Source organism: Sanguibacter sp. TS_SC_8 (assembly GCF_055361235.1).
The window spans coordinates 2,225,013-2,340,355 of the sequence record NZ_CM143955.1 but is presented as its reverse complement, the minus strand read 5'-3'; the positions used below and the strand labels follow the sequence as shown (position 1 = coordinate 2,340,355).

General features: G+C 71.2%; 109 protein-coding genes, 1 pseudogene and 1 riboswitch (2 of these 111 cut by a window edge). Of the genes and pseudogenes, 86 read left to right on the top strand and 24 right to left on the bottom strand.

Going from position 1 to position 115,343, the window contains the following annotated elements:
- Window positions 1–93 carry the end of a RelA/SpoT family protein gene (locus ACWA15_RS10635; protein WP_464055121.1) on the top strand. It extends 2,289 nt beyond the left edge of the window, so only the last 93 of its 2,382 coding nucleotides appear in the window; its start codon lies beyond the left edge, outside the window; it ends in the stop codon at window positions 91–93.
- Here the strand turns inward: ACWA15_RS10635 and ACWA15_RS10630 are convergent.
- Window positions 54–761: a hypothetical protein gene (locus ACWA15_RS10630; RefSeq protein WP_464055120.1), complete on the bottom strand. Its 708-nt coding sequence runs from the start codon at window positions 759–761 to the stop codon at window positions 54–56. The genes ACWA15_RS10635 and ACWA15_RS10630 overlap by 40 nt on opposite strands.
- Window positions 762–920: 159 nt before the next feature.
- Window positions 921–2,471: a DUF349 domain-containing protein gene (locus tag ACWA15_RS10625; protein ID WP_464055119.1), complete on the bottom strand. Its 1,551-nt coding sequence runs from the start codon at window positions 2,469–2,471 to the stop codon at window positions 921–923.
- Between the two features lie 253 nt (window positions 2,472–2,724).
- Here ACWA15_RS10625 and hisS point away from each other — a divergent pair, with 253 nt between their 5' ends.
- Window positions 2,725–4,119, top strand: coding sequence for a histidine--tRNA ligase (hisS, locus tag ACWA15_RS10620; RefSeq protein ID WP_464055118.1), 1,395 nt, complete (start codon window positions 2,725–2,727; stop codon window positions 4,117–4,119).
- A gap of 74 nt (window positions 4,120–4,193) precedes the next feature.
- Window positions 4,194–6,005 carry an aspartate--tRNA ligase gene (gene aspS, locus ACWA15_RS10615; protein ID WP_464055116.1) on the top strand — a complete coding sequence of 604 codons (1,812 nt, stop codon included), beginning with the start codon at window positions 4,194–4,196 and terminating at the stop codon, window positions 6,003–6,005.
- A gap of 336 nt (window positions 6,006–6,341) precedes the next feature.
- On the opposite strand, the gene ACWA15_RS10610 is transcribed toward aspS, so the two are convergent.
- From ACWA15_RS10610 to ACWA15_RS10600, 3 genes are all read right to left on the bottom strand, one after another.
- Window positions 6,342–6,992, bottom strand: coding sequence for a hypothetical protein (locus ACWA15_RS10610; protein WP_464055115.1), 651 nt, complete (start codon window positions 6,990–6,992; stop codon window positions 6,342–6,344).
- 5 nt (window positions 6,993–6,997) lie between these two features.
- Complete coding sequence (locus ACWA15_RS10605) at window positions 6,998–7,387, bottom strand: hypothetical protein (protein WP_464055113.1); 390 nt, start codon at window positions 7,385–7,387, stop codon at window positions 6,998–7,000.
- A 196-nt stretch (window positions 7,388–7,583) separates the two neighbouring features.
- Window positions 7,584–9,827 carry an MMPL family transporter gene (locus tag ACWA15_RS10600; protein WP_464055111.1) on the bottom strand — a complete coding sequence of 748 codons (2,244 nt, stop codon included), beginning with the start codon at window positions 9,825–9,827 and terminating at the stop codon, window positions 7,584–7,586.
- Window positions 9,828–9,881: 54 nt separating this feature from the next.
- Between ACWA15_RS10600 and ACWA15_RS10595 the strand changes: the two genes are divergently transcribed.
- The 22 genes and pseudogenes from ACWA15_RS10595 (at window position 9,882) to ACWA15_RS10490 (ending at window position 32,918) form a co-directional block, all read left to right on the top strand.
- On the top strand, window positions 9,882–11,291 hold the full coding sequence (locus tag ACWA15_RS10595) for a replication-associated recombination protein A (RefSeq protein ID WP_464055110.1): 1,410 nt from the start codon (window positions 9,882–9,884) through the stop codon (window positions 11,289–11,291).
- Between the two features lie 175 nt (window positions 11,292–11,466).
- Window positions 11,467–12,093: a 30S ribosomal protein S4 gene (gene rpsD, locus ACWA15_RS10590; RefSeq protein ID WP_464055108.1), complete on the top strand. Its 627-nt coding sequence runs from the start codon at window positions 11,467–11,469 to the stop codon at window positions 12,091–12,093.
- 218 nt (window positions 12,094–12,311) lie between these two features.
- A complete protein-coding gene (locus tag ACWA15_RS10585; RefSeq protein WP_464055107.1) occupies window positions 12,312–12,692 on the top strand; it encodes a DUF948 domain-containing protein in 381 nt (126 codons plus the stop codon).
- Entirely contained in the window at window positions 12,692–13,039 is a 348-nt protein-coding gene (locus ACWA15_RS10580) for a hypothetical protein (protein ID WP_464055105.1), read from the top strand. The genes ACWA15_RS10585 and ACWA15_RS10580 overlap by 1 nt, the downstream gene beginning before the upstream one ends.
- A 76-nt stretch (window positions 13,040–13,115) precedes the next feature.
- On the top strand, window positions 13,116–15,815 hold the full coding sequence (alaS, locus tag ACWA15_RS10575) for an alanine--tRNA ligase (RefSeq protein WP_464055104.1): 2,700 nt from the start codon (window positions 13,116–13,118) through the stop codon (window positions 15,813–15,815).
- Window positions 15,812–16,309: a Holliday junction resolvase RuvX gene (ruvX, locus tag ACWA15_RS10570; protein ID WP_464055103.1), complete on the top strand. Its 498-nt coding sequence runs from the start codon at window positions 15,812–15,814 to the stop codon at window positions 16,307–16,309. The genes alaS and ruvX overlap by 4 nt, the downstream gene beginning before the upstream one ends.
- Before the next feature lie 117 nt (window positions 16,310–16,426).
- Window positions 16,427–17,608: an endolytic transglycosylase MltG gene (mltG, locus tag ACWA15_RS10565; protein WP_464055102.1), complete on the top strand. Its 1,182-nt coding sequence runs from the start codon at window positions 16,427–16,429 to the stop codon at window positions 17,606–17,608.
- The gene (locus ACWA15_RS10560; RefSeq protein ID WP_464055101.1) at window positions 17,605–18,495 is read left to right on the top strand and encodes a shikimate dehydrogenase; all 891 of its coding nucleotides are present in this window, start codon (window positions 17,605–17,607) and stop codon (window positions 18,493–18,495) included. Before mltG ends, ACWA15_RS10560 begins: the two co-directional genes overlap by 4 nt.
- Before the next feature lie 121 nt (window positions 18,496–18,616).
- A complete protein-coding gene (locus ACWA15_RS10555) occupies window positions 18,617–20,293 on the top strand; it encodes a GspE/PulE family protein (protein ID WP_464055099.1) in 1,677 nt (558 codons plus the stop codon).
- A gap of 116 nt (window positions 20,294–20,409) precedes the next feature.
- Window positions 20,410–21,942 (top strand): type IV pilus twitching motility protein PilT, encoded by a 1,533-nt coding sequence (locus ACWA15_RS10550; protein ID WP_464055098.1) that lies wholly within the window; start codon window positions 20,410–20,412, stop codon window positions 21,940–21,942.
- Window positions 21,942–23,207 carry a type II secretion system F family protein gene (locus ACWA15_RS10545; RefSeq protein ID WP_464055097.1) on the top strand — a complete coding sequence of 422 codons (1,266 nt, stop codon included), beginning with the start codon at window positions 21,942–21,944 and terminating at the stop codon, window positions 23,205–23,207. Before ACWA15_RS10550 ends, ACWA15_RS10545 begins: the two co-directional genes overlap by 1 nt.
- 122 nt (window positions 23,208–23,329) lie before the next feature.
- Complete coding sequence (locus ACWA15_RS10540; RefSeq protein WP_464055096.1) at window positions 23,330–23,785, top strand: type II secretion system protein; 456 nt, start codon at window positions 23,330–23,332, stop codon at window positions 23,783–23,785.
- Between the two features lie 98 nt (window positions 23,786–23,883).
- Window positions 23,884–23,976: pseudogene (locus ACWA15_RS10535) on the top strand (prepilin-type N-terminal cleavage/methylation domain-containing protein); the annotation flags it as partial.
- 27 nt (window positions 23,977–24,003) lie between these two features.
- Complete coding sequence (locus tag ACWA15_RS10530) at window positions 24,004–25,722, top strand: hypothetical protein (protein WP_464059556.1); 1,719 nt, start codon at window positions 24,004–24,006, stop codon at window positions 25,720–25,722.
- Between the two features lie 13 nt (window positions 25,723–25,735).
- Window positions 25,736–26,416 carry a PulJ/GspJ family protein gene (locus ACWA15_RS10525; protein ID WP_464055094.1) on the top strand — a complete coding sequence of 227 codons (681 nt, stop codon included), beginning with the start codon at window positions 25,736–25,738 and terminating at the stop codon, window positions 26,414–26,416.
- A 20-nt stretch (window positions 26,417–26,436) separates the two neighbouring features.
- Window positions 26,437–28,047: a hypothetical protein gene (locus tag ACWA15_RS10520; RefSeq protein ID WP_464055093.1), complete on the top strand. Its 1,611-nt coding sequence runs from the start codon at window positions 26,437–26,439 to the stop codon at window positions 28,045–28,047.
- Window positions 28,047–28,823, top strand: a complete 777-nt coding sequence (locus ACWA15_RS10515) for a prepilin peptidase (RefSeq protein WP_464059483.1) — start codon at window positions 28,047–28,049, stop codon at window positions 28,821–28,823. Before ACWA15_RS10520 ends, ACWA15_RS10515 begins: the two co-directional genes overlap by 1 nt.
- A 95-nt stretch (window positions 28,824–28,918) precedes the next feature.
- Window positions 28,919–29,980, top strand: a complete 1,062-nt coding sequence (gene pilM, locus ACWA15_RS10510) for a type IV pilus assembly protein PilM (RefSeq protein ID WP_464055092.1) — start codon at window positions 28,919–28,921, stop codon at window positions 29,978–29,980.
- The gene (locus tag ACWA15_RS10505) at window positions 29,977–30,675 is read left to right on the top strand and encodes a PilN domain-containing protein (protein WP_464055090.1); all 699 of its coding nucleotides are present in this window, start codon (window positions 29,977–29,979) and stop codon (window positions 30,673–30,675) included. The genes pilM and ACWA15_RS10505 overlap by 4 nt, the downstream gene beginning before the upstream one ends.
- The gene (locus tag ACWA15_RS10500; protein WP_464055089.1) at window positions 30,672–31,388 is read left to right on the top strand and encodes a hypothetical protein; all 717 of its coding nucleotides are present in this window, start codon (window positions 30,672–30,674) and stop codon (window positions 31,386–31,388) included. Before ACWA15_RS10505 ends, ACWA15_RS10500 begins: the two co-directional genes overlap by 4 nt.
- Before the next feature lie 162 nt (window positions 31,389–31,550).
- Window positions 31,551–31,826 (top strand): hypothetical protein, encoded by a 276-nt coding sequence (locus ACWA15_RS10495; RefSeq protein WP_464055087.1) that lies wholly within the window; start codon window positions 31,551–31,553, stop codon window positions 31,824–31,826.
- A 30-nt stretch (window positions 31,827–31,856) separates the two neighbouring features.
- Complete coding sequence (locus tag ACWA15_RS10490; protein WP_464055086.1) at window positions 31,857–32,918, top strand: SIR2 family protein; 1,062 nt, start codon at window positions 31,857–31,859, stop codon at window positions 32,916–32,918.
- Window positions 32,919–32,941: 23 nt separating this feature from the next.
- Here ACWA15_RS10490 and ACWA15_RS10485 read toward each other — a convergent pair whose 3' ends face one another.
- Window positions 32,942–33,310 (bottom strand): hypothetical protein, encoded by a 369-nt coding sequence (locus ACWA15_RS10485; RefSeq protein WP_464055084.1) that lies wholly within the window; start codon window positions 33,308–33,310, stop codon window positions 32,942–32,944.
- Window positions 33,311–33,652: 342 nt separating this feature from the next.
- Here ACWA15_RS10485 and ACWA15_RS10480 point away from each other — a divergent pair, with 342 nt between their 5' ends.
- The 11 genes from ACWA15_RS10480 to nusB all read left to right on the top strand — a co-directional run bounded on the left by ACWA15_RS10480 (window position 33,653) and on the right by nusB (window position 43,671).
- On the top strand, window positions 33,653–33,973 hold the full coding sequence (locus ACWA15_RS10480) for a helix-turn-helix domain-containing protein (protein ID WP_464055083.1): 321 nt from the start codon (window positions 33,653–33,655) through the stop codon (window positions 33,971–33,973).
- A complete protein-coding gene (locus ACWA15_RS10475) occupies window positions 33,970–35,355 on the top strand; it encodes a type II toxin-antitoxin system HipA family toxin (RefSeq protein ID WP_464055082.1) in 1,386 nt (461 codons plus the stop codon). The genes ACWA15_RS10480 and ACWA15_RS10475 overlap by 4 nt, the downstream gene beginning before the upstream one ends.
- A gap of 129 nt (window positions 35,356–35,484) precedes the next feature.
- Window positions 35,485–36,672, top strand: a complete 1,188-nt coding sequence (gene aroC, locus ACWA15_RS10470) for a chorismate synthase (RefSeq protein ID WP_464055081.1) — start codon at window positions 35,485–35,487, stop codon at window positions 36,670–36,672.
- A gap of 50 nt (window positions 36,673–36,722) precedes the next feature.
- Complete coding sequence (locus ACWA15_RS10465) at window positions 36,723–37,319, top strand: shikimate kinase (protein WP_464055080.1); 597 nt, start codon at window positions 36,723–36,725, stop codon at window positions 37,317–37,319.
- Window positions 37,316–38,461 (top strand): 3-dehydroquinate synthase, encoded by a 1,146-nt coding sequence (gene aroB, locus ACWA15_RS10460; protein WP_464055079.1) that lies wholly within the window; start codon window positions 37,316–37,318, stop codon window positions 38,459–38,461. Before ACWA15_RS10465 ends, aroB begins: the two co-directional genes overlap by 4 nt.
- Window positions 38,462–38,531: 70 nt before the next feature.
- Window positions 38,532–38,966 (top strand): type II 3-dehydroquinate dehydratase, encoded by a 435-nt coding sequence (gene aroQ, locus ACWA15_RS10455; RefSeq protein ID WP_464055078.1) that lies wholly within the window; start codon window positions 38,532–38,534, stop codon window positions 38,964–38,966.
- A gap of 676 nt (window positions 38,967–39,642) precedes the next feature.
- Window positions 39,643–40,992, top strand: a complete 1,350-nt coding sequence (locus tag ACWA15_RS10450; RefSeq protein ID WP_464055077.1) for an HNH endonuclease signature motif containing protein — start codon at window positions 39,643–39,645, stop codon at window positions 40,990–40,992.
- Between the two features lie 372 nt (window positions 40,993–41,364).
- Entirely contained in the window at window positions 41,365–42,015 is a 651-nt protein-coding gene (locus ACWA15_RS10445) for a hypothetical protein (protein WP_464055076.1), read from the top strand.
- On the top strand, window positions 42,000–42,521 hold the full coding sequence (locus ACWA15_RS10440) for a hypothetical protein (protein WP_464055075.1): 522 nt from the start codon (window positions 42,000–42,002) through the stop codon (window positions 42,519–42,521). Before ACWA15_RS10445 ends, ACWA15_RS10440 begins: the two co-directional genes overlap by 16 nt.
- 168 nt (window positions 42,522–42,689) lie before the next feature.
- Window positions 42,690–43,253, top strand: a complete 564-nt coding sequence (efp, locus tag ACWA15_RS10435; RefSeq protein ID WP_464055074.1) for an elongation factor P — start codon at window positions 42,690–42,692, stop codon at window positions 43,251–43,253.
- Window position 43,254: 1 nt separating this feature from the next.
- Complete coding sequence (gene nusB / locus ACWA15_RS10430; RefSeq protein ID WP_464055073.1) at window positions 43,255–43,671, top strand: transcription antitermination factor NusB; 417 nt, start codon at window positions 43,255–43,257, stop codon at window positions 43,669–43,671.
- A gap of 317 nt (window positions 43,672–43,988) precedes the next feature.
- On the opposite strand, the gene ACWA15_RS10425 is transcribed toward nusB, so the two are convergent.
- The gene (locus ACWA15_RS10425; protein WP_464055071.1) at window positions 43,989–46,178 is read right to left on the bottom strand and encodes a putative bifunctional diguanylate cyclase/phosphodiesterase; all 2,190 of its coding nucleotides are present in this window, start codon (window positions 46,176–46,178) and stop codon (window positions 43,989–43,991) included.
- 93 nt (window positions 46,179–46,271) lie between these two features.
- Between ACWA15_RS10425 and ACWA15_RS10420 the strand changes: the two genes are divergently transcribed.
- The 27 genes from ACWA15_RS10420 (at window position 46,272) to ACWA15_RS10290 (ending at window position 74,720) form a co-directional block, all read left to right on the top strand.
- Window positions 46,272–47,999: an AMP-binding protein gene (locus ACWA15_RS10420; protein WP_464055070.1), complete on the top strand. Its 1,728-nt coding sequence runs from the start codon at window positions 46,272–46,274 to the stop codon at window positions 47,997–47,999.
- A gap of 136 nt (window positions 48,000–48,135) precedes the next feature.
- Entirely contained in the window at window positions 48,136–48,732 is a 597-nt protein-coding gene (gene pyrR / locus ACWA15_RS10415) for a bifunctional pyr operon transcriptional regulator/uracil phosphoribosyltransferase PyrR (protein WP_464055069.1), read from the top strand.
- The gene (locus ACWA15_RS10410) at window positions 48,729–49,775 is read left to right on the top strand and encodes an aspartate carbamoyltransferase catalytic subunit (protein WP_464055068.1); all 1,047 of its coding nucleotides are present in this window, start codon (window positions 48,729–48,731) and stop codon (window positions 49,773–49,775) included. Before pyrR ends, ACWA15_RS10410 begins: the two co-directional genes overlap by 4 nt.
- Entirely contained in the window at window positions 49,772–51,127 is a 1,356-nt protein-coding gene (locus ACWA15_RS10405) for a dihydroorotase (protein ID WP_464055067.1), read from the top strand. Before ACWA15_RS10410 ends, ACWA15_RS10405 begins: the two co-directional genes overlap by 4 nt.
- On the top strand, window positions 51,124–51,690 hold the full coding sequence (locus ACWA15_RS10400) for a PH-like domain-containing protein (RefSeq protein WP_464055066.1): 567 nt from the start codon (window positions 51,124–51,126) through the stop codon (window positions 51,688–51,690). The genes ACWA15_RS10405 and ACWA15_RS10400 overlap by 4 nt, the downstream gene beginning before the upstream one ends.
- Entirely contained in the window at window positions 51,687–52,961 is a 1,275-nt protein-coding gene (carA, locus tag ACWA15_RS10395) for a glutamine-hydrolyzing carbamoyl-phosphate synthase small subunit (RefSeq protein ID WP_464055065.1), read from the top strand. The genes ACWA15_RS10400 and carA overlap by 4 nt, the downstream gene beginning before the upstream one ends.
- A gap of 3 nt (window positions 52,962–52,964) precedes the next feature.
- The gene (gene carB, locus ACWA15_RS10390; RefSeq protein WP_464055064.1) at window positions 52,965–56,288 is read left to right on the top strand and encodes a carbamoyl-phosphate synthase large subunit; all 3,324 of its coding nucleotides are present in this window, start codon (window positions 52,965–52,967) and stop codon (window positions 56,286–56,288) included.
- A 56-nt stretch (window positions 56,289–56,344) separates the two neighbouring features.
- Window positions 56,345–57,172 carry an orotidine-5'-phosphate decarboxylase gene (pyrF, locus tag ACWA15_RS10385; protein ID WP_464059482.1) on the top strand — a complete coding sequence of 276 codons (828 nt, stop codon included), beginning with the start codon at window positions 56,345–56,347 and terminating at the stop codon, window positions 57,170–57,172.
- 180 nt (window positions 57,173–57,352) lie between these two features.
- On the top strand, window positions 57,353–57,664 hold the full coding sequence (gene mihF, locus ACWA15_RS10380; protein WP_093181890.1) for an integration host factor, actinobacterial type: 312 nt from the start codon (window positions 57,353–57,355) through the stop codon (window positions 57,662–57,664).
- Between the two features lie 2 nt (window positions 57,665–57,666).
- The gene (gene gmk / locus ACWA15_RS10375; RefSeq protein ID WP_464059481.1) at window positions 57,667–58,266 is read left to right on the top strand and encodes a guanylate kinase; all 600 of its coding nucleotides are present in this window, start codon (window positions 57,667–57,669) and stop codon (window positions 58,264–58,266) included.
- Between the two features lie 55 nt (window positions 58,267–58,321).
- Complete coding sequence (rpoZ, locus tag ACWA15_RS10370) at window positions 58,322–58,603, top strand: DNA-directed RNA polymerase subunit omega (protein ID WP_464055063.1); 282 nt, start codon at window positions 58,322–58,324, stop codon at window positions 58,601–58,603.
- Between the two features lie 48 nt (window positions 58,604–58,651).
- Complete coding sequence (gene coaBC, locus ACWA15_RS10365; protein WP_464055062.1) at window positions 58,652–59,893, top strand: bifunctional phosphopantothenoylcysteine decarboxylase/phosphopantothenate--cysteine ligase CoaBC; 1,242 nt, start codon at window positions 58,652–58,654, stop codon at window positions 59,891–59,893.
- Window positions 59,894–59,972: 79 nt separating this feature from the next.
- Window positions 59,973–61,166, top strand: a complete 1,194-nt coding sequence (gene metK, locus ACWA15_RS10360) for a methionine adenosyltransferase (protein WP_464055061.1) — start codon at window positions 59,973–59,975, stop codon at window positions 61,164–61,166.
- A gap of 115 nt (window positions 61,167–61,281) precedes the next feature.
- Window positions 61,282–63,576, top strand: a complete 2,295-nt coding sequence (locus ACWA15_RS10355; protein WP_464055059.1) for a primosomal protein N' — start codon at window positions 61,282–61,284, stop codon at window positions 63,574–63,576.
- Complete coding sequence (locus tag ACWA15_RS10350; protein ID WP_464055058.1) at window positions 63,573–64,196, top strand: HAD family hydrolase; 624 nt, start codon at window positions 63,573–63,575, stop codon at window positions 64,194–64,196. The genes ACWA15_RS10355 and ACWA15_RS10350 overlap by 4 nt, the downstream gene beginning before the upstream one ends.
- Window positions 64,197–64,245: 49 nt before the next feature.
- Window positions 64,246–65,229, top strand: a complete 984-nt coding sequence (fmt, locus tag ACWA15_RS10345; protein WP_464055057.1) for a methionyl-tRNA formyltransferase — start codon at window positions 64,246–64,248, stop codon at window positions 65,227–65,229.
- On the top strand, window positions 65,226–66,746 hold the full coding sequence (locus ACWA15_RS10340; protein ID WP_464055056.1) for an RsmB/NOP family class I SAM-dependent RNA methyltransferase: 1,521 nt from the start codon (window positions 65,226–65,228) through the stop codon (window positions 66,744–66,746). The genes fmt and ACWA15_RS10340 overlap by 4 nt, the downstream gene beginning before the upstream one ends.
- Window positions 66,743–67,405 carry a ribulose-phosphate 3-epimerase gene (rpe, locus tag ACWA15_RS10335; RefSeq protein ID WP_464055055.1) on the top strand — a complete coding sequence of 221 codons (663 nt, stop codon included), beginning with the start codon at window positions 66,743–66,745 and terminating at the stop codon, window positions 67,403–67,405. Before ACWA15_RS10340 ends, rpe begins: the two co-directional genes overlap by 4 nt.
- A gap of 189 nt (window positions 67,406–67,594) precedes the next feature.
- Complete coding sequence (locus tag ACWA15_RS10330) at window positions 67,595–68,236, top strand: DUF6318 family protein (protein ID WP_464055054.1); 642 nt, start codon at window positions 67,595–67,597, stop codon at window positions 68,234–68,236.
- A 404-nt stretch (window positions 68,237–68,640) separates the two neighbouring features.
- The gene (locus tag ACWA15_RS10325) at window positions 68,641–69,132 is read left to right on the top strand and encodes a PKD domain-containing protein (RefSeq protein WP_464055053.1); all 492 of its coding nucleotides are present in this window, start codon (window positions 68,641–68,643) and stop codon (window positions 69,130–69,132) included.
- Window positions 69,133–69,256: 124 nt separating this feature from the next.
- Window positions 69,257–69,380, top strand: a riboswitch (FMN riboswitch).
- Between the two features lie 91 nt (window positions 69,381–69,471).
- Window positions 69,472–70,527: a bifunctional diaminohydroxyphosphoribosylaminopyrimidine deaminase/5-amino-6-(5-phosphoribosylamino)uracil reductase RibD gene (gene ribD / locus ACWA15_RS10320; protein WP_464055052.1), complete on the top strand. Its 1,056-nt coding sequence runs from the start codon at window positions 69,472–69,474 to the stop codon at window positions 70,525–70,527.
- Window positions 70,528–70,586: 59 nt separating this feature from the next.
- Window positions 70,587–71,189 carry a riboflavin synthase gene (locus ACWA15_RS10315; protein WP_464055051.1) on the top strand — a complete coding sequence of 201 codons (603 nt, stop codon included), beginning with the start codon at window positions 70,587–70,589 and terminating at the stop codon, window positions 71,187–71,189.
- Window positions 71,186–72,463: a GTP cyclohydrolase II gene (gene ribA / locus ACWA15_RS10310; protein ID WP_464055049.1), complete on the top strand. Its 1,278-nt coding sequence runs from the start codon at window positions 71,186–71,188 to the stop codon at window positions 72,461–72,463. Before ACWA15_RS10315 ends, ribA begins: the two co-directional genes overlap by 4 nt.
- Before the next feature lie 43 nt (window positions 72,464–72,506).
- Window positions 72,507–72,974, top strand: coding sequence for a 6,7-dimethyl-8-ribityllumazine synthase (ribH, locus tag ACWA15_RS10305; protein ID WP_464055048.1), 468 nt, complete (start codon window positions 72,507–72,509; stop codon window positions 72,972–72,974).
- A gap of 70 nt (window positions 72,975–73,044) precedes the next feature.
- Window positions 73,045–73,308 (top strand): phosphoribosyl-ATP diphosphatase, encoded by a 264-nt coding sequence (locus ACWA15_RS10300; RefSeq protein WP_464055047.1) that lies wholly within the window; start codon window positions 73,045–73,047, stop codon window positions 73,306–73,308.
- Between the two features lie 37 nt (window positions 73,309–73,345).
- The gene (gene hisG / locus ACWA15_RS10295) at window positions 73,346–74,194 is read left to right on the top strand and encodes an ATP phosphoribosyltransferase (RefSeq protein ID WP_464055046.1); all 849 of its coding nucleotides are present in this window, start codon (window positions 73,346–73,348) and stop codon (window positions 74,192–74,194) included.
- Between the two features lie 67 nt (window positions 74,195–74,261).
- Window positions 74,262–74,720 (top strand): PH domain-containing protein, encoded by a 459-nt coding sequence (locus ACWA15_RS10290; RefSeq protein WP_464055045.1) that lies wholly within the window; start codon window positions 74,262–74,264, stop codon window positions 74,718–74,720.
- A 105-nt stretch (window positions 74,721–74,825) separates the two neighbouring features.
- On the opposite strand, the gene ACWA15_RS10285 is transcribed toward ACWA15_RS10290, so the two are convergent.
- Window positions 74,826–76,715: a DEAD/DEAH box helicase gene (locus ACWA15_RS10285; RefSeq protein WP_464055044.1), complete on the bottom strand. Its 1,890-nt coding sequence runs from the start codon at window positions 76,713–76,715 to the stop codon at window positions 74,826–74,828.
- A 361-nt stretch (window positions 76,716–77,076) separates the two neighbouring features.
- Between ACWA15_RS10285 and ACWA15_RS10280 the strand changes: the two genes are divergently transcribed.
- The 7 genes from ACWA15_RS10280 to ACWA15_RS10250 all read left to right on the top strand — a co-directional run bounded on the left by ACWA15_RS10280 (window position 77,077) and on the right by ACWA15_RS10250 (window position 81,956).
- The gene (locus ACWA15_RS10280) at window positions 77,077–77,664 is read left to right on the top strand and encodes a CDP-alcohol phosphatidyltransferase family protein (RefSeq protein WP_464055042.1); all 588 of its coding nucleotides are present in this window, start codon (window positions 77,077–77,079) and stop codon (window positions 77,662–77,664) included.
- Between the two features lie 71 nt (window positions 77,665–77,735).
- On the top strand, window positions 77,736–78,539 hold the full coding sequence (locus tag ACWA15_RS10275) for a DUF881 domain-containing protein (protein WP_464055041.1): 804 nt from the start codon (window positions 77,736–77,738) through the stop codon (window positions 78,537–78,539).
- A 22-nt stretch (window positions 78,540–78,561) separates the two neighbouring features.
- The gene (locus ACWA15_RS10270) at window positions 78,562–78,894 is read left to right on the top strand and encodes a small basic family protein (RefSeq protein WP_464059479.1); all 333 of its coding nucleotides are present in this window, start codon (window positions 78,562–78,564) and stop codon (window positions 78,892–78,894) included.
- A complete protein-coding gene (locus ACWA15_RS10265) occupies window positions 78,891–79,670 on the top strand; it encodes a DUF881 domain-containing protein (RefSeq protein ID WP_464055040.1) in 780 nt (259 codons plus the stop codon). Before ACWA15_RS10270 ends, ACWA15_RS10265 begins: the two co-directional genes overlap by 4 nt.
- Before the next feature lie 208 nt (window positions 79,671–79,878).
- Complete coding sequence (locus ACWA15_RS10260; RefSeq protein WP_464055038.1) at window positions 79,879–80,379, top strand: FHA domain-containing protein; 501 nt, start codon at window positions 79,879–79,881, stop codon at window positions 80,377–80,379.
- Complete coding sequence (gene ftsR / locus ACWA15_RS10255; protein WP_464055037.1) at window positions 80,376–81,191, top strand: transcriptional regulator FtsR; 816 nt, start codon at window positions 80,376–80,378, stop codon at window positions 81,189–81,191. The genes ACWA15_RS10260 and ftsR overlap by 4 nt, the downstream gene beginning before the upstream one ends.
- A gap of 183 nt (window positions 81,192–81,374) precedes the next feature.
- A complete protein-coding gene (locus tag ACWA15_RS10250) occupies window positions 81,375–81,956 on the top strand; it encodes a MerR family transcriptional regulator (protein WP_464055036.1) in 582 nt (193 codons plus the stop codon).
- Between the two features lie 23 nt (window positions 81,957–81,979).
- On the opposite strand, the gene ACWA15_RS10245 is transcribed toward ACWA15_RS10250, so the two are convergent.
- Window positions 81,980–82,753 (bottom strand): ParA family protein, encoded by a 774-nt coding sequence (locus ACWA15_RS10245; protein WP_464055035.1) that lies wholly within the window; start codon window positions 82,751–82,753, stop codon window positions 81,980–81,982.
- Between the two features lie 268 nt (window positions 82,754–83,021).
- Here ACWA15_RS10245 and ACWA15_RS10240 point away from each other — a divergent pair, with 268 nt between their 5' ends.
- Window positions 83,022–86,420: a pyruvate carboxylase gene (locus tag ACWA15_RS10240; protein ID WP_464059478.1), complete on the top strand. Its 3,399-nt coding sequence runs from the start codon at window positions 83,022–83,024 to the stop codon at window positions 86,418–86,420.
- Between the two features lie 63 nt (window positions 86,421–86,483).
- A complete protein-coding gene (locus tag ACWA15_RS10235; protein WP_464055033.1) occupies window positions 86,484–86,657 on the top strand; it encodes a hypothetical protein in 174 nt (57 codons plus the stop codon).
- A gap of 46 nt (window positions 86,658–86,703) precedes the next feature.
- Here ACWA15_RS10235 and ACWA15_RS10230 read toward each other — a convergent pair whose 3' ends face one another.
- Window positions 86,704–87,954, bottom strand: coding sequence for a phospholipase D-like domain-containing protein (locus ACWA15_RS10230; RefSeq protein ID WP_464055032.1), 1,251 nt, complete (start codon window positions 87,952–87,954; stop codon window positions 86,704–86,706).
- A 694-nt stretch (window positions 87,955–88,648) separates the two neighbouring features.
- On the opposite strand from ACWA15_RS10230, the gene ACWA15_RS10225 reads away from it, so the two are divergent.
- Window positions 88,649–89,734, top strand: a complete 1,086-nt coding sequence (locus ACWA15_RS10225) for a tyrosine-type recombinase/integrase (protein WP_464055031.1) — start codon at window positions 88,649–88,651, stop codon at window positions 89,732–89,734.
- A 62-nt stretch (window positions 89,735–89,796) separates the two neighbouring features.
- Window positions 89,797–90,636, top strand: a complete 840-nt coding sequence (locus tag ACWA15_RS10220) for a CPBP family intramembrane glutamic endopeptidase (RefSeq protein ID WP_464055029.1) — start codon at window positions 89,797–89,799, stop codon at window positions 90,634–90,636.
- Between the two features lie 23 nt (window positions 90,637–90,659).
- On the opposite strand, the gene ACWA15_RS10215 is transcribed toward ACWA15_RS10220, so the two are convergent.
- Both ACWA15_RS10215 and ACWA15_RS10210 read right to left on the bottom strand, forming a co-directional pair.
- Complete coding sequence (locus ACWA15_RS10215; protein ID WP_464055027.1) at window positions 90,660–93,050, bottom strand: ATP-binding cassette domain-containing protein; 2,391 nt, start codon at window positions 93,048–93,050, stop codon at window positions 90,660–90,662.
- Window positions 93,051–93,119: 69 nt separating this feature from the next.
- The gene (locus ACWA15_RS10210; protein WP_093181841.1) at window positions 93,120–93,419 is read right to left on the bottom strand and encodes an ArsR/SmtB family transcription factor; all 300 of its coding nucleotides are present in this window, start codon (window positions 93,417–93,419) and stop codon (window positions 93,120–93,122) included.
- 186 nt (window positions 93,420–93,605) lie between these two features.
- On the opposite strand from ACWA15_RS10210, the gene ACWA15_RS10205 reads away from it, so the two are divergent.
- Both ACWA15_RS10205 and ACWA15_RS10200 read left to right on the top strand, forming a co-directional pair.
- A complete protein-coding gene (locus ACWA15_RS10205) occupies window positions 93,606–94,085 on the top strand; it encodes a hypothetical protein (RefSeq protein ID WP_464055026.1) in 480 nt (159 codons plus the stop codon).
- Between the two features lie 307 nt (window positions 94,086–94,392).
- The gene (locus ACWA15_RS10200; protein WP_464055024.1) at window positions 94,393–94,737 is read left to right on the top strand and encodes an RNA polymerase-binding protein RbpA; all 345 of its coding nucleotides are present in this window, start codon (window positions 94,393–94,395) and stop codon (window positions 94,735–94,737) included.
- Window positions 94,738–94,825: 88 nt separating this feature from the next.
- On the opposite strand, the gene lnt is transcribed toward ACWA15_RS10200, so the two are convergent.
- The 9 genes from lnt to ACWA15_RS10155 all read right to left on the bottom strand — a co-directional run bounded on the left by lnt (window position 94,826) and on the right by ACWA15_RS10155 (window position 105,943).
- Entirely contained in the window at window positions 94,826–96,439 is a 1,614-nt protein-coding gene (gene lnt / locus ACWA15_RS10195; protein WP_464055023.1) for an apolipoprotein N-acyltransferase, read from the bottom strand.
- A 257-nt stretch (window positions 96,440–96,696) separates the two neighbouring features.
- Window positions 96,697–98,319 (bottom strand): amidohydrolase, encoded by a 1,623-nt coding sequence (locus ACWA15_RS10190; RefSeq protein ID WP_464055022.1) that lies wholly within the window; start codon window positions 98,317–98,319, stop codon window positions 96,697–96,699.
- 29 nt (window positions 98,320–98,348) lie between these two features.
- Window positions 98,349–101,276: a DEAD/DEAH box helicase gene (locus tag ACWA15_RS10185; RefSeq protein ID WP_464055021.1), complete on the bottom strand. Its 2,928-nt coding sequence runs from the start codon at window positions 101,274–101,276 to the stop codon at window positions 98,349–98,351.
- 21 nt (window positions 101,277–101,297) lie between these two features.
- Window positions 101,298–102,239: a diacylglycerol/lipid kinase family protein gene (locus ACWA15_RS10180; protein ID WP_464055019.1), complete on the bottom strand. Its 942-nt coding sequence runs from the start codon at window positions 102,237–102,239 to the stop codon at window positions 101,298–101,300.
- 3 nt (window positions 102,240–102,242) lie between these two features.
- Window positions 102,243–103,004 (bottom strand): twin-arginine translocase subunit TatC, encoded by a 762-nt coding sequence (gene tatC / locus ACWA15_RS10175; RefSeq protein ID WP_464059477.1) that lies wholly within the window; start codon window positions 103,002–103,004, stop codon window positions 102,243–102,245.
- Window positions 103,005–103,069: 65 nt separating this feature from the next.
- Window positions 103,070–103,384: a Sec-independent protein translocase subunit TatA gene (gene tatA, locus ACWA15_RS10170; RefSeq protein ID WP_464055017.1), complete on the bottom strand. Its 315-nt coding sequence runs from the start codon at window positions 103,382–103,384 to the stop codon at window positions 103,070–103,072.
- Window positions 103,385–103,578: 194 nt separating this feature from the next.
- Window positions 103,579–103,902 (bottom strand): hypothetical protein, encoded by a 324-nt coding sequence (locus ACWA15_RS10165; protein WP_464055016.1) that lies wholly within the window; start codon window positions 103,900–103,902, stop codon window positions 103,579–103,581.
- Between the two features lie 9 nt (window positions 103,903–103,911).
- Window positions 103,912–104,883, bottom strand: a complete 972-nt coding sequence (locus ACWA15_RS10160; protein WP_464055014.1) for a helix-turn-helix transcriptional regulator — start codon at window positions 104,881–104,883, stop codon at window positions 103,912–103,914.
- The gene (locus ACWA15_RS10155) at window positions 104,876–105,943 is read right to left on the bottom strand and encodes a helix-turn-helix transcriptional regulator (RefSeq protein WP_464055012.1); all 1,068 of its coding nucleotides are present in this window, start codon (window positions 105,941–105,943) and stop codon (window positions 104,876–104,878) included. The genes ACWA15_RS10160 and ACWA15_RS10155 overlap by 8 nt, the downstream gene beginning before the upstream one ends.
- A gap of 34 nt (window positions 105,944–105,977) precedes the next feature.
- On the opposite strand from ACWA15_RS10155, the gene ACWA15_RS10150 reads away from it, so the two are divergent.
- The 10 genes from ACWA15_RS10150 to ACWA15_RS10105 all read left to right on the top strand — a co-directional run bounded on the left by ACWA15_RS10150 (window position 105,978) and on the right by ACWA15_RS10105 (window position 114,093).
- Window positions 105,978–107,144 carry a DUF3866 family protein gene (locus ACWA15_RS10150; protein ID WP_464055011.1) on the top strand — a complete coding sequence of 389 codons (1,167 nt, stop codon included), beginning with the start codon at window positions 105,978–105,980 and terminating at the stop codon, window positions 107,142–107,144.
- 13 nt (window positions 107,145–107,157) lie between these two features.
- Window positions 107,158–107,901: a DUF4129 domain-containing protein gene (locus ACWA15_RS10145; RefSeq protein WP_464055009.1), complete on the top strand. Its 744-nt coding sequence runs from the start codon at window positions 107,158–107,160 to the stop codon at window positions 107,899–107,901.
- Window positions 107,898–108,410, top strand: coding sequence for a hypothetical protein (locus tag ACWA15_RS10140; RefSeq protein ID WP_464055007.1), 513 nt, complete (start codon window positions 107,898–107,900; stop codon window positions 108,408–108,410). The genes ACWA15_RS10145 and ACWA15_RS10140 overlap by 4 nt, the downstream gene beginning before the upstream one ends.
- Window positions 108,410–109,429, top strand: a complete 1,020-nt coding sequence (locus tag ACWA15_RS10135) for an AAA family ATPase (RefSeq protein WP_464055005.1) — start codon at window positions 108,410–108,412, stop codon at window positions 109,427–109,429. The genes ACWA15_RS10140 and ACWA15_RS10135 overlap by 1 nt, the downstream gene beginning before the upstream one ends.
- A complete protein-coding gene (locus ACWA15_RS10130; protein WP_464055003.1) occupies window positions 109,426–110,724 on the top strand; it encodes a DUF58 domain-containing protein in 1,299 nt (432 codons plus the stop codon). The genes ACWA15_RS10135 and ACWA15_RS10130 overlap by 4 nt, the downstream gene beginning before the upstream one ends.
- Entirely contained in the window at window positions 110,721–111,296 is a 576-nt protein-coding gene (locus ACWA15_RS10125) for a hypothetical protein (protein WP_464055001.1), read from the top strand. Before ACWA15_RS10130 ends, ACWA15_RS10125 begins: the two co-directional genes overlap by 4 nt.
- Before the next feature lie 78 nt (window positions 111,297–111,374).
- The gene (locus tag ACWA15_RS10120) at window positions 111,375–111,953 is read left to right on the top strand and encodes a Dps family protein (protein WP_464054999.1); all 579 of its coding nucleotides are present in this window, start codon (window positions 111,375–111,377) and stop codon (window positions 111,951–111,953) included.
- A 40-nt stretch (window positions 111,954–111,993) separates the two neighbouring features.
- Window positions 111,994–112,941: a carbohydrate kinase family protein gene (locus tag ACWA15_RS10115; RefSeq protein WP_464059476.1), complete on the top strand. Its 948-nt coding sequence runs from the start codon at window positions 111,994–111,996 to the stop codon at window positions 112,939–112,941.
- A complete protein-coding gene (locus ACWA15_RS10110) occupies window positions 112,922–113,437 on the top strand; it encodes a DUF6328 family protein (protein WP_464054997.1) in 516 nt (171 codons plus the stop codon). The genes ACWA15_RS10115 and ACWA15_RS10110 overlap by 20 nt, the downstream gene beginning before the upstream one ends.
- The gene (locus tag ACWA15_RS10105; protein WP_464054995.1) at window positions 113,374–114,093 is read left to right on the top strand and encodes a YigZ family protein; all 720 of its coding nucleotides are present in this window, start codon (window positions 113,374–113,376) and stop codon (window positions 114,091–114,093) included. Before ACWA15_RS10110 ends, ACWA15_RS10105 begins: the two co-directional genes overlap by 64 nt.
- Window positions 114,094–114,103: 10 nt before the next feature.
- Here the strand turns inward: ACWA15_RS10105 and ACWA15_RS10100 are convergent, their stop codons facing one another.
- The 3 genes from ACWA15_RS10100 to ACWA15_RS10090 form a co-directional block, all read right to left on the bottom strand.
- Window positions 114,104–114,562: a hypothetical protein gene (locus ACWA15_RS10100; protein ID WP_464054993.1), complete on the bottom strand. Its 459-nt coding sequence runs from the start codon at window positions 114,560–114,562 to the stop codon at window positions 114,104–114,106.
- 104 nt (window positions 114,563–114,666) lie between these two features.
- The gene (locus tag ACWA15_RS10095; RefSeq protein ID WP_464054991.1) at window positions 114,667–114,954 is read right to left on the bottom strand and encodes a hypothetical protein; all 288 of its coding nucleotides are present in this window, start codon (window positions 114,952–114,954) and stop codon (window positions 114,667–114,669) included.
- Window positions 114,955–114,963: 9 nt separating this feature from the next.
- On the bottom strand, window positions 114,964–115,343 hold the 3' portion of the coding sequence (locus tag ACWA15_RS10090; RefSeq protein ID WP_464054989.1) for a tyrosine-type recombinase/integrase. 142 nt of this gene lie beyond the right edge of the window; 380 of the gene's 522 nt are visible here — the last part of the coding sequence; the start codon falls outside the window, past its right edge; it ends in the stop codon at window positions 114,964–114,966.

Sequence of the window (115,343 nt, the reverse complement as noted above, 5' to 3'; positions counted from 1 at the left end):
CACCTGGCCACCGTGCTCTCCGCGGTGCGCAAGATCGAGGGTGTCTTCGACGTCTACCGGATCACCGGCTCGAAGGTGGACGCCAAGGCCTGACCGGCGGCTGTGCCGGCGGCCCGGCGCGCGGCCAGCAGCCGGGTCCGAGCCGTCTCGGCGCCGCGCCAGCTCGCGACGAGGTCGAGCCGGTGCAGGGCCTCGTCGACGTCCAGGCCCGCGCCCACGAGCTGGGCCAGGACGGTGGCTGCCTGTTCCGGGCCGGACCACGTCGCCACGTCCATGGCGGTGCGGACCAGGGTGGTGACCGGGATCGTGCCCGGGTGCGCGCCGTCCCCGGTGACCGGCTGGGCCGGGAAGTGGTCGGTCTCCCAGGCCCGGACCGCGGCCTGGCAGATCTCCAGCCGGCGCCCGTCCCGCGGGCGGTAGCCGCCGGGGGAGTAGAGCACGCACACCCGCCGGGGCGGACCATGGCCGGTGTGCACCCAGGCGGCGCTCGTGCGGCCCACGATCACCCCGCTCGGCACCTCCGCCGCGATCGACCAGGCGCGCAGCCGGGCGGTGACCGGGGTACCGGGCAGGACCGCGAATCCCGGCCTGACCTCGACGATGTCACCGTCGCGCAGCAGCGCCGCCCACGTCGTGGTCGAGGCGGGCAGGGTCTGCGGGGTGAAGGGCGCCCGCACGGTCGGCGGCAGGGCGAGCAGCTCGCAGAGGGTGGGTCGGACAGCGTGGTGGGTAGCGGGACGGAGAGCGGGTCCGGGGGCCATGGCTCCACCGTGCCCGCTCCCGGGCTGGCTGGCTAGGGGCGCGGGAGACCTGTGGACGGGCAACGACCGGACGGGCAACGACCGGACGGGCAACGACCGGACGGCGACACGAAAGGGCGGGTGCCCGTCCGCAGACGTGCACCCGCCCTTCACCAGGTATCAGCCGCGCGACTCCTCGGCAGCCTTGACGACCTGCTCGAGCCAGGCGCGACGGGCAGCGAGGTCGGCTTCGATGTCCTTGATCTTGCGCTTGTTGCCCGCAGCCTCAGCCTTGGCGAGGTCGGCCTCGAGGCCGGTGATCGTCGCCTCGAGCTGGCCGAGCATGCCTTCTGCGCGGGCGCGGGTCTCGGGGTTGGTCCGGGTCCACTTGGCCTGCTCGGAGTCGCGGACGGCGGTCTCCACCGCCCGCATGCGGGCCTCCATGCGCTGGACGTCGGCGCGCGGCACCTTGCCGGCGGACTCCCAGCGGTCCTGCAGGTTGCGCAGGGTCACCTTGGCCTGGGCGAGGTCGGTGACCGGCAGGAGCGCCTCGGCCTCGGCGAGGATGGCCTCCTTGACGACGAGGTTGTCGGCGTACTCCGCGTCGGTCTCGGCGTTGGCGGCGTCACGGGCGGCGAAGAACGCGTCCTGGGCGCCGCGGAAGCGGGCCCACAGCGCGTCGTCGTCCTTGCGGTTGGCGCGGCCGGCGCCCTTCCACTGGGTCATGAGGTCGCGGTAGACGCCCGCGGTGGCTCCCCACTCGGTGCTCGAGGAGAGGCGCTCGGCCTCGGCCACGAGAGCGGCCTTGGTGGCCTTGGCGCCGGTGTTCTGCTTCTCGAGCTCGGCGAAGAAGTGACGTCGTTCCCGGTCGAAGGTGGTGCGGGCGTGGCTGAACCGCTTCCACAGCGCCTCTTCGCTCGGTCGGTCCAGGCGCGGGCCGGAACGCTGGGCTTCCTTCCACGCGTCCAGCAGGATGCGCAGCTCTTCCCCGGCCGGCTTCCACTGGATCTTCGCCGGGTCCGTCTCGGCCAGCTTCTCGGCGGCCTCCACGATCGCGGTGCGGGCGGCCAGGGCGATCTCCTTGGCAGCGGCGCGCTCGGCCTCGAGCTCGGCGCGGCGACCCGCGGCGATGGCCCGCAGCGCCTCGACCCGGGCCCGCAGGCCGTCCAGATCGCCCACGGCTGCCGGCTCGGCGACCTCGTCGGTGAGCTTGGCCAGGGTCGCGTCGATCTCCTTGGCGGTCAGCTCGGCGGTACCCAGGCGCGCCTCGAAGAGGGCGACCTTGGACTGCAGGTCGAGGAAGCGGCGGACGTAGAGGCTGATCGCCTCGGTGGGCGTGACACCGGGGAACTGGCCCACGGTGCGCTCACCGGCGGCCTCGGTGACGTACACCGTGCCGTCCTCGTCGACCCGACCGAAGGCCAGCGCGGCCTGGGTCTGGACGTTCTCGTCGGGGATCACGGCGACGGCGGGCTCGTCCGCGGCAGGCGTGGCCTGCTTGGGCGCGGGGCGCGGCGTCGGGCGCGGGGTGGGTCGCGGCGTCGGGCGGGGGGCCGGAGCGGCGGGCTCCTCGGCGGCCGGTGCCGCGGCAGGCGCCTCGGCGGCGGGTGCGGCGTCGGGCGCCGGGACCGGCGCGTCGGGCTGCGTCGAGGCGGGAGCCGCCTCGTGAGCGTCCGCTGCCACGACAGCGTCCTGTGCTGCGTCGGTAGCGTGGTCGGTGCTCTCGCTCACTCGGGCTCAACTCCTTGGATGATGACGATGCCGGCGCCGGGGCGCGATCAGGTCGTCAGCGACTGCTTGGGGATACCCAAGCCGGTGATCTGCGGCTCGCGGGTGACGCAGGCGCGAACGGCCCTGCATCGAACGAACTCCACCACAGTCTAGGGAAGTCTTGGCCCGCCCGCTGACGTGTCCGCCCGGCGCGGCGCCCCGAGATCGGGGAGGAGGCAACAGGACCCCGTCGGATCTGGGAGAATCTGTGACCATGGCCCGACCCACACCACTCTCAGGTTTCCCCGAATGGCTCCCCGCTGACCGCATGGTGGAGACGTTCATCCTCGACTCCGTGCGCCGCACCTTCGAGCTCCACGGCTTCACCGGCATCGAGACGCGCGCCGTCGAGCCGCTCGACCAGCTGCTGCGCAAGGGGGAGACCTCCAAGGAGGTCTACGTCCTGCGCCGGCTGCAGGCGGAAGAGGAGGCGAACGTCTCCGCCGCGGACAAGCAGGGCCTGGGGCTGCACTTCGACCTCACCGTGCCGTTCGCCCGGTACGTGCTCGAGAACGCCGGGCACCTCGCCTTCCCGTTCAAGCGGTACCAGATCCAGAAGGTCTGGCGCGGGGAACGCCCCCAGGACGGGCGGTTCCGGGAGTTCACGCAGGCCGACATCGACGTCGTCGGCGCCGGTGAGCTGCCCTACCACTTCGAGGTCGAGGTGCCCCTCGTCATGGCCGCGGCCCTCGCCGAGCTGCAGGCGATCGGCGTGCCCCCGGTGCGGATCCTCGTGAACAACCGCAAGGTCGCCGAGGGCTTCTACCGCGGGCTGGGTCTGGACGCCGTCGACGACGTGCTGCGGATCATCGACAAGCTCGACAAGATCGGGCCCGCCAAGGTCGCCGCCGCGCTCGTCGCCGAGGTCGGTGCCACTCCCGCCCAGGCCGACGCCTGCCTCGAGCTGGCCGCCGTCTCGGGGTCGGACACGTCCGTCATCGACCGGGTGCGGGTCCTGGCCACCGCCGCGGGGATCACCTCCGAGCTGCTCGAGGAGGGCCTGGCCGAGCTCGGCGCCCTCATCGAGGCCGCCGCCGTCCGCGCCCCCGGCGTGGTCCACGCCGACCTCAAGATCGCCCGCGGCCTCGACTACTACACCGGCTCGGTCTACGAGACGGTGCTCGTGGGCCACGAGGAGCTCGGCTCCATCTGCTCCGGCGGGCGCTACGACACCCTCGCCTCCGACGGCGCGAACACCTACCCCGGCGTCGGGCTGTCCATCGGCATCTCCCGCCTCGTCTCGCGACTGCTCGGCGCGGGCCTGGTCATCGCGAGCCGGTCGGTGCCCAGCGCCGTCGTCGTCGCGGTCACCTCCGAGGAGACCCGTCCCGCCTCCGACGCCGTCGCGACCGCGCTGCGCGCGCGCGGCATCCCGGTCGAGGTCGCCCCGTCCGCGGCGAAGTTCGGCAAGCAGATCAAGTACGCCGACAAGCGCGGCGTGCCCTTCGTCTGGTTCCCCGCCGGGATCGGGGCCGACGGCGCTCCGGTCGCCCACCAGATCAAGGACATCCGCACCGGCGCCCAGGCCGAGGCCGACCCGGCAGCCTGGGAACCGCCCGCGGCCGACTGGTGGCCGAGCATTGCGCCGGCGCAACAGCCGACCGACTAGACTCGACCCTTGCTCGACCGCTCGCCCCACCGGGTGGGCGGGGACCACACACCTCACGTCTGAAGGGCTTCTTCGTGCTACGCACTCACACTGCCGGATCGCTGCGGGCCGAGCACATCGGCCAGACCGTCACCCTCTCCGGGTGGGTCGACCGTCGTCGTGATCACGGAGGTGTGGCCTTCATCGACCTGCGTGACGCGAGCGGCATCGCCCAGGTCGTCATCCGCGACGAGGCCGTCGCGCACCCGCTGCGCAGCGAGTTCGTGCTGCAGGTGACCGGCACCGTGTCCCAGCGCCCGGACGGCAACGCGAACGCGAACCTCGCGACCGGGCAGATCGAGGTCGTGGCGACCGACGTCGTCGTGCTCAACGAGTCCGCGCCGCTGCCCTTCCAGGTCTCCACGGCCCTGGACGGCACCGAGACGATCGGTGAGGAGGCGCGCCTCAAGCACCGCTACCTCGACCTGCGTCGCCCCGCCCCCGCGCGCGCGCTGCGCCTGCGCGCCAAGGCCAACGCCGCCGCGCGCGCCGTGCTGGACGCCCAGGACTTCGTCGAGATCGAGACGCCGACCCTGACCCGGTCCACCCCCGAGGGTGCCCGCGACTTCCTCGTCCCCGCGCGCCTGGCGCCGGGCTCCTGGTACGCGCTGCCGCAGTCCCCGCAGCTGTTCAAGCAGCTGCTCATGGTGGCCGGCATGGAGCGCTACTACCAGATCGCCCGTTGCTACCGCGACGAGGACTTCCGCGCGGACCGCCAGCCGGAGTTCACCCAGCTCGACGTCGAGATGAGCTTCGTCGAGCAGGACGACGTCATCGACCTCGGCGAGCAGGTCCTCGTGGCGCTGTGGGACCTCATCGGGTACCAGATCCCGACGCCGATCCCGCGGATCACCTTCAAGGACGCGATGCGGCGCTACGGCTCCGACAAGCCGGACCTGCGCTTCGACCTCGAGCTCGTGGAGCTCACCGAGTACTTCGCGACCACCCCGTTCCGGGTGTTCCAGGCGCCGTACGTCGGCGCCGTCGTCATGCCGGGCGGGGCGGCCACGCCGCGGCGCGGCTTCGACGCCTGGCAGGAGTGGGCCAAGCAGCGCGGGGCCAAGGGCCTGGCGTACGTGACCTTCACCGAGACCGGCGAGCTCGCCGGCCCGGTCGCCAAGAACCTGTCCGACGCCGAGCGCGAGGGCCTGGCCGCTGCCACCGGCGCCAAGCCCGGCGACGCCGTGTTCTTCGCGGCCGGCTCCGCCACCGCCTCCCGGGCGCTGCTCGGCGCCGCGCGCCTGGAGATCGGCAAGAAGGCCGGCCTCATCAACTCCGACGAGTGGTCCTTCGTGTGGGTCGTCGACGCGCCGCTGTTCAAGCCCACCGGCGAGGACGACGACGTCGCGGTCGGTGAGGGCGCCTGGACCGCGGTGCACCACGCCTTCACCTCGCCCACCCCCGAGTGGATCGACACCTTCGAGTCCGACCCGGGCGAGGCCCTCGCCTACGCCTACGACATCGTCTGCAACGGCAACGAGATCGGGGGTGGCTCGATCCGTATCCACCGCCGCGACGTGCAGGAACGCGTCTTCGCGATGATGGGGATCGGGGAGGAGGAAGCCCAGGAGAAGTTCGGCTTCCTGCTCGACGCCTTCGCCTTCGGCGCCCCGCCGCACGGCGGGATCGCCTTCGGCTGGGACCGCATCCTCGCCCTGCTCACCGGGTCCGACTCGATCCGCGACGTCATCGCGTTCCCGAAGTCCGGTGGCGGGTTCGACCCGCTCACGCAGGCGCCCGCGCCGATCACCGCCCAGCAGCGCAAGGAGGCCGGCGTCGACGCCAAGGCCAAGGTCGCCGCTGACGCGACGGCCGCCAGCGGGGTGAGCGCCGCGCCGGTGGGCTGAGCGCGGGTGACTGCCGCGCCGTGACCGGTCGGCTGTGACCGCATGACCTGAGGTGCCCCGAGCCCTCCCCGAGCAGACGCTCGGGGAGGGCTCGTCCGTCGTGCACGCCCGCGTCCCACCCGCTCCGCCGACCTCGTCCCGCCCGCGCGGCGTCCGCGCCGGGGCTCCGCCCGCTCCGCCGACCTCGTGAACCGCTCGCCGAACTCGTGAGCCAGGGCAATCTGTCCTCCGCCGTGGCCCGTGGCTCACGAGTTCGGCGGCTGGTTCACGAGGTCGCGGGGGCTATGGCGGGCGAGCTCGCGACGGCAGGTGAGCTCGCTGGCTGGCGGCGGGGGCTTACCAGCGCCTTGGTGGGGTGGCGCTGCCGTCGAAGGCTCCGTGGCGCGGGGCTTCGGGGGAGTCGGGCAGCGGGTCGAAGATGAGCGGGTCCGGGCGGGCCCGGTAGACGGACCGCCACCAGCGCAGGCCCAGCACGACCGCCAGCACCGTGACCAGGAGCAGCAGGAAGCCGAACGGGGCGAAGGACCGGTCACCGAGACCCTGGGCCATCGACGCGTTGCGCGCGCGGATGACCAGGAACCACCCGGACGCCAGCGGCAGCGTCGCCGCGACGGTCACGGCAGCGGCAGTGCGGACCCGGGTCCGGTGTGCGGTGACGGCGGCCGCGTGCGCCAGTCCCCGTACGCTCCGGTCGCCGCGGATGCGGACGACGAGGGACGCCCGCTCGCGCCGGTCGCGGTCGAGGTGGGACCAGTCGTCCCAGGTGGTGGCTGGTGGGGCAGACGGCGGGTCTGGCAGCTGCTTGGCCGGCTGGGTGAATGGCTGTGGGAATGGCTGGCCGGACAGGGGGACGGGCGAGGTCGCCGAGGGGACGGGCGCGGGCGTGGGTGCGGGCGCCGGGAGGGGAGGGCGGAAGCGGTCCAGGCGTGCGTCGTCGGGCAGGGAGCCGGGCGCGGAGGGGTCAGGCGCGGTGGCCGGCGGGCGCATCGGGACTACCAGCTGCGGGGGCGGAGCCGCGGGTCGGGCGGAACTGAGCCGAAGGGCTGCGGGTTGGCGGCCTGGGCGTCGCTCTCCCGGGCCAGAGCCAGCATCGAGGCCGGGAAGTGCGGGTATCCGGGACGGCCGAGCAGGGAGAGGATCTCGTCCTTCCACAACAACCAGGGTACGAGCAGTCCCGCGGGCACGAAGTTCAGCGCCGTCGGGATGCCGAGGCCGTTGACGATGACGACCATCGCGACGAACGGGAGCAGCGTGGCCACGATGAGTGCGACGGTGACGGCGTGGGTGGCGATCGTCCAGCGCCGGTAGCGGGCGACGGCCCTCTCGTGCGCGGCCATGACCTTGCGGGCCGCGGGGCCCATACCAGCGGAGGTCGGGTTCATCCGGACAGTGTGGCACAACGAGGTCCCGCCGTCACCGATGGGTCCCCAGGTCGTCCGTTTCGCACAGGATCGTCTGTCCAGATGGACGACTCGGCGCGAAACAGACGACCTCGCCGGGAGCGGGACCCGGACCGGACCCGGACCGGGAGCGGGAGGGGCGGGGAGGGGCGCCGGGGGTGCGGGCCCGGGTGCGGCCCTAGTGCGTGATGCCGAAGCGGTCGTGCACCCGGCGCAGCGGCGCCGGCGCCCACCAGTTCCACTTGCCGAGCAGCGTCATCGTCGCCGGGACGAGCAGCATCCGCACGATCGTCGCGTCGATGAGGATGGCCACGGCGAGGGCGAACCCGACCTGCTTGATGATGAGCAGCTCGCCGAAGACGAACCCGGCGAAGACCACGATGATGATCGCGGCCGCGGACGTGATGATCCGCCCGGTGCGCTGCAGCCCGAGCCGCACGGCCGTCTCGGAGTCGACCCCCTCGTCGTGCAGCTCCTTGATCCGCGAGAGCAGGAACACCTCGTAGTCCATCGCCAGGCCGAAGGCGAACGCGATGACCAGCGCCACGACGAAGGTCTCGATGCCTCCGGTCGAGGAGAAGCCGAGCAGACCGGACAGGTGACCGTCCTGGAACACCCACACGAGCACCCCGAGCGACGCCGCGAGCGAGATCGCGTTGGTGAGCAGCGCCTTGACCGGGATGACCACGGACCCCGTCATGAGGAACAGCAGCGCGAAGGTGGCCACCACGACGATCCCCACGGCCCACCAGACACGTTCGGCGAGGGCGTCGGTGAAGTCCAGCTGCCCGGCGGCCTGCCCCAGCACCCAGTACTGCGCACCGGGGTCGAGGTCACGGATTGCGGAGACGGCGTCGAGGGCCTCCTCCCCGCCCGGGTCGCCAGAGCTGAGGTCCACCCCGAAGGTGGCGTAGTCCTGGACGACGGCCGGGGCGGTCACCCCGGTGACGCCGTCGATCGCCGCGACCGAGTCGGCGAAAGCCTGCGCGCCGGCCTCGTCGGCGCGCACCAGCACCTGGATCTCGGGGGCGGCGGTGCTCGGGAACTGCGCGGCGAGCTGGGTGACGAACTGCCGCTGCGGGGAGCTCGCCGGCAGGAGCTCGATGCCGGAGTTGCGCATCTGCAGCCCCGCCGCGGGCAGGGCGAGCACCCCGAGCACGACGACGCAGCCGACCATCACCCACGCCGGGTGACGCTGGACCCGGCTCGCCAGACGCGAGAAGACGCCCTCGTCCCGGTCAGGAGCCGCGGACCGGGTGAGCAGGCGGGCCAGACCCGGGATGGTGGACAAGATCCCCGGGCGGAGCAGACGCTTGCCGGCCAGGCGCAGCAGCGCCGGCACGAGGGTCAGCGCGGTGGCGACGGCCACGAGGATGACCGCGAGCCCGGCGGCGCCGATGGACCGCAGGATCTCGGGGGTGAAGACCATGAGCCCCGCGATCGAGATCGCGACGATCAGGGCCGAGTACGCCACGGTGCGCCCGGCGGTGCCCATGGTCACCACGAGCGCCTGCTCGACCTGGGTGTCGGCGCGGCTGCGCCGGCGCTTGCCCGGGTTCTCCGTCGCGGCCTCGGCGGTGAGCCGCACGAGCTCCTCACGGAAGCGCGAGACGATGAGCAGGCCGTAGTCGATCGAGAGCCCCAGGCCCAGCAGGGTGACGACGTTGACCACCGACGCGTCGATGGTCATGAGATAGGACATGCCGAACAGCAGCCCCAGCCCCACGCCGATCGAGGCGAACGCGCCGGCCATCGGCATCGCGGCGGCGAGGAACCCGCCGAAGACGGCGACCATGATGATCAGCGCGATCGGCAGCGCGATCGCCTCGCCCGTGGTGAGGTCCCGCTCCACCTGGGAGGTGATGGCCTCGAGGATGAGGGAGGTGCCGCCGACCAGCCCGGTCGCGTCGGGGTTGGTGGCCACGAGGGCGTCGGGCACGGCAGCCAGCACGGCGGCGACGTCGGCGACCGCCGCGGACCGGGCGTCCTCGGTCAACCCGGCCTCCACGCCCACCACGACGAGGAACCCGTTGCCGTCCTGGGCCGTGAAGAGCTTGCCGACGTCGCTGTCCGGACCGTCCGGGACGATGATCGGGTCGAGCACCGACTCCACGCCCTCGATGGCCAGCAGCTCGGTGTGCGCGGCCTGCATCACCTCGGTGACCCCGGCTGCGGTGGGCGCGGCGCCGTCGACGATGAGGGAGACGTTCTCACCGGCCGGGCTGATCTCGTCGAGGATCGCCCGACCCTGGGAGGTCTGAGAGCCCGGGATCACCGGCTCCCCGGAGCTGAGCCGGGAGAAGAGGCTCTCCCCACCGACCCCGAACACGGCCAGCGCGAAGCCCAGCACCGTGATGACAGCCCACGTCACGATGGCGCTGCGCGGATGGTCTGCGATGCGGCGACCCAGGGATTCGAACACGCAGGCCAGCATCCCACATACTGACGCACTCGCCCGAGCACCTACGCTGGGTCAATGGATCTGTTCGACGCCGCGACGCAAGCCACCAGCGGCGTCCCCGCCGTCGGGTCCGGGTCCCCGCTCGCCGTCCGGATGCGCCCGGCCTCCCTCGCCGAGGTCGCCGGGCAGGGGCACCTGCTCGTGGCCGGGTCGCCGCTGCGCCGGCTCGTGGAGCCCGCGGAGGAGTCCTCCCGCCGCGCGGCGCCCGGCTCGGTCATCCTGTGGGGCCCGCCCGGGACCGGCAAGACGACGTTGGCCTACCTCATCGCGACGAGCTCGGGCCGGCGGTTCGTCGAGCTCTCGGCGGTCACCGCCGGGGTCAAGGACGTCCGCGCGGTGATCGAGGACGCCCGGCGGCGTCTGGCCACCGGCGGGTCGGAGACGGTGCTGTTCATCGACGAGGTGCACCGCTTCTCCAAGTCCCAGCAGGACGCCCTGCTGCCGAGCGTGGAGAACCGGTGGGTGACCCTCGTGGCGGCCACGACCGAGAACCCCAGCTTCTCCGTCAACTCCCCGCTGCTGTCCCGGTCCCTGCTGCTCACCCTGCAACCCCTGACGACGCAGGACGTGCGCACCCTCGTCGACCGCGCGGTCGACGACGAGCGCGGCCTGGCCGGCACCGTCACCCTGGCCGACGACGCGCAGGACCACCTGCTGCGCCTGGCCGGCGGCGACGCCCGCAAGGCGCTGACCATCCTCGAGGCGGCCGCGGGCGCAGTGCTGTCCGCGACGGGCACCGCCGGCACCGCCGACGACGGCGCGGGCGACCCGCCCAGCCGCGAGCACCCCGTCACCCTCGACCTGGCCACCATGGAACGGGCGATCGACGTCGCCGCGGTGCGCTACGACCGCGACGGCGACCAGCACTATGACGTGATCAGCGCGTTCATCAAGTCCATGCGGGGGTCTGACGTCGACGCGGCGATCCACTACCTGGCCCGGATGATCGCGGCGGGGGAGGACCCGCGGTTCATCGCGCGGCGGATCGTCATCTCCGCGGCCGAGGACGTCGGCATGGCAGACCCGTCGGCGCTGCAGACCGCGACGGCCGCGGCCACCGCCGTCGCGCTGATCGGCATGCCGGAGGCGCGGATCATCCTCGCCGAGGCGGTCGTGCACATCACCACCGCACCGAAGTCAAACGCCGCGTACCTGGCCATCGACGCGGCGCTGGCCGACGTCCGCGCCGGCAAGGCCGGCACTGTTCCCGCGCATTTGCGCGACGCCCACTACTCCGGCGCCAAGACGATCGGGCACGGGAAGGGCTACCAGTACGCCCACGACGCCCCGCACGCCGTCGCGGCCCAGCAGTACCTGCCCGACGACCTCGTCGGGTCGCGCTACTACCGCCCGAGCGACCGCGGGTACGAGCGTGCCGTGACCGAGCGGATGGACAAGATCCGCACCATCCTGCGTGGGGACTAGCCCCATCGATGCTAGAATTCTCAGGTTGCCTTCATTGGTGACCACTGGGACCTCGGCCCTGTGAGCGGTGCCTGCGCCTCGCGGCGTGGATGCCCGCTCCGTCGGCTGGTCCCGCATCCCACGCGACCCGCGTGAGGTATGCGACGTCAATCACGACAGGAATGGACGACTTTTTATGTCTTCTGTGACCCGTTCGCGCCGCCAGGTCCGCCTGAGCCGCGCGCTGGGCATTGCGCTCACCCCGAAGGCCGTCAAGCACTTCGAGAAGCGCCCCTACCCCCCGGGCGAGCACGGCCGCGCCCGTCGCCGCACCGAGTCCGACTACGCGGTCCGTCTCCGGGAGAAGCAGCGTCTTCGCGCCCAGTACGGCCTGCGCGAGAAGCAGATGGCGCGTGCCTTCGAAGAGGCTCGCAAGGCTCCGGGTCTGACCGGTGAGGCTCTCGTCGAGATCCTCGAGGTCCGCCTCGACGCCCTCGTGCTGCGCTCGGGCTTCGCCCGCACGACGCTGCAGTCGCGCCAGGCCGTGGTTCACCGCCACATCCTCGTCGACGGCAAGATCGTCGACCGCCCCTCGTTCAAGGTGAAGCCGGGCCAGACGGTCCAGGTCAAGCCGAAGAGCCAGGCCACGGTCCCGTTCCAGGTCGCCGCCGCCGGTGCGCACCGCGACGTCCTCCCGGCCGTCCCGCCGTACCTCGAGGTCCAGCTCGAGAAGCTGTCCTTCACGCTGGTGCGTCAGCCCAAGCGCGTCGAGGTCCCGGTCACCGCCGAGGTCCAGCTCGTCGTCGAGCACTACTCGCGCTGATCTGTTCCTGAGATCTGCCCCAAGGACGCCCCGTTCGCAGCCTCGCTGCGAGCGGGGCGTCCTTGTGTGCAGGTAGTCTCGTCCCCAGTGCCTCCTCCGCCGAGTGCGGGGAGATGGCTGCCTGATGTCCGGAATGTGCAGCCGTTCGGCCGCACTCAGCGGGTCGGGTTCGACTGTGGTAACGGTGTGTGTCGGTGTCTATCGCAAGGAGCACGTCTGTGATCGGAGATATTGCTGGACTCATCGCGGCGGTCGCCTTCGTGGCGCTCGTCGGTCTCATCGCTGTGCCCCTGCTCAAGCTGGGCAAGGTGCTCGACACCACGACCCAGTCGATCAAGGACCTCACCGAGCACTCGGTGCCGATCCTCGACGAGTCCGCCCAGACGGTCGCCAGCGCCAACGTCCAGCTCGTCAAGGTCGACACGATCACCACGGCCGCGGCCGAGGTGAGCCAGAACGTCTCGGCCCTCACCGGCCTCTACGCCGCCACCTTCGGCGCCCCGCTGGTCAAGGTCGCGGCCTTCTCCTACGGCGTGCGCAAGGCCTTCGGCCAGGCGACCTCCCGGGTGCGCGACGGCGTAGGCAAGAGGGCCCGCTGATGGCCCGCCTGTTCTGGGTCGGCACAGGCGTCGTCCTGACTGTTGTCGTCGTCGTCAAGGGACGCCAGATCATCCGCCGGTATGCCCCGGCCGCCGTCGTCGACCGCGCGAGCACGACCGCCGCGGCCACCGGCTCGGCGCTGAGCGAGGCGGCCGGGCACTTCCTCGCCGACTTCCGGGCGGCCCGCGACGAGCGGGCGGCCGAGCTCGCCGATGCGCTGCTCGCACCGACCCAGGGATCCGTGGACGACCTCAAAGCCCGCCGGGACGCCTACCCGAGTGGGCGCCCCGCCGCCCACCTGGCCGACGACGACTCCGACGACGACGAGCTCGGCTACTCCTTCTGACTAAGATTGATCCGCACTCGGCGCCGCCGGGTGCGGCTCGCACCACCTGTCACGACACCCTTCGATAGAGGATTCCATGCGCACCGCCGAGATTCGCAAGCGTTGGCTCACCTACTTCGCCGAGCGCGATCACGCGGTGGTCCCGTCCGCGTCTCTCATCTCCCCGGACCCCTCCACGCTGTTCACCATCGCGGGCATGGTCCCGTTCATCCCGTACATGACCGGTCAGCAGACCGCGCCGTGGAAGCGGGCGACGAGCGTGCAGAAGTGCGTGCGCACCCTCGACATCGAAGAGGTCGGCAAGACGACCCGGCACGGCACGTTCTTCCAGATGAACGGCAACTTCTCCTTCGGTGACTACTTCAAGGAAGAAGCCATCACCTTCGCGTGGGACTTCATCACCGGGTCCGCCGCCGAGGGCAAGCTCGGCTTCGACCCCGAGGTCATCTGGGTCACCGTCTTCCACGAGGACGACGAGTCGCGCGAGATCTGGAAGCGCGTGGCGGGCCTGCCCGACGAGCGCATCCAGTCCCGTGGCATGAAGGACAACTTCTGGTCCACCGGTGCCCGCGGCCCCGCCGGTCCCTGCTCGGAGATCTACGTCGACCGCGGACCCGCCTACGGCATCGAAGGCGGCCCGGTCGCCGACGAGGACCGCTACATCGAGATCTGGAACCTCGTCTTCATGCAGTTCGAGCGCGGTGACGGCGGCGGCAAGGACTCCTTCCCGATCCTCGGCGAGCTCGCCCAGCGCAACATCGACACCGGCATGGGCCTCGAGCGTGTCGCGTTCCTGCTCCAGGGCGTCGACAACATGTACGAGATCGACGAGGTGTTCCCGGTCATCGAGGTCGCCCAGCGCCTCTCCGGCAAGGTCTACGGCGCTGTGCACGACGACGACGTGCGCATGCGCGTCGTCGCCGACCACGTCCGCTCGGCCCTCATGCTCATCGGCGACGGCGTGCGCCCCTCCAACGAGGGCCGCGGCTACGTGCTGCGCCGCCTCATCCGCCGTGCCGTCCGGGCGATGCGCCTGCTCGGCGTCGAGGACCCGGCCATGCCGGCCCTGCTGCCGGCGAGCATGGGCGTCATGCAGGACTCCTACCCCGAGCTCTCCGCCGACTTCGCCCGGATCTCCGCGATCGCCTACGCCGAGGAAGAGGCGTTCCGGCGCACCCTCACCGCCGGCACGACGATCCTCGAGTCGGCCGTCGGCTCGGCGATCCACTCCGCGACCCAGGCCGGCACCGGCTCCCCGGTGCTCGGCGGCGCCGAGGCCTTCGCGCTGCACGACACCTACGGGTTCCCGATCGACCTGACGCTGGAGATGGCCTCCGAGCACGGCGTGACCGTGGACGAGACGGCCTTCCGCACCCTCATGCAGGAGCAGCGCACCCGGGCCCGCGCGGACGCGCTCGCCAAGCGCAGCGGTGGCGCCGACAAGGCCGCCTACGAGGCGCTGGCCAGCGACATCGCCAAGCCGGTCGAGTTCCTCGGCTACACCGAGTCGACCGCCCGGGTGACCGTGGTCGGCCTCGTCGTGGACGGCACCCCCGGTCCGGCGGCCACCGCCCCGGCCACGGTCGAGGTCATCCTGGACCGCACCCCCTTCTACGCCGAGGCCGGTGGCCAGCTCGCCGACCACGGCACGATCGCCCTCGACGGCGGCGGCGTCATCGAGGTCGACGACGTCCAGGCTCCGATCAAGGGCCTCTCGGTGCACCGCGGCCGGGTCGTGGACGGCATGGTCACGATGGGGGAGTCCGGCACGGCGACGATCGACGTGGCCCGGCGCAAGGCGATCAGCCGCGCGCACTCCGCCACGCACATGATCCACAAGGCGCTCCAGGAGTCCCTCGGCAAGGACGCGACCCAGGCCGGGTCGGAGAACGCCCCGAGCCGGATCCGCTTCGACTTCCGCTCCAGCCAGGCGGTCCCGCAGGGCGCGCTGAGCGAGATCGAGGAGCGGGTCAACACCCAGCTCGCCGAGGACCTCGAGGTCACCGAGCAGGTGATGAACATCGACGAGGCGCGGGCGCTGGGCGCGATGGCCCTGTTCGGGGAGAAGTACGGCGACCGGGTCCGTGTGGTCTCGATCGGTGGGGACTGGTCGCGTGAGCTGTGCGCCGGAACCCACGTCAAGCGCTCCGGCCAGCTCGGCATGGTCACCCTGCTCGGGGAGGCCTCGATCGGCTCCGGCGTGCGCCGCGTCGACGCGCTCGTCGGGGACGGCGCCTACGGCTTCCACGCCAAGGAGCACGCCCTCGTCGGCCAGCTCACCGGGCTGCTCAACGTCCGCACGGACGAGCTCCCCGACCGCGTCGGTGGGCTGATCACCCGCCTCAAGGAGGCCGAGAAGGAGCTCGCCGCGCTGCGTCAGCGTCAGCTGCTCGCCGGCGCCGGGGCCCTCGCGGCCGCCGCGGGCGTCGTCGCCGGTGCGCGCGTCGTCGTGCACGACGCCGGGGAGGTGGCCTCCGCGGACGACCTGCGGGCGCTGGCCCTCGACCTGCGCGGGCGTCTCGGCGAGGCCGAGGCATCCGTGGTGGCGATCGGTGGGGTGTCCTCGGGCCGCCCGCTCGTGGTCATCGTCACCAACCTGGCCGCGCGCGAGCGTGGCCTCAAGGCCGGCGCCTTCGCCAAGGCCGCCTCGGGCGTGCTCGGTGGCGGCGGTGGCGGCAAGGACGACATGGCCCAGGGCGGGGGACAGGACGCGGCCGCGCTGCCGGCCGCCCTGGCCGGGGTGCGTGACGGCGTCGAGCAGGTCCTCGGCGCATGAGCGGCGAGGCCCTCCCGCGGGGTCCGCGGCTGTGCGTCGATGTGGGGAGCGTGCGGGTCGGGCTCGCGGTGAGCGACCCCGACGGGCTCATCGCCACACCGGTCTGCACCGTGGCCCGGGACATGGTCACGGCGACGAAGAATCCGAAGGCGGTGCCGACCGACGTCGCGACGATTGCGGCCGAGGTGGACGAGCGAGGTGTGAGGGTTGTGTACGTCGGGCTTCCCCGGCACCTTTCTGGTGCTGAGGGCTCGGCTTCGGCCGGTGCGCGGGCGTACGCTGATTCATTGGCTGCGATCATCTCGCCCGTCCCCGTCCGCATGGTCGACGAGCGGATGAGCACTGTGAGCGCTCACCAGGCGCTGCATGCGTCCGGACGAGCGGGACGCAAGCACCGCACGGTGATCGATCAGGTCGCGGCGGTGGTGATCCTCCAGTCCTCTCTTGATCGTGAACGCAGCAGCGGTGAGCGCGCAGGAGAGCTGGTTCCCTGACGCGATACCTGTGACTTCCGGTCGCGGATATGTCTTTGAGGGTGTATCTGCAGTAGGTTGTGGGTTTGTCCGTGGGGGCGCAGCGACGAGGCATGACGAGTGTGGAGGCTCCAACCGGTGAACGATCTCTTCGAGGGACCGACGCACGTTGAACAACCTCAAGGCGAGGAGCGGCTCTCGCGCGCCGAGAAGCGTGAGCTGCGTGCCGCGCGCAAGCGTGCCGCGCAGCGCCGCCAGCGCGCTCTGATCGCCGTCCTGCTGGCCGTCGTCCTCATCGGCGCCGGCGGCTACTTCGTGTGGACCAAGGGCACGGCCTTCTTCGACAGCTTCGGCAGCTCGGGGACGGACACGGCGGACGAGATCGTCGACTACCCCGGTCCGGGCACCGGACAGGTGCAGGTGGTGGTCGCCCCGGGCGCCGCCGGAGCCCAGATCGGTGAGACGCTCGCCGAGGCCGGCGTCGTCGCCTCGGCCAAGGCGTTCGTCTCCGCCTACACCTCGAACCCCGATGCCGCCTCGATCCAGCCCGGGACGTACAACCTCTTCAAGACGATGAAGGCCTCCGACGCCGTCACCGCCCTGCTCAGCCAGGACAACCGCGCCGACTTCATCATCGAGATCCCCAACGGCTTCAACAAGGCCAAGACCATCGCCCGGATCGTCAAGGTCACCGGCTACACCGAGGCCGAGGTGACCGCCGCGATGGACGACGTCGTGGGCATCGGCCTGCCGGCCGAGGCCGGTGGGAACGCCGAGGGCTGGCTCGCCCCGGCGCGCTACGACTTCCCCCTCGACACCACCCCGACCCAGATGATCGCGCAGATGGTGGCCGGCACGGTCGCCACCCTGGACACCCTTGCCGTCCCGGCCGCGGACCGCCAGACGCTCCTCACCACCGCCTCCATCGTCGAGAAGGAAGCGGGCACCGACGAGGACCGTCCGCTCATGGCGTCAGTCATCGAGAACCGGCTCGCGATCGACATGAAGCTGCAGATGGACGCGACGCTGCACTACTTCCTCGGCACGACCGACGACGCGAGCTCGACCGTGGCGGACACCGAGGTGGACAACCCCTACAACACGTACTTCTACGCCGGTCTGCCGCCGGGCCCGATCGCCTCACCCTCCGTGGCCTCGCTGCAGGCCGTGCTCACCCCGGCGGACACCAGCTACCTCTACTGGGTGGCGGTCGACCCGGTCAACAAGGTGACGAAGTTCGCGACGACGTGGGCCGAGCACCAGGAGAACCGGAAGCTCTACGACGCGTGGCGCGAGGAGAACGGCACGGCGACCGGGTGAGCCCGGACGTGCCCGCCGCGCCGCGTCGCGCCGCGGTGCTCGGTCACCCGATCGCGCACTCGCTCTCCCCGGTGCTGCACCGCGCGGCCTACGCCGCGCTCGGCCTGACCGGCTGGGAGTACTCCGCCCTCGACGTGACCGCCGAGACCCTCCCCGCCTTCGTCGCCGACCTGGACGACTCCTGGGCCGGGCTGAGCCTGACGATGCCGCTCAAGCAGACGATCCTTCCCCTGCTCGACCACATCGAGCCGCTCGCCGAGGTGACCGGGGCGGTCAACACCGTCGTGTTCTCCGGGGTCGGGGCCGGGCGGACCCTGGTCGGGACCAACACCGACGTCTATGGCCTGGTCACCGCGATCCGGGAAGGTCTCCCCGATCCCGCTACCGATCCCGCTCCGCGCGGGGGTGCGGTGGTGCTGGGGGCCGGTGCGACGGCGTCGTCCACGCTGGCGGCTCTGGCCGAGCTCGGGTACCCATCGACGGACGTCTATGTCCGTTCCCTCGGGCGCACCGGTGACCTGCAGCGCGCCGCCCACCGGATGGGCGTCACCCCCAGGTTCCACCCGATGGACGGCGCCGCCCGGGCGATGCTCACCGCCGCCGTGGTCGTCTCCACGCTGCCCGCCCACGGGGCCGACGCCGTCGCCGAGGCGCTCACCGCGCTGGTCAGCGCGGGTGAGCCGGGTGCGCGCGGGGTCCTCCTCGACGTCTGCTACGAACCCCGCACGACGGCGCTGGCCGCCGCGTGGGCCGCGGCCGGCGGCGCGGGGGTCGGTGGGCAGCGGATGCTGCTGCACCAGGCGGTCGAGCAGGTGCGCCTGATGACCGGGCGCGTGGCGCCGACCGCGGCGATGGCGGACGCGCTCGAGCGGGCGCTCGAGGGCTGACGACACGTCAGAAAGTCGCCAGGTTCTCGCCCTCAGGTACGGCGCGGCATCTGCCGATAACTGCTGGGACGAGAGACTATCGTCGCGCGCACTGAAGCGCAGCGGCAGGTGAGGGGAAACCATGAAGCAGCTCGGTGAGATCCTTCTCGAAGAGGGCCTGGTCAACGAGGTGCAGCTGATGGCTGCGCTCGACGAGCAGGTCATCCGCGGCACCAGCCTGGGGCGTGTGCTCGTCGACCTGGGGGTGCTCACCGAGGGCCAGCTGGTCTCGGCGCTGGCGGCGCAGGTCGGGATGCAGTTCGTCGACCTCGACGTGTACGCGGTCGACCGGGCCGCGGTGACCCGTCTCAACGGGTCCGTGTGCCGGCGGTACACCGTCCTGCCGATCGCCTTCCAGGACGGCGCGATCGTGCTGGCCATGGCCGACCCGGGCAACGTGCTCGCCGTCGACGACGTGCGCTCGATGACCGGCATGCAGGTGCTGCCCGTGGTGGCCACCCACGAGGACCTGTCCCGGGCGATCGACCGCTACGTGCGCGCCGACGACGAGATGGACCACCTCACCACCGCGTTCAGCGAGGAGCAGGAGCGCCTCGAGGACGTCGACCTGTCGCGCATCGGGGACTCCGTCGACGACGACGCCCCGATCGTGCGGTACGTCAACCTCATCGTCACCCAGGCCATCACCGACCGGGCCTCCGACATCCACATCGAGCCGGCCGAGCACGACCTGCGCGTGCGGTACCGGATCGACGGCGTGCTGCACGAGATGCAGCGCAGCCCCAAGAACATCACCGGGGGAGTGATCTCCCGCGTGAAGATCCTCTCTGACATCGACATCGCCGAGCGTCGCAAGCCCCAGGACGGACGCATGTCCGTGGTCCACAACGGGCGCAAGATCGACCTCCGGGTGGCGACGCTGCCGACCGTGTGGGGCGAGAAGATCGTCATGCGTATCCTCGACAACTCCACCGCCAGCCTGGACCTGCGTGACCTGTCCTTCGGCGAGGAGAACTACCAGGTCTACTCCGAGGCCTACAACAAGCCCTACGGGATGATCCTCGTCACCGGGCCCACCGGGTCGGGGAAGTCGACCACGCTGTACGCGACGCTCAACGCCGTCTCCAAGCCGGAGATCAACGTCATCACCGTCGAGGACCCGGTCGAGTACCGCCTCGACGGCATCAACCAGGTGCAGGTCAACCCCAAGGCAGGGCTCACCTTCGCCGGCGCGCTGCGGTCCATCCTGCGCTCGGACCCCGACGTCGTGCTGCTCGGTGAGATCCGTGACCACGAGACCGCGCAGATCGCCATCGAGGCCGCGCTCACCGGCCACCTCGTGCTGTCCACCCTGCACACCAACGACGCGCCGTCGGCGATCACCCGCCTGGTGGAGATGGGCATCGAACCCTTCCTCGTGGGGTCGGCCATCGACTGCATCGTCGCCCAGCGCCTCGCCCGCAAGCTGTGCGGCAAGTGCAAGGTGCCCTACGAACCCGACGAGATCGAGCTGGTGGCGTCCCGGTTCCCGTGGCTCCCAGGCGAACCGAAGCCGCAGCTGTACCGCACCGGCGGGTGCGTCACCTGCTCGGGCACCGGGTACCGCGGGCGGCTCGCGCTGCACGAGGTCATGCGGGTGACCGAGGAGATCGAGCGGCACGCCGTCGCCGGGTCGTCCTCGGCAGAGATCCTCAAGACCGCGGTGGCCCAAGGGATGCGCCGGCTGCGCGACGACGGCTGGATGAAGGTCATCGCCGGGCAGACCTCGATCGAGGAGATCATGCGGGTCGTCGCTTAAGGTCTGCGACGGGCGCGCCGATAAACAGGAGTCACACGTGTGCTGTGGCTGTCGACGCGAGAGGCTGACCTGTGAACGAGTCCTACCTTCCCGATGATTCGGCACCGTTCGCGGCCATGCGGTCGATGGGTGACTCCGGGGCTGTCTCCTGGCAGCCGGTCGAGCCGGTCGCGGCGCCGGTCGTTGCTCAGCAGGTCGCCGCGCAGCAGGTCTTCACCGAGCAGGGGATCACCGCGCCGCCGCAGGTCCAGCGTCAACCGGTCCGTCAGGCGATGGGTCAGCAGCCGCCGTCTCCGACGCGCGAGAGCTACCGGGGTGCAGGGCAGGCCCTGCCCGGCTACGCGCCGCCACCACAGGCCGGCGCGCCTCTCCACCAGCCGGCGCAGCGGCAGGCGCCGCGGCCCACGCAGCAGCAGGTGCCCCAGCAGCCGCTTCGGCAGTCACAGCAGGCAGCCCCACCGCCGCCGGCGACGGCAGGGCGCGTCGGGCTGAGTCGCGGCGCCGAGGTGGACGACGTGAACCTCGTCGACGCGTTGAGGGAGATGGTCGAGGCGGGTGCCTCCGACCTGCACCTGACGTCGGGCTCGCCGCCGATGATCCGGGTCAACGGTGCGCTGCGTCCTCTGGACGGCTACCCCGTGGTCGACCCCGAAGGGCTGAAGCGTACCCTCTACGCGATCACGACCCAGAAGCAGCACGAGACGTTCGAGTCGAACCTCGAGCTCGACTTCTCCCACGCCGTGCGCGGGCTGGCCCGGTTCCGGGTCAACTACTACCAGCAGCGTCAGTCGATGGGCGCGGCCTTCCGCGTGATCCCCTTCGACATCAAGCCGCTCGAAGAGCTCGGGGTCCCCCCGATCGTCGCGAACTTCGCCAGCCTCCCGCGCGGCCTCGTCCTCGTGACCGGCCCCACGGGCTCGGGGAAGTCCACCACCCTCGCCTCGATCATCGACCTGGCGAACCGGACGAGGACCGACCACATCATGACGGTCGAGGACCCGATCGAGTTCCTCCACAAGCACAAGAAGTCGATCATCAACCAGCGTGAGGTGGGCGCGGACACGCTGAGCTTCGCCAACGCGCTCAAGCACGTGCTGCGCCAGGACCCTGACATCATCCTCGTCGGGGAGATGCGTGACCTGGAGACCGTCTCGGTGGCGCTGACGGCCGCCGAGACCGGTCACCTCGTCTTCGCGACCCTGCACACCCAGGACGCGGCCCAGACGATCGACCGGATCATCGACGTGTTCCCGCCCGAGCAGCAGGGCCAGGTGCGCACCCAGCTCGCCGGCGCCCTCCAGGGCGTGGTGTCCCAGACGCTGTGCAAGCGGGCCGATGGCCCCGGCCGGGCGGTGGCCACCGAGGTCATGATCGCCACGCCGGCCGTGCGGAACCTCATCCGCGAGGGCAAGACGCACCAGGTCTACTCGGCGATGCAGGCCGGCAAGCAGCTGGGCATGCACACGATGGACCAGCACCTCGCCGACCTCGTGCGCCAGGGGAGGATCTCCTACGAGACCGGTCTGGAGAAGTGTCACCACATCGAAGACTTCAACAGGCTCTGCGGCCGCGCCGGTGGGTCGACGGGCGCAGGCTTCGCCACCGGCGGCATGGGCGGGTCGGCGCAACACGGAATGAGTGCACTCTGATGGACACAGGAACCAAGCAGGTCAAGCCGACGCAGGTGGGCTCGGGCAAGAAGACCTTCGAGTACACCGTCCGGGACAAGAACGCCAAGGTCGTCAAGGGCCGAATCGAGGCCGCCGACCAGACGGCCGTCGCCTCCCGGCTGCGCTCCATGGGCCTGGCCGCGATTTCGATCGACGAGGTCACCAACACCGGCCTCAACCGTGAGATCAAGATCCCGGGCATGGGCGACTCGATCAAGCTCAAAGACCTGGCGATCATGGCCCGTCAGCTCGCGACGATGATCGACGCCGGCCTCTCCCTGCTGCGCGCCCTGCAGATCCTCGCCGAGCAGACCGAGAACCCGGCTCTGGGCAAGGTGCTCGGACAGGTCCGCTCCGACGTCGAGGTCGGCCTGAGCTTCTCAGCAGCGCTCACCAAGCACGAGGCGGTCTTCCCACCGCTGATGATCAACATGATCAAGGCCGGTGAGATCGGCGGGTTCCTCGACCAGGTGCTCGTCTCCATCGCCGAGAACTTCGAAGCCGAGGTCAAGCTGCGCGGGAAGATCAAGTCCGCCATGACCTACCCCGTCGTCGTGTTCATCATCGCGATCCTCGCCACGATCGGCATGCTGCTCTTCATCGTGCCGATCTTCGCCAAGATGTTCGACGACCTCGGCGGTGAGCTTCCGGCGCCGACCAAGGTGCTGGTCTTCATGTCCGAGGTCCTCAAGTGGACCGGTGTGCCGATCGCGATCGGCCTCGGCGCTTTCGCCACCTGGTGGGGCAAGCACAAGAACGACAGGGCCGTCCGTGAGGCCGTCGATCCCTGGCGGCTGAAGGTGCCAGTCTTCGGCAGCCTCTTCCAGAAGATCGCCGTCTCACGCTTCACCCGGAACTTCGGCACCATGATCCACGCCGGCGTGCCGATCCTGCAGGCCCTCGACATCGTCGGCGAGACGAGCGGAAACCTCGTCATCGAGAAGGCAGCCCATGCGGTGCGCGAGTCGGTGCGGTCCGGGCGGTCGCTGTCCGGGCCGTTGACCGAGCACCCGGTCTTCCCGCCCATGGTGGTCCAGATGATCGCGGTCGGTGAGGACACCGGAGCCCTCGACGTCATGCTCGAGAAGATCTCGGAGTTCTACGACCAGGAAGTCGAGGCGACGACGGAGCAGCTCACGTCGCTCATCGAGCCGCTCATGATCGTCGTCATCGGCGCGATCATCGGATCGATGATCGTCGCGCTCTACATGCCGATCTTCAATATCTTCAACCTCATCACCTAGGCATTTCACCCAGCCAAGATGCTCAAGTGTGGCGCTGGGGGGGCCGATGAACCTACGTAACATCGGAAGATCCCTAGGGTCTTTCGCTTAACTCTCACTTCAGACAGAACTGGAGCATCACCATGATGGCTCGCATCCGCAAGTCCATGAACGAGCAGGACAAGGGCTTCACGCTCATTGAGCTCCTCGTCGTCATGATCATCATCGGCATCCTCGCCGCGATCGCTATCCCCGTCTTCCTCAACCAGCGCAAGAAGGCCGTCGACACCGCCGCACGCGCGGACGTCTCGACGCTGGGCAAGGAGGTTGCGACGTTCTACGTCGATGCAGCCCCGACGGCCACTCCTGGCATCTCCGCGAACACTGGTGCCACGCGGTACATCCTCACTGCCGGAACTGTGGTGACGGACATCGGCGCGATCAGCGACGGGGTCGCCTTCGGCAACATCACGTATGGTTCCGCAACTGGCGACACAAATGCCAACTCGTGGTGCATCGACGTCGACATCACGGGAGGCTCTCTCACGAGCGTCTCCTACTCCGCAAAGGGTGGGCTCGCAGACACTGCATGTGCCTGATCCTCTCTCGCAGTAGCGCTTGATCGCTGCCGGAGCCTTCTGTGCTCCGGCAGCGATCTACCGCTCTCAGTAGTTGCTTCAGACCAAGACGAGGATGGATGCGGATGCCCACGCTGGATCGCCGGTCACGCAATGAGTCCCGGAGCTCTGACGACGGATTTACCCTCATCGAACTTATTGTCGCGATGATGGTGATCGCGACGGTCCTTCTGCTTCTCATGGCAGTGCAGACCTCCGCGCTGGTGACGACCACCCAGACGCGGCAGCGCACACAGGCGACGTCTGTTGGCAACCAGGTGATGGAGCAACTGAGGGCCCTGCCCTGGCTCACCCTGGAGAAGGGTACGCACCTCAACTTCGTCTCGGCCTCTGGCGGTGACCCCAACATCGTCGGCGGGAAGCTCCGCCCCGCCAGCGACCCCACCATCAACGAGACGATCATCTCGACCAACACGCAGGCGACGGACGTCCCCCCGCTGTCAGGTGCCCTGGGAACCAACAAGACCACCGAGGTCGACGCGGCTGTCGCCGACCGCACGTACACCTCCCGGGTCTATGTCACCAAGGCCGCCGACACCGCCGACGGCGTGCTCACTCTCACCGTCATCACCACGTGGTCGAACTCCGGAAATGGCAAGTCCGGAACCCTCATGCTCCGCTCCGAGGCCTATGCGCCGGCGGGCGGCTGCGGGGACGCGGCCAACCAGCCCTTCCTCGGTGCGTGCCAAGCCATCTTCTCCAGCAACGGTGGGACCACCGGACCGACCACGACGATCACCGGCGCGGTCCCCGGCACTGCAGCACCGACGCCTGGCCCGACGGCGGCCCCGACGCCAGCACCGACCGCCCCTGCAGGCGGTGGGGCGCTGCCGATCCTGCCCGGGTCCGACGTGCTGGCCGCGACCATGGCCCTGGGGCAGACCGGCGTCGGAGTGTCGTCGCAGCAGGCCGCCGCGATCGACTCGACCCTCACGCACGCCGGGACGCGCCTCCTCGGTGTGGACCCCGATGTCGACCTCGGATCCTCCGGACAGACGAAGATCGCCAACGCAGCGTCCAACGACGTCGGCGCCTCCGGGGCAGCACCTGCCAATCCGGCCGATGTCACGAGCGTCGGTCTGACGGCGCCCCTCTCGGTCACCTCCGGTCCGCTGTCGCTTGTGCTCTCGACGAGCAGCGGGGTCACCGGTTCTGTGAAGGCATCGACAGTGACCTCGTGCTCGACCGGTATCCCCATGGCTCAACCCTGCGGAGCCGGGAGTCTCTCTGGCGGCACAGCGAGCACGGCGCGGCTCACGGTCGGCGCAACGCCCTTCACGATCATGTCGCTGGCAGGAGGAGGCACCGCCAAGACGTTCGGAGCCCGCTTCGTCACTCTTGCTGGCTCGACGGACGTCAGCTGCACGGTGGTGCTCGGTGCTGGGTGCATCTCGGCGGGAGGGTCACGCACGGTGGGCACGGCAACGTTCGGGGCGGGGCCGTGGACACAGGCCGCTGCGCAACCGGGCCTCGTGACCGTCACCGGGTTGAAGGACTCCGTCAAGGTGGAGCGCGGGTCGGAGCAGCGCACGGTGGCCGCGGTGACCACGCGCAGCGGTTCGATCTCCTACTGGAACGGGTCCTCGTTCACCGTGCTGTCTCTCAACGCACTGACGAACACGACGATCGCCGTCCCCCCCGTGACCTGGACGAGTGGCGGGTTCACCGTGGAGACGGCGGCAACCATCACCGTCACACCGGCGATGTCCATCGCGACGAACATCGATCCCTTGACCTGCTCGGCAGAAGGATGTGTCCTGGACTCCGACTCCGGCTCGGTGACGGTCGCCTTGACCTATACGGTGACCTCGCCGACCGGCCAGTCTGCCTTCGTCGCGTCGACCGCTCTGGGGACCTCCCGGGCCAACGCGGCGTTCAAGGCGGCTCCCGTTGCTTAGGCGACCGAAGCTCATGCCGACGAGGAAGACAGACCCCGACGAGGACCGGGAGGGCGGCTGGACGCTGATCGAGCTCATGGTCTCGATGACGATCTTCATCGGGCTGCTCGTCATCGTGTTCTCGATCCTCATCACCATCAGCCAGCAGACGAAGGACAACCTCGCCCGGTCCCGTGGTCTCGACGACGTCCGGCTCGGCCTGATGCAGATCGACCGGCAGGTGCGATCGGGGAACGTCATCTCCGACCCCGGTGCGGAGACGGTGGCCGGATCGGGGGTTCCCCCGTACTACTCGTTGCGGGTGTACACGCAGACGGACGGCGTTTTCCAGTGCGTCCAGTGGCGTGTGAGGTTCCCAGCTGGATCAGACTTCGGCACTCTCGAGTACCGCTCGTGGAAGCCGAGCTGGCAGTCGACAGGCGGTGTCTCGGCCTGGCAGGTCACCGCTCGGAACGTGGTCAAGCCCGCTCTGGGGGTCGTCGACCCCGGCAACCCCGCGTCCTGGCCACCGTTCTATGTCGACCCTGCCGCGGCGAGCTCCTCTGATGCTCAGACCATCCGCGTCACCCTCCGCGTCAAGGACCCTGGTCAGCGCGCGTCCTCGAAGCCCGCGAGCCTCTCCTCTGTCCTGACCGGGCGCAACACGGTCTACGGCTACCCGGCTGACAAATGTGGAACGGTCCCTTCACCGTGATCGAGTCAAGGAGCTCTGCCATGAACAAGTTCGTGCACACGCGCGCCGTCAAGGACGAGGACGAGAGCGGGAGCGCCCTCATCGCCGCGATCGGTGTCGCTTTCATCGGCATCGCTCTGGCCTCGATCGTCGTGACGACGGCGATCATCGCGGCCAACGACTCTGGGCGGGACCGGACTCGTACGACGGAGGTGCACACCGCCGAAGGGGTGGTGGACTCGGTCTTCGCCGAGCTCGAGACCTCCACACCCTGTCAGTGGCCGGCCTCCGGTGTGCGGGACTCTGGTTCGTACCCCAGCGAAACCAGCGGCGCAGCGACCATCGCCTACTTCGATGCGAGCAACGTCCAGCTCGCCTGCTCGGCCGGGGTGGTCTCCGGAGATCCCGTCATGGCCGTGGTGACCGGGACGTCGAGCACGTCGACAGCGTCCGCGGGGGTCGATCCGAAGAGGTCGATCCAGGCGAAGGTCAATCTCACCCCGTCGACGGTGACCGGACGCGGCGCGGCGATCTTCGCCGCGAGCGCGATCATGACGACGAACGGCTTCACCCTGGAGACCTCGCTGCCCGACACCCCCGTCGACGTGTGGGTCGACACCGGCAACGTCAACTGCAACTCCGGGGTGAAGATCGACGGCAACCTCATCGTCGTCAGCGGCTCCACGGAGATCTCCGGTGGCTGTCGTGTGACACAGAACCTGTGGAGCAAGAACAAGCTCACCGTGCACACCGTCCATTCGGGCGGGTTGACGACCGTCGGCATGGACACCTATGCCTCGTCGAGTGCGACGATCGCCGGCGGATCGAAGTACGGCCGCGACCTCATCGTCGTGGGTGCCCTGTCGACGTGGGGATCAGGACCCCAGGTGGCCGGGACGCTGAAGACCGGTGTGCCTGCATCTTCCATCCCGCAGTACATGAAGGTCGGGCTCCCTGAGGTGAACTACACGCCGAGCGACTGGACGAGCGAGGGATTCACCGTCGCGGACGGCACCGCCTACAAGGCATGGATCAACGACAACGCCCGGGCCAACGGGGCCTACCAGTGGGACGGGGTGACGACGAAGACCCAGGGGTCGGAGTGCTCGGTCGCAGGGGACAACTGGTCGCTCAACGGACCGCTGCTCGGACCGACGGTCGCCACGACCTTCGACACGAGGGTCTGTGCGAAGACGACGTTCCAGGGGAACCTCAACATCAAGCTCCGCGCGGACCTCGTGATCTTCGCGAACGACTTCTACGCCACGGGCAACTTCCAGATCACCTCCGCCGACGGAGCCCAGCACCGCGTCTGGATCATTGTCCCCGACCCGGACGTGACTCCCAACGGGACCGCAGACTGCGGCAAGACGGTGGGTGGGAAGACCTCGAAGAACATCAAGGTCGACTCGGGCAGCCTGGCGACCGCACCGATCACGATCTTCGCCTACACACCGTGCACGATCGAGACGAACAACACAGCGACGTTCTACGGCCAGCTCTACGGCAGCAACGTCGTGCTGCGCAACTCGATGACGATGCGCTACGTGCCGATCGGGATCCCCGGTGTCAACCTGCCGAGCACCACTCCGGTCGCGAGTTCTGGATTCCGCGTCGACGTGGTCTACAAGCGCGAGATCAAGGCGCCGTGATCGCACCCGCCGTCGCGGTGTGTGCAGTCTTCGGACTGGCGATCGGGTCTTTTCTCAACGTGGTCGTGTGGCGGGTACCGCGGGGCGAGTCGATCGTCAGCCCGCCGAGCGCCTGCCCCGCATGTGGCGTACCCATCCGCGGGCGCGACAACATCCCGGTGGTCTCCTGGATCGTCCTGCGGGGTCGGTGCCGGGACTGCACTCTGCCGATCTCCGCTCGCTACCCAGCGGTCGAGGGCTTCACAGCGGTGGCCTTCGCCCTGGTGGCCTGGGGAACCGGGCTTAGCTGGGCCCTTCCCGCCTACCTGTTCCTCGCTGCGATCTCGGTCGCGCTGACGCTCATCGACCTGGACACCTTCCGGTTGCCCAACTCGATCGTCATTCCCGCGTACCCGGTCACCGCGGTGCTGCTCACCGTGGCGAGCTGGGGGACGGGTGACTGGGGATCGCTCGTGCGAGCCGCCGTGGGCGGCGTGGCGCTCTACGGCTTCTACTTCGTGCTCATGGTCGCCGTCCCGCAGGGCATGGGCTTCGGCGACGTCAAGCTCGCCGGAGTCCTGGGGGCCTACCTGGGGTGGGTGGGGTGGGGGGCGTTGGCCGTCGGCGCCTTTGCGCCGGCGGTTCTGGGTGGGCTCTTCGCGGCGTGGCTCGTCCTCTTCCGCGGGGCCGGACGCAAGACGCGGATCCCCTTCGGCCCGTGGATGGTGGTCGGCGCCTGGATCGGGATCGCCACCGGAGAGTGGCTCTGGCGCTCCTACCTGTCGCTGTTCGCGTAGCGCCGTCAGCCTCAAGGTGGCCGACGGATCGGCCGATAAGGCTGAGGGGCATCTCGATCGGTGCCCTCATCATGCACAACCCGAGAGGAACCCCTGTGGCGAAGTCAGTAGTGATCGGACTGGACATCGGGACGACCCACGTTCGCGCGGCTGAGGTCGAGAGCTCTGGAGCCGGCGGCCGGCCATCCGGCACGCTGGTGCGCTACGGCGAGGTCGCGCTCCCTCTCGGGGCAGTTCGCGACGGCGAGGTGATCGAGGTCCAGACTGTGGCGAGTGCGATCCAGCAGCTGTGGAGGGACACCGGGTTCAGCTCGAAGGATGTGGTGATCGGCGTCGGCAACCAACGCGTGATCGTCCGCGAGATGGAGCTCCCGTGGATGCCCCTCGACCAGCTCAAGGCATCGCTTCCCTACCAGGCGCAGGAGCTGCTTCCCATGTCCACCGACGAGGTGCTCATGGACTTCTACCCGCAGGATGAGTTCAACGGGCCTGAGGGACGCACAGTCTCCGGGATGTTCGTCGCGGCGGTGCGAGACACGGTGACGTCCAACATCCTCGCGTGCGAGTCGGCGGGGCTTGCCCCGCAGATGGTCGACCTCAACGCCTTCGCGCTGACCCGAGCGCTTGCTCACGGATCGATGAGCGGACGCACGGTGGCCTTCGTCGACGTCGGTGCGCGGATCTCGAACATCGTCATCGCCGAGGCGGGGGTTCCCAGGTTCGTCCGGACGCTGCCCGCGGGCGGGCAGGACGTGACAGATGCGGTGGCTGCTGCGATGCAGATCGCTCTCGCGGACGCTGAGCGGCTCAAACGGGAGATCGGCGTCGGGCAGTCCGTCACCCAGGACCGTCAGGCTGCGGCGGAGGCGATCGCGACGGTGGCGCGCACTCTCGTCGAGTCGATCCGAGGGACGTTCCAATTCTATGCCGGCAGCCGTCCTGGTTCGCCGATCGAAGCTGTGGTGCTCACCGGTGGAGGAGCTCATCTCCCCGGGTTGGGGCAGTACGTGGCGAGCGTGAGCCGGGTGGCGGTGTCTCTCGGCAACCCCCTCGAGATCGTGTCTGTGTCCAAGAACGTGAAGTCCTCAGCAACAAGCGGGAAGGAATCCCTGATGGCTTTGTCCGTCGGACTCGCACTCGGGGTGGTGGCAGCATGAGCGCCCTGCTCGATCGCGGCAAGAAGGCCAAGCCGGGCGCCGGTCTGGTGGTCGCGCCCCACGCACAGGTCAATCTCCTTCCCAACGAGATCGTCCTGGCGCGCTCACTCAAGACCCTCAAGCGACTTCTGGGAGTGATCCTCCTGGGTGTGGTCGCTGTCGTGCTGGTTGCCGTCACGGGTGTGACCTACTTGGAGAAGACCGCTCAGGACGATCTCAACGAGGCCACGAAGAGGACCGAGGAGCTGCAGGCCGAGGAGGCGCAGTACGCCGAGGTGCCGATGGTGATCAATGCGCTCAACACCGCCAAGTCCGCCCGTGCGCTCGGTTTCTCGACCGAGGTGCTGTGGAGCCCGCACCTCGACGCGATCACGGCCGTCATGCCGGCGGGTGTGTCCATCAACAGCTTCGCCATGACCGGCTCGACTCCGATGGCCAGTACACCGTCCATCGCGAACCCGCTCCAAACCCCGAGCGTCAACACGATCACGTTCTCGATGCGGTCGCTGACGCTTCCTGACTCAGCTGACCTCATGGACGCCTTGAACGGCATCTACGGGTTCGGGGACGCCTGGGTCTCCAACGCCGCCATCACCGAGGCTGAGGACGGGACCGTGTACTACGACATCGCGGTCAGCGTCCAGGTGCAGAGCACGGCATATGCGAACCGTTTCACCGGAGAGGTGACAGAGTGAAGAGCAAAGCAGGATCCTGGATCGCAGGCGCCGTCCTCGTGGCGGCCCTGACGCTCGTCGCCGCGTGGTTCTTGCTCTTTGCTCCGCGCCTGGACAGCATCGACGCGCTCGAGGCCGAGACACTCTCCGTCAACGGCCAGAACGACATCCTCCAGATGAAGATCGACAAGCTCGAGGTCCAGTTCGCCAAGCTGGACGAGTACAAGGCCGAGATCGCGGCCCTGCAGATCCAGGTCCCGACGACCGCCCTCCTCGCGGACTACACCAAGCAGGTTCAGACGATCGCGGAGGCAAGCGGGGTCGTGGTGACCCTGTGGACACCGGGCGCACCCTTCGAGTTCTTGCCGGCAGAAGCGGTCGGTGACGATGGTGCCGCTGTGGTCGGGGCGCCCCCGATTCCGGGACTCGTCGCGATGCCGTTCGGCGTGACGGTGGTTGGCACCTACGCCAACACCCAGGCGTTCGTGAACCAGCTGCAGACCGGGACCGAGCGGCTGTTCCTCATCACCGCGCTCACCGGCGACGGACAGCTCCAGACGGAAGCCACAGGTGGACGGCCCGCCACAGCGGTCGGCGACATCGAGCTGGCGATCACGGGATTCACGTATGTCTTGCAGGACCCGTTCGCGGTGCTCGACGTTCCCGTCGAACCTGTACCGCTCCCCGTGCCGGCTCCGGGAGCGAACCCGCTCGTCCCAGTTGCAGGGAGCTAGTCCCGCGTACCTGATCGTGCGCACCTGACGGCGCGGCCCCCTCCTAGGGGGCCGCGCCGTCGTCGGACATCCAAGCACCGCAAACCCACAGGATGGGCGCGGCGCGGGTATGCGCGCTCCCCGCATCGAACGTCCGGCGGCAAGGACCTGCCCGTCTGGTACGTGGCCGCCTCCCACGAGCGGGGTGGCCAGAGCACGTCCCTGCGCGCGGTGATGGCGCGGCTCGCCAGCGTGCTGTCCTCGAACGCGTCGGCAGGGGTGGCCGCCCAGCACGACCGGAGCCGTCCGCTCGTCGCGGTGACACCGCTGGGCATCGGTGGTGGCGGTTTCGGCGATCTCCGCGGAACAGTGGTGGACCTCCTGCTCGACGTCTGCCACGCGGCGGCCCAGACGTCGGGGATCGACGTGGTGATCGTCGCCAAGGACGCGGCGATCTAGTCGGCCCTGCAGGCACGGCGTCGGGCACGGGTGGAGGCGGGCTCGCCTCGGCTCGCTGAGGCGCGCACGCTCGCGGAGCGGGCCCAGGCCGGGGACCTCGTGCTCTTCCTCGGTGCGGGGCTGAGCATGGGAGCTGGGCCGCCCAGCTGGACGGGGCTGCTGAAGGAGCTGGGGAAGGACTACGGAGAAGACATCCGCGACCTCGACTCCGACCTGGACAAGGCCGAGCTGCTCAGCCAGCGGGGCCGGGCACCTGATGGGACGTCGACCATCGGTGCCGCTGTGGCAGGCATCCTCGCGGGGAAGGCCCGGTTCAGCCTCGCGCGCGGGCTGCTCGCGGCGCTCGGGTGCACCGAGGTCGTCACGACGTACTATGACCGCCTGTACGAGACGGCAGCGGCCGGTGTCGCGCGCGACGGGAAGGTCGCCTCGCTGCCCTTCGACCAGGCGACGCCCGGCACCCCGTGGGTGCTCAAGATGCATGGAGACGTGGAGCACCCCACGAGCATCGTGCTGACCCGGACCGACTTCGTCCGCTACGACGCCCTGTCCAAGCCGCTCGGGGCGATCCTGCAGTCGCTCATGGCGACCAAGCACGTGCTCGTGGTCGGGACGTCCATGACGGACGACAACTTCCTGCGGTTGGCGTACGAGGTGCTCGAGTTCCGCGCTGAGCACGGCAGGTCCCTGGAGCCGAAGCGGGAGCCGGCGCCGATCGGGACCGTCGTGGCGCTGGGGGAGCGCCCGGCCAAGGCCGAGCTGAGGGCGAAGAGGTTCGACTACGTGCCCGTGTCGGCTGGTGGGGCAGGGGTGGACGCTCCGTGGGACCTGGCGATCTTCCTCGACCTCGTGGCGATCTTCGCCGCCGGGCAGTCGCACCTGCTGGACGTGAGGTTCGGGAACCTGCTGGGGTCTGGGGCTGAGCTGGCCGCGGCCGGGGCCGCGCGGGAGCTGCTGGCTCAGATCGCGAGGCTGCCTGGTACGGATGGTGGGGACGGCGCAGCTGGTGGTGCGTGGCGCGGGTTGGTGCGGGGGCTCGAGGAGCTGGGAGCGGGGTCGGGTTCGCTCACGGCCGATCGTTCCTCTGCGTGAGGGGGAGAGCCCGTGCGCGCCTCTCACCGGCGCCGACCTGGTTGCTGCGCTCGGTCTGCGGCGCAGTGGATGAGGGCCCGCATCATCGCGACCGCCTCGGCCTTGACGACCGGGCGGGTGTCGGTCGTGGAAGAGAACTTCGCGATGAGGCGCCGACCGCCGTCGGTCAAGAGCGCCTTGGGCCGGGCGCCACCGATCGAGGTGCCGTGCCCGGCCGCGGCCAGCAACGACGGGAGCAGGTCTTCTCCCGCCTCGACCAGCTCGGCGACCCGGACCAGCTGCTTGAGGCGAGGAGGTAGGTCGACTCTGCGATGTCGGCGTCCGGGCTGCTGGACAGGCCCAGGTTGATCACCCGCCGTCCCCAGGCGTCGGGGGCGCCGTCCCGCAGGCACCCAGCCAGGGGGGAGGGGGGACGGTCGGGTCCGTGACGGCGTCGGTCAACGGGAGCTCAGGGTGAGCAGGTACACGCGGTCGCTGCGCACGATGTGGCTCGCGGCGTAGCGGAAGGCGAGTGCTCCGCGGCGCTCAGCCGAGCTCGCGACGGCCGATCGCGATCTGCGCGCCGAGCGCTCGCAGTGCGTGCGTCGTGGCGGGGAGGAGGGTGCGACAGGGTTTCACGACTCCACACGGGGGGAGACCCCTTGCCTGGGTTGAGAGCTCGGCGTAGCCTAAGGGTAGTTACGCGCGCCTTTATCTACTGTAAAGGTTCGTGGAGATACCTTTAGGAGGTTCTCGTGGCGACAAAGACGAACCGCAAGGTGGACCGCAGCCTCCTCCGGCTCGGAGACAACCTCACGCGCTGGCGCAAGATCCACAACATCCCTGCCGCCGAGCTTGCGCTACGCGCAGGAGTCACCCGGAACACGCTCCGCAGCATCGAGCGAGGCGAGGGTACGGCCGGGCTGCACAACGTCGTCGCCGTGCTGAACGTCCTGGGGCTCACCGACGCCGTGATCGAGGCCACCGAGCCGCTCAATACCGACGTCGGCCGGGCACGGGCCGATCAAGGGCTACCCCAGCGGGTTCGCCCACGCCGGGACGAGGCGGTGGAATGAGCGACGTCCAGGTGCACGTCGACCTACCGGGCGGCGAGACCGTCTACGCGGGACGACTCTCTCAACTCCAGGACCGGTACGGCACGGTCCAGCGCACTAGCTTCACCTACGCAAGCTCCTACCTGGCCCATCCAGACCGCTATGACCTGTGCCCAGAGCTCAAGTTGAGCTCCAGCCCGATCCGCCTGCGCTCGGATCGGATGCTCTTCGGGGCATTTGCGGACTCCGCGCCTGATCGATGGGGGCGCCATCTGCTGGCGCTCGAAGCGCGTGAGCGAGCCATCGCGAACGGTGGCCTGCCGCAGCACATGACCGACCTCGACTACCTCGTGGCGGTCAGCGACGACGTCAGGCACGGAGCGCTTCGACTCTCCGACTCTGCGGATCCCACAGCTGCCAAGCTCTCGCCCTCGCGGGGCCTGGTCTCCGTGCTGAGCATCAAAGACATCCTCCGCGCGGCGCACCGGGTCCACGACGGGGTCAGTGACGCCACCGATGCCCACCTGCTCTTCCAGACCGGTACGGCTATGGGAGGCGCGCGCCCCAAAGCGACGGTGCAGCTGGATGACGGACGGTTGGCTCTGGCCAAGCTCCCGTTCCAGGACGACCGCTGGAACGTAGAGCTCTGGGAGGAGATCACGCTGCAGCTCGCGAGGCGGGCCGGCATCACCGTGCCTGCCTCCCGCCTCTACCCGATATCACCGGACCAGTCGATCCTCGTCACGGAGCGCTTCGACCGGACGAAGGAAGGTCGGCGCACCGGATACCTGAGCATGGACTCCTTCCTCGAGATCGGCGCTGATGAGGAGATCACCTACGAGGACGTCGCTCAGGAGCTCTTGGCGAGCTCGCCGGTGGTGGGGGACGGGGAAGAGCTGTTCCGCAGGGTGGTGTTCACTGTGCTGGTCAACAACAGCGATGACCACATGCGCAACCACGGAGTGCTGCGCAGCGGGAGCGGGTGGAAGCTCGCCCCAGCCTTCGATATGAACCCGCATGCACTCGGAGCGCTTCCGGCAACTCCCGTCTCGCGCCGCGGGAGTGCGATCGACCGCGATGTACGTGTGCTGGTGGAGAGCGCTGACACCTACGGGATGACCGACGATCGGGCGAAGGTGATCGCCCGCGAGGTCGAGGCGGCGACCGCCGCGTGGCGGGAGGTGGCCCACGGCTACGGACAAGACGATGATGACATCGCCTTCATGGAACGTGCGTTCGACGGGCCGAATCGGGAGCGCGCCCGAGCGCTCCAGGCCGTCGGACGCTCGATTCCCGTCCGGTCTGCGCCGCAGGACCCCAGTGCCGTGTGGGTCGCATCGCACGTGCGCGGGGGCAAGGCCGTCCAGGGCCACTACCGAGCGCGACGAGCCGGTCGAGGATGAGCCGCGCGTAGGCGGTGCGGGCCGGCGTCGGGCAGGCGCGGCAGTGGGGGAAGCGCCCCGCGCTCGCCGCCCGCGTCCGGTCCGCGGGCGCTCGCAGCCAGTGTCTGCCGGTCGTGGGAAGATGCACGCATGCTTCGTTGGCTGACTTCAGGTGAATCGCACGGCCCCGCACTCGTGGGCATCATCGAGGGCGTTCCCGCAGGTGTGGAGGTGTTGACCTCTGACATCCAGGACGCCCTGGCGCGCCGCCGGCTCGGGTACGGGCGCGGCGCCCGGATGAAGTTCGAGCAGGACGAGGTCCGCATCCTCGCCGGGCTGCGCCACGGCGTGACCCAGGGTGGCCCGCTGGCCATCGAGATCGGGAACTCCGAGTGGCCCAAGTGGGTCGACGTCATGGCCTCCGACCCGGTCGCCCCCGAGCTGCTCAACCGTGCCCGCAACGCCCCGCTCACCCGCCCGCGCCCCGGTCACGCCGACCTCGTCGGCATGCGCAAGTACGCCTTCGATGACGCCCGCCCGGTCCTGGAGCGTGCCTCTGCGCGCGAGACCGCGACCCGCGTCGCGCTGGGTACCGTGGCGGCGAAGTTCCTCGAGCAGGCTCTGGGCATCCGCCTGGTCTCCCACGTAGTGAGCATCGGCCACGTCGCCGTGCCCGACGACGCCCCGCTCCCGTCCGCCGACGACCTCGCCTTCCTCGACGCCGACCCGGTGCGCTGCTTCGACCCCGCGACCTCCGCGGCGATGGTCGCCGAGATCGACCAGTGCCACAAGGACGCCGACACCCTCGGCGGGGTCATCGAGGTCCTCGCCTACAACGTGCCGACAGGTCTGGGCAGCTACGTGCACGGGGACCGCCGCCTCGACGCCAAGCTGGCCGCCGCGCTCATGGGCATCCAGGCGATCAAGGGCGTCGAGGTCGGGGACGGCTTCCGCACCGCCGCCCGCCGCGGCTCGGCCGCCCACGACGAGATGGCGCGCGACTCCGACGGGATCATCCGCCGCCAGACCAACCGTGCCGGCGGCATCGAGGGTGGCATGACCAACGGCGAGATCGTCCGCGTGCGCGCCGCGATGAAGCCGATCTCGACCGTCCCGCGCGCCCTGGCTACGGTCGACGTCGCGTCCGGTGAGCCGGCCACCGCCCAGCACCAGCGGTCCGACGTCTGCGCGGTCCCGCCCGCTGCCGTCGTCGCCGAGGCGATGGTCGCCCTGACCCTCGTCGACGTCGTGCTCGAGAAGTTCGGTGGCGACTCCGTGGGGGAGGTCCGGCGCAACGCCGAGGCCTACCTGGCGGCCATCCCCGAGCTGCTGCGCTGACGGGCGGCGTCATGACTGCCCCGGTTCCTCAGCCTCCTCGGACGCGGCCTGTGTCTTCGCCTGCGCCTGCCCGCGGGCCGCGGGTGGTGCTCATCGGCCCGCCCGGCTCCGGAAAGTCGACCACCGGCCACGCTCTCGCCCATGCCCTCGGCGTGGCGTGGCGGGACACGGACGCGGACGTCGAGGCCACGGCCGGCAAGCCCATCGCCGAGATCTTCTTCGACGAGGGCGAGCCCCACTTCCGGGCGCTCGAGCGCACGGCGGTCGCCACCGCCCTCGCCGAGCACGACGGCGTGCTCGCCCTCGGCGGCGGCGCGGTGCTCGACCCGGCGACCGAGTCCGCCCTGGCGGCCTACTCCGCTGAAGGGGGAGTCGTGGTGTTCCTCGACGTCTCCCTCGCCCACGTCGCCCCGCGGGTCGGCTTCAACCAGGCCCGCCCGCTGCTGCTGGGCAACCCCCGGGCGAAGTGGCAGGCGCTCATGGTCGCCCGCCGGCCGGTCTACGAACGGGTGGCGAGCATCCACGTGCACACCGACGCGTTGACGTCCGCGCAGGTGGCCCAGGAGATCGTGCGCGCGCTCACTCCGAGCAGCACCCCCACCAGCACGTCAGCCAGCACTCCCACCAGCACCGAGGACCCCGCGTGAGCGACCAGACCCAGACCCAGCCCGCCTCCCGTGTGCGGGTCACTGCCGAGCGCACCTACGACGTCGTCATCGGGCGCCAGCTGCTCGGTGAGCTCCCCGGGCTGCTCGGGACGAGCGTCCGCAAGGTGCTCATCGTGCACACCGAGGCGCTCGAGGCCTCCGCCTCCGCGGTCCGCGAGGACCTCCTCGCCCAGGGCTACGAGGCGCTGCTCGCGGTGATCCCGGACGCTGAGGGCGCCAAGTCGATCGACGTCGTCGCCTTCTGCTGGCAGGTGCTGGGCCAGTCCGACTTCACCCGCTCGGACGCGATCGTCTCCATCGGCGGCGGCGCGACGACCGACGTCGCCGGCTTCATCGCGGCCACCTGGCTGCGCGGCATCCAGGTCGTCCACATCCCGACGACGCTCCTCGCCATGGTCGACGCGGCCGTCGGCGGCAAGACCGGGATCAACACGGCCGAGGGCAAGAACCTCGTCGGAGCGTTCCACAGCCCCAGCGGAGTGCTCTGCGACCTCGTTGCCCTGGAGACGCTGCCCCGGTGGGACTTCGTCGCCGGGCTTGCCGAGATCATCAAGACCGGGTTCATCGCCGACCCGGTCATCCTCGACCTCGTCGAGGCGAACGCCGCGGCGCTGCAAGCCTGGCCGGTGGCCGACGACCACCTGTGGGCGGTCGTGCGCGAGCTCGTCGAGCGGTCCGTGGCGGTCAAGGCCCGGGTGGTCAGCGAAGACCTCAAGGAGGCCTCGCTGCGCGAGATCCTCAACTACGGGCACACCCTCGCCCACGCGATCGAGCAGGTCGAGCGGTACGCCTGGCGGCACGGGGCTGCCGTGGCGGTCGGCATGGTCTTCGCGGCCGAGCTCGCCCGCCTCGCCGGACGCCTCGACGACGCCACCGTGGACCGTCACCGCGCGATCCTCACCTCCGTGGGCCTGCCGGTGACCTACCGCGGGGACCGCTGGGAGCAGCTGCTCTCGGTCATGCGCCGGGACAAGAAGTCCCGCGGGGACCTGCTGCGCTTCGTCGTCCTGGAGGCTGTGGCCAAGCCGGCGCGCCTGGAAGGGCCAGACCCGACGCTGCTCGCCGCGGCGTATGCGGAGATCAGCGCGGACGCACCGACCGGGCGGGTCGTCTCGCTGTAGGCGTGGTGCCGGTCCGCGCGGGGGTGAGCGGCGCGGCGTCGGGCAGGGAGTCTCCAGTAGGCTCACGGCCATGACGCGTGTACTTCTTCTCAACGGACCCAACCTCGGCCGGCTCGGCGTGCGCGAGCCGGAGGTCTACGGGTCGCTGTCGTTCACCGATCTGGTGACCTCGGGCGCGCAGTGGGGGAGCGAGCTGGGCCTGGACGTCGACGTCCGCCAGAGCGACGACGAGGCCGAGCTGGTCCACTGGCTCCACGAGGCCGTGGACACCCGCAGCGACGTGGTGATCAACCCGGCCGCCTTCACGCACTACTCCTACGCGCTGCGCGACGCCGCGGCGCAGGTCACCAAGGGCGGCCTGCGGTTGATCGAGGTGCACATCTCCAACCCGTACGCCCGCGAGGAGTTCCGCCACCTGTCGGTCATCGGGCCGGTGGCGACGGGGACGATCGCCGGGTTCGGGTTCGACTCGTACCGGTTGGCGCTGCTGGCGCTGGCGGGATAGGTCGGGCTGCGGGGGCTCTTTTGCCTGGTTCTTTTGGCGGTTTCGTCTGGTGGCGCCCTGACGATGGTGCTCCCGCTCGGCGGAGTGAATAGTGTGCCAAGCGCCGACGGCGTGCTGTGGTCTCCCTTTGCCGCCACCCTCGCGGGCTCAAGTGCAGAGCCTTGATCTGGGGGATTCAAGGTCTGGTCCTTGAGCCTTCGGTGGGCACGTGGCGGTGTCGGTGGCGGGCGGGTTTGCTCGGTCGGGAATGTCAGAGGGTCGAGCTAGTGTCGAGGCAGTGGTTGGGAAGCCCGGGATTCCGGGGCTTCTGGGGTGGTGATCGGCTGGTGGCGGGGCCCTCGGATCGTTTGTCGGAGGGTCGAGCTAGGGTCGGGGTAGTGGTTGGGAACCGGGTGATATGGGTTCTCTCGGGCATGGTCTTTTCGTCTTTCGACAGTGACGTCGGGTGGTGAGTCATGGCAGGCACCGCGAGCAGAGCGGCGGGTACCGCGGCGGGCAGCGCGAGCACTGCGACGCGCAGCTCGGGTGGGTTGACGCTGTTCGGTGAGGTGCCGGGCGCGAGCGTCGGGCTGCCTGCTCCGGCTGCTCTGGCTGCTCCGGCTGGTGTGCCGGTGGTGGTGCAGTCGCGGGTGCGGTGCGGTGCGCGCGGATCGCGGAGCTGGATCGGTCGATCGCGGTGTTGACGGCGGAGCGGGCGGGGTTGCTGGTCGCGGAGCGTGAGTGTGCGGTGTGGAAGGAGGCGGGGTTCGCCTCGTTCGAGGCGTGGCGGGGGCAGGTCTCCGGTGAAGGGCTGCGGTCCGCCCGGACGCAGGTGAGCGTGGCGGTGATGCTGGAGGAGTCCCCCGAGGCCGCCGACGCGGTGGCTACCGGTGCGGTGACCCTCGTGCACGCGCAGGTGCTGGGCAAGGTCCGCGAACGCGCCGAACGGACCGCTGGTGGGGCGTTGACCGGCGCGGACACGCGCGAGCTGGTGGATCTGGCGGCGGGGGAGGACGCGGATTCCTTCGCCAAGACCGCGCAGCGGTGGTTGGCGCGCCGGGACAGCCTCGCCCATGACGCCACGCATGAGCAGACGCGCCGGCGCCGGTTCCTCTCGATCAGCCACACCCCGACCGGGACGCACATCAAGGGGTTCTTGGACGTGGTGGCCGGGCAGAGCGTGCAGATCGCGGTGGAGGCGGCGATGACCCGTCCCGAGGCCGGGGACGACCGCGACTACGGCCAACGCTGCGCGGACGCCCTGGTGGACGTGGCCGACCGGGCCGTCAACGGGGGGTCGCTCAAGGGCGGGGCGTTGGTGCGCCCGCACGTGTCGGTGATCCTGACCGAGACCACCTTCGCCCAGGCCCAGCGTGAGCTCACCCGCCGCGCCGCCCACGCCGCCGCAGGCGCCGACACCGACGTGGATGCTGGCGCTGGCGTTCAGGCCTGTGGCGACGTAGGCGCGGGGGTGGTGGATCCGGTGACCTTCGAGGACGGGACCCCGGTCCCGCTCAGCGAGGTCGCCCGGATCCTGTGCGACGCCGAGCTCACCCGGATCGTGGTGACCGCGGAGAACGTCCCGGTCAACCTGGGCCGCACGGCACGGGTGTACTCCCGCGAGCAACGCCGAGCGATCATCGCCCGCGACCGCGGCTGCCAGTTCACCGGCTGCACCCACCCCGCCCGCTGGTGCGAGGTCCACCACATCAACTGGTGGGACAGGGACCACGGGGAGACCTCCATCAACAACGGCATCTTGGTCTGCAGGTTCCATCACCAGGAGGTGCACCGCCTCAACCTCACCATCCAGCGGAGAGCCGATGGGATCCCCGACGTCCGGGTCGCCCGACCACGGGGTCGGGGCGAACCCGCACCGGGCGCACCGGTCCGTCAACTGGGGGAGCAGCGGGAGCGTGCCGACTCAGCGACCAGCGGACCAGGGGATCCCGCCGGATTGACTACCGGTGGACCAGGGGATCCCGCGGCCCGGCGACCCCAGCGTGGGGGAGGGGAGCTCTCCCCGCACGGTCTTCGACGAACCTGACTGGACAAGTTGAATCAGCTGATCCGAGAGAACCGACCGAAGTTGCGGATCTGTGGACCCTGCTGAAGCAGCGGACCTGGTTGCCGACTGAACGAACCTTCGAGACCATCGAGACCGGCACTATGGGCCCGACAGGTGGTCAGGCGGCGTGGCCCGGCGATCGTGGATGGTCGAGGAAGTGCGGACGGTCCCCACGGCGGCCGAACGTCGATCTCTGGCGAGATTCATTCGGGATCAATAGTGTGCCAAGCGTAGCTGATTGCTCTGGTGCGGTACGAAGTCGACCTACCAGCACTCAAGCAATACGCCTTGATTCGAGCAAATCAAGGCTGGGACCTTGAGTTATCAGAATCAAGGCTCTAGTCTTGATTCATGTTCGTCTTGACGGTTGACCAGCAGCGCAGCACGAGCCGCGGGGACGGGGTGCCTGAACTCCTGGGGCACCTCGACTCGTTCGTGCACCGACTTCCGGGAGTACTGCTCCCGCTCGAGCGGACGGTGGGGGACGAGGTGCAGATGGTGCTCACCGACCCGCGCTCGACCCTGATGATCCTCCTCGAAATCCTCCGAGCGGGCGGATGGTGGATCGGGCTGGGCATCGGGTCCGTCAACGAGCCGCTGCCCGAGCACAGCCGCGAGGCTGCCGGGCCCGCCTTCGTCCGCGCGCGAGCAGCCGTCGACCGGGCGAAGAGCAAGGCGGCGTCCGTCCCGGTGGCTGTGGTGGGAGACAGTGCTTCCACTTCCCTGACGGCCGACGTCGAGGCTCTGCTCCGGCTCCTCGGTGCGATCGTCGAGCGCCGGACCTCCCACGGATGGGAGGTCGTCGACCTCCTGCGCGCCCCAGACGTCCGGCCGGACAGCGGCGAGCCGCCCCCGACCCAGCGCGAGATCGCCCGTATCCTCGGCATCAGCGAACAGGCCGTCAGCCAGCGGGTACGCACCACGCTGTGGGCCGAAGAAGTGGCCGCGTGGCCGCTCGCGACCCGGCTACTCCAGGAGGCAGACACATGGGACCAGGCGTGACCTTCGCGATCGTCGTCGGATCGCTGGTCGTCAGCATCATCGGCGGCTGGTACGTCACCCGCGGTGTCCTGGCCCTCGCGGCGCGCAACACCGCGCGCGAGGCAACCGGTGAGGTTCCCCCCGCGCCGGCCGACGGTGACCCCGCCGGTCCCGACGCCGTGCCCGGTCCCGACGCCGCACCTGGTCCCGGTGGCGAGCCCGGGGACAGCGCCGGTGGCGCCGGTGCGGGGGAGCCGGTGCCCGACGTCGGGCCCACCAGCCCCCAGGCCGTCGCGGCGCTGCGTGGCGGGACCTGGATCGGAATCCTTGAGCGGTTGGCGATCACCGGCCTCGTCCTCGTGGGGTATCCCACCGGCATCGCCATCCTCGTCGCGATCAAGGGCCTGGGCCGCTACCCGGAGCTGCGCGACAACCCGGCCGCCTCCGAGCGGTTCGTCATCGGCACGCTGGCCTCGATGATCTGGGCCGGTGGGCTCGGGATTCTCGGGGCGTGGCTGCTCGAGTGAGCGGCACGGCGTCGGGCGTCCGCGGGCGGCCGGGCAGCCCCGGCAGACGGGAGCGGCAGATCGGCGGGTTAGAATGGACACCGCTCTCGCGCGGTCCGTCCCTTGGTGTGCAGTCTTCCGGGTGATCGACGAGCGCTGATCCTTGGAAAATCGACAGGAAGACCGGACGTGGCTACCACTAACGACATCAAGAACGGCACTGTGCTCAAGATCGACGGTCAGCTCTGGACCGTCACCGAGTTCCAGCACGTCAAGCCCGGCAAGGGTGGCGCGTTCGTCCGCACCAAGATGAAGAACGTCACCTCGGGCAAGATCGTGGACCGCACGTTCAACGCCGGCCTGAAGATCGAGACGGCGACCGTCGACAAGTCCGACATGCAGTTCCTGTACAAGGACGGCACGGACTACGTGTTCATGGACACCAACACGTACGACCAGATCAACATCTCCGAGGTCGCCGTCGGCGACGCGAAGAACTTCCTGCTCGAGAACCAGAACGTCGTCGTCGCGACGAACGAGGGCGCGGTCCTCTACATCGAGCTTCCGCCCTCGGTCGTCCTGGAGATCTCGTACACCGAGCCCGGCCTGCAGGGCGACCGCTCGACCGGTGGCACCAAGCCCGCCACGCTGGAGACCGGCCACGAGATCCAGGTCCCGCTCTTCCTCGAGCAGGGCACCAGGGTCAAGGTCGACACTCGCGACTCGAGCTACCTCGGCCGAGTGAACGACTGACGTGGGAGCTCGTACCAAGGCGCGCAAACGCGCACTCGACGTTCTCTTCGAAGCAGAGCAGCGTCACCTGGACCCGATCCGGCTGCTCGCCGACCGGCTCATCGAGCCGGGCACCGAGTCTGCGCTGCCGCAGTACGCCGTCGACATCGTCGAGGGTGTGATCGACCGCCTCGACTGGATCGATGAGCTGCTCGAGACGTACTCGCACGAGTGGGCCCTCGACCGGATGCCTGCAGTCGATCGAGCGCTGCTGCGGATCGGCACCTGGGAGATCCTCTTCAACGAAGACGTCCCCGACGCCGTCGCCATCGACGAGGCCGTCGAGCTGTCCAAGTCGCTGTCGACGGACGACTCCCCGGCTTTCATCAACGGCCTGCTGGGACGGATCGTCGAGCTCAAGCCGACCTTGCTCGCCTAGCACGGCCCGGCACCACCCCGGGCAGTCACGCTCACCCAGGTGGGCGAGCCGCACGGACCCACGAAGGAGTCGCCCAAGCGGGCGGCTCCTTCGCGCGTTCGGGCCCCGCCCGCGGCGTCGAACTCGTGAACCAGTCGCCGAGCTCGTGGATGAGGGCGGTCCCGCGGGCGGAGACCCGCGTGGGTCACGAGTTCGGCGACCGGCTCACGAGTTGGGCGACTGGCTCACGAGTTCGGCGACCGGCTCACGAGTTGGGCGACTGGCTCACGAGGTCGACGACCGGGTCACGAGGTCGGCGGGACGATCGGCTACGAGCTCTACGACCGCACCGGGACGGCGGGGGCGGGGCGGCCGAGCATGATGCCCTGGGCGCGGCGGACACCGAGCCCGACGAAGGCCTCAAGCTCGGAGACCTGTTCGATGCCCTCGGCGACGACCTCGAGGTCGTAGGCCGCTGCCAGGGCGACGATGGCCCGCACCACGGCCAGGCCGTGCGGGGTCGCGAGGTTCCGGACGAAGGACTGGTCGATCTTGAGGATGTCGATCGGCAGCGTCCCCAGCCGCGCGAGGGAGTTGTACCCGGTGCCAAAGTCGTCCAGGGCGATCCTCGCGCCCAGCCCTCGCAACCTCGCGAGCACGCCGACGGTCTGCTGCTCGTCCTGGAGCAGCACACCCTCGGTGATCTCGACGGTGAGCATCGACCAGTCTCGATCCCCCCACGCGGCCGCCAGGTCCTCGACCACGGTCGGCTCGGCGAGCTGGCGCGCCGAGAGGTTGATGGCCACCGGGAGGTCGAACCGTTCGGTGGCGGCGAAGGCCTTGCGGAAGGTCATGTTGCCGATCGCGACGATGAGACCGGAGCTCTCGGCGTAGGCCAGCCACTCCCGCGGCGCGCGCAGCCTCCCGTTGAACTCCCACCGTGCCAGGGCCTCCAGCCCCAGCACCTGCAGGGTCGAGGTGTCCACGATCGGCTGGAAGTGGACGCAGAACTGGCCCTCCTCGACGGCCGTGTTGATCTCCCGGCGCAACTTGTTCTGGGCGGCGACCTGGTCCTCGAGATGCTTGTCGAAGAGCAGCACCCCGGCCTTGGTCCGCTTCGCCTCGAGCATCGCCGTGTCCGCGCACCGGGTGAGAGCCTCGGCGTCGATCGCATCGCCCGGCACCGAGACGGCCACCCCCACGCTCATCCGGGGGATCGGGCGACCCTGGGACGTCGTCTGGAAGTCGTCCCGGATCCGCGCGGCGAGACGCACCAGGGCTGCGTCGTCATGGGCGCGATCGACGACGACGATGAACTCGTCCCCGCCGAGGCGGGCCACGAAAGTGTCCTCCCCGACCGTCGCGCTCAGGTGCGCCGCGGCCATGACGAGGATCTGGTCTCCCCAGGCGTGCCCGTACTGGTCGTTGGCGTGCTTGAAACCGTCGAGGTCGGCGTAGAGCAGCGCCACGCGGCTGCGCTCGATGTTGCCCCGCTCGAGGGCGTTGACCAGGTGCTCGTCGATGGCGTTGCGGTTGGGCAGACCGGTGAGCGCGTCGCTGAAGGCAGCCCGGTTGAGGCGCTCGGCGAGGGCACGTCGCTCGGCCGCGGAGGACACGATGTTGGCGAGCGCGACGAGGAGCCTGCGGTCGCTGGGGCCGGAGGTCGCGTGCGGGTACGGGGACAGGTCGGTGACGAAGCGCCCACCGGCGAGGGGGCGGATGGTGCCGCGGATCGTCGGGTCGTCGAGGACAGCGCGTGCCTCGTCCTCGGCGCGGCGCAGCAGGGCGTGCGGATCGCGCACGTACCAGGCGAGGTTGGCGACCCGGGCTTGGGCGTCACGCATGGACCGCTGCTGCTCGGCGACGTGCTGACCGTGGCGGATCCGACGCAGCGCGAGGACCTCGAGGGCGACGATGAGCGGCACCAGCCAGGTGCTGGCCAGGGCCGAGCGGGTGGTCACGCCGGGCAGCGCGAAGGAGACCGCGAGCAGCACGACGCTCACCCCGGCAGCACCCACGAGGGCTTTGAGCGTCCGCCGGCTCGGGGTGCGTCGCAGGCTGACGGTCAGGTAGACCCCCACCACCGCGGCCGGGACGAGGAACGTGGCGACACCGGTCAGGGTGTGCAGCGCGTCGGTACGGGGTGCCGTGCGCGCGGTGGCGTGGCCGGTGACGAGCAGGGCCGTGTGCAGGGCGAACCCGGCGCCCGCGAGCAGGAGGTAGCCCTGGAACGGAGGACCACCCGCGTAGGAGTGGGCGACGGGCAGGGCCAGCAGCAGGGCGCCCGCGAGCGCGAGCGTGGCGAGCACGGTCAGCGGTCCGTGCCAGCCGGTGCCCGTGGAGACGAGTGCGAGGGCGTCGCCGAGGAACACGGCGGCGAGGGCCAGGGACCAGATGAGCGTCCAGTACGAGTGCTTGTCGCCCGGGTCGTCCCGGCGCCACACGGTGTGCAGCACGCACAGCCCGGCGACCAGACCGGCCGCGACGCACTGCGTCATGACGGTCCAGACAGCGACTGTGTCCTGCATGAGTGTGCATCGGCACTGTTCAGGGGGACTTGAGGGGGAACGTCACGGCGGACCTACGTCCTGGTAACTTACGGACCCGTAGGTTAGTGTTTGATGGTGACCTCGCCCTACGCGCACTGCCCCTGGTTGTCCTCCTACGCCCCCGACGTCTCGCCCGACGTCGTCGTCCCGGACGAAGCTCTCGGAGCCGCGCTCGAGCGCGCCGGCGCGACGTTCCCCGACCGGGTCGCCCTCGACTTCATGGGGCGCACGACGACGTACGCCGACCTCGTCGACGAGGTCTCCCGGGCAGCGTCAGCGCTGATCACCCTGGGCGTCACGGCAGGTGACAGGGTCGCGATCGCGCTGCCCAACTGCGCCGCGCACGTCGTGGCGTTCTACGCGGTGCTGCGCATCGGCGCCGTCGTCGTCGAGCACAACCCCGTCTACACCGAGTCCGAGCTCGCTCACCAGCTCGCCGACTCCGGCGCCGTCGTGGCGATCTGCTGGGAGGACACCGCGGTCAAGGTGCTTGCCGTCGCCGCGCAGACCTCGGTCCGCACCGTCGTCGCCGTCGACCTGTCCCGCGACCTGCCGGGGATCAAGCGGTTCGCGCTCTCGCTGCCGATCAAGAAGGCGCGCGACCTGAGGTCGGCGATGCGCACGAAGGTCCCGGCAGGCACGCTCATGTGGCACACCCTGCTGCGCGGGGCGAGCCCGCTCGCCGCCTCCTTTCCCCGCCCCGTGAGCGGAGACCTCGCCCTGCTGCAGTACACCGGCGGGACGACCGGCACGCCCAAGGGCGCGATGCTCACCCACCGCAACCTCGTCGCCAACGCGGTCCAGGGCGCAGAGTGGACCGGCGCCCGGCGCGACGCCGACGCAGGCAAGCCCGGCGAGGTCGTCTACGGCGTCCTGCCCTTCTTCCACGCCTTCGGCCTCACCCTGTGCCTGTCCTACACGCTGGCGATCGCCGCGACGCTGGTGCTCTTCCCGAAGTTCGACGTCGCCGCCGTGCTCGAGGCCCAGCGCCGGCGCCCAGGGACGTTCCTGCCCGCGGTGCCGCCGATGCTGGACCGCCTCACCACCGCCGCGCTCGCGAAGAACGCCGACCTCACCTCTTTCCGCTACGCGATCTGCGGCGCCATGTCGCTGCCGGCCAAGACCGCGCAGGCCTGGGAGTCGGTGACCGGCGGTCTGGCCATCGAGGGCTACGGCATGACCGAGACCTCCCCGGTCGCGCTGGGCAGCCCGCTGTCCGACGAGCGGCGCCCCGGCCGGCTCGGGCTCCCGTTCCCCTCGACCTACATCCGCATCACCGACCAGGACGACCCCACCAGGGACGTCGCACCGGGGGAGCGCGGTGAGCTGCTCATCGCCGGACCGCAGGTCTTCGACGGGTACTGGGGCCGCCCCCAGGAGACCGCGGAGTCCCTCGTGGTCTCCGACGGCATGACCTGGGTGCGCACCGGTGACGTCGTCGTCATGGACGAGGACGGCTTCGTCGAGGTGGTCGACCGGATCAAGGAGATGATCATCACCGGCGGCTTCAAGGTCTTCCCCTCCCAGGTCGAGGAGTGCCTGCGCCGGATGCCGGGCGTGGCCGACGCCGCCGTCGTCGGGCTGCCCGGCGGGGACCTCGGGGAGAAGGTCGTCGCCGCGCTCGTGCTCGCCGCCGACGCGTCCGGCGTCGACCTCGAGGCGGTGCGCGCGTGGTGCGAGAAGAACATCGCCCGGTACGCCGTGCCCAAGCAGCTCGTCATCCTGCCCGACCTCCCGCGGTCCCAGATCGGCAAGGTCCTGCGCCGCGTCGTCCGTGACCAGGTGATGGCCGCAGGGTAGGCGCATGGTAGGCGCTGGGTCAGCCCGGTCGTCCGTGGACACCGACCCGGGCAGCTCCGCGCACGAGGTACCATCGAGCCATCCTGCTTGACATCCTTTAAGAGCCGTCCCGAGAGGCGGAGAAGGAGGTCGCCAGATGACATCTGGCCCCGTGACGCCCCCCGCCAGCCCCGTCGAGGTGCTCGGCGCGACCGAGATCTCCCGGGCACTGACCCGTATCGCCCACGAGATCCTCGAACGCAACAAGGGCGGCGCCGACCTCGTCCTGCTCGGCATCCCCACCCGCGGTGTCCCGCTCGCCCGCCGGCTCGCCGAGCGCCTCGCCGAGGTGGAGCCCGGCCTGGACGCCGCGGCCCTGGTGGGCACGCTCGACGTGACGATGCACCGCGACGACCTGCACCGCCAGCCGCCCCGCGCGATCGGCAGCACGGAGCTGCCCGACGGCGGCATCGACGGCCGCGTCGTCGTGCTGGTCGACGACGTGCTCTTCTCCGGGCGCACCATCCGCGCGGCCCTCGACGCGATCAGCGACATCGGCCGCCCCCGCGCCGTCCAGCTCGCAGCGCTCGTCGACCGCGGTCACCGTGAGCTGCCGATCCGGCCGGACTACGTCGGCAAGAACCTGCCCACCTCCCTCCACGAGCGGGTCCAGGTCCGCCTCACCGAGACCGACGGCGACGACGCGGTGCTCATCTCCCAGCCCACCACGACAAGCCCGGAGACCCGCGCGTGAAGCACCTGCTCACCACCCAGGGCCTCGCGCGCGCCGACGCGATCCGGATCCTCGACACCGCCGCCCAGATGGCCGCCACCCAGTCCCGGGAGATCAAGAAGCTCCCGACGCTGCGGGGGCGCACCGTGGTCAACCTCTTCTTCGAGGACTCCACCCGCACCCGCATCTCCTTCGAGACCGCCGCCAAGCGCCTCTCGGCCGACGTCATCAACTTCTCCGCCAAGGGGTCCAGCGTCTCCAAGGGCGAGTCGCTCAAGGACACCGCGCTGACTCTGCAGGCCATGGGCGCCGACGCGGTCGTCATCCGGCACCAGTCCTCCGGTGCCCCGCACACCCTGGCCACCTCCGGGTGGGTCGACGGCGCGGTCATCAACGCCGGCGACGGGATGCACCAGCACCCCACCCAGGCGCTGCTCGACGCCTACACCATCCGCCGCCACCTCTCCGGGGAGCGCCGCGACGCCCGCGACCCCGCCTCCGCGCCGCTGGCAGGGGCCGGCATCGGGGGAGACCTCACCGGGGTCAAGGTCGCGATCGTCGGCGACGTGCTGCACTCCCGGGTGGCCCGCTCCAACGTCCAGCTGCTGCGCACCCTCGGCGCGGACGTCACCCTCGTCGCCCCGCCCACCCTCGTCCCGGTCGGGGTCGAGGCGTGGCCGTGCGAGGTCTCCTACCGCCTCGACGAGGTGCTCACCGACGTCCGACCCGACGCCGTCATGATGCTGCGCGTGCAGCGCGAGCGGATGTCGAGCGCCGGCGGCGGGTTCTTCCCCAGCCCGCTGGAGTACACCCGCAACTACGGCCTGGACCGGCGCCGCCTCGCCCTGCTGGCCGACCACACCATCGTCATGCACCCCGGCCCGATGAACCGCGGCCTGGAGATCTCCGCCGAGGCGGCCGACTCCCCGCGCGCGGTCATCGTCGAGCAGGTCGCCAACGGCGTCGCGGTGCGCATGGCCGTCCTCTACCTGCTGCTCGCCGGGGACCCCTCGACCGACGCCGCACCCCCGAAGGTCTCATCACAGAAGGTAGGCCAGCCATGAGCGCGGCACCCACCCAGGTCAGGTACCTCCTGCGCGACGTCGCCCCGCTCGGCGCCGAGCGTGTCGACATGCTGCTCTCCGACGGCGTCATCGAGGCGATCGCCCCGGCCGGCACCCTGTGGTCCGACGGCGACGCGATCGTCATCGACGCCGCCGGGCTCATCGCCCTGCCCGGCCTGGTCGACCTGCACACCCACCTGCGCGAGCCCGGCCGCGAGGACGCCGAGACGATCTGGTCCGGCACCCGCGCCGCGGCCCTGGGCGGTTTCACCGCCGTGCACGCCATGGCGAACACGACCCCGGTGCAGGACACCGCGGGCGTCGTCGAGCAGGTCTGGCGGATGGGGACCGAGGCCGGCTGGGTCGACGTCCACCCGATCGGCGCCGTGAGCGTCGGCCTGGAGGGCACCCACCTCGCCGAGCTCGGCGCGATGGCCGACTCCGCCGCGCAGGTGAGGGTCTTCTCCGACGACGGCAAGTGCGTCTGGGACCCGATCCTCATGCGCCGGGCACTGGAGTACGTCAAGGCCTTCGACGGCGTCATCGCTCAGCACGCCCAGGAGCCGCGCCTGACCGAGGGCGCGCAGATGAACGAGGGTGTCGTCTCCGCCGAGATCGGGCTGGCCGGCTGGCCGGCCGTCGCGGAGGAGGCGATCATCGCCCGTGACGTGCTCCTCGCCCAGCACGTCGGTTCCCGCCTGCACGTGTGCCACCTGTCCACGGCCGGGTCGGTCGACCTCATCCGCTGGGCCAAGGCCCGCGGCGTCAACGTCACCGCCGAGGTCACACCCCACCACCTCGGCCTCACCGACGAGGAGGCCCGCGGCTACGACCCGTTGTTCAAGGTCAACCCCCCGCTGCGCACCGCGGCCGACGTCGAGGCGGTCCGCGAGGGCCTGGCCGACGGCACGATCGACATCGTCGCGACCGACCACGCCCCGCACACCCGCGAGGACAAGGACTGCGAGTGGTCCGCGGCCGCCTTCGGGATGACCGGCCTGGAGACCGCGCTCAGCGTCGTCCAGCAGACCATGGTCGACACCGGCCGGATGACCTGGGCCGACGTGGCCCGGGTGCTCTCGACCGCACCGGCCCAGATCGGTCGTATCACCGGTGGCCCGCGCCCCCAGGGCCGCCCGCTCGAGGTCGGCGAACCGGCGAACGTCGTGCTCGTCGACCCGGCCGCGGTGCGCGTCGTCGTGCCCGCCGACCAGGCCACCGCGAGCGACAACTCCCCCTTCGGCGGCCGTGAGCTGCCCGGGCGGGTCGTGGCGACCTTCCTGCGCGGGCGGGCCACAGTGCTCGACGGCGCCCCCGTGGATCACGCCGGGCACGTCGGGCACGTCGGATGAACCTGCCCCTGCCGCTCGCCGTCGCCCTCATGCTGGGCGTCGGCGCGCTCATCCTGGCAGCCATGTGGCGCGGCTGGCGCGGCCTGGCGCGTCGCAGCGCGGACCGGGTGGGCGCCCTCGCCCCCCTGCCCGACGCCGCGGCGCTCGGCCAGGAGCGCACCGCACCGATCGAGGGCACCTATGTGTCCAGCACCGGGGCTGGCGACTGGCTCGACCGGGTGGCCGCGCGCGATCTCGGGTTCCGCTCCCGCGCCGTCGTGCAGGTCTACGACGCCGGCGTGCGGATCGACCGCAAGGGCGCCACGGACCTGTTCCTGCCGACCGCCGCGCTCCAGGGTGCGAGCCTCACCTCCGGGATGGCCGGCAAGTACGTCGGCGGCAAGGGCATCGTCGTCCTTCGATGGACCACGCCCGCCACGGACGGCACCCCCACGATCCTGGACACCGGCATCCGCACCCTGCGCGGGGCCGACCGGTCCATCCTTCTCGACGCGGTCAGCGCCCTCGTGGCCACCGCGACCCCGCTTCCCCCTGACTCGCACAACCCGAAGGAGTCCGAGTGACCACGCACCAGCACGCGACCAAGACCCCCGGCGAGGTGGTCTCTGACGCCGCGCTGCTCGTCCTCGAGGACGGCCGCACGTTCTCCGGACGCGCCTACGGCGCGACCGGCACCACGACCGGTGAGATCGTCTTCAACACCGGGATGACCGGCTACCAGGAGACCCTCACCGACCCCTCCTACCACCGCCAGATCGTCGTCATGACGGCCCCGCACATCGGCAACACCGGGGTCAACGTCGACGACCCCGAGTCGTCGAAGATCTGGGTCGCCGGCTTCATCGTCCGCGACCCGGCCCGGCGCGCCTCCAACTGGCGCTCGGAGGGCAGCCTCGACGACGAGCTCGTCGCCCAGGGCGTCGTCGGCATCTCCGAGATCGACACCCGCGCGCTGACCCGCCACCTGCGCGAGGCCGGCGTCATGCGCGCCGGGATCTTCTCCGGCGAGGCGCTGTTCGCCGGGGGCTACCCGCGACCGATCGACTCCTTCGTGGCCGAGGTCACCGCGACCCCGTCGATGGCCGGGGCGAACCTCGTCGCCGAGGTCTCCACCCAGGCCGCCTACGTCATCGAGCCGCTCGGCGCCTTCGCCGGAAAGGCTCCGCTCAAGACCGTCGTCGCCGTCGACCTGGGCATCAAGTCGATGACCCCGCAGCGCCTCGCCGAGCGGGGGATGCGGGTGCACGTGGTCCCGTTCTCGGTGACCATCGAGGACATCCTCGCCCTCGCCCCGGACGGGGTGTTCTTCTCCAACGGCCCCGGCGACCCGAGCGCAGCCACCCACGAGGTCGAGCTGCTCCGGGCGGTCCTGGACCGCGGGCTGCCCTACTTCGGCATCTGCTTCGGCAACCAGATCCTCGGCCGCGCCCTGGGCTTCGGCACCTACAAGCTCGCCTACGGCCACCGCGGGATCAACCAGCCCGTCATGGACCTGGCCACCCGCAAGGTGGAGATCACCTCCCAGAACCACGGCTTCGCCGTCGACGCCCCGATCGGGGAGGACGCCCCGGCCCCCGCCGGGGACGGCCGCTACGGCCGGGTGATCGTCTCCCACATCGGGCTCAACGACAACGTCGTGGAGGGGCTCGAGTGCCTCGACATCCCGGCGTTCTCCGTCCAGTACCACCCCGAGGCGGCAGCCGGTCCGCACGACGCCGCCTACCTCTTCGACCGTTTCCTCGACCTCATGACGTCCGGTGCGCCGTCCGCCGCAGGCCTCTCGGCCGCGCCCGATGCCCCTGCCGCGCCCGACTCGCTTCCCAAGGAGAACTGACCAGTGCCTCGCAGAACAGACATCAACTCCGTCCTGGTCATCGGCTCCGGGCCGATCGTCATCGGCCAGGCGTGCGAGTTCGACTACTCCGGCACGCAGGCCTGCCGGGTGCTCAAGGAGGAGGGCATCCGTGTCATCCTGCTCAACTCCAACCCGGCCACGATCATGACCGACCCGGAGTTCGCCGACGCCACCTACATCGAGCCGATCACCACCGACGTGCTCACCTCGATCATCGCCAAGGAGCGCCCTGACGCGGTCCTGGCGACGCTGGGCGGGCAGACCGCGCTCAACGCGGCGATCGCTCTCGACGAGGCCGGCGTGCTGGCCAAGTACGACGTCGAGCTCATCGGCGCGAACATCGCCGCGATCCAGAAGGGTGAGGACCGCCTGCAGTTCAAGGACGTCGTGGCCAAGTGCGGCGGCGAGTCCGCCCGCTCGGTGATCATCCACGCGGTCGAGGAGGCCGTGGCGGCCGCCGAGGACCTCGGCTACCCGATGGTCGTGCGCCCCTCCTTCACGATGGGCGGCCTCGGTTCCGGCATCGCCTACGACGAGGCCCAGCTGCGCCGCATCGTCGGGCAGGGCCTGCACTACTCACCCACGACCGAGGTGCTCCTGGAGGAGTCCATCCTCGGCTGGAAGGAGTACGAGCTCGAGCTCATGCGTGACAAGGCCGACAACGTCGTGGTCATCTGCTCGATCGAGAACGTCGACCCGGTCGGTGTGCACACCGGGGACTCCGTCACCGTGGCACCCGCGCTCACCCTCACCGACCGCGAGTACCAGAACCTGCGCAACATCGGCATCGCGGTCATCCGTGAGGTCGGCGTGGACACCGGCGGCTGCAACATCCAGTACGCCGTGCACCCCGAGACCGGGCGCGTCGTCGTCATCGAGATGAACCCGCGCGTCTCCCGCTCCTCCGCGCTGGCCTCCAAGGCGACCGGCTTCCCGATCGCCAAGATCGCCGCGAAGCTCGCCGTCGGGTACACCCTCGACGAGATCCCCAACGACATCACCGGGTCCACCCCGGCGTCCTTCGAGCCCTCCCTCGACTACGTCGTGGTCAAGGTGCCCCGGTTCGCCTTCGAGAAGTTCCCGGCCGCGGACGACACCCTCACCACGACCATGAAGTCGGTGGGTGAGGCCATGTCGATGGGCCGCAACTTCACCGAGGCCCTCGGCAAGGCGCTGCGCTCCCTCGACAAGTCCGGTGCGACCTTCCACTGGGACGGCGAGGCTCCCACCGGCGCCGCGCTCGAGGAGCTGCTGGTCACGATCGCCCGCCCGACCGAGAGCCGCCTCGTCCAGACGCAGCAGGCGCTGCGCGGGGGAGCGAGCATCGAGCAGGTCTTCGACGCGACGAAGATCGACCCGTGGTACCTCGACCAGATCCAGCTCATCAACGAGGTCGCCGCCGAGGTCGCCGCGGCCGACGCGCTGACCAAGGACGTGCTCACCCGCGCCAAGCGGCACGGCCTCTCCGACGCCCAGATCGCCTCCCTGCGGGGCATCGGCGGCACCCGGGCCGCGGGGGAGTCCACGGTCCGCGAGGTCCGCCGCGCCCTCGGGGTCCGCCCGGTCTTCAAGACGGTCGACACCTGCGCCGCGGAGTTCAAGGCCGAGACGCCGTACTACTACTCCACCTACGACCTCGAGACCGAGGTCCGCCCGCGCGAGCGCGAGGCCGTCCTCATCCTGGGCTCCGGGCCCAACCGGATCGGGCAGGGCATCGAGTTCGACTACTCCTGCGTGCACGCGGCCCTCGCCCTCAAGGGCGAGTACGAGACCGTCATGATCAACTGCAACCCCGAGACGGTCTCGACCGACTACGACACCGCAGACCGGCTCTACTTCGAGCCGCTGACCTTCGAGGACGTCCTCGAGGTCTACGAGGCCGAGCTCGCCGCCGGCCCGGTCAAGGGCATCATCGTCCAGCTCGGCGGACAGACCCCGCTCAGCCTCGCCCAGCGCCTGGCCGACGCCGGACTGCCGATCCTGGGCACCTCGCCCGAGGCGATCGACGCCGCCGAGGACCGTGCCGCCTTCGGCCGGGTGCTCGCCGAGGCGGACCTGCCGGCCCCGGCCTTCGGCACCGCGACGACCCTCGTCGCGGCGGTCGAGATCGCCGCCGGGATCGGCTACCCGGTCCTGGTGCGCCCGTCCTACGTGCTCGGTGGGCGCGGGATGGAGATCGTCTACTCCGAGTCCCAGCTCACCGGCTACGTCGAGCGCGCCCTCGGTGAGGTGGCCCGCTCCGGGGGACACCTCGCCCCGATCCTCATCGACCGATTCCTCGACGACGCGATGGAGATCGACGTCGACGCGCTCTACGACGGCACCGAGATGTTCCTCGGCGGCGTCATGGAGCACATCGAGGAGGCCGGGATCCACTCCGGTGACTCCGCGTGCGTGCTGCCGCCGGTCTCGCTCAGCGAGGCTGAGATCGCCCGGATCCGCCGCTCGACCGAGGCGATCGCCAAGGGCGTGGGCGTGCGCGGGCTGCTCAACGTCCAGTACGCGCTCGTCTCCGACGTGCTCTACGTCCTCGAGGCCAACCCGCGCGCCTCGCGCACCGTGCCCTTCGTCTCCAAGGCGACCGGGGTCTCCCTGGCCAAGGCCGCGGCCCTGGTCATGGTCGGTCACACGATCGCCGACCTGCGGGCCAGCGGGGTCCTCCCGCTCACCGGCGACGGCGGCACGCTCGACCTCGACGCGCCGATCGCGGTCAAGGAGGCGGTCCTGCCGTTCAAGCGGTTCCGCACCACCGAGGGCGTCGCCGTGGACACCGTCCTGGGCCCGGAGATGCGCTCGACCGGTGAGGTCATGGGCTTCGACGAGGACTTCCCGACGGCCTTCGCGAAGTCCCAGGCGGCCGCGTTCGGCGGGCTGCCCACCTCCGGATCGGTGTTCATCTCCGTCGCCGACCGGGACAAGCGCGCGATCGTCTTCCCGGTCAAGCGCCTCACCGAGCTCGGCTTCGAGATCCTCGCCACGGCCGGCACGTCGAACGTGCTGCGCCGCAACGGCATCCCGTCCACGGTCGTGCGCAAGAACTCCGACGGCCGCGGCCCGAACGGTGAACCGACGATCGTCGACCTCATCACCGACGGCCTGGTCGACATGGTCGTCAACACCCCCTCCGGCCAGGGCGCCCGCGCCGACGGCTACGAGATCCGGGCAGCTACGACGGCCGCGGACAAGCCGATCGTCACCACGGTCGCCCAGCTGGCCGCTGCGGTCCAGGGCATCGAGGTCATCCGTGACCGCCCGTTCACCGTGCGCAGCCTGCAGGAGTACGTCAAGGTCGAGGTGCGTCCGTGACGTCCGTGCCACACGCCGCCCAGCCCGCTCCCTTCGGGGAGCGGCTGGCGGCCGCCATGGCGGCCTTCGGGCCGCTGTGCGCGGGCATCGACCCGCACCCCGGCCTGCTCGCCGCCTGGGGCCTGCCCGACGACGCGGCAGGGCTGCGGTCCTTCGCACTGACCGTCGTCGATGCCCTCGGTGGGCAGGTCGCCGCGCTCAAGCCGCAGTCCGCGCTGTTCGAGCGGCACGGATCGGCCGGGATGGCGGTCCTCGAGGAGGTTGTCGCCGCGGCACGGTCCGCCAACACACTGACGATCGTCGATGCCAAGCGCGGGGACATCGGCTCGACGATGACCGGCTACGCGCAGGCGTTCCTGCAGGAGGGATCGCCGCTGGCCGGCGACGCCCTCACCGTGTCCCCGTACCTGGGCTTCGGGTCCCTGCAGCCCGCGATCGACATCGCGGCCGCGAACGGACGGGGCCTGTTCGTGCTGTGCCTGACCTCCAACCCGGAGGGCACCCAGGTCCAGCACGCCCGCACGGCCTCGGGGGAGAGCGTCGCCGCCCTCATCGCCCGGCAGGCCGGTGCGGTCAACGCGACCGAGCTCGCCGGGTCCGGGGCGTCGATGGGGTCGGTCGGCCTCGTCGTGGGGGCGACCATCGGGGACGCGGCCCGGGAGACCGGCGTCGACCTTTCCGGGGTCAGGGGCCCGCTGCTCGCACCCGGCGTCGGCGCCCAGGGCGCAGGCTCGGCCGAGCTCGCGCAGGTGTTCGGCGACGCCCGGGGGCAGGTGCTGGCGTCCTCCTCACGCGGCGTGCTCGCCGCCGGACCGGACCGGGGCGCGCTGCTGGCGGCGGCCCGGCGAGCCGCCGACGACGCCGCGCAGGCCCTGCAGAGCTGACCGGGACCCATCGGCGAGGCGTCGGCGAAGCGTCGGCGAGCCCAGATATGGCGCGGTTGCCGCGGTTCTGGGTGATCGTGCAGGTGGCGGCATGTGAAGGTCTGCGGTTCACGTTGCCGACCCCGGAGAAGATGGATAGTTTCACAGTAAGTTCCCGCTCGTCCGAGGAAGGTGACCGGAGTGCCACTACCTGAGCTAACTCCTGAACAACGCGCGGCCGCGCTCGAGAAGGCCGCCAGCGCCCGACGCGCACGTGCCGAGGTCAAGAACCGTCTGAAGTACTCTTCAGGGGTCCTCTCCGAAGTGATCGAACAGGGCCGTACCGATGACGTCATCGGAAAACTGAAAGTTGTCTCGCTGCTTGAGTCGTTGCCGGGGGTCGGCAAGGTCAAGGCCCGCGCGATCATGACGGAGGTCGGCATCGCCGAGAGCCGTCGCGTGCGGGGACTGGGTCCCCACCAGGCAGCTGCCCTCATCGAAAGGTTCGGCTGATCATCTCTGCTTCATCCGCTGGTTCCCCGCCCCCCCGCCTGACCGTCCTCGCCGGCCCGACGGCGGTGGGGAAGGGAACCGTCTCCGCAGACATCCGGGCTCGCTACCCCGACGTCTGGTTGTCCGTGTCGGCGACCACCCGCGACCCTCGCCCCGGTGAGGTGGACGGGGTCCACTACCTCTTTGTCGGGCCGACCCGCTTCGCCGAGATGATCGAGCGCGGTGAGCTCCTGGAATGGGCCGTGGTGCACGGCAAGAACAGTTACGGCACCCCGCGCGGTCCGGTCGAGGAGAAGCTCGCCGCCGGCGTGGCGACCCTGCTCGAGATCGACCTGCAAGGCGCCCGTCAGGTCCGTGAGTCCATGCCGGACGCCCGGTTCGTCTTCCTCGCCCCGCCCAGCTGGGCCGAGCTCGAACGGCGTCTCGTCGGCCGCGGGACCGAGGGGCCCGAGGAGCGCGAACGTCGCCTGGCGACCGCCCGCGTCGAGCTGGCTGCGGCGCCGGAGTTCGACCACGTGATCGTCAACGACGACGTCCAGCGCGCCGCGGACGAGATCATGTCGGTCATGGGTGTCTCGGCGACGGCCGCCCGCGCTCGGTAGACGCAGTAGACTGTGCTTTTGATCCGCAATCCCTCAACACCTTCGGAGTTGACCTGTGTCTGGAACCGTCGCCGCCCCCGTGGGCATCACTGACCCGCCCATCGACGACCTGCTCAACCGCGTGGACTCCAAGTACGCCTTGGTCGTGTTCTCCGCGAAGCGCGCCCGTCAGATCAACGCGTACTACTCCCAGCTCCACGAGGGCCTGCTCGAGTTCGTCGGCCCGCTCGTCGAGACGCGCAACCAGGAGAAGCCGCTGTCGATCGCGATGCGCGAGATCAACGCCGGACTGCTGACCAGCACCCCCATCGCAGAACCCGCCGCCGACGCGTCCTGACGCGCCGGCCCTGACACACACCGACACGCCCAGGAGAGAGCAGCCCGCATGCGTGTGATCCTCGGCGTGAGCGGAGGCATCGCCGCGTACAAGGCTGTTCTGCTCCTGCGGCTGCTGACCGAGTCTGGGCACCGTGTGCGGGTGGTCCCCACCGAGTCCGCGCTGCGCTTCGTCGGTGCTCCCACCTGGGAGGCGCTGTCCGGTGAACCAGTGACGACCACGGTCTTCGAGGACGTGGCGCACGTTCCGCACGTGGCTCTCGGCCAGGAGGCCGACCTCGTCGTCGTCGCTCCCGCGACCGCCGACCTGCTCTCCCGGATGGCCACCGGCCGCGCCGACGACCTGCTCACCGCGACCCTGCTCACCGCGCGGTGCCCGGTCCTCGTCGCCCCCGCGATGCACACCGAGATGTGGTTGCACCCCGCGGTGGTGGCCAACGTGGCGACCCTGCGCAGCCGCGGCGTGACCGTCCTGGACCCCGCCGCCGGTCGCCTCACCGGCGCGGACACCGGCCCGGGCCGGCTGCCCGAGCCTGAGGTCATCTTCGCCGCGGCGATCGCCCTGACCCGGGAACCGGCTCCGTCCGGAGCCGGGGACCTCACCGGCAGGACCGTGCTCATCTCCGCCGGCGGCACCCGGGAACCGATCGACCCGGTGCGCTTCATCGGCAACCGCAGCTCAGGACGCCAGGGGTATGCCCTGGCCGCCGAGGCGCAGCGGCGCGGCGCGGACGTGACCCTCGTCGCCGCCAACGTCGACCTGCCCGACCCGGCCGGGGTGCGCGTCGTCCGGGTCGAGACGACCCAGGAGCTGGCCGACGCCGTCCACGCGGGAGCCGAGACCGCCGAGCTCATCGTCATGGCCGCCGCGATCGCCGACTTCCGCCCGGTCGCGGTGACCGCCCACAAGGTCAAGAAGACCGGTGACGGCGTCGTGTGGCCGATCGACCTCGTCGTCAACCCTGACATCCTCGCCGGACTCGTCACCGGCCGTGCCGACCTCGTCGCCCGGCGCGGCGGCGCGCCCCAGGTCATCGTCGGTTTTGCCGCCGAGACCGGCGACGCGACCGGTGACGTGCTCGAGCACGGCCGAGCCAAGGCCCGCCGCAAGGGCGCCGACCTGCTCGTGGTCAACCCGGTGGGCGGGGGGCGCGGGTTCGGCGACGTCGACAACAACGTGACGATCCTCACCGCGGACGGCGCGGTCGTCGCCTCCGCCACCGGCAGCAAGGCCGCGGTGGCCCGGGCGATCCTCGACGAGGCCGCCCCGCGCCTGACCAGCGGGTCCTGACGCCTCACCGGCAGGCACCGCGTGTCTCACGGGTTCGACGGTCAGCCGAGGCACCTGCGCGAACCCGTATCCTGGGCCCATGACTGAAGCTCTCCGCCTGTTCACGTCCGAGTCCGTGACCGAAGGTCACCCGGACAAGGTGTGCGACCAGATCTCCGACTCCATCCTCGACGCCCTACTTGAGCAGGACCCGGCCTCCCGGGTCGCGGTCGAGACGCTCGTCACGACCGGGCTGGTGCACGTCGCCGGTGAGGTCACGACCTCCGCCTACGTCGAGATCCCCCAGCTCGTGCGGCAGGTGATCAAGGAGATCGGCTACACGTCGTCGTCGATCGGCTTCGACGGCGACTCCTGCGGGGTGTCCGTCTCGATCGGCCAGCAGTCCCCGGACATCGCCCAGGGCGTCGACAAGGCCCTCGAGATGCGCGACGACTCCGGAGACCTCGACCCCCTCGACGCCCAGGGCGCCGGCGACCAGGGCCTGATGTTCGGCTACGCGAGCGACGAGACCGCGACCCTCATGCCGCTGCCCATCTACGCCGCGCACCGCCTGGCCGAGCGCCTCGCCCAGGTCCGCAAGGACCACTCGCTGCCCGGTCTGCGACCGGACGGCAAGACGCAGGTGACGATCGGCTACGACGGGGACCTCGCGGTCGCGGTCGACACCATCGTCGTCTCCACCCAGCACGACCCGGATGTGCGCCAGGACGAGCTCGCCGCTCTGGTCCGCGAGCTCGTCGTGGCTCCGGTGCTGGCCGGGCTCGACCTGCCCTCCGACGACTACCGCCTCATCGTCAACCCCACCGGGACCTTCGTGATCGGTGGACCCAAGGGTGACGCCGGCCTGACCGGACGCAAGATCATCGTGGACACCTACGGCGGGATGGCGCGTCACGGAGGTGGGGCCTTCTCCGGCAAGGACCCGTCCAAGGTCGACCGGTCGGCGGCCTACGCCACCCGCTGGGTCGCCAAGAACGTCGTCGCGGCGGGCCTCGCGCGCCGCTGCGAGGTGCAGGTCGCCTACGCGATCGGCAAGGCCCAGCCGGTCGGGCTGTACGTCGAGACCTTCGGGACCGAGACGGTGCCGCGGGCCGTCATCACCACGGCCATCAAGGCGGTGTTCGACCTGCGCCCCGGCGCGATCGTGCGCGACCTCGACCTGCTGCGTCCCATCTACGCCCAGACGGCCGCGTACGGCCACTTCGGTCGCGAGCTCGCGGACTTCACCTGGGAGCGCACGGACCGCGTCGCCGAGCTGCAGGCCGCCGTCTGACCCTCGGTCGGGGGAATGTCGGTGGTCTCGGGGATGCTGGGCACGTCGGGTGGACGGTTGAGGCACGATAGCGAGGCCTCCGGGAACCAACCGCGATCGGGGGTGGACGGTGAACGTGGACACCAGTGACGTGGAGACCAGTGGTGCACTCTTCGCACCGCTGCCGGTACCCCGCGGCCGGACCGGCACCACTCGTGCCGCAGGACGGGCGGCAGTCTCCGAGACGGGCCTGCCGCTGGCCACCGACCGGCCGATCGCCCGGGTGTGCGTGGACGTCTCTCCCGCGCACCTGGACCGTCTCTTCGACTACACCGTGCCGGAGGCCATGTCCGACGCCGCCCAGCCGGGGGCGCGGGTCAAGGTCCGGTTCGGCGCGCAGGACGTCGACGGGTACCTCATCGAGCGTGCCGAGGGCACCGATCACACCGGGCGCCTCGTCGCGCTGCGCCGGGTCGTCTCACCCGAGCCGGTCCTGTCCGGTGAGGTGACGGCCCTCGCCCGGCTCGTCGCCGACTACTACGCAGGCTCCCTCACGGACGTGCTGCGGCTTGCCGTGCCCCCGCGACTGGCCAAGGTCGAGGGGGAGACGTGGGGAGCACCGCAGGCACCCCAGACCGCCTCCCAGCCCGAGCAGCCCCCGCAGCTGTCCCCGCCCGGCCCGAGCGCGTGGGCGCCGTTCCGGGCCGGTGAGGCGTTCCTGTCCCGGCTCGCGGCGGGCGACTCCCCGCGCGCGGTGTGGACGGCCCTGCCCGGGGTGGGCGCCGTCGCCGGCTGGCCGCTCGCCCTGGCCGAGGCGGTCCGGGCGGTGACCCTGAGCGGCCGGGGGGCGGTCGTGGTGGTGCCCGACACCCGCGACGTCGACCGGCTCGCCCTCGCCCTGCACCAGGTCGGCCTCGCCGAGTGGACACCGACGGCAGCCGAGCCGGCGGCGCCCACCCCGGCCGCGCCCGTGCTCCCGCGTGCCCAGTTCGTCCGGCTCACCGCGGACCTCGGGCCCACCCCTCGCTACCGCAACTTCCTCGCGGCGCGGCGCGGCGCGGCGACCGTGGTGATCGGCACCCGCGCGGCGGCCTTCGCGCCGGTGCACAACCTCGGCCTGGTCGTCTGCTGGGACGACATCGACGGCATGCACCAGGAACGCCGCGCCCCGTACCCGCACGTCCGCGAGGTGCTCGCGCTGCGGTCCGAGCAGACGTCCTGCGCCATGCTCATCGGGTCGCTGAGCCGCTCGATCCACGCCCAGGCCCTGGTCGCCAGCGGGTGGGCGCGGGAGCTCGTCGCCGACCGCGACACCGTCCGCCGGCGCACCCCCCGCGTCGCCGCCCTGACCTCGGTGGACCTGGCCCGTGAAGGGCCCGCTGCGGCCGCCCGGCTCCCGGGAGCCGTCTGGAAAGCCATCATGACGGGGCTCAAGAGCGGACCGGTGCTCGTCCAGGTTCCCCGCGCCGGGTACATCCCGGTCGTGGCGTGCGTGCGGTGCCGCACGGCAGCCCACTGCGCCACCTGCCACGGCCCCCTCGCGCTGACCAGCGCGCACGCCGTCCCACAGTGCTCCTGGTGCGGTGCGCTGGCCGGGGGATGGTCCTGCTCGGAGTGCTTCGCCACGGGCCTGCGCTCGGTGCGGGTGGGCAGCGACCGCACCGCCGAGGAGCTCGGCAAAGCCTTCCCCGGCACCACCGTGCGGGTCTCGGGCGCACGGTCGGCGGCGGGAGTCCTCACCGAGATCCCGGACCGCCCCGCGCTCGTCGTGGCCACACCCGGGGCCGAGCCGGTCGCCCCGAGCGGGTACTCGGTGGGGGTCTTGCTCGATGCGGCGTCCTCGACGAGCCACATCGGTCTCTACACCGACCAGGAGGCGCTGCACCGGTGGATCACCGCCGGAGCGCTCGTCCGGTCCGCGGCCGAGGACGGACGGTTGCTGCTCGTCGGCGACGCCGCACCGACCCCGACGAACGCGCTCGTGCGCTGGGACCCGGCCGGCCTCGCCGAGCGGGAGCTCGACGAACGCGTCGAACTGAGCATGCCGCCGGCCGTGCGCATCGCGTCGGTGACGGGGGACCGCCTCGCCGTGGCGATGTTCCTCGACCGTGTCGAGCTGCCCGAGGGCGGGTCCGTGCTCGGGCCGGTCGACCTGCCAGAACCCGCCGCAGCGCCCACCCCTGAGTCCGGGCGCCCCCGGGTTCCGCGCCGGAGCGAGGCCCTGCCGCGCGGGACGGCGCGCACCGCGGCGTCGGGCCCCGCCGGCCGCACCGCTGGTGCCCTCGAGGTCCCGGTGCGCGCGATCCTGCGGGTGCCGGTGGCCCGCGGGCGCGACCTCGCCCGCTCGCTCGCCAGCGCCCTCGCGCAGGCGAGCGCACAACGTGAAGCCGGGCTGGTCTCGGTCCTGCTCGACCCCAAGGAGATGCTGTGACCGGTCAGAACCCCATCGACGCGATCGACGCGATCGTCTACGACCTCGGCAACGTGCTCATCGGCTGGGATCCCTACGCCGCCTTCGAGGGCCTGAGCCGCGCCGAGGTGGATGAGTTCTTCACCGCGAGCGACTTCCTCGCCCACAACCACGCCCAGGACGCCGGCAGGTCGTGGGCGGAGCTGCGCGCCCTGCTCGCGGCCGAGGACCCGCGGCACGGCGAGCTCGTGGACCTGTACGTGCAGAACTTCGCCCGCACCCTCACCGGCCCGGTGCCGGGCTCGGCAGACCTCGTCGAGGAGCTCGAACGCTCCGGGATGGCGCTCTACGGGCTGACCAACTGGTCGGCCGAGCTGTTCCACCACGCCGTGCCGGCGGCGCCGGCCATCGCGCGGCTGCGGGGCGTCGTCGTCTCCGGGGAGGTCGGCCTGGCCAAGCCCGATCCGGCGATCTTCGACCTCACCACGACGCGGTTCGCCCTCGTGCCGGCCCGCACCATCTTCGTCGACGACTCCCTGCGCAACGTCGAGGCCGCAGCCGAGCGCGGCTACACGGCCGTGCACTTCACCACGACCGAGGCCTTCCGGGCCCGGCTGCGCGAGCTCGGCGTCCAGGTGTGAGGACGGGCCGGTGGGCCGCCCGGCCCGCGCGCACTCTTAGACTGGGTCCATGCGTCTGCTCTTTGCCGGGACCCCGGCCGTAGCTGTTCCTGCCCTGGAGGCCCTGCTGGCCTCCCGCCACGAGGTCGTGGCGGTCCTCACCCGCGCGGACGCGCGGGCCGGTCGTGGGCGCCACCTGTCTCCGAGCCCGGTGCGGGAACGGGCGGAGGCGGCCGGGATCGAGGTCATCACCGACCGTCCGCGCAGCGAAGGATTCGTCGAGCGGCTCACGGCCCTGGAGATCGACTGCGCCCCGGTCGTGGCCTACGGGGAGATCCTCCCGCGCGACGTGCTCGCGGTGCCCGCCCTGGGCTGGGTCAACCTGCACTTCTCGGTGCTGCCCGCCTGGCGCGGCGCGGCGCCGGTCCAGCGTGCGATCATCGCCGGCGACGAGGTGACCGGGGCGACCACCTTCCTCATCGAGGAGGGCCTGGACACCGGGCCGATCCTGGGCACCGCGACCGAGACCATCCGCCGCCGCGACACCGCCGGCGACCTGCTCGGCCGGCTCGCGTCGTCGGGCGCGGGGCTCCTCGTGGCCACCCTCGACGCCCTCGAGGACGGTGCGCTCAGCCCCGTCCGGCAGCCGGCCGACGGCGTGAGCCTCGCCGCGAAGCTCGGCCCCGAGGACGCCCGCATCGCGTGGACCCTCCCCGCGCACACCGTCGACCGCCTCATCCGCGGCTGCACGCCGGCGCCCGGCGCCTGGACCGTGCTCCCGGACGGGTCACGCCTGGGCATCGGCCCGGTGACCATCGTCGACGACGACCAGACCCCCGCCGGGTCGCTCGCCCCGGGCCAGGTCGAGGTGACCAAGAAGTCCGTCCGGGTCGGCACGGCGTCGGCCGCTGTCGAGCTCGGCGAGGTGGTCCCCGCCGGCAAGAAGCCGATGGCCGCGAGCGACTGGGCCCGCGGTGCGCGCCTGGACGCCGGGACCTTCCTGGGTGAGCAGCGCGCCACCACGACGACCACCACGAAGACGGAGCACCAGTGAACGACGCAGCACGCAGCACCGAGCCCGGCCGCCGCAACGCCCAGGGTCGTGAGCGCAGCGCCGCACGCACCCGGGGCGACGGGAACCGTGGCTCGCTGGCACCGGGGGACCGCCGCAAGGGCACCGACGACTCCCGCACCATCGCCTTCGACGTGCTGCGTCAGGTGGCCGACTCCGACGCGTACGCGAACCTCGTGCTCCCCCCGATGCTCCGCTCGCGCGGCCTCGCAGGCCGGGACGCCGCGTTCGCGACCGAGCTCACCTACGGGACGCTGCGCATGCGCGGGCGCTACGACGCCGTGATCGCGCTGTGCGTGGACCGCCCGCTCGAGAAGATCGACGCGCCGGTCCTGGACGTGCTGCGCCTGGGTGCCCACCAGATTCTCGGGATGCGCGTCCCCGCGCACGCCGCCGTCTCTGAGACCGTGGGTCTGGCCCGGTCCCGGGTGGGTGCTGGCAGCGCCCAGTTCGTCAACGCGGTGCTGCGCAAGATCTCCCGGACCGAGCTCGAGGAGTGGCTCGAGCTCATCGAGGCCCAGGAGGACGACGAGATCGCGAAGATGTCCGTCGTGGACAGCCACCCGCAGTGGATCACCCGCGCCATGCGTGACGCGCTCGTCGCCTCGGGTCGCCCGGTCGACGAGCTGGCGTCGCTGCTCGAGGCGGACAACGCCTCCCCGCGGGTCACCCTCGTGGCGCGGCCCGGCCTGATCTCCATCGACGAGCTCGGTGAGCAGGTCGAGTCCCGCCCCGGCCTCCTGGCGCCGACCGCACTCATCCTCGACGGCTCCGACCCCGGTGCCCTCGCAGCGGTCCGTGACGGTCAGGCAGGCGTCCAGGACGAGGGGAGCCAGCTCGTCACGTTGGCCTTCTCCCAGGCGCCCCTCGACGGGCCGGACGCCCGCTGGCTCGACATGTGCGCGGGCCCCGGCGGCAAGGCAGCGCTGCTCGCCTCGATCGCCGCGACGCGGGGCGCCCGGGTCGTCGCCAACGAGATCCAGCCGCACCGCGCCGACCTCGTCGAACGGTCCCTCGCGGCGGTCCCGGGGCACTCCGTGGAGAAGGTCCAGGTGTGGGACGGGCGCGACATCGGCACCCAGGAGCCCGGGTCCTACGACCGGGTCCTCGTGGACGCGCCGTGCACCGGGCTGGGCGCCCTGCGCCGGCGCCCGGAGTCGCGGTGGCGGCGCACGCCGTCGGACGTGAAGGTGCTGGCGGCGCTGCAGCGCGAGCTGCTCACCTCGGCGCTGCTCGCGGTGCGCGAGGGCGGCGTCGTGGGGTACGTGACGTGCTCCCCGCACCTGGCCGAGACCCGCACGGTCGTCTCGGACGTGCTGGGCGCGCTCCCCGAAGGGTCCGTCGAGATGCTCGACGCGCGCGCCCTGGTCACCGAGATCGCCGGCACCGACGTGCCGCTCGCCGAGCGCCTGGACGTCCAGCTCTGGCCGCACCTGCACGGCACCGACGCGATGCACCTGACGCTGCTGCGCCGGGTGGGCTCTACGGTGGTGGCATGAGCGCCCTCATCGCACCGTCCATCCTGTCGGCCGACTTCACCAACCTCGAGCGTGACCTGCACGCGATCGCGGGCGCCGACTACGCGCACGTCGATGTCATGGACAACCACTTCGTGCCGAACCTGACGATCGGCCTGCCGGTGGTCGAGCGGATCGTCCAGGTGTCACCGATCCCGATCGACGTGCACCTCATGATCGCCGACCCCGACCGGTGGGCCCCCGGCTTCGCCGAGGCCGGCGCACAGTCGGTGACCTTCCACGCCGAGGCCGCTGCCGCCCCCGTGCGCCTGGCCCGTGAGCTGCGCCGGCTCGGAGCGCGCGCCGGCCTCGCCCTCAAGCCCGCGACCCCGGTCGAGCCCTTCCTCGACCTGCTCTCCGAGATCGACATGCTGCTCATCATGACGGTCGAGCCCGGCTTCGGGGGGCAGTCCTTCATCGAGGGCACCCTGCCCAAGATCCGCCGCGCCCGCGCCGCGATCGACGCCGCGGACCTCGACGTGTGGGTCCAGGTCGACGGCGGCGTGTCGCGCGCCACCATCGAGCGCGCGGCCGACGCCGGTGCGAACGTCTTCGTCGCCGGCTCGGCCGTCTACGGGGCCCAGGACATCCCCGCAGAGATCGAGACCCTGCGCGCCCTCGCAACCCAGCACCGCCACTAGCCCGCCCCACCAGCCCGCCCCCACCAGCCCACCCCACCAGCCCGCCCCCTTCCGCTGAGTGCGGCCGAACGGCTGCCCAAACCGGACACGAGGCAGCCGTTCGGCTGCACCCAGCGGGGGTGGCGGGTGGTTGTCCACAGGTCGGCGCATAACGTGCTGAAGTGCTCGGGTCGGACGTAGTGTCGGGGCATGACTCCTGAGCGGATGCAACGCCGGTGCTGGGCCGTGGTCGTGGTGTGCGGTGTCGTGGTGCTGGGGGCCTGCGGTGAGGGGTCGTCGGCCGCGCCGACGACGCCGGTCACTGCGTCTCCCGCGCCGAGCCCTGAGCCGACGCCGGACCCGACGGTCGAGCCGACTCCGGTGGCGACGGACCGGGCGGGGGAGCCCCTCGTGCCACCTGTGCGGCCTGCGGCGATGGACAACGACGACGAGGCGGGGGCGCAGGCGGCGGCGGAGTACTTCGTGGAGGTCTCGGGATTCGCCGTGAGAAGTCAGGATCTTGCGGAGTTCACCAGCCTCTGTGACCCCGAGAGCATCTATTGCTCCGCGGTGATCGACGAAGTGAAGACAGATATCGCGGCTGGCAACTACACGGTTGGTGGGGCGAAGACCTTCGCGACTGTCGCGGTGGATGCCCCAGGCGAGCACCCGTTTTACCTAGTGTGGGGGACCTTGGCGCGGAGCGAATTCACTGTGTACGACGCGTCCGGTGCAGTCGTCGACCACCTTGCGAGCGAAGACGGACTGGACTTCGCAATCGCGGTCCAGCGTCAGGCTGATGGTCAGTGGATCGTCAGAGGGGCTGAAGCCGGTGTGGTGCAGCCCTCATGACAAAGCGATACGTGGTTGCCGCCGTGGCTGGCGTGTTGTTGTTCATCGGTATGGGATCGGGATCTGCCTCGTTCGCGGCATTGATGTCTCCGTGCTACGTAGCCCAGGAGCGCTCGGACGCAGCGCAGGCAAACGGTGACTTCTTGAACCTCCAAGCATCTTCGGTTCGGACCGAGACTGCTTGCGGTGTAGGGGATCTTGGTTCCTCCGCGCCCCCGCCCACCCTCATCACCAGTGCCGACGTCTGCGATCCGGCTGAGACAATCGGGCTTGTCAACATCGCGGCGGCCTGCCTGGGCCAGGCGGCCCTGGACCTGGAGAACTGCGACCCCGACCGCGGCTTCGAGGTCAGCCCCACCACCATCCAGACGCTGCAACCTGATGGCACCTACTCTGAGCCCGCGTTGAACACCGTCCTGGTCTGCCGCAGCGCACCCACCCCGGCACCGCTCGTCCTCACCCAGGCCGACTTCCGCTCCCTGCCCTTGACCCCCTCGGCCATCGTGGTCGGACCCGCCCAGGGCTGGGTCCCGGTGAACATGATCACCGTCGTCTACACCGACGCCCAACCCCAGGTCCTCACCACGACCCTGCTCGGCCAGCCCATCACCGTCCGCGCCACCCCCCGCGACTACGCCTGGGACTGGGCCGACGGCTCCACCCCCACCACCACGACCGACCCCGGCGCCCCCTGGCCCGGCCACACCGTCGCCTACACCTACCCCCGCACCGGGGACTACACCGTCACCATGACCACCACCTGGACCGGGGAGTACTCCCTCGACGCCGGAACCACCTACACACCCATCACCGGCACCGCCACCACCACCAGCACCGCCCCACCCCTGACCGTCACCGAGCTCCGCTCCCACCTCGTCGAAGACCCCCTCAGCTGACCCGCAACGACGAACGGAGCAGCGGCGCACGGAGCAGCGCTGAAAGGACGTGCGTGTGCCCTGGGTCACAGGAGGGGGTGGCATTGTCCCGGTCCACTGCGTGGGATAGTGGGAGGAGCAAGTTCACGTGCTCTGGGGTCGGTGAAAATCCGAGCCGGCGGTTATAGTCCGCGACCCGCACCTCGGTGCGGTTGACCTGGTGGAACTCCAGGACCGACGGTCAAAGTCCGGATGGGAAGAGTCTCGTGGCGGCGGTCTTCTGGACCGCCGTGGTCGCGGTGCGCCCTTGGGCGACCCCTGACCGACCCCGGAGCGCTCGGCGTATCCGGAAGGTTGGCGATGGAGTACCTCAGTCTCGACGCGGCGATGCTGCGAGCGCTCGAGCTGGCCGAGCGTGGCCCCGCCCACGGACCCAACCCTCAGGTCGGCTGCGTCATCCTGGCGCCCGCCACGTCTGCGGGGGGCACGACCGCCCCCCGGCCTGTCCTCGCGCAGGGCTGGCACCGCGGCGCCGGGACGCCTCATGCGGAGGCTGACGCGCTCGCCCGCGCGGCCTCGGCGGGGATTGACGTTACCGGTGCGACGGCAGTGGTCACCCTCGAACCCTGCAACCACACCGGCCGGACAGGTCCGTGCGCCCAGGCCCTGGCCGACGCGGGCGTGGCGGAGGTGGTGGTGAGCGTGAGCGACCCCACCGCGGTCGCCGGCGGCGGCGCCGACCACCTGCGAGCGCGGGGGGTGCGGGTGACCTGCGGGGTCCACCTGGAGGGCGGGGAGGCGCTCCTGCGCGTCTGGCTGACGGCTGTGCGCCGCGGCGCGCCCTACGTCACGCTCAAGACGGCCTCGACCTTGGACGGCTATGTGGCCGCCGTCGACGGGTCGAGCCGGTGGATCACCGGCGCCCCGGCGCGTGAGCACGCCCACGCCGTGCGCGCCCAGGTCGACGCGATCATGGTCGGCACCGGGACGGTGCTGGCCGACGACCCCACCCTCACCGCCCGCGACGGCTCGGGTGAGCCGCGCGCCCACCAGCCGCTGCGCGTCGTCGTCGGGAAACGGGCGGTGCCGCCCGGCGCCCGGCTGCGCACCGGCGCGGAGCACCTGCACCTGCGCACCCACGACGTCGCCGAGGTCCTCGCCGAGCTCGCCGCCCGCGAGGTGCGCCACGTCCTGCTCGAGGGCGGACCGGTGCTCGCGACGGCGTTCCTCGCCGCGAACGCCGTCGACGAGGTCCACGCCTACCTCGCCCCGATGTTCCTGGGTGCGGGACGCCGCGTCGTCGGCGGCTTCGGCGTCACCACCCTGTCCGGCGCGCCGCGTCTGGACACGGTCTCCGTCGAACGGCTCGGCGACGACGTGCTGCTCGTCGCCCGGACCCGCCCCACCCAGACATGAACCCAGACAAGAACCCAGACATGACACCGCCCCCCGCCCCCCGTCCTGAGGAGAAGCACATGTTCACCGGAATCGTCGAAGAGATCGGCACGGTCACCGCGATCGAGCGTCCAGGAGGTGCCGACGGCGACGTCGTCCTGACCGTCAGCGGCCCGCTCGTCACCTCCGACGCCTCCCTCGGCGACTCGATCAGCGTCTCCGGCGTGTGCCTGACCGTCACGTCCCTGCCGCCGGGCGCGTTCACGGCCGACGTCATGCCCGAGTCGCTGGCCCGCACCTCTCTCGGTGCGCTCGTCGCCGGAGCCCGGGTCAACCTCGAGCGCGCGGTGCGCGCGGACACCCGCCTCGGCGGGCACATCGTCCAGGGCCACGTCGACGGCACCGCGGTGCTGGCCTCGCGGACACCCGGTCCGCGCTGGGACGACCTCGTCTTCGACGCCCCCCCGGAGCTCACCCGGTACGTCGCGGAGAAGGGGTCGATCGCGGTCGGCGGGGTCTCCCTCACGGTCACCTCCGTCACCGACACCTCCTTCGGCGTGTCCCTCATCCCGACGACGCTCGAGGCCACGGTCCTGGGCGACCTGGTCCCCGGGGAGCGGGTCAACATCGAGGTCGACGTCATCGCCAAGTACGTCGAGCGCCTGCTGGGAGCACGGTCATGACCGCCGAGACCCCCCTCGCCACCATCGAGGTCGCCCTCGACGAGCTGCGCGCCGGACGACCCGTCCTGGTCGCGGACTCCCCGGACCGGGAGAACGAGGCCGACGTCATCTTCGCGGCGTCGAACGTCTCGAGCGAGTGGGTGGCCTGGACGATCCGCCACTCCTCGGGCTACCTGTGCGCGCCGATGCCCGCCGCGCGGGCCGACGCGCTCGCCCTGCCGCTCATGGTCCCGCACAGCCAGGACCCCCGGCGCACCGCGTACACCGTCACCGTCGACGCCGCGACGGGCGTCACCACGGGGATCTCGGCCGTGGACCGCACCCGCACCCTCGGTGTGCTCGCCGACCCGGCGTCCGGGCCTGTCGACCTCATCCGCCCGGGGCACGTGCTGCCGCTGCGCGCTGTGGCCGGGGGAGTGCTGCACCGCGCCGGGCACACCGAGGCCGCGGTGGACCTCGTCCGGCTGGCCGGCCTGGGCGAGGTCGCCGGGATCGCCGAGCTGGTCAACGACGACGGCACGATGATGCGGATGGACGACTCCTCGCGCCTGGCCGAGCGGGAGGGCCTCGTCCTCATCACGATCGCCGACCTCATCACCTGGCGCCTGGTCAACGACCCCGCCGTGGTCAGCCACGACGTCGTGCCCGAGGCGGTGCGGGTGAAGGCGTCCGCCGTCGCGGACCTGCCGACCGCGCACGGGCTGTTCCGGATCCACGGCTTCCGAGACGTGCGGACCGGGGCCGAGCACGTGGCGCTGCTGCCCGCCGCGCCGACCGCGCCGTCGACCGTCCCGGTCGTGCGGGTGCACTCGGAGTGCCTGACCGGGGACGCCTTCGGGTCGTTGCGCTGCGACTGCGGACCTCAGCTGCAGGCCTCGCTCGCGGTCGTCGCCCGCGACGGCGGCGCTGTCGTCTACCTGCGCGGGCACGAGGGCCGGGGGATCGGCCTGCTCGCCAAGATCGCCGCCTACCAGCTGCAGGACGCCGGCCGGGACACCGTCGAGGCCAACCTCGAGCTCGGCTGGCCCGCCGACCGCCGCGAGTACGGCGCGGCCGCCGCGATCCTGGCCGAGATCGGCCTCACCCGGATCCGGCTGCTCACGAACAACCCGGCGAAGGCGGTCGGGCTGACCGCCCACGGGATCACGGTGACCGAGACCGTCGGTATCGAGGTGGGTCACACCCCGGAGAACTACCACTACCTCAGGACCAAGAAGACGGCGATGGGTCACCTGCTCCACTCGATCGTGACGGACCCCCCGCCTGTCCTCTAGCCCGCCCCCACCACCCCAGCACCACGACCAAGGAGGACCCGCCATGAGCGGAGCAGGAGCACCCACCATCAGTCCCGACGGGACCGGTCTGCGGATCACCGTCATCGCCGCGCAGTGGCACACCGAGATCATGGACGGGCTGCTCGCCGGCGCCCACCGGGCGCTGGCCGCTGCGCACGTCACCCACGTCAAGGTGATCCGGGTCCCCGGGTCCTTCGAGCTGCCCGTCGCGGCGATACGCGCGGCAGAGGCGGGGCCGGACGCCGTCGTCGCGCTCGGCGTCGTCATCCGCGGCGAGACGCCGCACTTCGAGTACGTGTGCCAGGCCGCGACGCTGGGCCTGTCCGACGTCGCGATCCGCACCGGCGTGCCCGTCGGCTTCGGTCTGCTCACCGTCGACGACGAGCAGCAGGCCCTCGACCGGGCCGGCCTCCCCGGCTCCCGCGAGGACAAGGGCGCCGAGGCCGTCGAGGCCGCCATCGCCACCGTGATCGCCCTCCGCTCCCTCTGACGAGGGGCGGGGAGTGGTCATTGGGCGGACGGGTGCGGGGGTGGGCGTGTTCGGCGTCTAGTCTTGGGGCGTGAAGACGTTCGAAGAGCTGTTCGCAGAGCTCACCCTCAAGTCCGTGGAACGCCCCGCCGGTTCAGGCACTGTCGCCGAGCTCGACGCCGGGGTCCATGCCATCGGCAAGAAGATCGTCGAAGAGGCAGCTGAGGTGTGGATGGCCGCGGAGTTCCAGTCCGACGCCGAGGCCGCCGAGGAGATCTCCCAGCTGCTCTACCACCTGCAGGTCCTCATGGTCGCCAAGGGTCTCCGCCTCGAGGACGTCTACAAGTACCTCTGAGCCTGACCCACTCCTCCGACTCGAACGCGAGAATCCCGTGCTCCGTATTGCCGTCCCCAACAAGGGGTCCTTGTCCGAACCCGCCTCCGACATGCTCCGTGAGGCCGGCTACCGCCAGCGCCGCGACACCCGTGAGCTCGTGCTCACCGACCCGGCCAACGACGTGGAGTTCTTCTTCCTGCGCCCTCGGGACGTCGCCGTGTACGTCGGCGCCGGGACCGTCGACGCCGGGATCACCGGCCGCGACCTCATGCTCGACTCCGGGGCCGACGCCGAGGAGCACCTGCCGCTCGGCTTCGCGCGCTCGACCTTCCGGTTCGCCGCACCCGTCGGTGAGATCACCGACATCGCCCAGATCGAGGGCCGCAGCGTCGCCACGTCCTACGCCGTGCTCGTGCACGACTACCTCACCGCCCAGGGCATCACGCCCCGCTCGATCGTCCGTCTGGACGGGGCCGTGGAGAGCTCGGTCAAGCTCGGCGTCGCCGAGGTCATCGCTGACGTGGTGGAGACCGGCACGACGCTGCGCGCGGCCGGGCTGGAGATCTTCGGTGCGCCGATCCTCAAGTCCGAGGCCGTCCTCATCCGCCGCCGCGGCTCGCAGGTCCCCGCCCAGCTCGACCAGCTCACCCGCCGCCTGCAGGGGGTGCTCACCGCACGCCAGTACGTCCTCATGGACTACGACGTCCCTGCCCACCTGGTCGACGCCGCGGTCGCGATCACCCCGGGTCTGGAGTCCCCGACGGTCTCCCCGCTGCACGACCGCGACTGGGCCGCGGTCCGGGCGATGGTCCGCCGCGACGAGACGAACCAGGTCATGGACACCCTGTACGAGGTCGGGGCGCGTGCGATCCTGGTGACATCGATCCACGCCTGCCGGCTCTGACCCGTCGAGCCTGACACCACGAGCCCGACGAGCGCCGGGGGCGGTGGCAGGCTCGAGGGAGTGTGACATGGCGTCGTCCAAGGGCCTCTACGACCCCTTCGTGCCACGGTTCGTCCGGTACGTCGCGTGGGCCGCGGTCCTCGTGCTGGTCGTCGGCCTCGCCATCGTCCTCTACCGGGCGCCCGGCACGGGCGGGGCGGGCTACAGCGCCGGCACCGTGGTCTCCCTCACGGTCGTGGTGCTCGCCGGGTGCGCTTTCCTCTGGCGCCAGGCCACGGTCCGCGCCACCGTCGATGCGACCGGGATCCGGGTCCGCAACCTGCTCTGGGTGCGCAGCTACGACTGGCCCCAGGTCATCGCGGTGACCTACGGGTCGGGCGACCCGTGGGTCATGCTCGAGCTCTCCGACGGGCACCGGACCGCGCTCATGGCGATCCAGCGGTCGGACGGGCGGTTCGCGGCCCGGGAGGTCGACCGGCTGGAGAAGCTCGTCACCCTGCACGGTGAGGCACCGGAGTCGCGCTGAGCCGGACCCGCATCCGAACGCACCGAAGGCCGGGCCCCGTGGGGCCCGGCCTTCGTCAGCGGCTGATCAGGTCAGCAGATGCAGCAGTAGCTGCTCAGCAGATGCTCAGTAGCGGGGGGTGCGCTCTGAACGGTCGTACCCGGTGCGCTCGGTCGGGCGCTCGAAGCGCTCTTCCCGGCGACCGGACGGCGCGCTGTTGCGCGGGCCGCTGTGGGCGCCGCTGGGAGCCGCGCCGCGGGGTCCGCGGGAGACCGCGGGGCCGTCGTCGAGCTTGATCCGCAGCGCCTTGCCGGCCACGCGGGCCCGGGAGATGCGGTCGATCGTCTCGGTGTCGAGCGGGGCGGCGATGTCCACCAGGGAGAAGCTCGGGAAGATGTCGATCTTGCCGAGGTCCTTGCCGGAGAGGCCACCCTCGTTCGTCAGCGCGCCGACGATCCCGCTCGGCTGGGCGCCGTGGGTGTGGCCGACCGAGAGACGGTACCGGGTGCCGACGACGTCGCGGCGGGCTCCGCCGGTCCGCGGGCCGGCGTCGCGACGCTCACGAGGACCGCGGTCGCGGTCGTTGGCGTCCCGTGCGTCGCGGGTCTTGCGCTCGTTGCGCGCCTCGGCGCGCTGGGCCTCGAACGCGGCCTCTTCCTCGCGAGCCTTGGGGCCGTCGTCGCCGACCGCGAGGGCAGCGAGGATGGCGGCGAGCTCAGCGGGGTCGGTGCCCTCGTGGGTCTCGAGGTACTCCCGGACCAGGTCGACGTACATCGACAGGCGGCCGGCTTCGCGGCGCTCGTCGATCCGGGCCAGGGTCTGGCGGACCTTGTGCGCGGAGACGTCGGCGGGGGAGGGGATCTCGATCTCGACGAGCTGCTGACGGATGGTCCGCTCGATCTGCTTGAGACGGCCACGCTCGTTCGGGGTGACGAAGGAGAGCGCGGTTCCGGTGCGGCCGGCGCGGCCGGTGCGACCGATGCGGTGCACGTAGGCCTCGGGCTCGCCCGGGATGTCGAAGTTCACGACGAGACCGATGCGGTCGACGTCGAGCCCACGGGCTGCGACGTCGGTCGCGACGAGCACGTCGAGGGCGCCGGCGCGCAGGCGCTCGACGATCTTCTCGCGGTCCTTCTGGGCGACGTCACCGGAGATGGTGGCGGCCGAGATGCCACGCTCGATGAGCGCGGAGCCGACCTCTTCGGCTGCCCCGCGGGTGCGGCAGAAGACGATCGCGGCCTCGGCGTCGGACGTGGCCAGGACGCGGGTGAGCGAGCCGATCTTGTGACGGAACGGCACGACGGCGAACTGCTGGGTCACGCCCGTGACGGTGGAGGACTGGCGCGAGACGGCGATCTCGATCGGCTGACGCAGGTGGTGGGCGGCGACGCGGCGGATCTGGGGAGGCATGGTCGCGGAGAACAGGGCGACCTGACGCTCGACCGGAGCCGCTCCGAAGACCTTCTCGACGTCCTCGGCGAAGCCCATGCGGAGCATCTCGTCGGCCTCGTCCAGGACGAGGAAGCGGATGGCGCCGAGCTTGAGGGTGCCGCGGTCGAGGTGGTCGATCACGCGACCGGGGGTGCCGACGACGACCTGCGCGCCACGGGAGAGTGCGCGGGCCTGCGGGGGGTACGGGGACCCGCCGTAGACCGCGACGACCTCGATGCCGGGGAGGTGCTTGGCGAAGGTCTCGATCGCCTCGGCGACCTGCATGGCCAGCTCACGGGTCGGTGCGAGCACGAGTGCCTGCGTCTGGTGCAGCGTGGGGTCGATCGCGGCGAGCAGCGGCAGGCCGAAGGCGGCAGTCTTGCCGGTCCCGGTCTGGGCGACGCCAGTGATGTCGTTCCCGGCGAGGAGGGCGGGGATCGCCTCGGCCTGGATCGAGGAGGGGATCGTGAACCCGAGGTCGAGGACCGCGGCGAGCAGCTCGGCCGGGAGGCCGAGATCCTCGAACGTCACGGCGGGGACGTCAGGCACGGTGTTTACGGGCGCAGCAGTGTCGACAGAAGTCATAAAGAGAGCAACCAGCCATTTCAGTGGTGTGGGGAGCGATAGGACAGCTCTGGTGAGCCGAACCGGCGTCGCAATCCCGAAAACACACACTGGGCCTGGTCTGGCCACTAACACGCACACGCGGGACTCGCGACATACTCCGAGGAATGCCTCTACTGTACGTGGTCGGCCCCGTCCGGGTCGAGCCCCCGACCGGTGACCTCGACCACATGACAACTTGTGTCCATATCGTTGTCATATATTCCCACTGCGGGGACGGGCCCGTGGTGCGACGCTCTTAAGATAGCCAGCAGTGCAGACAGCGGCACTCGGCGAGAGTGCGGCGGAAGTGCGCGAGCACGCGAAGGATGGTCGGTCGGCGGTGGGCGAGACGCAGGAGCAGCACGTGAGCACCCGGGTGCTCACGGTGCCGAACATGATCAGCATGCTCCGGCTTGCCCTCGTGCCGGTCTTCGCTGTCCTCATCATCAACTCCTACGACGTCGCCGCGCTGCTGGTGCTCGCGTTCTCGGCGCTCACCGACTGGCTCGACGGCGTGGCGGCCCGCGTGCTCGACCAGGTCTCCAAGCTCGGCCAGGTGCTCGACCCGGCCGCCGACCGGCTCTTCATCCTCGTCACCCTCGTCACGCTGGCCTGGCGCGAGATCGTGCCGCTCTGGCTGGTGATCGTCATCCTCGGACGCGACATCATCATGATGTGCCTGATGCCGGGGCTGTCGCGGCTCGGCTACGGGCCCCTCCCGGTGAACTTCGTCGGCAAGGCCGCGACCTTCGCGCTGCTCTACGCCTTCCCGCTGCTGCTGCTGGCCGAGACGCCCGGCGCGCTGGGAGCGTGGGCGGCGGCGCTGGGGTGGGCCTTCGCCGGATGGGGAGCGGGCCTGTACTGGTACTCCGGTCTCCTCTACGTCGTCCAGGCGCGCGAGCTGACCCGGGCCGAGGCACCGTCATGACGCCCGACGCCGACCCGGGTACCGCGGATCCCGTAGGCCCCGTCCGCCCCGTCCGTGCTGTTGATGCGTCGATGACCCTCCTCAACGAGGTGATGCACCGCCCGCTCGACCCCGGCTACGCCGCGGCAGCCCGACGCCGGGCAGACGGCGACGAGGCGCCGCGCGGCACCGTGACCGTGGTCGTGCTCCTCGTCGTGGCGATCGTGCTGGGCTTCGGGACCGTGCGGGCCGCGGTCGAGCTGCGCAAGCCGCAGCCCGGTGTCGTCGCGGCCCGCACCCTCCTGCAGGAGGAGATCCTCAGCCACCGCGCGGAGGTGGCCACCCTGACCGCACAGAACGCGGCGCTGGGGACCGCGATCGACACCCTGCGGGACTCGGCGCTGAAGTTCGTGGACCCCGAGCTGGTGCAGACCGTCGCCCTGGACGGCTTCGCCAACGGGACGGTCGCGGCCCGCGGTCCGGGCATCACGGTGACCGTCGCGGACGGCGCCGACGCCGCCACGGACCCGGCCGCCTTCGTCCAGGACTCCGACCTGCAGTCGGTCGTCAACGCGCTGTGGTCGGTGGGGGCGGAGGCGATCGCGATCAACGGCCAGCGGCTCACTGCGACCACCGCGATCCGCAGCGCCGGCAGTGCCATCCTCGTCGACCTCGTCGGGGTGGCCGGACCCTACGAGGTCGTCGCGATCGGCGACCGCAACGCCCTCGAGACCGGGCTCGCCCGGTCTGCGGCGGCGCAGCAGCTCAGCGCCCTGGGGTCGCAGTACGGGATCCGCACCGACGTGGCCGCCCACGACGACCTGTCCGTGCCCGCGGGGCCCACCCGGGTGCTGTTCGCGGCACAGCCCCTCGGCACGGACAATGGTGACCAGTGACTACAGCATGGGGGAGTACAACGTGATTCCGGTCCTCGGACTCTTGATCGGGATAGCCGCTGGGTTGTTCCTGGAACCGACGGTTCCGGTGAACCTCCAGCCCTATCTCCCGATCGCGGTCGTCGCCGCCCTCGACGCCCTCTTCGGAGGTCTGCGAGCCCTGCTCGACGGCATGTTCGACGACAAGGTCTTCCTCGTCTCGTTCCTGTCCAACGTGGTCGTGGCGGCCCTCATCGTCTTCCTCGGCGACCAGCTCGGGGTGGGCACCCAGCTCTCGACAGGCGTCGTCGTCGTGCTCGGTATCCGCATCTTCTCCAACGCCGCGGCGATCCGCCGGCACCTGTTCAAGGCATGAGCGAGCACGAGGTCCCCGACGACGGGCCGGTCACACCCGCACCCGCGCCTCGGCCCCCGATGACCGCGTGGCGCCGGGTCCTGAGCGCCTGGAAGCCGCGCGCCACCCGCGCGCAGATCCTCGCCGCGACCCTGTGCGCCGTGCTCGGCTTTGCGCTCGTCGTCCAGCTCCGCCAGACCCAGCAGGACGAGTTCGCCGGGCTGCGCCAGTCTGACCTGGTGCGCATCCTCGACGACGTGAACCGGCGCTCCGACGACCTCGAGCGCGAGGCGGCGGCCCTGCGTCAGACGGAGTTCGAGCTGCGGTCGGGGAGCGACTCGCAGCGGGCGGCGATCGAGCTCGCCGAGCAGAACGTCGCCGTCCAGGGGATCCTCTCGGGCCGGCTGCCGGCCGAGGGACCCGGCCTGGAGATCACGATCATGGAGAGCGACAAGGCGATCACCGCGGCCCGCCTGTTCAACGTGCTCGAGGAGCTGCGCAACGCCGGTGCGGAGGCGATCGAGGTCAACGGCATCCGCATGGTCACCAGCAGCTACTTCACCGACACCGACGAGGGGGTGATCATCGACGGGATCCGCGTCGCCGCACCGTTCCGCTGGTCGGTGATCGGGGACCCGCAGACGCTCGAGCCCGCCATCGCGATCCCCGGCGGGGCGATGGCGACCATCACCACGAACGGTGGCCGCACCACGATCGAGCAGAAGACCCTGGTGGAGATCCGCGCGGTCCGTGAACCGTCCGAGCCCAGGTACGCCACGCCAGACGTCGGGGAGTGATCCCACCGTCGGAGACGACCGGCGTGTAGCGTGCAGACCTATCGGGAGACTTCAGTCCTGGCCGGTTCACCTCTAAGGTTGAGTTGAGAAGGTGCCGACATCTCACAGGTGCGGGTCGTCTGCCGATGGTGGGAGTCGATGCAGGGCGCAAGCCCGTGACGGCAGCGACGTATCGGCAGCGACGTATTCGCAGTGACCAGGAGGCGACATGACCAGCAGCACCGGACACCCAGGACGGCCGGGCCTGCCTGACGGCCCGGCACTGTCGGGTCTCGGGGACACCACGATCAGCTTCGGCACGCCGATCATCGAGGAGGCCCTCGGCGCCAGCGGGCTGACGGCCGAGCAGCAGTCGGCGGTCGCCGCCCTGCCGCGGACCTCGGCACTGCTCATCATGCAGCGCGGCCAGAGCGGCGGCTCGCGCTTCCTGCTCGACGCCGACCGCACGGTGGCCGGTCGCAGCGAGCAGGCCGACATCTTCCTCGACGACGTGACCGTCTCCCGCAAGCACGTCGAGTTCGTCCGCGAGCTCGACGACTTCGTGGTCCGTGACATCGGCTCCCTCAACGGCACCTACGTCAACCGCGTGCGCATCGACTCCGCGCTGCTCAAGGCCGGTGACGAGGTGCAGATCGGGAAGTACCGCATGCTCTTCTACCCGAGCCCGCTGACCCGCACCGCCACTCCCGAGGAACCGGTCGCCGAGTGAGCGCTGCGCGCTCTCCGCACGACACCAGCGGGCACGACACCAGCGGGCACGAAGCCACCCAGCCTGCCAGCACGCCCCTGGACGGCTCCCCGGCTGAGGTCGTCGAGCGCACCTGGCCGCACGGGATCTCTCGGGAGGCCTCGATGCGGATCTCCGACGTGCTCTCCAGCCTGCGCATGGAGTTCCCGGCGATCAGCCACTCCAAGCTGCGCTTCCTCGAGGAGCAGGGGCTGGTCGAACCGGTGCGCACGTCCTCCGGGTACCGCAAGTACAGCCCGGCCGACGTCGAACGCCTCCGGTTCGTGCTCATCGAGCAGCGCGACCGCTACCTGCCGCTCAAGGTGATCAAGGGCAAGCTCGCCGCCCTCGACGCGGGCGTGTCGAGCAGCGACCGACCGCTCATCCCGCGTCTGGTCGTCCGCGACGGGGAGTCCGCCGCGCTCCGCGCCCAGAGCACCACCGAGGCGCTGGCCGCCTCGTGCGGCGTGGACGTGGCGCTCGTGGATGCCCTGGTGGGCGCCGGCGTCGTGCGCCCGGACGGGCTCGGCCACTTCGACGCGGGATCCCAGGAGGTTGTCCTGCTGGCCGCCGGGCTCGGTGAGTTCGGCATCGAACCACGCCACCTGCGGTCCATGCGTTCAGCCGCGGAGCGGCACGTCGACCTCATCGACCAGGTGGTCTCCCCGCTGCGCGGGCAGCATGCGCCGTCGGCCCGGGGGAGGGCCGGAGCGACCGCCGCCGAGCTCGGTGAGATCTTCGCCCGCCTGCACACCGTCTGGGTGCGCCAGGGTGTGGGCGACCTCCCCGGCTGAGCCCCTCCCTCCTGCCCGGGCGCGACACACCAGCGGTGGTCGTTGACCCCGCCGCAGCAGGGCCCTAGCGTGGGGCTGTCACACGAGATCCTCGCTTGCTGCACGTTCGCAGCCCACGGACTCCGTGTCACCATGGAAGCAGCATGCATGCAGTGGGCAGGGCGGCTTGAGACGGAGGCAGACGTGAGCAGCGGAATCGACGGTGGTCCTGGTGGGTCTCCCATCGCGCGCACCCAGGGTCTCCTCTTCGACGAGGACCTCCCCAGCCGCAACACCTCGATCGGCTACCGAGGCCCGACCGCGTGCCGCGCGGCCGGCATCACGTACCGCCAGCTCGACTACTGGGCCCGGACCGGACTGGTCGAGCCGACCGTGCGCTCGGCGACCGGGTCTGGGACGCACCGCCTGTACAGCTTCCGTGACGTCCTCGTGCTCAAGGTCGTCAAGCGCCTGCTCGACACGGGCGTGTCCCTGCAGCAGATCCGCACCGCCGTGGTCCACCTGCGCGAGCGCGGGGTCGAGGACCTCGCGCAGATCACCTTGATGAGCGACGGCGCCTCGGTCTACGAGTGCACCTCCGCCGACGAGGTCATCGACCTCGTCCAGGGGGGCCAGGGAGTCTTCGGGATCGCCGTCGGGCGAGTCTGGCGCGAGGTCGAGGGCACGCTCGCGACCCTGCCGACCGAGCGGCTCGACGCCGACCCGGTCATCGAGCCCGGTCACGACGAGCTGTCCGTGCGCCGTCAGGCCCGCACCGCCGGCTGACCCGCCCGCACCCGCACCTGCCTCTACACCTCGGCCATCGCGCGCATCCCGCGCGCCAGGATCGTGTCGAAGGCCTGCGCCAGCTCCGCGGCTGGGGCGCCGGGCCAGTCGTGGATCGCCCGACCGGCGCCCTGCGCCTGCTGCATCGCCGCCCGTTCGGGGATCATCGGGGACAGGATGAGCGGCCCGAACATCCCCTCGAGCTCGGCCTGTCGGTAGGACTGCTCGCTCGACCGGGCCCGCACCCGGTTGATCACCACGCCGAGCGGCTGCAGGTGGGGGGCGGAGGTGCGCCGGAGCTCGTCGATCGCCTTGAAGGCGCGGGCCGCCGCGGTCACCGAGAACAGCCCGGGCTCGGTGACCACGAGCGCCCGGTCGCAGGCGGTGAGCCCCTGACGGGTGAGCCCGCCCAGGGACGGCGGGCAGTCGATGATCACGAGGTCGTAGTCGTCCAGCGTGTCCAGGGCGGTGGCGAGGCGGCCGAGCCGGTGGGCGTAGGTGGGACCGTCGTGGCGGGCCGACTCGGCCGACCCCATGAGGACGTCGAGCATGTCCGGATCCCAGCTCGAGACCGCGAGCGCCGACTTCACGACGTAGTCGGCCGGGTTGTCCAGGACCGCCGCCACGTCCTGGGCGGCGGCCCCGGTGGCGCCCAGGGCGAGGGTGGTGTCGGCCTGCGGGTCGAGGTCCACGACGAGCGTCCGCAGGTCGGCGGCGACCGCCGCGGAGGCGAGACCGAGCGTGATGGACGTCTTGCCGACGCCGCCTTTCAAGCTGCACACTCCGAGCACAGGCACGAGGGGACACGGTCCTTCCGGGGGACTTCACCTTGAGTAGATGGCCGTCTCTCGTCGCGTCTTCGGGTGGCGAGGCACAAGCTACGGCCTGTCATGCGGGATCAGCCTACCGAACCCGGAGATTTCTCCGCGTACATCGCGGGCGCGGACGAGAATCGTGGGAGGATCGGGAAGCCCTGACGCCGGTGACTGCGTGAGGTCTTCTGGTGCCGCGGCTGACTGGTCGGCAGTGCCCGGTCCTGAAAATCGTCGAATGATGGGATATCGCGTGTTCTCCAAGGTGCTGGTTGCCAACCGAGCTGAGATCGCCGTGCGGGCCTTCCGGGCCGCCTACGAGATGGGGGCCCGCACCGTCGCGGTCTTCCCGCAGGAGGATCGCAACTCCGAGCACCGCCTCAAGGCCGACGAGGCGTACCTCATCGGAGACGCCGGTCACCCGGTGCGGGCCTACCTCAACATCGAGGAGATCGTGCGGGTCGCCAAGGATGCCGGGGCGGACGCGGTCTACCCCGGCTACGGCTTCCTCTCCGAGAACCCTGACCTGGCCCGGGCCTGCGTCGAGGCCGGCCTGACGTTCATCGGCCCTCCGGCCGAGGTGCTCGAGCTGGCCGGGAACAAGGTCCGTGCGCTCAAGGCCGCCCGGGCGGCGGGACTCCCCGTCCTCGCCTCCTCCGAGCCTTCGTCCGACGTCGACGAGCTCATCGCCGCCGCCGACGAGATCGGCTTCCCGATCTTCGCCAAGGCCGTCGCCGGAGGTGGCGGACGCGGGATGCGCCGGGTCGACCACCGCGAGGACCTCCCCGAGGCCCTCGCGGCCGCCATGCGCGAGGCGGACAGCGCCTTCGGTGACCCGACCATGTTCCTCGAGCAGGCGGTCCTGCGTCCGCGCCACATCGAGGTCCAGATCCTCGCCGACGGCCAGGGCAACGTCGTGCACCTCTTCGAGCGGGACTGCTCTGTCCAGCGCCGCCACCAGAAGGTCATCGAGATCGCCCCGGCGCCCAACCTCGACCCGGCGATCCGGGATGCGCTGTGCGCGGACGCGGTGAAGTTCGCCCGGTCCATCGGCTACCAGAACGCCGGGACCGTGGAGTTCTTGCTGGACACGGTGGGGGAGCGGGCCGGCCAGCACGTGTTCATCGAGATGAACCCGCGCATCCAGGTCGAGCACACCGTCACCGAAGAGGTCACCGACATCGACCTCGTCTCCTCCCAGCTGCGGATCGCCGCCGGGGAGACCCTGGAAGACCTCGGCATCCGCCAGGAGGACATCCGGGTCAACGGCGCTGCCCTGCAGACCCGCATCACGACCGAGGACCCCTCCAACGGCTTCCGTCCCGACACCGGCCGCATCGTGGCCTACCGCTCACCGGGTGGCGCGGGGGTCCGCCTGGACGGCGCGACCGCGACCGCCGGCTCCGAGATCAGCGGCCACTTCGACTCCATGCTCGTCAAGCTCACCTGCCGCGGCCGCGACTATCCGACGGCGGTGCGCCGCGCGCGCCGCGCGCTGGCGGAGTTCCGCATCCGGGGCATCCGCACGAACATCCCCTTCCTCCAGGCGGTGCTGGCCGACGACGAGTTCGTCGCCGGCAACCTGTCCACGTCGTTCATCGACGAGCGCCCCGAGCTGCTCGCGGCCCGGGAGAGCGCCGACCGCGGCACGAAGCTGCTGGCCTTCCTCGGTGACGTCACCGTGAACCGGCCGCACGGCCCGAGCACCGGGGCGATCGACCCGCGGGCCAAGCTGCCCGCCTGCGACGTCACCGCGCCCGCTCCGGCCGGGACCCGCCAGAGCCTGCTCGAGCTCGGCCCCGAGGGCTTCGCCAGGGCGCTGCGCGCCCAGACGGCCGTCGCGGTGACCGACACGACGTTCCGCGACGCCCACCAGTCCCTGCTCGCCACCCGGGTCCGCACCCACGACCTCGAGGTCGTGGCGCCCTACGTGGCGCGGATGCTCCCGGGGTTGTTCTCGGTCGAGGCGTGGGGCGGGGCGACGTACGACGTCGCGCTGCGCTTCCTCGGTGAGGACCCGTGGGACCGCCTGACCAAGCTGCGGACGGCCCTGCCCAACGTCGCCCTGCAGATGCTGCTCCGCGGACGCAACACCGTCGGCTACACCCCGTACCCGACCGAGGTCACCGAGGCGTTCGTCCGTGAGGCGGCGGCGTCGGGCATCGACATCTTCCGGATCTTCGACGCGCTCAACGACGTCGAGCAGATGCGGCCCGCGATCGAGGCCGTGCGGGCGACCGGGACGGCCGTGGCCGAGGTCGCGCTGTGCTACACCGGGAACCTGCTCGACCCGGCTGAGACCCTCTACACCCTCGACTACTACCTCGAGCTGGCCGACCGGATCGTCGCTGCAGGTGCGCACATCCTGGCGATCAAGGACATGGCCGGGCTGCTGCGCCCGGCCGCCGCGGTCAAGCTCGTGACCGCGCTGCGTGAGCGTTTCGACCTGCCCGTCCACCTGCACACCCACGACACGACCGGTGGCCAGATGGCCACGCTCATGGCCGCCGTGGGGGCCGGCGTCGACGCGGTCGACGTGGCCTCTGCCGCCATGGCCGGCACGACGAGCCAGCCGCCGATGTCTGCTCTGGTCGCGAGCCTGGAGCACACCCCGCGGGACACCGGGCTCTCGCTGGCCGCCGCGAGCGACCTCGAGCCGTACTGGGAGGCTGTCCGCCGCCTGTACGCCCCCTTCGAGTCCGGCCTGGCCGGCCCGACCGGTCGCGTCTACACCCACGAGATCCCCGGCGGGCAGCTGTCCAACCTGCGCCAGCAGGCGATCGCGCTGGGCCTGGGGGACCAGTTCGAGCAGATCGAGGCCACCTACGCCGCGGCGGACCGGATCCTGGGCCGACTGGTCAAGGTGACCCCGTCGTCGAAGGTGGTGGGTGACCTGGCGCTGCAGCTCGTCGCCCGCGGGGCCGACCCCGCGGACTTCGCTGAGAACCCCCAGGACTATGACATCCCGGACTCGGTCATCGGTTTCCTCGGTGGGGAGCTCGGTGACCCGCCCGGGGGCTGGCCCGAGCCGTTCCGGACGAAGGCGCTGGCCGGACGGACCATGCGGGACGGGATCAACCCGCTCACCGAGCAGGACCTCACGGACCTCGGCGGGTCCTCCCAGGTCCGCCGGGACCGGCTCAACCACCTGCTCTTCGCCGGTCCGACGAAGGACTTCCTCTCCACGCAGGCACGGTTCGGCGACGTGAGCGTGCTGGACACGTCGAGCTACCTGTACGGGCTCGAGCGCGGGGGAGAGGTCGAGATCGCTCTCGGACGCGGGGTGCGGCTGCTGGTCGGCCTCGAGGCGGTGGGCGAGCCGGACGTGCGCGGCATGCGGTCGGTGATGTTCACCCTCAACGGTCAGATCCGCCCGATCCAGGTCCGTGACACCGGCATCGCGGTCGACAGCTCCGCCGTCGAAAAGGCCGACCTGGACGCTCCGGGTCAGATCGCCGCGCCGTTCGCGGGGGCCGTCACCCCCGTGGTCCAGGAGGGCCAGCGCGTCGAGGCCGGGCAGACGGTGGCCACGGTCGAGGCGATGAAGATGGAGGCCTCGATCACCAGCCCGGTGGCCGGCACCGTCCAGCGCCTGGCGATCGGCGCCGTCCAGCAGCTCGAGGGCGGCGACCTCGTGATGGTCATCTCCTAGCCGACTGGCGGTCGGGGGAGTTGGTGCCTAGCCTGGGCGACACCAGTTCTGAGGAGGACGTACATGGACACCAGCCCCGACAGCCCTGACAGCGCCGACAGCGCCGAGCAGGCAGCGGAGGTGGCCCGCCGGCTGCACGCGGCCCACCCCGAGTTCGACGAGGTGCAGCTGCTCGAGGAGGACGAGACGGTGCCGCCCCGCCCGGAGGAGACGATCGCGGACGCGTCCCGGGAGTGAGTCGTGCTGACGGCCGCCTGCGCGGCGGCCGTCAGAGCGGCGGCCCTCAGAGCAGCGGGCTCAGCGGGGTGAGGATGAGCTCGCCGAACTTGGCCACGGGGGAGCGCTGCTCCCAGTCCGTGAGCAGCAGCGGGCGGCAGTTGCTCAGGTCGACCGCGAAGATGTCTTCCATCTGAGCGGCGAGGCCCTCGTCGTAGATGGCCATGTTGATCTCGTAGTTGCCGGTCAGGCTCAGCCGGTCGATGTTCGCGGTGCCGATCGTGGTCCACTGACCGTCGACGGTCGCCGTCTTGGCGTGGACCATGGCGTTGCGGTACAGCCAGATGCTCACCCCGGCCTTGAGCAGCTGGGAGTAGAGCCCGCGGGAGAGCCAGTCGGTGAGGACGTGGTTGGACGCCTCGGGCACGATGAGCCGCACGTCCACCCCCCGCCGGGCCGCCGCGACGATGACGGCGAGCAGCTCGCGGTCGGGGATGAAGTACGCCTGGGTGAGGTAGACGCGGTGGTTGGACCGGCGGATCGCCTCCAGGTAGATGTTGCGGATCGGGTAGACCCGGCGCATCGGTGCGTTCCGGGCAGCCTGGAGCTCGGGTGCCCACAGGTCGGTCCCGGGGGAGGGGATCGTGGGGTTGTCGCCGCGGACGTTGAGGTTCCAGAAGTCGATGAAGGCGCTGGACAGCTCCCACACCCCGGTCCCGGTGAGCTTGAGGTGGGTGTCGCGCCACTGGGTGGCGTAGAGGGTGCCGATGTTGTAGCCGCCGACGAAGCCGACCTCGTCGTCGACGACGAGGATCTTGCGGTGGTCTCGACCGGTGTGCTTGATGTCCATGAACAGGACCTGGGGTCGGAAGATCGGGTAGGCCAGCACGTGGATCGGGTCGGGGAAACGGAAGAAGCTCCGGGGGACCACGAGGTTGGCGAACCCGTCGTAGACGACGTACACGTCCACGCCGCGGGCGGACGCCTCGATGAGGGCGTCCTTGAAGGTGTGACCGACCTCGTCGCCCTTCCAGATGTAGGTCTCGATGAAGATGCGGGTCTTCGCCGACCGGATCGCCGCGAGCATCTCGGCGTAGACCTCCTCACCGAAGGAGAACACCGTGGTCGTCGAGCCGCCGATGGTCGTGGTCAGCGGATCCGCGTGCGGGAACACCGCTTTGCGGGATTCCTTCCGTTTCTTCCAGTGGTCGATGGCGACGACCGCCGCGGCGGTGACGAACGGCGCGACCGCCGAGGTGATCAAGGCACGCTTGAGCGTCTTCTGGGCGAACCGTATGGCACTCTGCTCGTCTTCCACCCGACGAACATAGCCGAAGTGCAGGTGAGCGGCGGCCTGAGGGGCTGCTGGGCGCGTGGACGAGGGTGGGTTCTCGCCGCCGTAATGTCATAAGATACATTATCGGCGGTGCGGCGAGGGGAGTGGAAGGGGTCCGGAGAGGGGCAGGTTCTGCCCTCGTGAGGTCGGGGAACATCACCTGAGCTCGCTCGGCACGGGGCCTCGCTCGAACCTTGTCCCTGAGACCCGATCGGGACTAGCGTGGTAAGTGGCGTCGCGTGGGGACACGCTGCCCGCGGTCGGCGAGAGGGGTGCGTCATGAAAGACGTGCGATGCGTGGTGGGTTGGCACAAGTGGCAGCGACGCCGGATCGAGGACTCGCAGTACCTCGCCTGCAGGCGCTGCGGACGCGAACGGAGCGCCGGGCCTGCGGGTCCGCTGGGCAGGGGCTTGGGTGGACTGAGCGGTTGACCCGGCCTCCCGCTGCCGGGCACCCCGTCTCCCCGTAGCGTCACGAGGCGTGACGACGACGGCGGTCGCCCGTGAGGTCTGTAGGCCATTGATTGTGTTTACTACGTTGTACGCTGCAAGAACGTAGTAACATAAGTGGGGCTAAAATGCCCCGCGCTGCACTGAATCCTCTGGGTGTCAGAGGGTCTCACTAGGCTCGGACCAGTCCTTCTCTGATGGGCGTTCAGTCGAAGGAGCCCCTCCCGTGGTTGCACCGCCGTCCCTCAACCTCCTCAGCGTGGCGATGGCCGTGGACACCTACATCGGCACGTTCCCGCGGTCCGTCGTCATGGGGTCGCTCTCCCAGGTGACCGTCGACAACTATGTCCGCGACCTCGCCGAGTTCGTCGAGATCGTCGGTGGCGACAGGATCCTCGACGACCTCGACGGCGAAGACCTTGATGTCGCCGTGGTGACGTATGGCTCCAAGCCGGACGGACGGTTCAACGACCCAGGTGATCGGACTCGTTCCATCGGAGCGGCCGCCCGCTTCATGCAGTCGGTCTCCCGGTTGTTCTCCCATGCGACCCGCGTCGGGTGGGTGCAGCTCAACCCGGTCCCCGACATGCTCGTCACGTTCAAGGGCAGTCGCACCCGGGCGAAGTCACGCACGGCGCTCCCCCAGTCAGGCGCTGCGGCGCTGCTGTCCACGACCGACCCCGCCGACCGGAAGGTCTCGCGCGCCGACCAGGACATGGTGCTTCGAGACCGGTTCATCCTTCACCTCCTCGTGGAGGTCGGACCTCGGGTCTCCGAGCTCTGCAAGGCCGACCGCGCCGACATCAGCGTCGACGACGAGGGCGCCGCCTGGTTCGACATCCGTCACGGCAAAGGGGGCGGTCGCCGCAGGGTGCCCCTCTCCCCCAGGACCATGGAAGCGTTCACCGACTACGACCGCGCGCGCCCGACGCCGGCCCCGCGCACCCGCAGGGTCAAGGGTGTCCTGGTCGAGACGGTGGGAGTCGACGACGCCAGGCGTGCGCTCGTCCTCACGTGGAGGGGTCTGCGCATGCAACCGCGTGACGTCGAGCTGATGGTCCACCGGCGAGCCGCCCGGATGCCCGCCGGCCTCATGCGGGAGGTCACCCCGCACGGCCTGCGCCACACTGCGGCCACCCTTCTCCTCGCTTCGGGTGCCGCGGACGTCATGACCGTGCGCGACATCCTCGGCCACGCGTCGGTAGCCACCACCAGCGTCTACCTGGACTCCCAAGCCGATCACATGGTCGCAGCGGTCAGGCTCCACCCGGTCACGATGCCGCGAGTCTCCAGCAACCCTCGGGCGACCTGACCAAGGGTAGGCAAGTACCAGGCATCAATGGCACTGTAGGCGAGGTGAACGCAGGTGAGGTGATGACGCTGACCGCCACGCAGGCCGTCCGGGCCCCGTGGGCGATCGGTTCGCCGGCCCGACTGCTGGCCGCGGCCCTGGTGTGCGGGTCGTCCATCCTCTTGTTCGCCGTGCACGCCCGGCCGATCGGTTACCTCCCACTGGTCCTCGGGATTGCGCTCGGCCTCGCCGTCGACCGCGCGCTGGGGCGCGACCTCGCGCTCATCGGCGTCGGGATGGGGATCATCTCGGCGATCTCACTCCGGGCGGACCTCAGCGACGCTGGCATGGCGCGTTTCACCGTCGCGCTCTCGCTTGCGGTGCTCGTGCCGTGGGCGCTGTCGCGCTGGCTGTTCGGCCAACGCACCATCACGTTCCCGGTCGCCACCGGGAGACGCTGGTCGCGGACGCAGATCCTCTATCTTGTGTTTGTCGTCGTGGCGGGCTACCTCATCCTGCCGGTCTATTTCATCGGCTCGGGCGCCTACCGCAACTGGCCCGACCTCGCCAGCAGCCAGGACATCGCGCGGCTGTTCGTGGGTGTCAACGCGGTGGGCATCTGGGACGAGCTCTTCTTCATCTGCACGGTGTTTGCCCTGCTCAGGGCGCACTTTGGGCTGTGGGTCGCGAACCTGGCGCAGTCCGTGGTCTTCGTGTCCTTCCTCTGGGAGCTCGGCTACCGCGAGTGGGGCCCGCTGCTCACTGTCCCCTTCGCGCTCATCCAGGGCTGGATCTTCGCCAAGAGCGCGTCCCTGACCTACGTCATCGCCGTCCATCTGCTCTTCGACGTCGTCGTGTTCGGGGTCCTCGTGCATGCGCACCACCCTGAGCTGCTCGACATCTTCCTCACGGCGCCGCGCTGAACCGCAACGCCTCCCGCTGCCCGTCAGGCCCCCACGTACGCCGCGAGGTGCTGACCGGTGAGCGTTGACCTGTCGGCCACGAGGTCGGCCGGGGTGCCCTCGAAGACGACCCGGCCGCCGTCGTGCCCGGCGCCCGGGCCGAGGTCGATGATCCAGTCGGCGTGGGCCATGACGGCCTGGTGGTGCTCGACGACGATGACCGACTTGCCGGCGTCCACGAGCCGGTCGAGCAGGGCGAGCAGGTTCGCGACGTCGGCCAGGTGCAGTCCTGTGGTCGGTTCGTCGAGGACGTAGACGCCGCCCTTCTCCCCCAGGTGCGTGGCGAGCTTGAGCCGCTGACGCTCGCCGCCGGAGAGCGTCGTGAGCGGCTGGCCGAGGCTGATGTACCCGAGCCCGACGTCGACCAGGCGGGCAAGGATGGTGTGCGCGGCCGGCGTGCGGGCCTCCCCGGCGCCGAAGAACTCCTCCGCCTCGGTCACCGACATCGCCAGCACCTCGCTGATGTCCCGCCCGCCCAGGTGGTAGTCGAGCACCGAGGCCTGAAAACGCTTTCCTTCGCAGACCTCGCACGGTGAGGCGACGCTGGCCATGATGCCCAGGTCGGTGTAGACGACGCCCGCGCCGTTGCAGTTGGGGCAGGCGCCTTCGGAGTTGGCGCTGAACAGGGCTGGCTTGACGCCGTTGGTCTTGGCGAACGCCTTGCGGATCGGGTCGAGGAGCCCGGTGTACGTCGCCGGGTTGCTCCGCCGGGATCCCCGGATCGCGCCCTGGTCGATCGAGATGACGTTCGCCCCGGCGGGGATCGATCCGTGCACGAGCGAGCTCTTGCCCGACCCGGCGACGCCGGTCACCACCACGAGCACCCCGAGCGGGATGTCGACGTCGACGTCGTGGAGGTTGTTCGCGCTCGCGCCGCGGATCTCCAGCGCCCCGGCGGCGCTGCGCACACCGTCCTTGAGGACGGCGCGGTCGTCGAGGTGGCGGCCGGTGAGTGTGCCGCTGGCCCGCAGCTCCTCCACGGTGCCCTCGAAGACCACCTCTCCCCCGGCGGAACCGGCGCCCGGGCCGAGGTCGACGGCGTGGTCGGCGATGACGATCATCTCCGGCTTGTGCTCGACCACGAGCACCGTGTTGCCCTTGTCCCGCAGCTGCAGCAGCAGCGTGTTCATCCGCTGGATGTCGTGGGGGTGCAGCCCGATCGTCGGCTCGTCGAAGACGTACGTGACGTCGGTGAGGGAGGACCCGAGGTGGCGGATCATCTTGGTGCGCTGCGCCTCTCCCCCGGACAGCGTGCCGGCTGGGCGGTCGAGGGAGAGGTAGCCGAGCCCGATCTCCACGAAGGAGTCCAGGGTGTGGGCCAGCGCGGTGAGCAGCGGCGCCATCGACGGCTCGGTGAGGCCGGCGACCCAGGTGGCCAGGTCGCTGATCTGCAGGGCGCAGGCCTCGGCGATGTTCATCCCGGCCACCCGCGAGGACCGGGCGCCCTCGTTGAGCCGGGTGCCCCTGCACTCCGGGCACGGTGTGAAGGTCACCGCCCGGTCCACGAACGCCCGGATGTGGGGCTGCATGGCCTCGCGGTCCTTGGACAGGTAGGACTTCTGGATCTGCGGGATGAGCCCGGAGTAGGTGAGGTTGATCCCGTCGATCTTGATCTTCGTCGGTTCCTTGTAGAGCAGGTCGCTCAGCTCGGTGGCGGTGTAGTCGCGGATCGCCTTGTCCGGGTCGAAGAAACCGCAGCCGCGGAAGATGCGCCCGTACCAGCCGTCCATGGAGTAGCCGGGGATCGTCAGTGCGTTCTCGTTGAGGGAGAGGCTGTCGTCGTACAGCGCCGTCAGGTCGATGTCGTTGACGTTGCCCATACCCTCGCAGCGCGGGCACATGCCGCCGGTGATGGCGAAGTCACGCCGTTCCTTCACGGTCGTGCCGCCGCGTTCGAAGGTGACGGCGCCGGCGCCGCTGATCGAGGCGACGTTGAAGGAGAACGCCTGGGGCGGACCGATGTGCGGCTGGCCGAGGCGGCTGAAGACGATCCGCAGCATCGCGTTGACGTCGGTCGCGGTGCCCACGGTCGAGCGGGTGTTGGCCCCCATCCGCTCCTGGTCGACGATGATCGCCGTGGTCAGCCCCTCGAGCAGGTCCACGTCCGGACGGGCCTGGTTCGTCATGAAGCCCTGCAGGAACGCGCTGTAGGTCTCGTTGATCATCCGCTGCGACTCCGCGGCGATGGTGGCGAAGACGAGGGAGCTCTTGCCCGAGCCGGAGACACCGGTGAACACCGTGAGGCGCCGCTTCGGGATCTCGAGGCTGACGTTCTTGAGGTTGTTCTCCCGCGCGCCCTGCACCCGGATGAGGTCGTGGGTGTCGGCGACGTGCGGGGCGGTCGGCGGGGCGGCGGTCCGCGGCTCGGTGCTCATGACTGCCAGCCTAGATCGGGCCCGGGGACCCGCGCGCGCCGGCCCTCGAGCCAGACGGAGCGTCTGGAGCTATCCCCACGCCGCCTCGGCGTCGCGCAGGTAGGACCCCAGGGTGCCCAGCGCGCCCGGCACGAGGGCGTAGATCGACCAGACGCCGCGCTTGTCCCGGGTGAGCAGGCCCGCGTCGACGAGGATCTTGAGGTGGTGGGACACCGTCGGCTGGGTGAGGTTGAGCGGCTCGGTGAGGTCGACGACCGAGGCCTCGCCGTTCTCGTGCGCGGCCACGAGGGAGAGCAGGCGCAGCCGGGTCGGGTCGCTGAGCGCTTTGAACGACTGCGCCAGCGCGGACTCGCCGCTGCGTCCGGTCATGAGGTGTTCTCTCCAGTACCTGCTCAACGAGCCGTTCGAGGTGGTCGCTGCGGGTCACCGGCGCAGCAGGTCGATTCTACGCAGTCCCCGGAAGAGCTGGCTCCCGCCGGGGTGGACGTCGCCGGCCGTCCACAGCTGGGGCGACCACGGCCCCGGGGGACGACGAGGTGGGCCGAGGATCTGGGGATGACCCCCTCTCCTGCTCCCGCCGCCGACAACACCCACCGCACCCACCGCACGCCCCGACCTCCCGGCTCGCTCCTCACGTCCGACCACGAGGCGCTCGCGCACCTGGCGGGCCTCGTCGGGGACTGCCGCGACGAGGCGGTCCTGTGGGTGACCTTCCTCTCCGCCGACGACCGTGCGCTCGCCCTCGTCGTGCCGATCGACGACCTGCCGCCGGTGCCCGACGACGCGACGACCGTCTCGCTCGCGCAGGCGATGCGCGACGTCGTCGGGCACGTGTCCCCGGGCGCTCAGGCGCTCGTCGCGATCGTCCGCCCGAGGGGCGGGGACTACGGGGACCACGAGCGCTCCTGGGCGGACGCGCTGTGGCGCGCCGCCGACGCCACCGGCTGGACGATCCGGATGATCGCCGCGGTGGGAGCGCACCGGGCCCGGGTGCTCGAGAGGGCCCGGTGCGCACCGCGCTCGCGCCGGAGGTGATGAGGCTAACCGCCCGGTGGCATGCGGCCGACCACCCTCCCGCGCTACACTGGCGACGTTCCCAGGGCAGCCTCGCACCGTGGTCATGCGCACGGCGACACACCTGGGCACCACCGAGACACCCGAGATGCGCGGAGCACCGCCATCTCGACGAGTCCGAGCGGCGATTTCACGGTACCTTCACGGAGGGCGTGGAACACATCACCTGATCGACTCGTTGAACTACCAGAGCTTCGTTTCAGACATCGACGTAACAGCGGGTGCATCAGGCGTCATCGATGTCACCGCAGATCACTTGGAGGACAACATGGCAGACCGTTCCTTGCGCGGTATGAGCATCGGCGCCAAGAGCATGGAGTCCGATGAGGGCGTCGACTTCGCTCCGCGCTTCCAGGCGCACTACGACTGCCCCAACGGGCACACGATCATCCTGCCGTTCTCGACCGAGGCCGACGTGCCCCTGGTCTGGGAGTGCCGGTGCGGTGAGGAGGCGTTGCTGCGCGACGCCGAACAGCCCGAGCTGAAGGCCGGCAAGGCCCCCCGGACCCACTGGGACATGCTGCTCGAGCGCCGCACGGTCAAGGAACTCGAGGAGCTCCTCGACGAGCGGCTGGCTCTGCTGCGTGCCGGGAAGCTCCGCCGCAGCGCGTGAGGCACTGAGCCGACGACCACCGATGCCCCCGACCCCAGCTGGGTTCGGGGGCATCGTCGTGTGCGGGGCGTGCTAGGCGCGGGGTGCGCTAGGCGCGGGCCGCAGCCTTCTTCGCCGCCGGCTTCCTCGCAGGGCCCGGACGCTGGGCGACGGGTGCGGGCCGCCGCCGGGACCGGACGGTCACCACGACGCCCGCCGCGGTGAGCAGCGCGGCCGCGGTGAGCACGATCCTGGCCGGCCACTCCCCCGCCTGCACGGCCGGGGTGAGCGAGGTGCGCAGGGCCACCGGGCTGACCATCTGCTCGGCGGTGAACAGCCCTGTCCGCTCGAGCAGCACCCCGTTGGGGGCGATGACGGCGCTCACTCCCACGGTCGAGATCTGGATGGTGGTGCGCCCGGTCTCGATGGCCCGCAGCCGGGACATGGCGAGCTGCTGGGTGGACTCGTTCGTCGGGCCGAAGGAGGCGTTGTTGGTCGGGATCACGAGCAGCTCGGCGCCGGCCTCGATCGAGTCCTGGACGAGGGCGTCGTAGGCGACCTCGAAGCAGATCGCGTCCCCGATCGCCACGGTGCGTCCCAGCCGGGGTGAGACGAGCTCGACGATCCCGACCTCGGTGCCGGCGATCATGTCGTTGGTGACCAGGTCGACGGCGGAGGAGAACGGGCGGACCAGGCTGCGGATGGGGATGTACTCCGCGAACGGCGCCGGGTGCTGCTTGGCGTAGCGACCTACCACGCCCGTGCCCGGCTCCCACAGCAGCGACACGTTGTACCGCCCGCCGGTCTCGGGGAACTCCTGCGACCCGATGAGCAGCGGCGCCCCGACGGCGCGGGCGGCGTCGTCGATGGCCGTGGCGGCCTCCGCGTCGACCTGCGGGTCGATGTCGGTGCCGTTCTCCGGCCAGAGCACGAGGTCGAGGTCCCCGGGGGCGACGGAGTCGAGGAGGGCGTAGGTCCCGTCCACGTGGTTGTTGAGCACCTCGCGGCGGTGGTTGAACGCGTCCAGCCCGGGTGTGGCCACGTTGCCCTGGACGGCGCCCACCTGGAGCGTGCCGCTCTGCGCCCGGGTGTCGAGCGGGACGGCGAGCCCCGCTCCGACCGCGGCCACCGCGACGAGGGCGCAGGCGCCCGCGCGGAGCAGGTTGAACCGCCCCAGGGCGATCACGGCGAGGGCGAGCAGGGCCGCGCACAGCACGGCGGCGAGGGAGACCAGGGGCATGCCGCCGAGCCAGGCCAGGCGCCCGAGGGGCGACTCCGACTGCGAGAACGCCACCCGACCCCACGGGAACCCGCCGAAGGGCACGGCCGAGCGGGCCAGCTCGCCCGCGACGAAGACCACCGCGAAGGCGAGGGCTTGCAGGCTGACCCGGGCCGCGATCGCGGGCACCCGGCGCACGTACGTCCAGGCGAGCATGGACAGCCCGACGAACAGGGCCTCCAGGACGCTCAGCGCGACCCACGGCACGTCGCCGACGGCGTACTGCGCCCACCGGATGTGCATGAGGAAGAAGACCAGGCCCCACACGAAGCCGATGAGGAAGTTCCACGCCGGGGCGTCGCGCACGGTGGCGAGAAAGAGCAGGCTCACCCCGGCGATGGCCAGCAGCCAGATGCCGATGTCGGGGAAACCGGCATCGGTGATGAACCCGCCGACGACGGCGAGGACGAGGGTGAGCCACCTGGGAACGCGTCGCGCAAGCACCTGAGCAGGGTACGTCACGGTGCTGGGCATTCGCTGGAGTGGGGTGGTTCGTGCGTCCTTCGTGCCGCTGGTCGCATCGCTGAGGCCTGCGTTTTCTACTGAAAGCACGAACCACCCCTGACGTATCGAGGTGACACGCCACGGAAGACTCCCCCACCTCATCGGAGCAGGTCAGGAAGTTACAGGACGAACCTACTCGTCCTGCCCTCGGGCTTGTCAAGCCCGAGGTCAGGACGGGAAGGGTGAGACGGACGGGATCAGTCGAAGGTGTCGAAGATGACCCGGCCGGCGCGCACCGTCTGGCGGCACTGCGGCAGCCCCGCATCGGGGCTCAGGTCCGGCAGCAATGGTGTGCCCGAGCGTGCGTCGGTGCTCCACGAGGACAGCCTCGGCGCCTCGGACTGCACGCCGACGTGCTCCGACGTCCAGACGGCCAGGTGGGCGGGGCTGCCCACCCGGATCTCCCCCGCCCCGGTGTGGTCCAGGCCGGCCAGGCGCCAGCCGCCGCGGGTCGCCGCCCGGAACGCGGCGCGGGCGGAGATGCGGTGCTCGGGGGTGTGGTGGTAGACGGCGGCGCGCACCCCGGCCCACGGGCTCAGCGCGGTCACGGGTGCGTCGGACCCGAAGGCCGTGGGGACCCCGGCCGCGGCGATCGCCGCGAACCGGTTCATCTGCCCGGCCCGCTCCACCCCCAGCCGTCTCTCGTAGAGGCCGCCGGGACCGCCCCACGCCGCGTCGAAGGCAGGTTGCATGCTCAGGCCGACCCCGAGGGTCGCCAGCGCGGCCAGCGCCGCGTCGTCGATCATCTCGGCGTGCTCGAGGCGGTGACCGAGGCGGCGCATGGCGCTGCGCTCGCGCTCGGCGGCCGCGACGAGACCGGTCACGACGGCGTCGGTGGCGCGGTCGCCGATGACGTGGAAGCCGGCCTGCAGCCCCGCGGCGGTGACCGCGAGCACGTGCGCCTCGACGTCGGCGGCGTCCAGGTGCAGGGTGCCGCAGGTGCCGGGAGCGTCCAGGTAGGGAGCGCGGACCGCGGCGGAGCGGGCCCCGAGGGACCCGTCGACCGAGAGGTCACCGCCGATCCCGGTCAGGCCCGGGATGGCCTCGGCGAGGGCGAGGGCCTCCTCGACCGTGCGGCACAGCTCCCCGCGGTACCCGGTCACGAGGGGAAGCCCGGAGGCGGCGTCGGCGGTCGCGGCGAGCAGCGCGGCGAGGCCCTCGCGGGTGTCGACGCCGGGGGCGCTGTTCTCGTGCACGGCGACCACGCCGCGGGAGGCGGCGGTGCGCAGGGTGGTCTCGGTCATCCGGGTGCGGCGGGCGGCGTCCACCTGGCGGGCCAGCGCCCGCGCCGCGACGTGCGCCTCGCCGGCGACGAAGCCGTCCTGGGACCATCCCGGACGTGAGGCCAGGCCGGCGAGCTCGGCGAAGCTCGTGGAGACGACGGCGCAGTGCACGTCGACCCGGGCGGCGTAGACGGGGACGCCGCCGGCCGCGGCGTCAAGGTCCGCAGCGGTCAGCCGGCGGGAGTCCGCCCAGGTGGTCTCGTCCCAGCCGTGGGCGAGCAGCGGGCCCTCGGCGGGTCGGTGGGTGCGGGCCCGGGCGGCGAGGGCGTCCAGCGCCCCGGCCCGGGAGCGAACACCGGACAGGTCGACGCCCTCGCGGGCGAAGGCCTCCTCGAGGAGGTGGACGTGGGCGTCGACGAACCCGGGGGCCACGAGCGCGCCGTCCAGGTCGATCACCCGGGAGGCGCGGGCGGCGAGACCGTCGGCGGTGTCGTCGGCCCCGATCCAGGCCACGACCCCGTCGTCGACGAGCAGGGCCTCGGCGAAGGCGTCGGCCGGTGAGTGGATGATGCCGTTGCGGTACAGGATCGAGGTCACCGCACGACTTTATGCCACCGGGCCGGCGGTCAGACGCTCGAGTAGGCGACCACGCCCCGGCGCAGCGCCTCGATGGCCTGGTCGGCCGTGGCACGCATGCGCTGGTCCGGCGCCGCCTTGGTGAGCTGGCCGAGCACGTCGATGATCTGCTTGCACCACCGCACGAAGTCCCCGGCGGCGAAGTCGGTGCCCTTGAGCACCACGTCGAGGCTGCGCCCCGACGCCCACCGGTGGACCGCCTCGACGAGGCCGAGGTCGAGGGTCCCGGTGGCCTCCAGGCGGTGCGCGGTCTCCAGGTCGTCGAGCTTGGACCACACCCGGACGGTCTCGTCCAGGGCCCGGCCCAGCACCCCGCCCGGTCCCCCGGGGATGTGGGGGTCGGCGTCGGTGTCGTCGCGGCGCGCGGAGTACACGACCGTGGAGACCGCCGCGGCCAGCGCGGCCGCGTCCAGCCCCTCCCACACCTTCAGGCGCAGGCACTCCGCGAGCAGCAGGTCGCTCTCGGCGTACAGCCGGCGCAGCGCGGCGCCCGGGGCGGTCACCACGAGCTCACCGTCCCCGCGCCGCTCCAGGTAGCCCAGGGTGCTCAGCACGTCACAGATCCGGTCGAAGACCTTCGCGATCGACCCGGTCCGCCCCTCGATCCGGCGCAGCAGCGCCCGGTGCTCGGCGTCGAGCTTGGCCCACCGGCTCGCCCACCGCAGGTGGTCCTCCCGGTCGGGGCAGGAGTGGCAGGAGTGCGCCCGCAGCGCGGTCTGCAGCCGCCCCAGGTTCGCGTCCTCCCCCGACCCACGGCGCACGGTGCGTCCGGGTGTCGTGCCCGCCCTACCCGCCCCGCCCGACTCCCGGAGGGCCTCGAGGGTGGCGCGCAGCGCGAGCGCGAGCTCGCGGCGCGCGGCCGGGTTGCGGGCGTTGAAGGCCTTGGGGATGCGGACCGCGCCGACGGTCTCCACGCCGTGCGGGACGTCGGCCAGGGTGAGCTTCTGCACCTGGCGCTCGCTGCTGAGGACCGTGGGGCGGGGCCCGTCGAAGCCGGCCTCCTGGCCGGGGTCGACGACGATCGCGTACCCGGCGCGTCGCCCGGACGGGATCTCGATGACGTCCCCGCGCTGCAGCCCGGTCAGCGACGCGATGATCGCCGAGCGGCGCTCCCCCGACGCCCGCTTGGCCAGCTCGCCCTCCCGCGCGGTGATCGCCCGGCGCAGGCGCATGTACTCGGTGAAGTCGCCCCTGTCGCAGACCATGGCGCGGGCGTAGCCGTCCAGGGCCTCGGAGTTGGCGGAGGCCTGCTTGGCCAGGCCCACCACCCCCCGGTCCGCCTGGAACTGCGCGAAGGACGTCTCCAGGATCTCCCGGGAGCGCTCGCGGCCCACCTGGGAGACGAGGTTGACGGCCATGTTGTACGTCGGGGCGAAGCTCGAGCGCAGCGGGTAGAGGCGCTTGGACGCCAGCCCGGCCAGCGCCACCGGGTCGAGCCCGGGGTGGTCCACGACGACCGCGTGACCCTCGATGTCGATCCCGCGCCGACCGGCGCGCCCGGTGAGCTGGGTGTACTCCCCCGGGGTGAGGTCGACGTGGCTCGACCCGTCCCACTTGACGAGCTTCTCCAGCACGACCGAGCGGGCCGGCATGTTGATCCCGAGGGCGAGCGTCTCGGTCGCGAAGACCACCTTGACCAGCCCGGCGCTGAACAGCACCTCGACGGTCTCCTTGAACAGCGGGAGCATTCCCGCGTGGTGGGCCGCGACGCCTCGGCTGAGGGCGTCGAGCCAGCCCCAGTAGCCGAGGATGGCCAGGTCCTCGGAGGGGATCGCGGCGCAGCGGGCCTCGACGATCTCGCGGATCTGTGCCTCCTGGGCCGGGCTGGTCAGCCGCAGCCCGGCACCCAGGCACTGCGCCACGGCCCCCTCGCAGCCGGCCCGGGAGAAGATGAAGAAGATCGCCGGCAGCAGCCCGGCGCGGTCGAGGCCGTCCACGACGGCGAACCGGGGAGGTCCGCGCCGCCCGGAGTGCTGGGCGGCAGGAGCCGTGCCACCGCGTGGTCCACCGCGCCCCCGGCCGCGGCCACCGCCCCAGCCACCGCCGCCCGAGGTGGAGCCTGCGCCGCGGAAGCCTTCGCTCTGGCGCATCACGGCGAGCAGGTCCGGGTTGATCGGCGGGTTGGTCCCGGGGGACGTGGGGTCGACGGTGTGGGCGTACAGGTCGAGGATGCCGCCCGGGTTGGTCCCGCGACCGGCGACGACGACGTGCTGGGTGAGGGGCACCGGGCGGTGCTCGCTCACCACCACGGCGGTGTCCCCGCGGACCATCTCGAGCCAGTCGCCGAACTCCTCGGCGTTGGACACGGTCGCCGAGAGGGAGACGAGCTGCACGTCGCTCGCCAGGTGGATGATGACCTCTTCCCACACCGCCCCGCGGAACCTGTCGGCGAGGTAGTGCACCTCGTCCATGACGACGTAGCCCAGCCCGGCCAGCGTCGGGGAGTCCGCGTAGAGCATGTTGCGCAGCACCTCGGTGGTCATCACCACGACCGGCGCCTCGCCGTTGATCGTCGTGTCCCCGGTGAGCAGGCCGACCGAGTCCGTCCCGTACCGGCGCACGAGGTCGGTGTACTTCTGGTTGCTCAGGGCCTTGATCGGGGTCGTGTAGAACGCCTTGCGTCCCCCGGCGACGGCGAGGTGGATCGCGAACTCCCCCACGATCGTCTTGCCGGCGCCGGTGGGGGCGGCCACGAGGACGCTCTGCCCGCGTTCCAGCGCGGCGCAGGAGTCGATCTGGAACTCGTCGAGCTCGACGTCCAGGGACTCCCGGAAGCTCGTGAGCTGGGGTCCGGACTGGGCGGCGCGCTCGCGGAACCTGCGGTACCGCTCGGACGGGCTGAGACCGGCCGGGTCGAGCCCGTCCGGGCTACGCTCGGCGTTGCTGTCTGACGTGCGGCGATCTGAGCGGGGAGCCATGGCTCCAGCCTAGGTCGATCCTCAGACGAGCACGTGCAACGCGCCACGATGGACCCGGGCGCGCAGCGGCACCGGCCCGATGACCTCGCCGTCGGCGAAGGCGACCGGCGGGAACGCCCCGTCGGTGGTCGGCTCGATGATGATCGAGGTGGTGCGCAGGACGGAGACCGCCGGGTGGGCCAGGTGGCGCCCGCGGTACATCCCGGGGAAGAGCTTGAGGATGCCGCGCCGGGTGAGGGCGCCGGCGTAGACGACGTCGAGCCGGCCGTCGTCGATGCGCGCGTCCGGTGCGATCCGCAGCCCTCCCCCGAACTGGGGGGAGTTGGCGACCGCGACGACGGTCCCGGTGAGGTCGAAGGTGCCGTCGTCGGTCGTGATCCGGTAGCCATAGGGGCTGAACTCGCGCAGACAGGCGACGACCGCGCGGACGTACTTGGCCCCTCCGGGGGGCCAGCGGTAGGTGTTGGCGCGGGCGTTGACCGCCGCGTCGAGACCGAGGGACAGCGTCCCGGCGAACCAGGAGCCGCCCCACGTCTCGGTGTCCGGGGTGTGCGCCCCGGCGATGTAGGGGGCGACGTGGACGGCGTCGACCGCGCGGGGCGGGCGCCCCAGGGCGCCGGTGATGCGGGTGACCGCGGCGTCGACGGCGTGCACCGGCAGGCCCAGCACCTGGGCGAAGTCGTTCCCGGACCCGGCCGCCACGATCCCCAGCGGGGTGGTGGTGCCGACCACGGCGTTCACCCCGAGGTGGACCATGCCGTCCCCGCCGACGACGACGAGGGCGGCGAGCCCGTCGATCGAGGCGCCGCGGGCGCGGGCGAGCGCGTCGGCCACGGACTCCCCCGAGAGCTCGACCACCACGCAGCCGCGCTCACGCAGCGCCCGGGCGGTGTGCAGGCCTGCCGCGCGGCCACGCCCGTGCCCGGCGGTGGGATTGACGACCAGGCCGACGCGCGCAGGCACCGGTCAGACGTCGTATCCGGCGACTTCTTCGTCGAAGGCCGCCTGCCGCTTGTCGACGCGGCGGTCGTGCAGGATGCACACGCCCAGGGCCGCGAAGTAGAGCACGCAGATGGGCAGGGCGACGAGGATCATCGTCAGGGCGTCCGGGGTCGGGGTCATGATCGCCGCGAAGGTGAAGGCGACGACGATCGCCCACCGCCAGCCCTTGGCCCAGGTGCTGGCCCGGACCAGACCGAGGAAGGTGATCGCGACCATGACCACGGGCATGACGAAGGCGAGGCCGAAGGCCACGAGCAGGCGCATGACGAAGTTCAGGTACGTCTGGGCGTCCTGGAAGTTCGTGGAGTCGGTGGGGAGGAAGTCGGTGAGGATGCGCACCGCGTGCGGCAGCACGAGCCAGGCCATCCCGGCGCCGGCCAGGAAGAGCGGGACGGCCGCGCCGATGAAGCCGACCGTGTACCGCTTCTCCTTCCCGGTCAGCCCCGGGGTGATGAACGCCCACAGCTGGTAGAGCCACCACGGGCTGGTGATGATGAAGCCGACGAAGAACGACATCTTGAACTTCATGTCGAGCGCGGCGCCGGGCGCCCCGAAGTTGATCGAGGCGGACTGGTCGCGCCGCGCGGCCGCCTCCAGGATGGGCTGCTGGAGCAGCTGGAAGACCTGGTCGTAGAGGAACCACCCGACGACGGCACCGAGGACGATGCCGAGCGCGCCGAGGAAGAGCCGCTTGCGCAGCTCGAGGAGGTGTCCGCGCAGGGACATCTTCCCCTTGGCGGCCAGCCGTTCCGCGCGCCGGTCCGCCTTCGACTGTGAGCCTTGCGCCACGCCTAGGCCTTAGGTGGAGCGATGCTCTCGGACGCGGGGGTCGCGGGCTTGGACGTGGTGACCGGCGGAACGGTGTTGACCGGCGCAACCGGCTGGACCACGACCTCGGGAGCGACGACCGGGACGGGGGCGACCGGAGACACGGGGGCGACCGGGGTCACCGGGACGTCGTCCTCCTGGAGCTCTTTGATCTCCTTCTTGAAGATCTTCATCGACTGGCCGACGCTCTTGGCCAGGTCGGGAAGGCGCTTCGCCCCGAACAGCAGCAGGACGATGACGAGCAGAATGACCCAGTGCATCGGCTTCATGGCACCCATGGGAGACCTCCAGTAGACGTACGTGTTGACTCAATGGTAGTTCGGTCGAACCGTGGGCAGGGTACCCGCCTGCGGTGAACGTTCGGTGCACCCGCGCATCGAGCCGCGCCTCATCGTCGAAGCGCTTCGCCTATTGTGTCCCAGCCGGGGGCCGTGTCAAGCCCGAGGGCTGGTCCCGGCGACCTGCGGGCGACCTACCGGTCGATCATGCGCCATCGTTCGTACCGCGCGGCGTGGCCCAGACGGCGTGCGTGCGCGCGCTCCCGGCGGAGCCGGCGGCGGTCCGCGACGAGCTCGGCGAGGTCCCGCCGGTCGGCGAACACGTCGACCGGGCGCGGGATCGAGGCGGGCTGCTGTGCCTCGAGCGCGGTCACCTTCTGGGACATGGCGTCGAGCGCCTCACCCAGCCCGGCGCCGGCATGCAGGGTCGCCTTCGCGCGACGCCAGAGGTCGCGGCCGAGGAAGAACCCGCCCACCCCCGCGCCCAGGACAAGAACGCACCAGATCCAGAACCACATCTGCTCAGCCTACGCATCCAGCGCCGCGTAGGCGGCCAGCGCGGCCCCGGCGGCGCGGGCGGCGTCGTCGCGCGGGGCGGCGGGGCGCACGGAGCGGACGTCGCGGGCGTGGCGCAGGAGCAGGTGGCGCAGCCACAGCGGGTTCGCCACCCGGACGGTCACGGCGAAGCGCGCGTCGTCGGCGTCGTCGAGGTTCACCACGGACTCGACCGGGATCTGCTCGGCGACCCACCGGGCCCGGCTGGAGAGCACCAGCTCGGCCACCGTGTCACCGGCCGGGCGGTAGTCCTCGGGGACCCCGAGCGGGGCGCTGTGCTCGACCGGGTGATCGAGCACCTGCGCGGTGAGGATCCGGTCGGTGCGGAAGGTGCGCTGCTCCTGGGCGCTGTGGCACCAGGCATGCAGGTAGGTGAACGTGTCCGAGGGCAGCAGCCGGAACGGTTCGACGATCCGGGTCGAGGTGACGTCGGAGGCGTTGACGTACTCGATCCGCAGCTGGTGGCCCTGGCTCAGCGCGGACCGCAGAGCCGCGAGCACCGGGGGGGTGGCGTCCATCTTCAGCTTCACGTCCAGGGCCGCCGACGCCTCACCCGAGGCGAGGGTGAGCTTGGTCAGCGCGGACCCGATGACCGCGGCCTGCTGGGCGTCCCCGGACTCGGCCACCACCTCGGCCAGCGCCTTCAGCGCGGCGATGAGGGCGATGCCCTCCCGGGTGCCCAGGCGCAGGGGGCGGGTCATGCCGCGGGCCTCGGTCAGGCGCACCACTCCCCGGTCGTAGGAGTCGGCGTCGAAGTCGATGAGGTCCTGCGGCCAGTACCCCGGGGTCCCCGAGATCCACAGGGTGTCGACGTCGGCGAGGATCTGCTGGGGTGTCACCGAGAAGTGCCGGGCCAGCTCGGCGACCGGCACCGGGCCGCTGGCCTCGAGGAAGGAGACGAGCCCGACGAGGCGCACGAATCGTTCGGTCGCACGCTCAGCCACGGTTCGCTCCGGGGGTCGGGTCGGTCGTCGGTTCAGGAGTCGCGTCGGCAGTCAGCGCGAGGTCCGCCGCGGCGTGCAGCCGTTCCAGCACCTCCGTGCGCAGCTCACCGGGCTCCAGGATGAGCGCCGCCTCGCCGTAGCCGGCGATCTCGTCGGCCAGGGCCTGGGTGGAGGTGTACGCGACCGTGACGAGCTCGCGGTCGGGCACGCGGGAGGCGAGGGCCGCGAGGTCGGGTCCCAGGGGTCCGGCGGTGCTGCCTCGGGCCCGCAGCGCGCTGGCGCGCTCGGGCCGCAGGGCGAGCAGGGCATGGCGCACGGGGGCGGGCGGGCCGCCGCCCACGAGCTGGTCGACGTCGATCTCTGCCGGGACGGTGAACGCCCCGGGCTCCCCGGTCGCCCGGACCGAGCCCTCGATCCGGGTGAGCCGGAAGGAGCGGGCCGCGCCGCGGTCGCGGTCGTGGCCCAGCAGGTACCACCCGCCGTCGCGCACGGCGACCTTCCAGGGCTCCACGGTGCGCCGGCGGACCTCACCGGTGCTGGCCGCGCGGTAGGTGAAGACGACGACCCGGCGCGCGAGGATCGCGTCGAGCAGGGGCTCGTAGGCGGCCGCGACGGTGCGGACCCGGGGCGCGAGGCCGGCGACGGCGTCGGTGCCCTCCCCCGCCGGCCCGGTGTCCATCTCCCCGGCCGAGCGCAGCTTGGTCAGAGCCCGCGAGGTGTCGACCGCGACGGCGGCGTCCTGCCAGAACTGGGCGGCCAGGGAGAGCACACCGAGCTCGGCGGGGGTGAGGTCCACCTCGTCCAGGGCGTAGGAGTCCTTGTCGATGCGGTAGCCGATGTCCACGGCGGACCCGCCGTCGACAGTGACGATCGGCACGCCGAGGCCCCGCAGCGAGTCCTTGTCCCGCTCGAACATTCGTTCGAACGCTTCGGTCGAGGCGGGCTCGGCATACCCGGCGACGGACGTGCGGATCTCGTCCTTGGTCATGCGCACCGGGGTGTTCATGAGCGCGATGACAAGGTTGAGCAGGCGGGCCGCGGGGGGCGTGGAGGCAGACATCGCTCCTACGCTAGCGTCGAGTAGCGTTGACGCCGTGCTTACGTCGCGAGTTGGTGTGGTGGTGTCGCTCGGTCGCTCCTGGTCAGGGGCCCAGGAGCTGAGCGTCGAGGTGGCCGGCGTCGGCCCGATCCGGTCGCTGGCCTACCCCGACCTGACCGGCCCGGTGCGCCCCGGGGACACGGTGGTTCTCAACACCACGGCCCTGGACCGCGGGCTCGGCACCGGGGGCTACGCGATGGTCATCACCGTCCTGCCGGTGCCCGGCGCCCCCACACGACCTCCCGCCGCCCCCGGCCCCGGGCACCTCGTCAAGGCGCGGTACACCCCGCTGCAGACCATGGTCCTGGGCATCGACGAGCAGGAGTCCCCCCACCACGACCTGCTGCGCGACGCCGACGACCTGGCGGGCCTGCCCGTCGTCGTCGCCGACCTGCACTCCGCCCTCCCGGCGATCATCGCCGGCGCCCGCCTGGGCGCCGCCCAGCTCGGCGCCCCGGCCCCGCGGATCGTCTATGTCATGACCGACGGCGGCGCGCTGCCGGCGGGCTTCTCCCGCACCGTCGCCGGGCTGCGCGACGCCGGCTGGCTGGCCTCCTGCCTCACCGTCGGGCAGGCCTTCGGTGGTGACCACGAGGCCGTCACCGTCCACACCGGGCTCCTCGCCGCCCGCGTCGTGCTCGCCGCCGACCTCGTCGTCGTTGCGCAGGGACCGGGGAACCTCGGCACCGGGACCCGGTGGGGCTTCTCGGGGGTGAGCGCCGGTGAGGCGGTCAACGCCGCGGCGACGCTGGGCGGACGCCCGGTCGCCTCGCTGCGGATCTCCGGCGCGGACCCGCGCGAGCGCCACCTCGGTGTGTCCCACCACTCCCTCACCGCCTACGGACGGGTCGCGCTGCGCCCCGCGGACGTCGTCGTGCCGGTCCTCGCGGGCGCCCCCGGGGCCTTCGTGGCCAGCGGGCAGGACCCCGTGGCCCTCGACCGGCGGGTCGAGCAGCAGGTCGAGGCCCTGTCCGCGGCCGGGCACCAGCTGGTCACGGTGCAGACCTCACCCGAGCTGCTCGCCGCCCTCGACGGATCCCCGGTGGGCCTGTCGACGATGGGGCGCGGACTCTCCCAGGACCCCGCGGCCTTCCTCGCAGCGGCTGTCGCCGGTCTGTACGCGGTGCGACACGTCCCCCGGGAAGGGTCTGGCACCCGCTAAGGTGGGCGCCACCATGCCCTCGCCACCTCCAGCGCCCACTCCGACCCGAAGCCCCGCCGGCACTGCGACCCGTCGCACGGCGCTCGCGGTCGCCGCAGCCACCGTGCTGCTGCTCGTCGTGGTCGCCGGCGCAGCCCTGAGCGGGGACTGGTCGGTCACCCCGGAGCCCGCACCGACCACGACCGGTGAGATGCTCCCCCCGACCGCGGAACCGACCGAGCCCCCGGTCCTCATCAAGCCCGGTGACGGAGAGCCGAACGAGTGGGCCGGTCGAGCCGTGAACATCGTCCTGGCCGTGGCCGGCGCGCTCCTCGCCGCCTTCCTGCTCTACCGTCTGGGGCTGTGGGTGCGCAGGACCCTCGTGCCGTGGCTCGCCACCCGGCGCGACCGCCCGGTGGACCCGGGACCACCACCGGCCATCGACCTCGAGGTGGTGCCGCTGACCGCGCTGCACCAGGGGGCTGCCCATGCCCAGATGCTGCTGCGGGAGGGAGAGCACTCGAACGACGCGATCATCGCTGCGTGGCTGGCCCTCGAGGACGCCGCGGTGCGCAGCGGCGCGAGCCGCGCACCGGCCCAGACACCGACCGAGTTCACCGTCGCGGTGCTCGGCGCCACCCCCGCCTCCCCGGATGCCGTCTCCGAGCTGCTCGGGCTCTACCACCTGGCCCGGTTCGCCCACACCGAGATGACCGGGGCCCAGGTCGCCGCGGCCGGCGCCGCGCTGCGCCGCCTCACCGAGGACTTCTCACGATGAAGGCGCTCTGGTGGTACCTCCCGCTCGAGGTGCTCGCGACCGTCTTCGTCCAGCACGCCATCGGGCTGGACCTCGCCCACGCGGTGCTCGTCCTGGTCGTGGCCGCAGCCGTGACGATCATGCTCGTCGCCCAGCCCAGCATCCACGCCCCGCAGTGGCCCCGGGAACCCGTGGACCGCCGCGACGGGGCCCGTGACCGGATCTCTGCCCTCTCCTGGGCGTTCATGACCCGGGACGAGAGGGTGAGCGTCCGCGGCCTGCAGGCCGTCCGGGAGGCCGCGACCGTGCGCCTCGCGCTGCACGGCGTCGACCTCGACGACCCCGCCCACGCCGACGCCGCCCGCGAGCTGCTCGGCACCGGCCCGTACACGATCCTCACCACCCAGGGTCCGCCGCCGTCGATGGATCAGCTCGGTCGGTGCATCGACCGGCTCGCCGCGATCGAGCCGGCTCCCCACACGCACCCCTCACCCTCCGCGCTCCCCCAACCGTCACCGAGGACCTCCTGATGACCACCACGCCCCAGCAGACACCGGCACCCACCGCTCCCGAGCCGCTCGCCACGGGCCTGCCGGTCGCCCAGATCGCCGACCTCGCCCACCAGGTGCTGGCCGAGGTCGCGACCGTCGTGGTCGGGATGGCCGAGCCGGTCCGGGTGGCGCTCGCAGCCATCCTCGCCGGGGGGCACGTGCTCTTCGAGGACGTGCCGGGTCTGGGCAAGACGCTGGCCGCGCGCAGCCTCGCGGGCGCCCTCGGACTCGACTTCACCCGGCTGCAGTGCACCCCGGACCTGCTCCCTGCCGACATCACCGGGTCCTCGGTCTACGACCCGGCCGAGCGCGAGTTCGTGTTCCGGCCCGGGCCGGTGTTCACCGGCCTGTTCCTGGCCGACGAGATCAACCGCACCGCCCCCAAGACCCAGTCCGCGCTGCTCGAGGCGATGGCCGAGCGTCAGGTGACCATCGACGGCACGACGTACCCGCTCGCGCTGCCCTTCCACGTCATGGCCACGTCCAACCCGGTCGAGTACGAGGGCACCTACCCGCTGCCCGAGGCCCAGCTGGACCGGTTCATGGTCCGCCTGGGCGTGGGGTACCCCGACCGCGACGCCGAGTTCGACGTGCTGCGCCGCCGCCTGGACCGCCGCCAGGAGTTCTCCCCGGTGCGCGCCGTCGTCACCCCGGCCACCGTCCTGGCCATGCAGGCCGGCATCGAGGACGTGCTCATCGACGACGACGTCGTGCGGTACTGCGTCGACCTCGCCGCCGCGACCCGCGAGCTCGACGAGCTCGAGGTGGGCGCCTCCCCCCGCGGGTCGCAGACCCTCATGCTCGTGGCACGCGCCCTCGCGGTCATCGACGGTCGTGACTACGTGCTGCCCGAGGACGTCAAGTCGGTCGCGGTGCCCGTGCTCGCCCACCGCCTCACCCTGAGCCCCGGAGCCTGGGCCTCGGGGGTGGCCGCGGCGACCCTGGTCACCCGGATCCTGGACCGCGTCGCGGGGCCCGCGACCGTCGCCAGCCAGTGACCCCTCTGCGGTGGCACCCCGACGCGTCCATCATGGTCAGCGCCGTCGCCGGGCTCCTGCTCGCCGCGGCCGGCCTGCTCATCGGCCGGCCCCAGGTCGTCGCGCTGGCGACCCCGCTGATCCTGAGCGCGGTGTTCTCGATCGTGCACCGCCCGAGCGGCGCGATCGCCCTCTCCTCGACCGCCGCGACCACCGCCGTGCGGTCCTCACGGCTCGACGTCGAGCTCACCATCACCGCGCCGCCCGGCGCGACCACCGTCGTCGTCCGGGCGCTGAGCCCGGGGAACCCGACGATCCAGGCGATGGTCGCGGTGCCTGCGGGCACCCGGCTGCTCCGGCTGAGCACCCCCTCGGTGCGGACCGGGACCCGAGAGCTGTTCGCCGTCGACGTGCTCGGCCTCGCCGGCGCGGGCGGCTGGACCCAGGGTCCGGCGCACCTGCCCGCCCCCCGGGTCCTCGTGCTGCCCCGGCTCCGGCGCCTCGACCTCGTCCCGGTCTCCCAGCAGCTGCGCGGGCTGACCGGACCGCACAGCTCCCGGCGCCTGGGCGACGGACCCGAGATGCGCGACGTCGCGCCCGCGCGCGCGGGCGACTCGGTCCGCCGGGTGGACTGGCGCGCCACGGCCCGCCGGTCCCCCGACCTCAGCCAGCTCTACGTCCGGCGGACCTTCGCCCCGTCCGAGGCCTCCGTCGTGCTGGTCGTGGACTCCCGCGACGACGTCGGCCCCCGGGTGTCCACCTGGGTCGGCTACCAGGAGAGCGCACCCTCCGAACAGACCTCCCTCGACCTCGCCCGGGAGGCCGCGGCCGCGATCGCGAAGGCCGTGGTCGACGCGGGCGACCGGGTGGGTCTGGAGGACCTCGGCCGGGTGGCCTCCCCGCTGCCGCTCGCGGGCGGGAAGCGGCACCTGCAGCGTCTCACGTACGCGCTGGCGCTGAGCCGGCCCGTCGGTGCGCCGCCCGCCCGCAGGCGCGCCCCGCAGATCCCCTCCGGCGCCCTCGTGTACCTGTTCTCCACCTTCCTCGACGAGAGCGCGGCCGACATCGCCGGGCAGTGGCAGTCCCACGGGCACCGGGTGATCGCCGTGGACACCCTGCCGGTGGCGAACCTGCGCGGGCTGTCCGTGCGGGAGACCTACGCGTGGCGGCTGACCGACATCGAGCGACGAGACCGGCTGATCACCCTGACCCGGTCGGGGATCGACGTTCTTCGATGGGCAAGCGACGACGCCGCCCGCGACCTGCGCGGGGCCGCGCGTGCCGCGCAGGCTCAGGCCAGCAGGCGTCCCCGATGAGGGCCACGACCGCCCCTGGCGCCTCGATCGAGTCCGGACGGACCCTCCCGGGCTGGTCCCTGCACGCCGGGCTCGCGGTGTGCGCCGTCGGCGCGTTCCTCGCGGCCGCGGGCGGGGCGCTCGTGGCCGAGCTCGTCGCCGTCGTCTGCGTCGTGATCGCCGGGACGGTCGCGGCGACCCTCACCCGACCCGGGTATCTCGCCTTCTCCGTCTCGCTCGTCCCGACGGCCCTGGCCCTGCTCACCGTCGGCTCCGTGGGGTACTCCTGGCGGACGCCGCTGATCTTGGTCGCGATCCATGCGAGCCTCCGACTCTCCTGGTACACCTCGCAGATCTCGCTGTCGACCCAGGTCGAGCTCGCGGTGCTGGCGGCCGAGGGGCGTCGGTTCGCGGTCGTCAACCTCCTCGGCCAGGCGGTGGCCCTGCTCGCGGGTGCCCTGACGATGGTCGGTGACCGCGCCGACGGGGCAGAGCCGGGTCTGGAGTGGCTCGGTGCGGCCGGGGCGGTGGCGCTGGCGGTGCTGGCCGTCGCGCTGCGCGGCGGAGCCCGCCCGCACCGCGCTGAGCAGTAACTTCTGCGCGATCGCCGGCCCGCAGGCAGGATGAAGAGAGGGGATCCACCCCGCTCGTCCACGTGGAGGAACTGGCTCATGCCCACTCGCAAGCAGCTGCCCAAGTACACCGTCCCGTCGCTGACCCCCGCTCAGGGGGCCGAGGTGGCCGGGATCCTGCAGCAGCGACTCAACTCGCTCAACGACCTCGCCCTCACCCTCAAGCACGTGCACTGGAACGTCGTGGGACCGCACTTCATCGCCGTCCACGAGATGCTCGACCCCCAGGTCGACGCGGTCCGCGCGATGGTGGACGCGATCGCCGAGCGCATCGCGACGCTGGGTGTCGCCCCGCGCGGGACCCCGGGTGCGATCGTCGCCGAGCGGACCTGGGACGACTACGCGCTCGGGCGGGACTCGACCATCGCTCACCTCGGGGCCCTCGACGAGGTCTACCAGGGGGTCATCACGAGCCACCGCAAGGCGGCTGACGACACCGAGGAGCTCGATGTGGTGAGCAACGACCTCCTCGTCGGACACCTGCACGAGCTCGAGCTGTTCCACTGGTTCGTGCGCGCTCACCTAGAATCTTCCGGGGGCGAGCTGAGCACCGCTGGAGCGACCTCCGAGAAGAGCGCTGCCGCCAAGGCGGACAAGGCAGACACAGCCGCCGGCTGACGCCGGCGCCATCACGAGATCCGGGGAACCGCACGTGCCGATGGTCTTCATCGCGGGACCCGCGTCCTGGAATCAGCTGGTCAGCCTCGACGCGCTGCCCGCACCGGTCCCCCACATGGTCTTCGCGAGGGGATCACGGTCGGCGCTGGGCGGGACGTCTGCGGGCAAGGCCCTCAACCTCGCCGGGCTCGGGGTGGAGACGGTGCTGCGCACGGTCGTCGGCAGTGACGAGCTCGGCGAGAGGATCCTCGCCGAGCTCGCCGCCGCCGGCGTCACGCTCGTCACCGAGGACGCCGTCGGCGGGTCGGAGAGCCACCTCAACCTCATGGACCCCGGCGGCGGCAGGGTCTCGATCTACCTGTCCACCGCGGCCACCGCCCCCGGCCCCGGGGTGCACGACGGCGCAGCGCAGGCAGCGCTGGCCGGTGCGGACGCCGTCGTGGTCGACCTCGCCGAGCACGCCCGTCCCTTCCTGCGCCTGGCCCGGGACCACGCCAAGCCGGTGTGGTGCGACGTCCACGACTACGACGGGGAGTCGGCGTTCCACACCGAGTTCGTCGACGCCGCCACGTACCTCTTCATGAACGGCGACGGCTTCGCTCGCGGTGCCGGCGAGCGTGGCGAGTCTGCCGAGTCTGGCGCGCTCGAGGCGTTCATGGAGTCGCGGATCGCGGCCGGGGCCCAGGCGGTCGTGGTCACCGAAGGGGCCCGGGGGGCGAGGTCGGTCACCGCCGACGGCCGGTGGCACCACGTCCCCGCGGCTCCGGTGTCGACGATCGTCGACACGAACGGTGCCGGCGACGCGTTCTTCTCCGGGGTCCTGGCCGCGTGCTTGCGCGGGGGCCCCCCGCAGACCTGGCTCGAGTACTGGCCCGCCGCCCTGGCCGCCGGCGCCGAGCAGGCCGCGCTGTGCCTGGGCTCACCCGACCTCGCACCCCTCCCCGCCAGCTCGCACCGACAGGCAGCCGATGGCACCCGGGTCGGCTGACCGCCCGGGACCCCTCGACGACCGTCGCGAGAGCGTGAGCGAGCGGATGGACCGCAACTGGTCCGAGCTGCTCCAGGAGCTGCGGGTCACCCAGACCGGGACGCAGATCCTCACCGGTTTCCTCCTCACGGTCCCGTTCCAGCAGCGCTTCGAGCTGCTCGACGACACCCAGCGGGGCGTCTACCTCGTCCTGGTGGTGCTCTCCATGCTCGCGACGGCCTTCCTGGTGGCGCCGGTCGCGCTGCACCGCGGCCTGTTCCGGCGGCACCTCAAGGAGACCCTGGTCCGCGAGGGGGACCTGCTGGCCCGCGCCGGGCTGGTGACCCTGTCCCTCGTGCTCGTCGGGTGCACCTTCCTGCTGTTCGACGTCGTGCTCAGCCGTGGGCCGGCGACGGCCGCGGCTGCGTTCGTGGGCGTGACGCTGCTCCTGCTGTGGTTCGTCGTACCACGGGTGCTCGCCCGGAGGTCGCCCCCGGCCCCGCGTGCCGCCCGGTGATCCCGGCCGGTGCGGAACCACTGCTCTCCACGCTCGTGGGTGAGACGGTCCACGAGATCGTCATCAAGAAGTCCCGCTTCATCACCCGCCTCGCCCACGTGTCCTCGCCCGAAGAGGCTGAGGCGGTCATCGCCGCGGTGCGCAAGGAGTACTGGGACGCCCGGCACAACTGCGTCGCGCTCGTCGTGGGACCGGCCGGTGAGCAGCAGCGGTCCTCCGACGACGGGGAGCCGTCCGGGACCGCCGGGGTGCCCATGCTCGAGGTGCTGCGCCACCGCGGGATGACTGACGTCGTGGCCGTGGTGACCCGGTACTTCGGCGGGGTGCTGCTCGGGGCAGGCGGGCTGGTCCGCGCCTACACCGCATCGGTCAGCGAGGCGCTCGACGCGGCCACGACCGTGCGCCGCGAGATGCGCGCGGAGGTCACGGTCGCCGCGAGCCACACCGAGGCGGGACGCCTGGAGCACACCCTCCGTGAGTGGACGAGCATCCACCACGCGACCTTCTGCCCGGTCGTCTACGACACCGGGGTGACGTTCACCCTGCTCGTCCCGCCCGCCCGGCTCACCGCGCTGGAAGAGGTGGTCGCGGCCGCCACGGCCGGCGCCGTCGGGGTCGAGGTCCGCGGTTGGCGGGTCACCGACGTGCCGGACTGAGGGGCGCCTGTCACCACGACCAGCCGCGTGCGCACAGCTCGAGCTCCTTGCGCATCCGGGTGTCCTCGTCGACGACCCACGACCCCGCGGCCTCGTCGGGGATGGCCGGGTCCCACTCCTCGTTCGGCAGTCCCACCATCGTGCACGCCTCGGCGAGCAGCGCGTCGTAGGCGTACTGGGACGCCCGCAGGTGGTGGGCCCGAGCGATCGCCGTGCGGTCCCGCTCAAGACGCTGGATCTCGTCAGCGAGGGCCCCCAGCCGGCACTGGAGGGCGAGGACCTCGAAGGGGTCGTCGTCGACCGGGCGGGAGGCCGAGGAGAACGGGCGGAGCAGGTGCATGTGCCGTGACATCGCGGACAACTCCCGGTGCGTCTCGGAGGAGTGACGCCCGGTTCGGGTCGACGCCGCGCCGCGCCGTGCGTGCCGGACGGGCACCGGACGCGGGGCGAACGCGAGTGCGATGGCCACGCACGCCAGCGTGGCACTGAGGAAGAGAAGGATCCAGCCCATGAGTCTGCCCTCGCCGATGAGGATAACTCCAGCCTAGGCCGGGAAGCGGCAACCCGCCAGACTCACACCGGGAGCCAGCGGGCACCGTAGCGGCGGGTGAGCGCAAGGTCGGAGAGGGCAGCCAGCGCGCCGGTGCTCGCGCACACGTGATGAGCGATCGTGCGGGCCGCAGGGGTGTCCTCGGCCGTGAACCGGACGGTGATCCGGGCCGCGCCGCCGACGACTGCGACGTCGCTCGACTCCACGGTGGTCAGGTCGGCACCGGCCGCCGCAGCGGCAGGCAGGACGGTGGCGGGCGGGACGCCGGGGCGGAGCGCTCCGACGGCGAACGAGACTCGGAAGGAGGGCATCGGGACAGCCTAGAGGTCCTCGCCGGGCGCCTGCGCCCACCAGGCGCGCCGTACCTGCTCGAAGCGGGTCGGCAGCGGCGGTCGCAGCCCGGCGTGGCGCGCGTTGGTGCGGTGGATGAACCGTCGCCAGGAGAGCACCAGCCCCTGGCGGGTGATCGGCAGACCCGCCACGACCGTGACCCCGTTGTCGTGGGTGTGGTGGACGGTGAGGAGCAGCGCCCGGGGCGCCGAGCCCTCCAGCTCGGCGCACAGCTCCTCCCGGACGGCGAACCACCGGCGCAGGACGAGGCGTGCGTCGTCGTCGAGCGGGTGCTCGCGCCGGGTGCGCAGCGACCCGTGCTCGACGACGACGCTCCCCCATCCCGGCCCGAACGAGTCGACCGTGCACC

Bases quoted from the DNA above. Each gene is read 5' to 3' on its own strand.
- ACWA15_RS10630 (WP_464055120.1), bottom strand. From the start codon at position 761: ATGGCCCCCGGACCCGCTCTCCGTCCCGCTACCCACCACGCTGTCCGA.
- hisS (WP_464055118.1), top strand. From the start codon at position 2,725: ATGGCCCGACCCACACCACTCTCAGGTTTCCCCGAATGGCTCCCCGCT.
- ACWA15_RS10610 (WP_464055115.1), bottom strand. From the start codon at position 6,992: ATGCGCCCGCCGGCCACCGCGCCTGACCCCTCCGCGCCCGGCTCCCTG.
- ACWA15_RS10605 (WP_464055113.1), bottom strand. From the start codon at position 7,387: ATGAACCCGACCTCCGCTGGTATGGGCCCCGCGGCCCGCAAGGTCATG.
- ACWA15_RS10595 (WP_464055110.1), top strand. From the start codon at position 9,882: ATGGATCTGTTCGACGCCGCGACGCAAGCCACCAGCGGCGTCCCCGCC.
- rpsD (WP_464055108.1), top strand. From the start codon at position 11,467: ATGTCTTCTGTGACCCGTTCGCGCCGCCAGGTCCGCCTGAGCCGCGCG.
- ACWA15_RS10580 (WP_464055105.1), top strand. From the start codon at position 12,692: ATGGCCCGCCTGTTCTGGGTCGGCACAGGCGTCGTCCTGACTGTTGTC.
- alaS (WP_464055104.1), top strand. From the start codon at position 13,116: ATGCGCACCGCCGAGATTCGCAAGCGTTGGCTCACCTACTTCGCCGAG.
- ruvX (WP_464055103.1), top strand. From the start codon at position 15,812: ATGAGCGGCGAGGCCCTCCCGCGGGGTCCGCGGCTGTGCGTCGATGTG.
- ACWA15_RS10555 (WP_464055099.1), top strand. From the start codon at position 18,617: ATGAAGCAGCTCGGTGAGATCCTTCTCGAAGAGGGCCTGGTCAACGAG.
- ACWA15_RS10550 (WP_464055098.1), top strand. From the start codon at position 20,410: ATGCGGTCGATGGGTGACTCCGGGGCTGTCTCCTGGCAGCCGGTCGAG.
- ACWA15_RS10545 (WP_464055097.1), top strand. From the start codon at position 21,942: ATGGACACAGGAACCAAGCAGGTCAAGCCGACGCAGGTGGGCTCGGGC.
- ACWA15_RS10540 (WP_464055096.1), top strand. From the start codon at position 23,330: ATGATGGCTCGCATCCGCAAGTCCATGAACGAGCAGGACAAGGGCTTC.
- ACWA15_RS10530 (WP_464059556.1), top strand. From the start codon at position 24,004: ATGGCAGTGCAGACCTCCGCGCTGGTGACGACCACCCAGACGCGGCAG.
- ACWA15_RS10525 (WP_464055094.1), top strand. From the start codon at position 25,736: ATGCCGACGAGGAAGACAGACCCCGACGAGGACCGGGAGGGCGGCTGG.
- ACWA15_RS10520 (WP_464055093.1), top strand. From the start codon at position 26,437: ATGAACAAGTTCGTGCACACGCGCGCCGTCAAGGACGAGGACGAGAGC.
- ACWA15_RS10505 (WP_464055090.1), top strand. From the start codon at position 29,977: ATGAGCGCCCTGCTCGATCGCGGCAAGAAGGCCAAGCCGGGCGCCGGT.
- ACWA15_RS10475 (WP_464055082.1), top strand. From the start codon at position 33,970: ATGAGCGACGTCCAGGTGCACGTCGACCTACCGGGCGGCGAGACCGTC.
- aroC (WP_464055081.1), top strand. From the start codon at position 35,485: ATGCTTCGTTGGCTGACTTCAGGTGAATCGCACGGCCCCGCACTCGTG.
- aroQ (WP_464055078.1), top strand. From the start codon at position 38,532: ATGACGCGTGTACTTCTTCTCAACGGACCCAACCTCGGCCGGCTCGGC.
- ACWA15_RS10445 (WP_464055076.1), top strand. From the start codon at position 41,365: ATGTTCGTCTTGACGGTTGACCAGCAGCGCAGCACGAGCCGCGGGGAC.
- ACWA15_RS10440 (WP_464055075.1), top strand. From the start codon at position 42,000: ATGGGACCAGGCGTGACCTTCGCGATCGTCGTCGGATCGCTGGTCGTC.
- ACWA15_RS10425 (WP_464055071.1), bottom strand. From the start codon at position 46,178: ATGCAGGACACAGTCGCTGTCTGGACCGTCATGACGCAGTGCGTCGCG.
- ACWA15_RS10420 (WP_464055070.1), top strand. From the start codon at position 46,272: ATGGTGACCTCGCCCTACGCGCACTGCCCCTGGTTGTCCTCCTACGCC.
- pyrR (WP_464055069.1), top strand. From the start codon at position 48,136: ATGACATCTGGCCCCGTGACGCCCCCCGCCAGCCCCGTCGAGGTGCTC.
- ACWA15_RS10405 (WP_464055067.1), top strand. From the start codon at position 49,772: ATGAGCGCGGCACCCACCCAGGTCAGGTACCTCCTGCGCGACGTCGCC.
- ACWA15_RS10400 (WP_464055066.1), top strand. From the start codon at position 51,124: ATGAACCTGCCCCTGCCGCTCGCCGTCGCCCTCATGCTGGGCGTCGGC.
- pyrF (WP_464059482.1), top strand. From the start codon at position 56,345: ATGGCGGCCTTCGGGCCGCTGTGCGCGGGCATCGACCCGCACCCCGGC.
- coaBC (WP_464055062.1), top strand. From the start codon at position 58,652: ATGCGTGTGATCCTCGGCGTGAGCGGAGGCATCGCCGCGTACAAGGCT.
- metK (WP_464055061.1), top strand. From the start codon at position 59,973: ATGACTGAAGCTCTCCGCCTGTTCACGTCCGAGTCCGTGACCGAAGGT.
- fmt (WP_464055057.1), top strand. From the start codon at position 64,246: ATGCGTCTGCTCTTTGCCGGGACCCCGGCCGTAGCTGTTCCTGCCCTG.
- rpe (WP_464055055.1), top strand. From the start codon at position 66,743: ATGAGCGCCCTCATCGCACCGTCCATCCTGTCGGCCGACTTCACCAAC.
- ACWA15_RS10330 (WP_464055054.1), top strand. From the start codon at position 67,595: ATGACTCCTGAGCGGATGCAACGCCGGTGCTGGGCCGTGGTCGTGGTG.
- ribD (WP_464055052.1), top strand. From the start codon at position 69,472: ATGGAGTACCTCAGTCTCGACGCGGCGATGCTGCGAGCGCTCGAGCTG.
- ACWA15_RS10315 (WP_464055051.1), top strand. From the start codon at position 70,587: ATGTTCACCGGAATCGTCGAAGAGATCGGCACGGTCACCGCGATCGAG.
- ribA (WP_464055049.1), top strand. From the start codon at position 71,186: ATGACCGCCGAGACCCCCCTCGCCACCATCGAGGTCGCCCTCGACGAG.
- ribH (WP_464055048.1), top strand. From the start codon at position 72,507: ATGAGCGGAGCAGGAGCACCCACCATCAGTCCCGACGGGACCGGTCTG.
- ACWA15_RS10290 (WP_464055045.1), top strand. From the start codon at position 74,262: ATGGCGTCGTCCAAGGGCCTCTACGACCCCTTCGTGCCACGGTTCGTC.
- ACWA15_RS10285 (WP_464055044.1), bottom strand. From the start codon at position 76,715: ATGACTTCTGTCGACACTGCTGCGCCCGTAAACACCGTGCCTGACGTC.
- ACWA15_RS10275 (WP_464055041.1), top strand. From the start codon at position 77,736: ATGACCCTCCTCAACGAGGTGATGCACCGCCCGCTCGACCCCGGCTAC.
- ACWA15_RS10265 (WP_464055040.1), top strand. From the start codon at position 78,891: ATGAGCGAGCACGAGGTCCCCGACGACGGGCCGGTCACACCCGCACCC.
- ACWA15_RS10260 (WP_464055038.1), top strand. From the start codon at position 79,879: ATGACCAGCAGCACCGGACACCCAGGACGGCCGGGCCTGCCTGACGGC.
- ACWA15_RS10235 (WP_464055033.1), top strand. From the start codon at position 86,484: ATGGACACCAGCCCCGACAGCCCTGACAGCGCCGACAGCGCCGAGCAG.
- ACWA15_RS10220 (WP_464055029.1), top strand. From the start codon at position 89,797: ATGACGCTGACCGCCACGCAGGCCGTCCGGGCCCCGTGGGCGATCGGT.
- ACWA15_RS10215 (WP_464055027.1), bottom strand. From the start codon at position 93,050: ATGAGCACCGAGCCGCGGACCGCCGCCCCGCCGACCGCCCCGCACGTC.
- ACWA15_RS10210 (WP_093181841.1), bottom strand. From the start codon at position 93,419: ATGACCGGACGCAGCGGCGAGTCCGCGCTGGCGCAGTCGTTCAAAGCG.
- ACWA15_RS10205 (WP_464055026.1), top strand. From the start codon at position 93,606: ATGACCCCCTCTCCTGCTCCCGCCGCCGACAACACCCACCGCACCCAC.
- ACWA15_RS10200 (WP_464055024.1), top strand. From the start codon at position 94,393: ATGGCAGACCGTTCCTTGCGCGGTATGAGCATCGGCGCCAAGAGCATG.
- ACWA15_RS10185 (WP_464055021.1), bottom strand. From the start codon at position 101,276: ATGGCTCCCCGCTCAGATCGCCGCACGTCAGACAGCAACGCCGAGCGT.
- tatC (WP_464059477.1), bottom strand. From the start codon at position 103,004: ATGTCCCTGCGCGGACACCTCCTCGAGCTGCGCAAGCGGCTCTTCCTC.
- tatA (WP_464055017.1), bottom strand. From the start codon at position 103,384: ATGGGTGCCATGAAGCCGATGCACTGGGTCATTCTGCTCGTCATCGTC.
- ACWA15_RS10165 (WP_464055016.1), bottom strand. From the start codon at position 103,902: ATGTGGTTCTGGATCTGGTGCGTTCTTGTCCTGGGCGCGGGGGTGGGC.
- ACWA15_RS10155 (WP_464055012.1), bottom strand. From the start codon at position 105,943: ATGTCTGCCTCCACGCCCCCCGCGGCCCGCCTGCTCAACCTTGTCATC.
- ACWA15_RS10145 (WP_464055009.1), top strand. From the start codon at position 107,158: ATGCCCTCGCCACCTCCAGCGCCCACTCCGACCCGAAGCCCCGCCGGC.
- ACWA15_RS10140 (WP_464055007.1), top strand. From the start codon at position 107,898: ATGAAGGCGCTCTGGTGGTACCTCCCGCTCGAGGTGCTCGCGACCGTC.
- ACWA15_RS10135 (WP_464055005.1), top strand. From the start codon at position 108,410: ATGACCACCACGCCCCAGCAGACACCGGCACCCACCGCTCCCGAGCCG.
- ACWA15_RS10125 (WP_464055001.1), top strand. From the start codon at position 110,721: ATGAGGGCCACGACCGCCCCTGGCGCCTCGATCGAGTCCGGACGGACC.
- ACWA15_RS10120 (WP_464054999.1), top strand. From the start codon at position 111,375: ATGCCCACTCGCAAGCAGCTGCCCAAGTACACCGTCCCGTCGCTGACC.
- ACWA15_RS10115 (WP_464059476.1), top strand. From the start codon at position 111,994: ATGGTCTTCATCGCGGGACCCGCGTCCTGGAATCAGCTGGTCAGCCTC.
- ACWA15_RS10110 (WP_464054997.1), top strand. From the start codon at position 112,922: ATGGCACCCGGGTCGGCTGACCGCCCGGGACCCCTCGACGACCGTCGC.
- ACWA15_RS10095 (WP_464054991.1), bottom strand. From the start codon at position 114,954: ATGCCCTCCTTCCGAGTCTCGTTCGCCGTCGGAGCGCTCCGCCCCGGC.